Source organism: Achromobacter kerstersii, from assembly GCF_902859595.1.
Taxonomy (GTDB): domain Bacteria; phylum Pseudomonadota; class Gammaproteobacteria; order Burkholderiales; family Burkholderiaceae_B; genus Achromobacter; species Achromobacter kerstersii.
This window is the reverse complement of the sequence record NZ_CADIJQ010000006.1, coordinates 1-114,677: the sequence shown is the minus strand read 5'-3', so window position 1 is coordinate 114,677 and position 114,677 is coordinate 1. Positions and strand designations below refer to the sequence as shown.

At 64.7% G+C, this 114,677-nt stretch carries 103 protein-coding genes, 1 tRNA gene and 1 riboswitch (1 of these 105 running past the window's edge); of the genes, 58 read left to right on the top strand and 46 right to left on the bottom strand.

Annotated features, from left to right (window positions below; genetic code table 11):
- From HV765_RS18490 to HV765_RS18415, 16 genes are all read left to right on the top strand, one after another.
- Nucleotides 1–551 carry the 3' portion of an enoyl-CoA hydratase gene (locus HV765_RS18490; protein WP_054421218.1) on the top strand. The gene continues 226 nt to the left of window position 1, outside the view, so only the last 551 of its 777 coding nucleotides appear in the window; the start codon falls outside the window, past its left edge; the stop codon is at nt 549–551.
- 254 nt (nt 552–805) lie between these two features.
- On the top strand, nt 806–2,350 hold the full coding sequence (locus HV765_RS18485) for a DUF1254 domain-containing protein (protein WP_175170566.1): 1,545 nt from the start codon (nt 806–808) through the stop codon (nt 2,348–2,350).
- A gap of 417 nt (nt 2,351–2,767) precedes the next feature.
- Nucleotides 2,768–3,220, top strand: a complete 453-nt coding sequence (locus tag HV765_RS18480) for an ATP synthase subunit I (RefSeq protein WP_156336384.1) — start codon at nt 2,768–2,770, stop codon at nt 3,218–3,220.
- Nucleotides 3,221–3,306: 86 nt separating this feature from the next.
- Entirely contained in the window at nt 3,307–4,188 is an 882-nt protein-coding gene (gene atpB / locus HV765_RS18475; protein WP_006217057.1) for a F0F1 ATP synthase subunit A, read from the top strand.
- 115 nt (nt 4,189–4,303) lie between these two features.
- A complete protein-coding gene (gene atpE, locus HV765_RS18470; RefSeq protein WP_003815363.1) occupies nt 4,304–4,546 on the top strand; it encodes a F0F1 ATP synthase subunit C in 243 nt (80 codons plus the stop codon).
- Nucleotides 4,547–4,690: 144 nt separating this feature from the next.
- Complete coding sequence (locus tag HV765_RS18465) at nt 4,691–5,161, top strand: F0F1 ATP synthase subunit B (protein ID WP_006227275.1); 471 nt, start codon at nt 4,691–4,693, stop codon at nt 5,159–5,161.
- A gap of 12 nt (nt 5,162–5,173) precedes the next feature.
- Complete coding sequence (locus HV765_RS18460; RefSeq protein ID WP_054421221.1) at nt 5,174–5,713, top strand: F0F1 ATP synthase subunit delta; 540 nt, start codon at nt 5,174–5,176, stop codon at nt 5,711–5,713.
- Nucleotides 5,714–5,741: 28 nt separating this feature from the next.
- Nucleotides 5,742–7,283 (top strand): F0F1 ATP synthase subunit alpha, encoded by a 1,542-nt coding sequence (atpA, locus tag HV765_RS18455; protein ID WP_175170565.1) that lies wholly within the window; start codon nt 5,742–5,744, stop codon nt 7,281–7,283.
- 98 nt (nt 7,284–7,381) lie between these two features.
- Nucleotides 7,382–8,287 (top strand): F0F1 ATP synthase subunit gamma, encoded by a 906-nt coding sequence (atpG, locus tag HV765_RS18450; RefSeq protein WP_054421223.1) that lies wholly within the window; start codon nt 7,382–7,384, stop codon nt 8,285–8,287.
- Between the two features lie 42 nt (nt 8,288–8,329).
- Nucleotides 8,330–9,733, top strand: a complete 1,404-nt coding sequence (gene atpD, locus HV765_RS18445) for a F0F1 ATP synthase subunit beta (RefSeq protein ID WP_054421224.1) — start codon at nt 8,330–8,332, stop codon at nt 9,731–9,733.
- Nucleotides 9,734–9,742: 9 nt separating this feature from the next.
- The gene (locus HV765_RS18440; RefSeq protein WP_006217064.1) at nt 9,743–10,168 is read left to right on the top strand and encodes a F0F1 ATP synthase subunit epsilon; all 426 of its coding nucleotides are present in this window, start codon (nt 9,743–9,745) and stop codon (nt 10,166–10,168) included.
- Nucleotides 10,169–10,374: 206 nt separating this feature from the next.
- A complete protein-coding gene (locus tag HV765_RS31890) occupies nt 10,375–11,364 on the top strand; it encodes a hypothetical protein (RefSeq protein WP_254600630.1) in 990 nt (329 codons plus the stop codon).
- 206 nt (nt 11,365–11,570) lie between these two features.
- Nucleotides 11,571–12,644, top strand: coding sequence for a uroporphyrinogen decarboxylase (gene hemE / locus HV765_RS18430; protein WP_054421225.1), 1,074 nt, complete (start codon nt 11,571–11,573; stop codon nt 12,642–12,644).
- A gap of 351 nt (nt 12,645–12,995) precedes the next feature.
- The gene (locus tag HV765_RS18425; protein ID WP_175170564.1) at nt 12,996–15,086 is read left to right on the top strand and encodes a primosomal protein N'; all 2,091 of its coding nucleotides are present in this window, start codon (nt 12,996–12,998) and stop codon (nt 15,084–15,086) included.
- A gap of 155 nt (nt 15,087–15,241) precedes the next feature.
- A complete protein-coding gene (locus HV765_RS18420; protein ID WP_054421227.1) occupies nt 15,242–17,305 on the top strand; it encodes a UvrD-helicase domain-containing protein in 2,064 nt (687 codons plus the stop codon).
- Nucleotides 17,306–17,329: 24 nt separating this feature from the next.
- Nucleotides 17,330–18,157 (top strand): AraC family transcriptional regulator, encoded by an 828-nt coding sequence (locus HV765_RS18415; RefSeq protein ID WP_175170563.1) that lies wholly within the window; start codon nt 17,330–17,332, stop codon nt 18,155–18,157.
- 16 nt (nt 18,158–18,173) lie between these two features.
- Here HV765_RS18415 and HV765_RS18410 read toward each other — a convergent pair whose 3' ends face one another.
- On the bottom strand, nt 18,174–19,235 hold the full coding sequence (locus HV765_RS18410; RefSeq protein ID WP_175170562.1) for a threonine aldolase family protein: 1,062 nt from the start codon (nt 19,233–19,235) through the stop codon (nt 18,174–18,176).
- 116 nt (nt 19,236–19,351) lie between these two features.
- Here HV765_RS18410 and HV765_RS18405 point away from each other — a divergent pair, with 116 nt between their 5' ends.
- Both HV765_RS18405 and HV765_RS18400 read left to right on the top strand, forming a co-directional pair.
- Nucleotides 19,352–20,206, top strand: coding sequence for a class II glutamine amidotransferase (locus HV765_RS18405; RefSeq protein WP_175170561.1), 855 nt, complete (start codon nt 19,352–19,354; stop codon nt 20,204–20,206).
- A 162-nt stretch (nt 20,207–20,368) separates the two neighbouring features.
- Nucleotides 20,369–20,989, top strand: a complete 621-nt coding sequence (locus HV765_RS18400) for a hypothetical protein (protein WP_054421231.1) — start codon at nt 20,369–20,371, stop codon at nt 20,987–20,989.
- A 99-nt stretch (nt 20,990–21,088) separates the two neighbouring features.
- Here the strand turns inward: HV765_RS18400 and dapD are convergent, their stop codons facing one another.
- From dapD to HV765_RS18355, 9 genes are all read right to left on the bottom strand, one after another.
- Nucleotides 21,089–22,066, bottom strand: a complete 978-nt coding sequence (dapD, locus tag HV765_RS18395; protein WP_054421232.1) for a 2,3,4,5-tetrahydropyridine-2,6-dicarboxylate N-succinyltransferase — start codon at nt 22,064–22,066, stop codon at nt 21,089–21,091.
- 1,116 nt (nt 22,067–23,182) lie between these two features.
- Nucleotides 23,183–24,313, bottom strand: a complete 1,131-nt coding sequence (locus tag HV765_RS18390; RefSeq protein WP_054421233.1) for a M20 family metallopeptidase — start codon at nt 24,311–24,313, stop codon at nt 23,183–23,185.
- 39 nt (nt 24,314–24,352) lie between these two features.
- Nucleotides 24,353–25,258, bottom strand: coding sequence for a prolyl oligopeptidase family serine peptidase (locus HV765_RS18385; RefSeq protein WP_054421234.1), 906 nt, complete (start codon nt 25,256–25,258; stop codon nt 24,353–24,355).
- Nucleotides 25,258–26,268, bottom strand: coding sequence for an ABC transporter ATP-binding protein (locus HV765_RS18380; protein WP_054421235.1), 1,011 nt, complete (start codon nt 26,266–26,268; stop codon nt 25,258–25,260). Before HV765_RS18380 ends, HV765_RS18385 begins: the two co-directional genes overlap by 1 nt.
- A complete protein-coding gene (locus HV765_RS18375) occupies nt 26,265–27,248 on the bottom strand; it encodes an ABC transporter ATP-binding protein (protein WP_054421236.1) in 984 nt (327 codons plus the stop codon). Before HV765_RS18375 ends, HV765_RS18380 begins: the two co-directional genes overlap by 4 nt.
- The gene (locus HV765_RS18370; protein ID WP_054421237.1) at nt 27,245–28,165 is read right to left on the bottom strand and encodes an ABC transporter permease; all 921 of its coding nucleotides are present in this window, start codon (nt 28,163–28,165) and stop codon (nt 27,245–27,247) included. The genes HV765_RS18375 and HV765_RS18370 overlap by 4 nt, the downstream gene beginning before the upstream one ends.
- Before the next feature lie 6 nt (nt 28,166–28,171).
- Nucleotides 28,172–29,149, bottom strand: coding sequence for an ABC transporter permease (locus HV765_RS18365; RefSeq protein WP_054421238.1), 978 nt, complete (start codon nt 29,147–29,149; stop codon nt 28,172–28,174).
- A gap of 45 nt (nt 29,150–29,194) precedes the next feature.
- Nucleotides 29,195–30,826 carry an ABC transporter substrate-binding protein gene (locus HV765_RS18360; RefSeq protein ID WP_175170560.1) on the bottom strand — a complete coding sequence of 544 codons (1,632 nt, stop codon included), beginning with the start codon at nt 30,824–30,826 and terminating at the stop codon, nt 29,195–29,197.
- A 66-nt stretch (nt 30,827–30,892) separates the two neighbouring features.
- Complete coding sequence (locus HV765_RS18355) at nt 30,893–31,864, bottom strand: M14 family metallopeptidase (RefSeq protein WP_175170559.1); 972 nt, start codon at nt 31,862–31,864, stop codon at nt 30,893–30,895.
- Nucleotides 31,865–32,058: 194 nt separating this feature from the next.
- Between HV765_RS18355 and HV765_RS18350 the strand changes: the two genes are divergently transcribed.
- Nucleotides 32,059–32,982: a LysR family transcriptional regulator gene (locus HV765_RS18350; RefSeq protein ID WP_175170558.1), complete on the top strand. Its 924-nt coding sequence runs from the start codon at nt 32,059–32,061 to the stop codon at nt 32,980–32,982.
- 47 nt (nt 32,983–33,029) lie between these two features.
- Here HV765_RS18350 and HV765_RS18345 read toward each other — a convergent pair whose 3' ends face one another.
- The 3 genes from HV765_RS18345 to HV765_RS18335 all read right to left on the bottom strand — a co-directional run bounded on the left by HV765_RS18345 (nt 33,030) and on the right by HV765_RS18335 (nt 36,249).
- Entirely contained in the window at nt 33,030–34,643 is a 1,614-nt protein-coding gene (locus tag HV765_RS18345) for an ABC transporter substrate-binding protein (protein WP_054421241.1), read from the bottom strand.
- A 406-nt stretch (nt 34,644–35,049) separates the two neighbouring features.
- Entirely contained in the window at nt 35,050–35,283 is a 234-nt protein-coding gene (locus HV765_RS18340; RefSeq protein WP_054421242.1) for a hypothetical protein, read from the bottom strand.
- Between the two features lie 120 nt (nt 35,284–35,403).
- Nucleotides 35,404–36,249, bottom strand: a complete 846-nt coding sequence (locus tag HV765_RS18335) for an NAD(P)H-hydrate dehydratase (RefSeq protein ID WP_175170557.1) — start codon at nt 36,247–36,249, stop codon at nt 35,404–35,406.
- A gap of 116 nt (nt 36,250–36,365) precedes the next feature.
- Between HV765_RS18335 and HV765_RS18330 the strand changes: the two genes are divergently transcribed.
- Complete coding sequence (locus tag HV765_RS18330) at nt 36,366–37,199, top strand: enoyl-CoA hydratase/isomerase family protein (protein ID WP_054421244.1); 834 nt, start codon at nt 36,366–36,368, stop codon at nt 37,197–37,199.
- 54 nt (nt 37,200–37,253) lie between these two features.
- Here HV765_RS18330 and HV765_RS18325 read toward each other — a convergent pair whose 3' ends face one another.
- Nucleotides 37,254–37,991 (bottom strand): enoyl-CoA hydratase-related protein, encoded by a 738-nt coding sequence (locus HV765_RS18325; RefSeq protein ID WP_175170556.1) that lies wholly within the window; start codon nt 37,989–37,991, stop codon nt 37,254–37,256.
- On the bottom strand, nt 37,988–38,959 hold the full coding sequence (locus HV765_RS18320) for an NAD(P)H-dependent flavin oxidoreductase (RefSeq protein WP_054421246.1): 972 nt from the start codon (nt 38,957–38,959) through the stop codon (nt 37,988–37,990). Before HV765_RS18320 ends, HV765_RS18325 begins: the two co-directional genes overlap by 4 nt.
- A 203-nt stretch (nt 38,960–39,162) precedes the next feature.
- Between HV765_RS18320 and HV765_RS18315 the strand changes: the two genes are divergently transcribed.
- The 4 genes from HV765_RS18315 to HV765_RS18300 all read left to right on the top strand — a co-directional run bounded on the left by HV765_RS18315 (nt 39,163) and on the right by HV765_RS18300 (nt 43,982).
- A complete protein-coding gene (locus HV765_RS18315) occupies nt 39,163–39,786 on the top strand; it encodes a TetR/AcrR family transcriptional regulator (RefSeq protein WP_054421247.1) in 624 nt (207 codons plus the stop codon).
- Nucleotides 39,787–39,863: 77 nt separating this feature from the next.
- The gene (locus tag HV765_RS18310) at nt 39,864–41,012 is read left to right on the top strand and encodes an acyl-CoA dehydrogenase family protein (protein WP_054421248.1); all 1,149 of its coding nucleotides are present in this window, start codon (nt 39,864–39,866) and stop codon (nt 41,010–41,012) included.
- Nucleotides 41,013–41,138: 126 nt separating this feature from the next.
- Nucleotides 41,139–42,368 carry a CaiB/BaiF CoA transferase family protein gene (locus HV765_RS18305; protein WP_054421249.1) on the top strand — a complete coding sequence of 410 codons (1,230 nt, stop codon included), beginning with the start codon at nt 41,139–41,141 and terminating at the stop codon, nt 42,366–42,368.
- 90 nt (nt 42,369–42,458) lie between these two features.
- A complete protein-coding gene (locus tag HV765_RS18300; protein ID WP_175170555.1) occupies nt 42,459–43,982 on the top strand; it encodes a 3-hydroxyacyl-CoA dehydrogenase in 1,524 nt (507 codons plus the stop codon).
- 71 nt (nt 43,983–44,053) lie between these two features.
- Here the strand turns inward: HV765_RS18300 and HV765_RS18295 are convergent, their stop codons facing one another.
- The gene (locus tag HV765_RS18295; protein WP_175170554.1) at nt 44,054–45,007 is read right to left on the bottom strand and encodes a c-type cytochrome; all 954 of its coding nucleotides are present in this window, start codon (nt 45,005–45,007) and stop codon (nt 44,054–44,056) included.
- A gap of 231 nt (nt 45,008–45,238) precedes the next feature.
- On the opposite strand from HV765_RS18295, the gene HV765_RS18290 reads away from it, so the two are divergent.
- Nucleotides 45,239–45,313: transfer RNA gene (locus HV765_RS18290), tRNA-Arg, on the top strand.
- Nucleotides 45,314–45,381: 68 nt separating this feature from the next.
- On the opposite strand, the gene HV765_RS18285 is transcribed toward HV765_RS18290, so the two are convergent.
- Together HV765_RS18285 and HV765_RS18280 are read right to left on the bottom strand one after the other, a co-directional pair.
- Entirely contained in the window at nt 45,382–45,600 is a 219-nt protein-coding gene (locus tag HV765_RS18285; protein WP_175170553.1) for a hypothetical protein, read from the bottom strand.
- 41 nt (nt 45,601–45,641) lie between these two features.
- Nucleotides 45,642–45,887 (bottom strand): hypothetical protein, encoded by a 246-nt coding sequence (locus HV765_RS18280; RefSeq protein ID WP_006217094.1) that lies wholly within the window; start codon nt 45,885–45,887, stop codon nt 45,642–45,644.
- A gap of 199 nt (nt 45,888–46,086) precedes the next feature.
- On the opposite strand from HV765_RS18280, the gene HV765_RS18275 reads away from it, so the two are divergent.
- From HV765_RS18275 to HV765_RS18220, 12 genes are all read left to right on the top strand, one after another.
- Nucleotides 46,087–47,211, top strand: a complete 1,125-nt coding sequence (locus tag HV765_RS18275) for a cupin domain-containing protein (protein ID WP_175170552.1) — start codon at nt 46,087–46,089, stop codon at nt 47,209–47,211.
- A gap of 87 nt (nt 47,212–47,298) precedes the next feature.
- Complete coding sequence (locus HV765_RS18270) at nt 47,299–48,210, top strand: fumarylacetoacetate hydrolase family protein (RefSeq protein ID WP_054421254.1); 912 nt, start codon at nt 47,299–47,301, stop codon at nt 48,208–48,210.
- Nucleotides 48,211–48,257: 47 nt separating this feature from the next.
- Nucleotides 48,258–49,439, top strand: coding sequence for an ABC transporter substrate-binding protein (locus HV765_RS18265; RefSeq protein WP_175170551.1), 1,182 nt, complete (start codon nt 48,258–48,260; stop codon nt 49,437–49,439).
- Nucleotides 49,436–50,350 carry a branched-chain amino acid ABC transporter permease gene (locus tag HV765_RS18260; RefSeq protein ID WP_054421256.1) on the top strand — a complete coding sequence of 305 codons (915 nt, stop codon included), beginning with the start codon at nt 49,436–49,438 and terminating at the stop codon, nt 50,348–50,350. The genes HV765_RS18265 and HV765_RS18260 overlap by 4 nt, the downstream gene beginning before the upstream one ends.
- Entirely contained in the window at nt 50,347–51,333 is a 987-nt protein-coding gene (locus tag HV765_RS18255) for a branched-chain amino acid ABC transporter permease (RefSeq protein WP_054421257.1), read from the top strand. The genes HV765_RS18260 and HV765_RS18255 overlap by 4 nt, the downstream gene beginning before the upstream one ends.
- On the top strand, nt 51,323–52,093 hold the full coding sequence (locus tag HV765_RS18250) for an ABC transporter ATP-binding protein (RefSeq protein ID WP_175170550.1): 771 nt from the start codon (nt 51,323–51,325) through the stop codon (nt 52,091–52,093). The genes HV765_RS18255 and HV765_RS18250 overlap by 11 nt, the downstream gene beginning before the upstream one ends.
- Nucleotides 52,080–52,772, top strand: a complete 693-nt coding sequence (locus HV765_RS18245; protein ID WP_054421259.1) for an ABC transporter ATP-binding protein — start codon at nt 52,080–52,082, stop codon at nt 52,770–52,772. Before HV765_RS18250 ends, HV765_RS18245 begins: the two co-directional genes overlap by 14 nt.
- A gap of 75 nt (nt 52,773–52,847) precedes the next feature.
- Entirely contained in the window at nt 52,848–53,609 is a 762-nt protein-coding gene (locus HV765_RS18240) for an FCD domain-containing protein (RefSeq protein ID WP_054421409.1), read from the top strand.
- Entirely contained in the window at nt 53,602–54,486 is an 885-nt protein-coding gene (locus HV765_RS18235; protein ID WP_175170549.1) for an alpha/beta hydrolase, read from the top strand. The genes HV765_RS18240 and HV765_RS18235 overlap by 8 nt, the downstream gene beginning before the upstream one ends.
- 117 nt (nt 54,487–54,603) lie before the next feature.
- Nucleotides 54,604–55,518, top strand: coding sequence for a LysR family transcriptional regulator (locus tag HV765_RS18230; RefSeq protein WP_054421261.1), 915 nt, complete (start codon nt 54,604–54,606; stop codon nt 55,516–55,518).
- A gap of 160 nt (nt 55,519–55,678) precedes the next feature.
- A complete protein-coding gene (locus HV765_RS18225) occupies nt 55,679–56,671 on the top strand; it encodes a Bug family tripartite tricarboxylate transporter substrate binding protein (protein ID WP_175170548.1) in 993 nt (330 codons plus the stop codon).
- 87 nt (nt 56,672–56,758) lie between these two features.
- On the top strand, nt 56,759–57,703 hold the full coding sequence (locus HV765_RS18220; RefSeq protein ID WP_175170547.1) for a M14 family metallopeptidase: 945 nt from the start codon (nt 56,759–56,761) through the stop codon (nt 57,701–57,703).
- A 113-nt stretch (nt 57,704–57,816) separates the two neighbouring features.
- Here HV765_RS18220 and HV765_RS18215 read toward each other — a convergent pair whose 3' ends face one another.
- From HV765_RS18215 to HV765_RS18205, 3 genes are all read right to left on the bottom strand, one after another.
- Nucleotides 57,817–58,338, bottom strand: a complete 522-nt coding sequence (locus HV765_RS18215; protein ID WP_054421264.1) for a lipocalin family protein — start codon at nt 58,336–58,338, stop codon at nt 57,817–57,819.
- A gap of 80 nt (nt 58,339–58,418) precedes the next feature.
- Nucleotides 58,419–59,990: a glutamate--cysteine ligase gene (gene gshA / locus HV765_RS18210; RefSeq protein WP_054421265.1), complete on the bottom strand. Its 1,572-nt coding sequence runs from the start codon at nt 59,988–59,990 to the stop codon at nt 58,419–58,421.
- A 32-nt stretch (nt 59,991–60,022) separates the two neighbouring features.
- Nucleotides 60,023–60,916, bottom strand: coding sequence for an alpha/beta hydrolase (locus HV765_RS18205; RefSeq protein WP_175170546.1), 894 nt, complete (start codon nt 60,914–60,916; stop codon nt 60,023–60,025).
- 59 nt (nt 60,917–60,975) lie between these two features.
- On the opposite strand from HV765_RS18205, the gene HV765_RS18200 reads away from it, so the two are divergent.
- A complete protein-coding gene (locus HV765_RS18200) occupies nt 60,976–61,533 on the top strand; it encodes a hypothetical protein (protein ID WP_054421266.1) in 558 nt (185 codons plus the stop codon).
- Here HV765_RS18200 and HV765_RS32125 read toward each other — a convergent pair.
- Entirely contained in the window at nt 61,523–61,741 is a 219-nt protein-coding gene (locus tag HV765_RS32125) for a LuxR C-terminal-related transcriptional regulator (RefSeq protein ID WP_054421410.1), read from the bottom strand. The genes HV765_RS18200 and HV765_RS32125 overlap by 11 nt on opposite strands.
- A 245-nt stretch (nt 61,742–61,986) precedes the next feature.
- Here HV765_RS32125 and HV765_RS18190 point away from each other — a divergent pair, with 245 nt between their 5' ends.
- On the top strand, nt 61,987–62,883 hold the full coding sequence (locus tag HV765_RS18190; RefSeq protein ID WP_175170545.1) for an AEC family transporter: 897 nt from the start codon (nt 61,987–61,989) through the stop codon (nt 62,881–62,883).
- Nucleotides 62,884–62,887: 4 nt separating this feature from the next.
- Here HV765_RS18190 and HV765_RS18185 read toward each other — a convergent pair whose 3' ends face one another.
- On the bottom strand, nt 62,888–63,895 hold the full coding sequence (locus tag HV765_RS18185) for an Ldh family oxidoreductase (protein ID WP_175170544.1): 1,008 nt from the start codon (nt 63,893–63,895) through the stop codon (nt 62,888–62,890).
- Between the two features lie 149 nt (nt 63,896–64,044).
- A riboswitch (SAM riboswitch) is annotated at nt 64,045–64,126 on the top strand.
- Here HV765_RS18185 and metX point away from each other — a divergent pair.
- The 3 genes from metX (at nt 64,116) to HV765_RS18170 (ending at nt 67,349) form a co-directional block, all read left to right on the top strand.
- Complete coding sequence (gene metX / locus HV765_RS18180) at nt 64,116–65,378, top strand: homoserine O-succinyltransferase MetX (protein WP_054421269.1); 1,263 nt, start codon at nt 64,116–64,118, stop codon at nt 65,376–65,378. It overlaps the preceding riboswitch by 11 nt.
- Nucleotides 65,375–65,989 (top strand): methionine biosynthesis protein MetW, encoded by a 615-nt coding sequence (gene metW / locus HV765_RS18175; RefSeq protein WP_054421270.1) that lies wholly within the window; start codon nt 65,375–65,377, stop codon nt 65,987–65,989. Before metX ends, metW begins: the two co-directional genes overlap by 4 nt.
- 76 nt (nt 65,990–66,065) lie before the next feature.
- Nucleotides 66,066–67,349 (top strand): muropeptide transporter, encoded by a 1,284-nt coding sequence (locus HV765_RS18170; protein ID WP_420840126.1) that lies wholly within the window; start codon nt 66,066–66,068, stop codon nt 67,347–67,349.
- Nucleotides 67,350–67,436: 87 nt separating this feature from the next.
- Here HV765_RS18170 and HV765_RS18165 read toward each other — a convergent pair whose 3' ends face one another.
- Nucleotides 67,437–68,306, bottom strand: coding sequence for a universal stress protein (locus HV765_RS18165; RefSeq protein WP_054421271.1), 870 nt, complete (start codon nt 68,304–68,306; stop codon nt 67,437–67,439).
- A gap of 251 nt (nt 68,307–68,557) precedes the next feature.
- Here HV765_RS18165 and HV765_RS18160 point away from each other — a divergent pair, with 251 nt between their 5' ends.
- Complete coding sequence (locus tag HV765_RS18160) at nt 68,558–69,196, top strand: trimeric intracellular cation channel family protein (RefSeq protein WP_054421272.1); 639 nt, start codon at nt 68,558–68,560, stop codon at nt 69,194–69,196.
- Nucleotides 69,197–69,319: 123 nt separating this feature from the next.
- Nucleotides 69,320–70,021 (top strand): GntR family transcriptional regulator, encoded by a 702-nt coding sequence (locus tag HV765_RS18155; RefSeq protein WP_054421273.1) that lies wholly within the window; start codon nt 69,320–69,322, stop codon nt 70,019–70,021.
- Between the two features lie 25 nt (nt 70,022–70,046).
- Here the strand turns inward: HV765_RS18155 and HV765_RS18150 are convergent, their stop codons facing one another.
- From HV765_RS18150 to HV765_RS18135, 4 genes are read right to left on the bottom strand one after another with little or no spacing between them, the layout of a single operon-like run.
- Nucleotides 70,047–70,814, bottom strand: coding sequence for a LamB/YcsF family protein (locus tag HV765_RS18150; protein WP_175170543.1), 768 nt, complete (start codon nt 70,812–70,814; stop codon nt 70,047–70,049).
- An 11-nt stretch (nt 70,815–70,825) separates the two neighbouring features.
- Complete coding sequence (locus tag HV765_RS18145; protein ID WP_175170542.1) at nt 70,826–71,824, bottom strand: 5-oxoprolinase subunit C family protein; 999 nt, start codon at nt 71,822–71,824, stop codon at nt 70,826–70,828.
- Entirely contained in the window at nt 71,821–72,555 is a 735-nt protein-coding gene (gene pxpB / locus HV765_RS18140) for a 5-oxoprolinase subunit PxpB (protein ID WP_175170541.1), read from the bottom strand. The genes HV765_RS18145 and pxpB overlap by 4 nt, the downstream gene beginning before the upstream one ends.
- A 24-nt stretch (nt 72,556–72,579) precedes the next feature.
- Complete coding sequence (locus HV765_RS18135) at nt 72,580–73,011, bottom strand: VOC family protein (protein ID WP_054421277.1); 432 nt, start codon at nt 73,009–73,011, stop codon at nt 72,580–72,582.
- Between the two features lie 147 nt (nt 73,012–73,158).
- Between HV765_RS18135 and HV765_RS18130 the strand changes: the two genes are divergently transcribed.
- Complete coding sequence (locus HV765_RS18130) at nt 73,159–74,031, top strand: LysR family transcriptional regulator (RefSeq protein WP_054421412.1); 873 nt, start codon at nt 73,159–73,161, stop codon at nt 74,029–74,031.
- Between the two features lie 68 nt (nt 74,032–74,099).
- Here HV765_RS18130 and serA read toward each other — a convergent pair whose 3' ends face one another.
- The 9 genes from serA to phoB all read right to left on the bottom strand — a co-directional run bounded on the left by serA (nt 74,100) and on the right by phoB (nt 83,432).
- On the bottom strand, nt 74,100–75,296 hold the full coding sequence (serA, locus tag HV765_RS18125; RefSeq protein WP_054421278.1) for a phosphoglycerate dehydrogenase: 1,197 nt from the start codon (nt 75,294–75,296) through the stop codon (nt 74,100–74,102).
- A 123-nt stretch (nt 75,297–75,419) separates the two neighbouring features.
- The gene (locus HV765_RS18120; protein WP_175170540.1) at nt 75,420–75,890 is read right to left on the bottom strand and encodes a DUF411 domain-containing protein; all 471 of its coding nucleotides are present in this window, start codon (nt 75,888–75,890) and stop codon (nt 75,420–75,422) included.
- Nucleotides 75,891–75,928: 38 nt separating this feature from the next.
- A complete protein-coding gene (locus HV765_RS18115; RefSeq protein ID WP_175170539.1) occupies nt 75,929–76,855 on the bottom strand; it encodes a copper resistance protein B in 927 nt (308 codons plus the stop codon).
- Between the two features lie 3 nt (nt 76,856–76,858).
- Nucleotides 76,859–78,682: a copper resistance system multicopper oxidase gene (locus tag HV765_RS18110; RefSeq protein WP_175170538.1), complete on the bottom strand. Its 1,824-nt coding sequence runs from the start codon at nt 78,680–78,682 to the stop codon at nt 76,859–76,861.
- A gap of 19 nt (nt 78,683–78,701) precedes the next feature.
- Nucleotides 78,702–79,199 (bottom strand): cupredoxin domain-containing protein, encoded by a 498-nt coding sequence (locus HV765_RS18105; protein WP_054421281.1) that lies wholly within the window; start codon nt 79,197–79,199, stop codon nt 78,702–78,704.
- Between the two features lie 70 nt (nt 79,200–79,269).
- A complete protein-coding gene (locus tag HV765_RS18100) occupies nt 79,270–80,673 on the bottom strand; it encodes a heavy metal sensor histidine kinase (RefSeq protein WP_175170536.1) in 1,404 nt (467 codons plus the stop codon).
- Nucleotides 80,670–81,356, bottom strand: coding sequence for a heavy metal response regulator transcription factor (locus HV765_RS18095; protein WP_054421283.1), 687 nt, complete (start codon nt 81,354–81,356; stop codon nt 80,670–80,672). The genes HV765_RS18100 and HV765_RS18095 overlap by 4 nt, the downstream gene beginning before the upstream one ends.
- Nucleotides 81,357–81,413: 57 nt before the next feature.
- The gene (gene phoR, locus HV765_RS18090) at nt 81,414–82,721 is read right to left on the bottom strand and encodes a phosphate regulon sensor histidine kinase PhoR (protein ID WP_054421284.1); all 1,308 of its coding nucleotides are present in this window, start codon (nt 82,719–82,721) and stop codon (nt 81,414–81,416) included.
- A 12-nt stretch (nt 82,722–82,733) separates the two neighbouring features.
- Complete coding sequence (gene phoB, locus HV765_RS18085) at nt 82,734–83,432, bottom strand: phosphate regulon transcriptional regulator PhoB (RefSeq protein WP_006227196.1); 699 nt, start codon at nt 83,430–83,432, stop codon at nt 82,734–82,736.
- Nucleotides 83,433–83,617: 185 nt separating this feature from the next.
- On the opposite strand from phoB, the gene ubiE reads away from it, so the two are divergent.
- The 6 genes from ubiE (at nt 83,618) to rfaE2 (ending at nt 89,609) form a co-directional block, all read left to right on the top strand.
- Nucleotides 83,618–84,394, top strand: a complete 777-nt coding sequence (gene ubiE, locus HV765_RS18080) for a bifunctional demethylmenaquinone methyltransferase/2-methoxy-6-polyprenyl-1,4-benzoquinol methylase UbiE (protein ID WP_054421285.1) — start codon at nt 83,618–83,620, stop codon at nt 84,392–84,394.
- A gap of 178 nt (nt 84,395–84,572) precedes the next feature.
- On the top strand, nt 84,573–85,586 hold the full coding sequence (locus tag HV765_RS18075) for a Tim44 domain-containing protein (RefSeq protein ID WP_054421286.1): 1,014 nt from the start codon (nt 84,573–84,575) through the stop codon (nt 85,584–85,586).
- Between the two features lie 189 nt (nt 85,587–85,775).
- Nucleotides 85,776–86,414 (top strand): ubiquinone biosynthesis accessory factor UbiJ, encoded by a 639-nt coding sequence (locus HV765_RS18070; RefSeq protein WP_054421287.1) that lies wholly within the window; start codon nt 85,776–85,778, stop codon nt 86,412–86,414.
- Between the two features lie 3 nt (nt 86,415–86,417).
- Entirely contained in the window at nt 86,418–87,971 is a 1,554-nt protein-coding gene (gene ubiB / locus HV765_RS18065; RefSeq protein ID WP_054421288.1) for a ubiquinone biosynthesis regulatory protein kinase UbiB, read from the top strand.
- Between the two features lie 181 nt (nt 87,972–88,152).
- Complete coding sequence (locus HV765_RS18060; protein WP_054421289.1) at nt 88,153–89,031, top strand: ferritin-like domain-containing protein; 879 nt, start codon at nt 88,153–88,155, stop codon at nt 89,029–89,031.
- An 89-nt stretch (nt 89,032–89,120) separates the two neighbouring features.
- A complete protein-coding gene (gene rfaE2 / locus HV765_RS18055) occupies nt 89,121–89,609 on the top strand; it encodes a D-glycero-beta-D-manno-heptose 1-phosphate adenylyltransferase (protein ID WP_054421290.1) in 489 nt (162 codons plus the stop codon).
- Between the two features lie 7 nt (nt 89,610–89,616).
- On the opposite strand, the gene HV765_RS18050 is transcribed toward rfaE2, so the two are convergent.
- From HV765_RS18050 to HV765_RS18025, 6 genes are all read right to left on the bottom strand, one after another.
- Nucleotides 89,617–90,948, bottom strand: coding sequence for a TolC family outer membrane protein (locus HV765_RS18050; RefSeq protein WP_054421291.1), 1,332 nt, complete (start codon nt 90,946–90,948; stop codon nt 89,617–89,619).
- Between the two features lie 81 nt (nt 90,949–91,029).
- Complete coding sequence (locus HV765_RS18045; RefSeq protein ID WP_054421292.1) at nt 91,030–91,710, bottom strand: protein-L-isoaspartate O-methyltransferase family protein; 681 nt, start codon at nt 91,708–91,710, stop codon at nt 91,030–91,032.
- A 182-nt stretch (nt 91,711–91,892) separates the two neighbouring features.
- Nucleotides 91,893–92,735: a bifunctional hydroxymethylpyrimidine kinase/phosphomethylpyrimidine kinase gene (gene thiD / locus HV765_RS18040; RefSeq protein ID WP_054421293.1), complete on the bottom strand. Its 843-nt coding sequence runs from the start codon at nt 92,733–92,735 to the stop codon at nt 91,893–91,895.
- A complete protein-coding gene (locus HV765_RS18035; RefSeq protein ID WP_054421294.1) occupies nt 92,732–93,541 on the bottom strand; it encodes a thiazole synthase in 810 nt (269 codons plus the stop codon). The genes thiD and HV765_RS18035 overlap by 4 nt, the downstream gene beginning before the upstream one ends.
- A gap of 154 nt (nt 93,542–93,695) precedes the next feature.
- Nucleotides 93,696–94,676: a cobalamin-binding protein gene (locus tag HV765_RS18030; RefSeq protein ID WP_175170535.1), complete on the bottom strand. Its 981-nt coding sequence runs from the start codon at nt 94,674–94,676 to the stop codon at nt 93,696–93,698.
- A 52-nt stretch (nt 94,677–94,728) separates the two neighbouring features.
- Complete coding sequence (locus tag HV765_RS18025) at nt 94,729–96,774, bottom strand: TonB-dependent receptor (protein WP_175170534.1); 2,046 nt, start codon at nt 96,772–96,774, stop codon at nt 94,729–94,731.
- 455 nt (nt 96,775–97,229) lie between these two features.
- On the opposite strand from HV765_RS18025, the gene metH reads away from it, so the two are divergent.
- The gene (gene metH, locus HV765_RS18020; RefSeq protein ID WP_175170533.1) at nt 97,230–101,003 is read left to right on the top strand and encodes a methionine synthase; all 3,774 of its coding nucleotides are present in this window, start codon (nt 97,230–97,232) and stop codon (nt 101,001–101,003) included.
- A 149-nt stretch (nt 101,004–101,152) separates the two neighbouring features.
- Here metH and iaaH read toward each other — a convergent pair whose 3' ends face one another.
- On the bottom strand, nt 101,153–102,607 hold the full coding sequence (gene iaaH, locus HV765_RS18015; protein ID WP_175170532.1) for an indoleacetamide hydrolase: 1,455 nt from the start codon (nt 102,605–102,607) through the stop codon (nt 101,153–101,155).
- A gap of 186 nt (nt 102,608–102,793) precedes the next feature.
- On the opposite strand from iaaH, the gene HV765_RS18010 reads away from it, so the two are divergent.
- The 4 genes from HV765_RS18010 to HV765_RS17995 are packed head-to-tail and all read left to right on the top strand — an operon-like array spanning nt 102,794 to nt 107,476.
- Complete coding sequence (locus tag HV765_RS18010) at nt 102,794–103,531, top strand: FadR/GntR family transcriptional regulator (RefSeq protein WP_175170531.1); 738 nt, start codon at nt 102,794–102,796, stop codon at nt 103,529–103,531.
- A gap of 30 nt (nt 103,532–103,561) precedes the next feature.
- The gene (locus HV765_RS18005; RefSeq protein WP_175170530.1) at nt 103,562–104,599 is read left to right on the top strand and encodes an L-idonate 5-dehydrogenase; all 1,038 of its coding nucleotides are present in this window, start codon (nt 103,562–103,564) and stop codon (nt 104,597–104,599) included.
- Nucleotides 104,600–104,615: 16 nt separating this feature from the next.
- Nucleotides 104,616–105,827, top strand: a complete 1,212-nt coding sequence (gene manD, locus HV765_RS18000) for a D-mannonate dehydratase ManD (protein WP_175170529.1) — start codon at nt 104,616–104,618, stop codon at nt 105,825–105,827.
- Nucleotides 105,815–107,476, top strand: coding sequence for a mannitol dehydrogenase family protein (locus HV765_RS17995; RefSeq protein WP_175170528.1), 1,662 nt, complete (start codon nt 105,815–105,817; stop codon nt 107,474–107,476). The genes manD and HV765_RS17995 overlap by 13 nt, the downstream gene beginning before the upstream one ends.
- Nucleotide 107,477: 1 nt before the next feature.
- Here the strand turns inward: HV765_RS17995 and HV765_RS17990 are convergent, their stop codons facing one another.
- Entirely contained in the window at nt 107,478–108,248 is a 771-nt protein-coding gene (locus tag HV765_RS17990) for a class I SAM-dependent methyltransferase (RefSeq protein WP_054421301.1), read from the bottom strand.
- A gap of 103 nt (nt 108,249–108,351) precedes the next feature.
- On the opposite strand from HV765_RS17990, the gene HV765_RS17985 reads away from it, so the two are divergent.
- Nucleotides 108,352–109,182 carry a helix-turn-helix transcriptional regulator gene (locus HV765_RS17985; protein WP_054421302.1) on the top strand — a complete coding sequence of 277 codons (831 nt, stop codon included), beginning with the start codon at nt 108,352–108,354 and terminating at the stop codon, nt 109,180–109,182.
- 23 nt (nt 109,183–109,205) lie between these two features.
- Here HV765_RS17985 and mutY read toward each other — a convergent pair whose 3' ends face one another.
- Entirely contained in the window at nt 109,206–110,294 is a 1,089-nt protein-coding gene (gene mutY / locus HV765_RS17980) for an A/G-specific adenine glycosylase (protein ID WP_156336350.1), read from the bottom strand.
- A gap of 158 nt (nt 110,295–110,452) precedes the next feature.
- Here mutY and HV765_RS17975 point away from each other — a divergent pair, with 158 nt between their 5' ends.
- Nucleotides 110,453–114,067 (top strand): indolepyruvate ferredoxin oxidoreductase family protein, encoded by a 3,615-nt coding sequence (locus tag HV765_RS17975; RefSeq protein ID WP_175170527.1) that lies wholly within the window; start codon nt 110,453–110,455, stop codon nt 114,065–114,067.
- The last annotated feature ends 610 nt before the right edge of the window (nt 114,068–114,677 follow it).

Sequence of the window (114,677 nt, the reverse complement as noted above, 5' to 3'; positions counted from 1 at the left end):
TGGACGTGTACGGCAGCGAATACATCACCCGCAACTGGGAAACCCTCAAGCGCATCAAGAAGCCCGTGATTGCGGCCGTCGCCGGCTACGCGCTGGGCGGCGGCTGCGAACTCGCGATGATGTGCGACATCATCATCGCCGCCGACACCGCCAAGTTCGGCCAGCCCGAAATCAAGCTGGGCGTGATCCCGGGCGCAGGCGGCACGCAGCGTCTGCCGCGCGCGGTGGGCAAGGCCAAGGCCATGGACCTGGCGCTTACCGCTCGCATGATGGGCGCCGAGGAAGCCGAGCGCGCGGGTCTGGTGTCGCGTGTGGTCGCCGCCGACAAGCTGATGGAAGAAGCGCTGGACGCCGCCACCGTCATCGCATCGATGTCGCTGCCGTCCGTCATGATGGCCAAGGAATGCGTGAACCGCGCCTTTGAAGGTTCGCTGAACGAAGGCCTGCTGTTCGAACGCCGCGTGTTCCATTCGCTGTTCGCTACCGAAGACCAGAAGGAAGGCATGGCCGCCTTCACGGAAAAACGTAAACCGGACTTCAAACACCGTTAAGCCTTGTTACGTCCGTGCTTTTGATGCGGACAGGCCGGAAGAGTGATGGCGCGCCCCATGTGGGCGCGCTTTTTCTTGGACGGCAAGCAGGGATTTGGCGTTGCGCTTTGAAACGTCTAGGCAGCACCTTGTTGCAGGCTTCTTCCCTATCCTGAAAAAGCGTCATCTAGAGGTGCCGCGCCAGAGCGGCTTGCCCCACCTGGCAAGTTCCGCGCGGCGGCTCGCTCGCAAACAAAATCAAGAAGGAGCCTTGCATGCGTACTTTTATCGCTAACCGCCGGTGGTCGACCGCGGTACTCGCCGGCGCGTTGAGCGCCTGCTTCATGACCGCCACTCAGGCTCAATCGCCGCAGCCTACGCTGCGCCTGGTGTCCGAAACGCCTTACTCGGCGCCCGCGCCGCAGATGAGCGAGCAGGAACTGCGCGACACCGCCATCGACGCCTACGTCTACGCGTACCCCATGGTGTTGATGGAACTGGCGCGCCGCAAGGCCACCGCCGTGCAAAGCCCGCTGGAGGGCCGCGCGCCGGTGAACCAGTTTGGCCACAAGGCCGCTTTCCCTGATCCGCGCGCGGCGGATACGCCGTGGCCCACCGCCGACGCCCTGTATTCCAGCCTGTGGTTTGACGTGACCAAAGCGCCGCTGGTCGTGAACCTGCCCGACACGGGCAACCGCTACTTCGTGCTGTCGGCGCTGGATATGTGGAGCGATGTGTTCGCCTCGCGCGGCACGCGCACCAATGGTCCGGGCGCGCAATCCTTCGTCATCGTCGGCCCCAACTGGCAGGGCAGCGTGCCCGCCGGCGTCGACGTGATCCGCAGCCCGACCTCCACCGGCTGGCTGATCGGCTGGACGCAAACGGGTGGCCCGCAAGACTATGCCGCAGTCAATCAGATTCAGGCGGGCATGACGGCATCTCCATTGATCACGGCAACCGCCGCCACGCCGCCGATGCGCGGCCGCGCCCCGGCCTCTGCGTATCCGCAGACGGGTTCGGGCGTGGGTTCGGCGCCCATCGGCAGCGACTTGCCGATGCCGACGCCGGTGAATCTGCCCGAAGGCACGCCGGCGGAGCAAGCCGCCAGCATGGACGCCGCGTCTTTCTTCACGGTGTTCTTCGATGTCCTGCGCAATAACCCGGCGCACGCCAATGACACGCCCATCATTGACCGCATGCGCCGCATTGGCCTGGATAGCCGCCAACCGTTCTCGTACGGGCGCTTGAGCCCGGCCGTGCAGCAGGCGCTGGCTGACGCGCAGCCGCTGGCCGGCCGCCGCATTGCCGATGGCGTGTCGCGCCTGGGTACGCCGATCAACGGTTGGAACACGGTGCTGTCGGGTATCGGCACCTATGGCACCGACTACGTGCGCCGCGCGTCCATCGCGTATGCGGGGCTGGGCGCGCCGACGCCGGAAGATGTGCTGTACCCGGTCACCGTGTCGGATTCCAAGGGCCGCGCCCTGAATTCCAATGAAGACTACGTGCTGCATTTCGACAAGGGCCAGCTGCCGCCGGCCAACGCGTTCTGGTCGTTGCAGGTCTACAACGACAAGCACGGCTTTGCGGATAACCCCGCTAACCGCTATGCGCTGCGCAGCACCGACCAGCTGAAGTACAACTCGGACGGCTCGCTGGACATCTATATCCAGCGCCGCGACCCGGGCGAGAAGAAGCGTTCGAACTGGTTGAGCACGCCCGCCACCGATGGCCCGTTCCTGCTGAGCATGCGCTTGTACTGGCCGCAAGACACGGCGCTGGACGGCCTGTGGGCGCCGCCGCCGGTCAAGGAAGATTGATGCTGAAAGCCTGATAGCACCGCCAGGCAGAACAAAGCGGCCCCCATTGCGGGGGCCGCTTTTTCGTCCCTAATTTTGGTACGATGCGCCCGTTGTTGGCACCTTACAAACGCCCGAAAGTTCATTTGCTTGGCGAAAAAGATTCAAGCTATACTCTGCGGGTTTGACGCTTGCGGGATAAGAACACGTGGCGGCTGGTAAGCAGTGGATGGGAACGGATTGCGTGAATGTGGCAGAAGTAGCGAAGCGAAAGCAACGCAATGCAATGCAACGCAGGCAAGCCGAACCGAGACACTAGCGCGCACTGAAGTACGGTGTCTTTGCTCTATGTAGGGCCAAAGCATCCGGTTTCAAGTGCGGGCACGCCGGTTCTGATAGGAGCAAGAAGTAAAGCGGGGATGTTTGATGCAGAACTCGATGCAAAATGTGCAGCAGGGTTTGTTGGACCAGGATGATGAGATCAAAGTTCTGGTTCTCAGCGATGCGGATCGCGCAGCGCTGAATGCTCAAGCAAGCCGCGGGCTCCTGTTGGCATTGGCGGCGCAAGGCGCCATGGGGCTCGCAGCAGCAGTAATTGCGGGGGTTGTCGGAGGGGCGGCGGCTGGTTGGTCGGCGCTGGCGGGGGCGGGAGCGTATTTCATACCCAATGCATTGTTTGCATTGCGCCTGGTTGTCAGCGTTCGGGCCGGCAAGGCCAGTCCCTTTACCTTTCTCTCTGGTGAGTTGATCAAGTTGTTCGCAACGGCGTTGCTGTTGTGGCTGCTTTCGCGTGTGGCGCAGGACAGTCTGGTTTGGCCTGCCGCATTGATCGGTTTGATACTCACATTGAAGGGCTACCTCCTGCTCTTGATGTTCCGCAAGTTGTCTTAGCGCCGAGTAGTAAGTAGCGGCAAACGTGATCGTGGAATCGTCCGGCTCGCAAGGGCCGGGCATACAGCAAATAGGGTAGGATTCAAATGGCTGCTGCCAGCGACGTGTCGCCTCAGTCCGCGTATATTCAGCATCACTTGGTGCACCTGAACAATACCGGTGAGAAACAGAGCGCAATTGCTCAGTTCGACATCATCAATTACGACTCGTTGTTCTGGTCCGGCCTGATGGGCCTGATCGTCATTTTCTTCCTGTGGCGCGCAGCTCGCCGCGCCACCAGTGGCGTGCCGACCCGCTTCCAGGCATTTGTGGAAATGATCGTCGACATGGTCGACGACCAGGCCAAGGGCATCGTCCACAACGCCAAAAGCCGTCTTTTCATCGCCCCGCTGGCGCTGACCGTGTTCCTCTGGATCATCCTGATGAACGCGCTCGACTTGCTGCCGGTTGACCTGTTGCCCTCCATCTGGCGCCTGACCGGCCTGGGTGCCGAGCACGGCGATCCCCTGTACTACCACCGCATTCTGCCGACGGCCGACCTGAACGTGCCGATGGGCATGTCGCTGGGCGTGCTGCTGTTGATGTTCTATTACGGCATCAAGATCAAGCACCCGGGCGGCTTCGTCAAAGAACTGTTCACCGCGCCGTTCCATGCGCATGGCATCGGCGCCGTTGTGCTGGCCCCGTTCAACCTGTTGCTGAACCTGATCGAATACGCCGCCAAGTCCGTGTCGCTGGGCATGCGGTTGTTCGGCAACATGTTCGCCGGCGAACTGATTTTCATGCTGATCGCCCTCTTGGGTGGCGCCTGGACCGGCTTTAACGGCGCCAGCATCGGCTTGGGAATCGGCCACATCCTGGCCGGCTCCATCTGGGCGATCTTCCACATCCTGATCGTCCTTCTGCAGGCCTTCATCTTCATGATGCTGACGCTGGTGTACCTCGGCCAGGCACACGAAGGCCACTGATCCCCCGAATTTCTCGCGCTGGCCACCCGGCCAGCGTGGGATAGCAAGATTATCTTGCATTGAGCTGTACCCCTTTTTCAATTTTTGACTTCAGATTTCTAACCAAGGAGTTGTCATGACCAACGTCGCTTTCGTTGCCCTCGCTTGCGGTCTCATCATCGGTTTGGGTGCTATCGGCGCTTGCATCGGCATCGCACTGATGGGCGGCAAGTATCTGGAAGCTTCGGCTCGTCAGCCTGAGCTGATGAACGCTCTGCAAACGAAGATGTTCCTGCTGGCTGGCCTGATCGACGCGGCATTCCTGATCGGCGTGGGTATTGCCATGCTGTTCGCCTTCGCCAACCCGTTCGTCGGCTAAGGCAGCGCCCGCCGGCGAATAGGCGGGTCATGACGTTGGCGGCGATGTGGGCACAAGCCCCGTCGCCGGCCAGCAAAGTATCGAGTGCTCCGTGACGCCCCTTTCCGGGTGCGGTCGGAGCCGCAAGGTGTTAAAGGAACGACCGTGAATCTGAACGCGACGATCATTTTCCAGATGCTCGTGTTCTTCGTTCTGGGCTGGTTCACGATGAAATTCGTGTGGCCTCCTCTGACGAAGGCGATGGACGAGCGCCGCCAAAAAATCGCCGACGGCCTTGCCGCCGCCGAGAAGGGCAAAGCCGACTTGGCTCAAGCCCAGGCGCGTGTCAGTCTGATCGAGGCTTCTGCCAAGTCCGAAAACCACGCCCGCATCATCGAGGCCGAGAAGCAAGCCGCCTCCCTGATCGAGCAAGCCCGCCGTGAAGCGGAAGCTGAACGCGCCCGTATCGTGGCTCAAGCCGCTCAGGATGCCGCGCAGGAAGTCCAGCGCGCTCGTGACTCGCTGCGCGACGATGTTGCCGCGTTGGCTGTCAAGGGTGCTGAACAGATCCTCAAGCGCGAGGTTGACGCCCGCGCCCACGCCGAGCTGCTCAACCAGCTTCGCGCGCAGCTTTAATCCGGGACCGTCATGGCTGAACTTTCCACTGTTGCCCGGCCCTACGCTGAAGCGCTCTTCAGCGCAGCGCGCGACGACAAGGCCGGCTTGCCGGCTTGGGCCGACCTGGTCAGCGAAATGTCGCAGGTCGCCTCCAACCCCGACGTGCGCGAGGCCATGGCCGACCCGCGTCTGGGTGACAAGCAGCGCGTCGAGCTGTTTTCCGGCCTGATCAAGGCCGAACTGCCCCAGGCCGCCCGTAATTTCATCGAGCTGCTGGTCGAAAATGACCGGCTGCTGCTGCTGCCCGATATCGCCACGCAATTCGTGGTGCTGCGGAATCGTCACGAGGGCACGGCGCAGGCGGAAATCACCAGCGCGTTCGAACTGAGCGACGCCCAGGTCAAAGAACTGGTCGCCGCGCTCGAACAAAAATTCGGCCTCAAGCTCAAGCCCAACGTCACCGTCGACCAGTCGTTGATCGGCGGCGTGCGCGTGGCTGTCGGTGACCAGGTGCTCGATACTTCCGTACAAGCCCAATTGGTCCGCATGCGCGATCAGCTCGCCGCTTAAGGCAACTAACAGGATTCCAGGAGTCAATATGCAACTCAATCCCTCCGAGATCAGCGAACTGCTCAAGAGCCGCATCGAGGGCCTGGGCGCTTCGGCTGATGTCCGTACTCAGGGCACCGTCGTGTCCGTGACCGACGGTATTACCCGCATCCACGGCTTGTCCGATGTGATGCAGGGCGAAATGCTCGAATTTCCCAACAACGTTTTCGGTCTGGCGCTCAACCTCGAGCGCGATTCCGTCGGCGCCGTTATTCTCGGTGACTACACCGGCATCTCCGAAGGCGACCAGGTCAAGACGACCGGCCGCATTCTGGAAGTTCCGGTTGGTCCCGAACTGAAAGGCCGCGTGGTCAACACGCTGGGCGAGCCGATCGACGGCAAGGGCCCGATCAATGCCAAGGCTACCGACATCATCGAAAAAGTGGCGCCTGGCGTTATCGCCCGCCGCTCGGTGTCGCAGCCGCTGCAAACCGGCGTCAAGGCTATTGACTCGATGGTGCCGATCGGCCGCGGTCAACGCGAACTGATCATTGGCGACCGCCAGACCGGCAAGACCGCCGTCGCTGTCGACACGATCATCAGCCAGAAGGGCAAGGGCGTCACCTGCGTGTACGTCGCTATCGGCCAGAAGGCTTCCACGATCAACAACGTGGTTCGCAAGCTGGAAGAGCACGGCGCGATGGAATACACCATCGTCGTGGCCGCTACCGCTTCTGACTCCGCCGCCATGCAATACCTGGCCGCTTACGCCGGTTGCACGATGGGCGAATACTTCCGCGATCGTGGCGAAGACGCCCTGATCGTTTATGACGATCTGACCAAGCAAGCCTGGGCCTATCGCCAAGTGTCGCTGCTGCTGCGCCGTCCGCCGGGCCGTGAAGCCTACCCGGGCGACGTGTTCTACCTGCACTCGCGTTTGCTGGAACGTGCTGCCCGCGTGAACGAAGACTATGTCGAAAAGTTCACCGATGGCGCCGTCAAGGGCAAGACCGGTTCGCTGACCGCACTGCCGATCATCGAAACGCAAGCGGGTGACGTGTCCGCCTTCGTTCCGACCAACGTGATCTCGATCACCGACGGCCAGATCTTCCTGGAAACCGACCTGTTCAACGCCGGTGTCCGCCCCGCAATCAACGCCGGTATTTCGGTGTCGCGTGTGGGTGGCGCTGCTCAGACCAAGGTCGTGAAGAAGCTGTCCGGCGGTATCCGTACCGACTTGGCGCAGTACCGTGAATTGGCCGCCTTCGCGCAATTCGCTTCCGACCTGGACGACGCAACCCGTCGCCAGCTGGAACGCGGCAAGCGCGTGGTCGAACTGCTCAAGCAGCCGCAATACCAGCCGCTGCAAGTGTGGGAACTGGCCGTCACGCTGTACACGGTCAACAACGGCTACCTGGATGACGTGGACGTGGCCCAAGTGCTGTCGTTCGAGAAGTCGCTGAAGGATCAACTGAAGGCCAAGCATGCGGCCATGATCCAGCGCATCGAAGACACCAAGGAACTGTCCAAGGACGACGAAGCCGAATTGGCTACCGCCGTTCAGGAATTCAAGAAGCACGGTGCTTTTTAAGAAAGTGATGGGTTAGGCGTCTGCAACGCCTCACCCATCCTTACCGGATGGTTGAGGCGTGAGCGGAACCCATCGGCCAGTCTTCACAGGAAAGCGCAATGCCCGGAATTAAGGAAATCCGAACCAAGATCAAGAGCGTGCAAAACACGCGCAAGATCACCAAGGCGATGGAAATGGTCGCCGCATCCAAAATGCGCAAGGCGCAGGAACGGATGCGTGCTGGTCGTCCGTACGCCACCAAGGTGCGCGAGATTGCTGCGCACCTGATGCAGGCCAACCCCGAGTACAGCCACCCGTACCTGGTCGAACGCGAAATCAAAGCGGTCGGCGTGGTCATGGTGACGACGGACAAGGGTTTGTGCGGCGGCTTGAACACCAACATCACTCGCGTGACGTTGAGCAAGCTGAAAGAGTTCGAGAAAAACGGCGTTGCCGTGCAAGCGACCGCTTTCGGCAACAAGGGCGTGGGTGTGCTGACCCGTATCGGCGCCAAACTGGTTTCCCAGGAAGTGCAACTGGGCGACAAGCCGCAACTGGACCGCCTCTTGGGCGCGATCAAGGTGCAGCTGGACGCCTACCTGGATGGCCGCATCGACGCGCTGTACGTGGCTTCGACCCGCTTCGTCAACACGATGAAGCAGGAGCCGCTGTTCTTGCGCCTGCTGCCGTTGGCCAATGGTTTGGAAGATCCGTACCAAACGGGTGCTGAGAGCCTGGCCAAGACGTCGGAAGTGAAGTCGGACTACAGCTGGGATTACATCTACGAACCCGACGCCCGTAGCGTGATCGACGACCTGCTGCAGCGTTACGTTGAAGGCCTGCTGTATCAAGCCGTGGCCGAGAACATGGCTTCGGAGCAGTCGGCCCGGATGGTCGCCATGAAGGCGGCGTCGGACAACGCCAAGAAGGTCATCGGAGAGCTGCAACTGGTCTACAACAAGACCCGTCAGGCCGCGATCACCAAAGAAATTTCGGAAATCGTAGGGGGCGCTGCCGCCGTTTAAGGCAGGCAGCTCCCGTCTAAAGCTATCAAGCAAGGAATCGACATGAGCAACGGAACCATCGTTCAGTGCATCGGCGCCGTGGTGGATATTCAGTTCCCCCGCGATCACATGCCCAAGATCTATGAAGCGCTTACTCTGGCTGAGGACGAGTCTTCGTCGTTCGCCGAAAAGGGTCTGACGCTGGAAGTGCAGCAACAGTTGGGCGACGGCGTGGTGCGTACCATTGCGCTGGGCTCCAGCGACGGCCTGCGCCGCGGCATGAAGGTCAACGGCACGGGCGCCCCGATCTCGGTGCCGGTCGGCACCGGCACGCTGGGCCGCATCATGGACGTGCTGGGTCGTCCCATCGACGAAGCTGGCCCGATCCAACACGAAGAAAAGCGTGGCATTCACCAATCGGCTCCCCGTTTCGACGAACTGTCGCCGTCGGTGGAACTGCTGGAAACCGGCATCAAGGTTATTGACTTGGTCTGCCCGTTCGCAAAGGGCGGCAAGGTCGGCCTGTTCGGCGGCGCCGGCGTGGGCAAGACCGTGAACATGATGGAACTCATCAACAACATCGCTAAGCAGCACAGCGGTTTGTCGGTGTTTGCCGGCGTGGGTGAGCGTACCCGTGAAGGCAACGACTTCTACCACGAAATGGAAGAGTCGAACGTTCTGGACAAGGTCGCCATGGTGTTCGGTCAGATGAACGAACCCCCGGGCAACCGTCTGCGCGTGGCGCTGACCGGCCTGACGATGGCCGAGAAGTTCCGTGACGAAGGCCGTGACATCCTGTTCTTCGTGGACAACATCTACCGCTACACCCTGGCCGGTACCGAAGTGTCCGCACTGCTGGGCCGTATGCCGTCGGCCGTGGGCTACCAGCCCACGCTGGCTGAAGAAATGGGCAAGCTGCAAGAGCGCATCACGTCGACCAAGACGGGCTCGATCACGTCCATCCAGGCCGTGTACGTCCCTGCGGATGACTTGACCGATCCGTCGCCTGCCACGACCTTCCAGCATTTGGACTCCACCGTCGTGCTGTCGCGTGACATCGCTTCGCTGGGTATCTACCCGGCCGTGGACCCGCTGGATTCGTCCAGCCGCCAGCTCGACCCGCAAGTCGTTGGCGAAGAGCACTACTCGGTTGCTCGTGGCGTGCAGCAAACGCTGCAGCGCTACAAGGAACTGCGCGACATTATCGCGATTCTGGGTATGGACGAACTGTCGCCGGACGACAAGCAGGCCGTGGCCCGCGCGCGTAAGATCCAGCGCTTCCTGTCGCAGCCGTTCCACGTTGCTGAAGTGTTCACCGGCTCGCCGGGCAAGTACGTTCCGCTGGCTGAAACCATCCGTGGTTTCAAGATGATCGTGAACGGCGAGTGCGATTCCCTGCCGGAACAGGCCTTCTACATGGTCGGTTCGATCGACGAGGCCTTCGAGAAGGCCAAGAAACTGCAATAAGGAACCGATATGGCTACCCTGCATGTGGATGTCGTCAGCGCAGAGGAAGCGATCTTCTCCGGTGAGGCGAAGTTCGTGGTGCTGCCTGGCGAAGCGGGTGAACTGGGCATTCTGCCCGGCCACACCCCGCTGATTTCGCGCATACGCCCCGGGACGGTCAAGATCGTTCGTGCCGACCAAGGCGAGGAAAACATCTTCGTCGCCGGGGGCATTCTGGAAGTGCAGCCGGGCAGCGTGACGGTTTTGGCCGACACCGCTATCCGTGCTTCCGACCTGGACGAAGCCCGCGCCGTGGAAGCGCGCAAGAAGGCCGAAGAGGCCCTTGCGAACGCCAAGGACAAGGCTGACATCGCGGTTGTCGAAGCCGAACTCGCCATGCTGGCTGCGCAAGCCATCGCGGCGCGTAAGCTGCGCCAAGGCGGTCGCTCGCACTAAGCGGCAAAGCAGTACGCCGGGGTTCGCCCCGGTTTGGAAAAAGCGGCCATTGGCCGCTTTTTTCATGCGCGCACGGTTTGCGGCGAGGGGATGACGTTTTTATCTGCATCGCCCGGCGGGGCGACCGCAATGCGTTCGATACGAATAGCTGGCCCGGTTTTGCACCAGTAGCCTTCAACTTTGCCAATTGAGCCAAAGGGGGAAGCGTGCGAAAAGTCCTGGATTGCGGCGTGCTGCTGGCGCCCGGCCACGAAGATGACATGCGCGAGTGGGTGGCCCTGCATCGGGGTGGGTTGCCACGCATCCGGTTGCACCTGGTGCCGTTGGCCCCCCTGGCGGCCGCTGCGCAAGACGCCCCGGCGCCGGCACCGCCCGATCCCTTGCGGGCCACGCCAGACACCTCGCAAGACGTGCAGGCCTTGGCGCGGCTTGCGGTCTCGCTGCGGCGTTATGACAGCTGCATCCTTCCCGTTGCTCCGTCTTCGGTGGCGTGGGCGCGCATGGCGCTGTCGCAAGCCGGGGCGTTGCTGACGACGCCCATCCTGCTGTTGATGAACGGCATGAAAGCGCCCGCCATCGAAGACCTGCTCGGTTTGGGCGCGGCCGACTTCATGGCGCAGCCGGCGTGTTTGGAAAGCATGCGGGTGCGCCTGGGGCGTCTGGGCCGGCCACTGCTCTGGCGGCAGGCGTTGCAGGCGGGCGTGCAAGAGCCGCCGGCCGATTATCACGCTGCGGGCAATGGGTCTGCGGCCCTGAGGGATGCCGCAAGGCCGCGCGTATCTGCGGACGTGTTGGAAGATGCCTTGGCGGGGGTGCTGGAGTGGGATGGCTATTCCAGACGCAGCCCGCGGCAAGACATCCGGCACGACCTACGGCAAGACATCCGGCACGACGACCGGCGAAATTTGCGACTGAACCCGCAGCCAGACCCGCAGCCAGACCCGCAGCCAGACCCGCGCCGAGACCCCCGCCATCCTTCCGCGCAGGAATCGTTTCGTCTGGCCAAAGCGCGTGTGGTGGATGGGTTTGAGCGCGATTACATTTGCCGCGCGCTGTCGCGGCATGGCGGCAACGTGGCGCAGGCGGCCCGTGCTTGCGCCAAGCATCGGCGCGCCTTCTGGGCACTGATGCAAAAGCACGGCATCGAAGCCGCGCCGTACCGGCATGCCGCGCATGTGCGACGGCTGTTGGGATGAGTTGTGCGGCAAACGTTGCGTGGTGAACGTTACGTGGTGAACATCGCGTGGTGAACCTTGCGCGGCAAACATTGTGCGGTGAACATCGCGCGGCAAACCGCGTCTTGCGCACCGGTCTTGAGGCCCGACAAACCATGCTTTCCGGCTGGCCGCGCCTTGTCAGCTAGGGGAAGTAAAATCACGGCTTCCGATCATCGAGGATAGTCGTGTCTGCTTCCAGCTTGAAGAACGATGTGTTCTTGCGCTCGCTCTTGCGCGAGCCCGTGCCCTACACCCCGATCTGGCTGATGCGCCAGGCGGGTCGCTACCTGCCCGAGTACCGCGCCACGCGCGCGCGCGCAGGTTCCTTCATGGGCCTGGCTCAAAATCCGGACTACGCCATGGAGGTCACATTGCAGCCGCTGGCGCGCTTTGACCTGGACGCAGCCATCCTGTTCTCGGACATCCTGACCGTGCCGCACGCGATGGGTCTGGGCCTGGACTTCGCGGAAGGCGAAGGCCCGCGCTTCGCGCACCCGGTGCGCACCGAAGAAGACGTGGCCCGTCTGGCCGTGCCTGACATGGACAAGCTGCGCTATGTGTTCGACGCCGTCAGCGTCATCCGGCGCGAGCTGGACGGCAAGGTGCCGCTGATCGGCTTTGCCGGCAGCCCGTTCACCATTGCGTGCTACATGGTTGAGGGCAAGGGCAGCGACGATTACCGCCTGATCAAGACGATGCTGTATTCGCGTCCTGACCTGCTGCATCGCATCCTGGAAATCAACGCCGAAGCCACCCTGCAATATCTGAACGCGCAGATTGCTGCGGGCGCGCAGGCCGTCATGCTGTTCGACAGCTGGGGCGGCGTGCTGGCTGATGGCCTGTTCCAGCAATTCTCGCTGGCCTACACGAAGAAGGTCGTGGCCGGCCTGACCCGCGAACACGAAGGCCGCCGTGTGCCGGTCATCGTGTTCACCAAGGGCGGCGGCCAATGGCTTGAGCAGATCGCCGCTTGCGGTTGCGACGCCGTGGGCCTGGACTGGACCGTTGATCTGGCGGCGGCGCGCCGCCGCACGGGCGACTCCGTGGCCTTCCAGGGCAACCTGGACCCGATGGCGCTGTTCGGTGGCGGCCCGGCTATTCGCACGGAAGCCCGCCGCGTGCTGGATGCCTTCGGCCCGGTGGGCAAGGGCGGCCACGTGTTCAACCTGGGACACGGCATTTCGCGTTTCACTCCGCCAGAAGCGGTAGCCGAATTGGTCGACGAAGTCCACCAACACAGCCGCTCGCTGCGGGGGTAAGTGAGTGGACGCTTCGGTCCGAAGGGCCGAAGTTTGAGGGCCCCGGCGAGCACTTGTGCACAGCAAGATTTCGCTCGGGGAAAACCCTTTATAACCTGGTTTACAATCTTGGAAGCTGCCTTAAGCTATTGTTTTTAAAGCTTAAAGTTGAGTTTTCCACCGGATTGCACCGTGCTGCGCAATCTAGGCTTATTCCAAAATTTGATGTTGCTCCAGCCTTTTCCCCAAAGTTATCCACAGGCGGGTATGGAGCAAGCGACGGCCGCCGGGCGACAATTGCCCGGCCGCGCCATTCCCCTGTCCTTTTCCGCCTTGCAGGCGACTCCCGCCCCATGATCCTTCCGAGCATCCATGTCTGAACTGCCGTCTATGCCGACTCCCGCAGCCGTTTGCTGGGTGCGCGTGGCGCTGGACGTGCCGTTGCCCGGCCCCTTCGACTACCGCAGCGATGCGCCGGTCCCCGTGGGCTTGCGGGTCATCGTTCCTTTCGGGCGGCGCAAGATGATCGGGGTGGTGGTGGAAAATCCGGCCGAACCTTCGTTCGACCCGAAACAGATCCGGCCCATCGAGCAGGTGCTGGACGACCTGCCCCCCTTTGACGAGGACTGGCTGCGCCTGGCCCGTTTCGCGGCCGAGTACTACCAGCGGCCCCTGGGCGAAGTGATGTTGCCAACGCTGCCGCCGCCGCTGCGCAAGCCGACGGCGTATCAGGGCAAGCGCTCGGCAGGCGGCCCGGTGGCGCGCTTGGACAACCGCAAGCGCAAGGCAGCGCGCGCGCCTGCCAAAGCCGATCAGCCGCCGGAATTGAACGACGCGCAACGCACTGCGGTGGACACCATCGGCGCGCTGACGGGGTTCAAACCCGTGTTGCTGCATGGTGTGACGGGCAGCGGCAAGACCGAGGTCTATCTGCGGGCGGCCGAAAAAGTGTTGGCCCAAGGGCGGCAGGTGCTGCTGATGGTGCCCGAAATCAACCTGACCCCGCAGCTGGAAGGCGCGTTGCGTGCGCGTCTGGAAGCGTTGGTGGGGCCGGATGGGCTGGCCGTCATGCATAGCGGGCTGTCGGATGGCGAACGCCTGCAAGCCTGGGCCCGCGCCCAGCGCGGCGACGCCCGCATGCTGTTGGGCACGCGCATGTCGATCTTCGCGCCGCTCAGCAAGCTGGGCTTGATCGTGGTGGACGAAGAGCATGACGCGTCTTACAAGCAGCAAGATGGCCTGCGCTATTCGGCGCGCGACCTGGCCGTGTGGCGCGCGCATGACCTGAACATTCCCGTGGTGCTGGGGTCGGCTACGCCGTCTTTGGAAACCTGGCAACACGCGGAGCGTGGCCGGTACCTGCGCCTGACGCTGCCGGGCCGTGCCCGGTCCAGCACGCTGCCGTCCATGCGGCTGGTGGACACGCGCCGGCTACAGATGAAGCACGGGATGTCGCCGCAATTGCTGGAGGCCATCGGCCTGCGCCTGGAGCGCAAAGAGCAGTCGCTGATCTTCCTGAACCGGCGCGGCTATTCGCCCGTGCTGCATTGCCAGTCGTGCGCGTGGGTCAGCAATTGCCCGCGGTGCACCGCGTTTACCGTGTTGCACCGTACGGACGGCCGCGGCCATCGCCTGCAATGTCACCACTGCGGTTACCAAGCGCCGGTGCCGCGCGCCTGCCCCGAATGCGGCGACCAGGACCTGGCCCCGATGGGCCGTGGCACGCAGCGTGTCGAAGAGCATCTGGCCGAGCTGTTCCCCGAGGCGCGCATTCTGCGTATCGATGCCGACAGCACGCGCAAGAAGGGCAGCGCCGAAGCCCTCTTCGCGTCGGTGCATGCGGGCGATGTGGATATCCTGGTCGGCACGCAAATGGTGGCCAAGGGCCATGACTTCGCGCGGCTGGGTCTGGTGGGCGTGCTGAATTCCGATTCGATGCTGTTCGCCCACGATTTTCGTGCGCCCGAACGCCTGTTCGCGCAGCTGATGCAAGTGGCGGGCCGTGCCGGCCGCCACCAAGGCAACGGCGAGGTGCTGATACAGACGGGCTACCCCGAGCAGCCCGTCTATCAGGCGCTGCTGCGTCACGACTACGCGGGCTTTGCGCGCCACGCGCTGCATGAACGCGAAAGCACGGGCCTGCCCCCGTTTGTGTATCAGGCGCTGCTGACCGCTGAAGCGCGCGAGCTGAAGGTGGCGCAGGCCTTCCTGGAGCGCGCCCGCGTATTGCCAGAAGGCGAATGGGCGGCGGACTTTCCGGGCCTGGACGCCATCATGCTGTATGACCCCGTGCCGCTGCGCGTGGTGCGCGTGGCGAACATCGAGCGCGCGCAGTTGCTGGTGGAAAGCAGCAGCCGGCCGGCCCTGCAGGCCTTCCTGGCGTCGTGGTCGCACCACCTGCCTTACATCGCCAACGAAGCGCGCGTGCGTTGGCAACTGGAGGTCGATCCGCTGGAGATCTGACCCCTCGGTCTGTACCGATGCGTGCTCCAACTGATTGATCTATGATCTTCATCCTCTATCGCGCTGGCGCGGCCGCCACCGCATGACGACGCCAGCAACACGGGCGTCAGCGCAAACTGGCGGCCCCCCGCACTGCAAGACCATCCCACTCAAAAATGTCCGCTAGCGAAACCATTGCTCTAGGTATGAACCCCGCCCAGAAAGAGGCGGTGTTGTACCTTGACGGCCCCTGTCTGGTGCTGGCCGGCGCGGGCAGCGGCAAGACGCGCGTGATCACGCAGAAGATCGCCTATCTGCTGCGTGAATGCGGCTACATGGGCCGCAACGTGGTGGCGCTGACCTTCACCAACAAGGCCGCGCGCGAGATGGACGAACGCGTGAAGACGCTGGTCGACCGCAAGCTGTCCAAGGGCCTGATCATCAGCACGTTCCACTCGCTGGGCGTGAAGATGCTGCGCGAAGAAGCGCGCAACGCAGGGCTTAAGCCCACGTTTTCCATCCTGGACGCCGATGACGCCATGTCCATCATCCAGGAACTGCTGGCCACCACCGACAAGGCGCGCCTGCGCCACGTGCAGGGCATTATCTCGTTGTGGAAAAACGCGTTGCTGGAACCGGACGACGCCGCGCGCGAAGCCGTGACGCCCGGCGACGTCGAAGCCGCCAATGTCTACCGCAGCTACGCCGCTACGCTGGCGGCCTATCAGGCGGTGGATTTCGATGACCTGATCCGCATCCCCGCCTTGCTGCTGGCCAGCAACGAAGAAGTGCGCACGCGCTGGCAGAACCGCGTGCGCTATCTGCTGGTGGATGAATATCAAGACACCAACGTGTGCCAATACCGGCTGGTGCAATTGCTGACGGGCTCGCGCGCCATGTTCACGGCGGTGGGCGACGACGACCAGGCCATCTACGCCTGGCGCGGCGCCACCATTGAAAACCTGGCCAAGCTCACCACCGATTACCCCAACATCAAGCTCATCAAGCTCGAACAGAATTACCGTTCGGTGCAGCGCATTCTGGCGGCCGCCAACCAGGTCATTGAAAAGAATCCCAAGCTGTTCGAAAAGAAGCTGTGGTCCGAGCTGGGCGTGGGTGAACCGATCCTGGTGTCGGCCATGGACGGCGAAGAGCAGGAAGCGGAATCCATCGCCATGAAGGTCTCGGCCTCGCGCTTCGAGCGTCAGGCGCAGTGGAAAGATTTCGCCATTCTGTATCGCAGTAATCATCAGTCGCGCATTCTGGAGCAGGCGCTGCGCAACCTGAAGATTCCGTACACGATCTCGGGCGGGCAGAGCTTTTTCGATAAGGCCGAAGTGCGCGATGTGCTGGCGTATCTGCGGCTCTTGGCCAACGACGATGACGACCCCGCGTTCATCCGCGCGGCCACCACGCCCAAGCGCGGCATCGGTCAGGCGACCTTGCAGGTGCTGGGCCAATACGCGGCCACGCGCGAGCAGTCCTTGTTGTCGGCCGTGGCCGAAACCGGTATTGAAAGCCTGCTGGCCCCGCGCCAGCTGGAACCCCTGCGCACGTTCGCGGAATTCATCCGGCGCATGCAGTGGCGCGCCGGCCGTGGCGCGGCATCGGGCAAGGACGCCGCGCCGGCCGAACCGGCGGGCGTCATCCTGGACGATCTGGTTGAAGCCATCCAGTACGAGCGCCATCTGTTCGAGCTGTTCGAAGAACGCCCCGCGCAGACGCGCTGGCAGAACGTGCTGGAGCTCACCGGCTGGCTCAAGCGCAAGGCCGAAGAAGACAACATGTCGCTCTTCGATCTGGTCCAGCACGTGGCGCTGGTCACAATGCTGGAACGCGGCGAAGAAGACGAGCCCGACGCCGTCAAGATGTCGACGTTGCATGCGTCCAAAGGGCTGGAGTATCCACACGTGTATCTGGCCGGCGTGGAAGAGGGCTTGCTGCCCCACCTGGGCAAAGACGACGAAGTGGGCGACCCGGCGCGTGCGGCCGAGAACCTGGCGTCACGCATCCAGGAAGAACGCCGGCTTATGTACGTGGGCATCACGCGCGCGCAACGCAGCTTGAACCTGAGCTGGTGCAAGCGCCGCCGACGTGCGCGCGAAGACTTGGTGCGCGAGCCGTCGCGCTTTATCGAAGAAATGGGCCTGGGCGATGTGCGCATCCAGGAAGACGAGGCCACAGCCGCCATGAATCCCAAAGAGCGCATGGCGATGCTGAAGGCCTTGCTGAAGAAATAACGCACGCATAGGGATGGCGGGGCCATGAAAGACGACGTCCGATACCACCCTGTTCCCGGCACCCCTGGCCTGGTGCTCGGGCAAGCGCGCTTCAGTGAATTCGAGTTCGACCGCCACTACCATGTGGACTATCACATCGGTCTTGTCACCCAGGGCGTGCAGCGCCAGCGGTTCCGCGGCAAGAGCATTCTGCTGGGCCCTGGCGGCATCGCGTTGATGCCGCCAGGCGAAATCCACGACGGCGCGGGGGTCAGTGACTACGGCGCGGCCTACACGTTGAAAACGTTCCGCTTATCTGCCGAGCTGATGCGCAGCTTCATCGAAGATGTGTCGGGGGCGGCTGCCAACGAGCGCTTCTTCGGCACGCTGGTGGAAGACGCGGCGCTGGCCGGCCGCTTCATGGCGCTGCACAGCGCATGGATGTCCGGCGCCCCGGATGAGCCTTTGGCGCAGGAGTCGCAGTCGCTGGCGTTGATGGGCGCGTTGTTCGCGCGCACCGGCGCGGTGTCACCCCAGGAAATCCGGGGCGGGTTGTCGGCGGCGCATCTGCGCGCGGTGCATGACTACTGTCAGGCGCATTTGTGCGAAAAGATCGCACTGGACGATCTGGCGCGGCTATGCGGGCTGAGCCGCTTCCAGTTTCTGCGCCGCTTCACGCATTCCGCTGGCCTGACGCCGCATGCGTGGCTGGTCCGCCTGCGGCTGGAACGCGCATGCGCCGCGCTGGCAACGTCCCGCGTGTCGGTGGCACAAGTGGCGGCGGACGTGGGCTTCTACGATCAAAGCCATTTCAACCGAGCGTTCCGCATGGCTTACGGCGCGCCGCCCTCCGCGTATCAGCCCGCCGCATAAGGGCGGGCACCCAACGCTAAGCCACCTGCGCGCGCAACGCCGACAGGAAGTAATCCACCTCTTGTTCCTGCGTGGCGAACGACGTGACCAGGCGCACCACGCCCGGGCCCCAACGGTCGTAATAGAAGCGGAAGCCTTGCTCCAGCAGGCCATCGATGGCGTGGGCCGGCAATTGGCAGAACAGGATGTTGGCGTCGGCCGGGCCTTGCAGCGTGACACCCGGCAGGCCTTGCATGCCCGCGGCAAGCCGCGTGGCCATGGCGTTGGCCTGGCGCGCATTCTTCAGCCACAAATCGTCGGTCAAATACGCTTCCATCTGCGCGGACAGCAGACGCATCTTCGAGAACAGATGGCCGCCACGCTTGCGGCGAAACGCCAATTCGCGTGCGCGCGCCGGGTTGAACAGCACGATGGCCTCGGCGCCCAGCACGCCGTTTTTCGTTGCGCCAAACGACAGCGCTTCGACGCCCGCCTTCCACGTCATCTCGGCCGGCGTGCAGCCCAGGCTGACCAGCGCATTCGCAAAGCGCGCGCCGTCCATATGCAGCGGCAAGCCCGCGTCGCGGCAGATGCCGCCAATGGCTTGGATCTCGTCCAGCGTATAGACGCTGCCGGTTTCGGTCGCCTGGGTAATGCTGACGCACGACGGTTGCACGGAATGGACGTCGCCCACTTTGCGGCGCGCTTCGGCCGCCAACTGCACCGGGTCGATCTTGGCGGCCTCGCCACCCAGCAGCATCAGCCGCGCGCCGTTGGTAAAGAACTCCGGCGCGCCGCATTCATCGTTGGCGATATGGCTTTGCGTGTGGCACAGCACGGCGCCCCAGGGCGGCGTCATGGCGGCCAGGCTGAGCGAGTTGGCGGCGGTGCCGGTGGGCACCAGCAACACCTCGACGTCATGTTCGAAGATCTCGGCCAGCTTGCGTTGCACGCGCAGCGAGCCGTCATCGGCGCCGTAGGCGGGGGCCTGACCGGCATTGGCGCGCAGCAATGCCTCCATGACTTCAGGGCTGGCGCCCGCGATGTTGTCGCTGGAAAAGCCCTGTTGCAGGGCGGGGACGGATGAGGGCGTATTCAAGATGCGGTTCCGGGGTGATCGGGAAAGGGGACACTATGCCGGGGCGTGGTCACGCAAGCTTGTAGAAAATTGCAGGTGGCTCCTACACTGGGCAGTCTGTCTTGAAGGAGCGCATCATGTGTCGTTGGCTGGCTTACACCGGTAGTCCCCTGCAGATGGAGAGTGTGCTGTTCAAGGCCAAGCACTCGCTGATCGACCAGAGCCTGCATTCGCGGCTGGGCGCGACCACAACGAATGGCGACGGCTTCGGGCTGGGCTGGTATGGGCGGCCGCAGGCTGATGTTCCGCCGGATGCGCCCTTCCGCTACCGCAGCGTGCACCCCGCGTGGAACGATCGCAATCTGCGCGAAGCCGCGCGTGCGATTCACGCATCCTTGTTTGTGGCGCACATCCGCGCGGCCACCGACACGCCCGCGCAAGAAACCAACTGCCATCCGTTCCGGCATGGACAGTGGCTGTTCGTGCACAACGGCCTTATCCGCGACTATCCGCTGCTGCGCCGTGACTTGATGCTGATGATTGCGCCGGCATACTTCGGGTCGCTGGAAGGGTCCACCGATTCAGAAGTCATGTTCCTGCTGGCGCTGACGTTCGGCCTGGAGGAAGACCCCATCCCCGCGTTGGCCCGCATGGTGGGCGCGGTGGAAGAGACGGGCCGCCGACACGGCGTGGCGCATCCCATCAACATGACCGTGTGCGCGCTGGATGGCGAACGGCTGATTGCGGTGCGCTATTCCAGCGAAGGCGATTCACGCACGCTGTTCCACAACACCTGCGTGCGGCATCTGCGCGAGCTCTATCCCGACAATCCGCAACTCGCGACGCTGGACGACAGCGCCTTCCTGCTGCTGTCTGAGCCGCTGAGCGAGATGCCCGGTGTGTGGGAAGAAGTGCCGGAGGCCACCGCGATCATCGCGGGCAGGGGAGATGTGACGCACTATCCGTTCATGCCGATCCCACCGGGTGAATGACGCATTTGCCCGTCTGGCAAGGTAATTGGGTCAAAAAAGGCCGAAAACGAGCGATATATTGGGGTCATCAAGCACGCCTCGCCCATATAGGGGAGAATGCGTGTCGCATGACTTTGCGACGTCCTGGGCCGCGAAAGCACCCCAACTTGATAAGGAAGTTGCATGACTGATAGCAAAACCCCGCAGGTCTCAGACGCATTGGCGGTGTTTACGCACACGGGGAGCGCCCCGGTTTGCTTTGAATTGCATGACAAAGGTGTGGTTCGCCAACAAGGCGACGCACGTCAATACACCGCGTTCGCGGATGTTCTGGACCTTTGCCTGTTCGCCTCCGGGCCGGACGCCACGGCAGGTTCCATCAACCAATTTGCCTACCGCACGCACGCGACGCAGGACTGGACCATTGTGTCCGGCGACGTCAGCGAGTTTGCCCAGTTCATGGATGCGTTCCGCTCGCGCTACGTCGCGCAACGCCTGCCGGTGCTGGAAGCTGCGATCGCGGAAGGCGAGCGTGTGACGTTCCGTTATATCGAGGCCGGTGAGTTCCCCAGCCTGCAAACGCAGGAATTGGCCCTGTCGGCCGAAGGCCTGCACATTGATGGCATGACCTGGTCCTTCGAGTCGCTGCAACGCATCGACCTGAACGATTGGACCGAGACGATCACGCTGCAAGACGACAGCGGCAAGACCGTGTTTTCGTGCCTGGGCACGCGGATTCTCAGCTCCGATCTGCTGGTGAACCTGGTGTACGACCAGTTGGGACAGACGGCGGAATACGCCTGAGCGGTACATCCCCGCAAGCGGCGTAACGGGCGCGCTTGATGTTCGGGAAATAAGAAAGGGCCGCTGACTTCGCGGCCCTTTTCCATTTGGACTTTCCGTTCAATGTCCGGAGTGCAGCGCCGGATTCAAGGTGCCCCACGCCGCCGTGCGCACCAGCGCTTCCACCGCGCCCGTCTGCGAGTTGCGGCGAAACAGCAGGCCATGTTGGCCGGCGAGTGCGGCGGCCTTCACGACGGCGCCTTCGGGCGTCAGCACGCGCGTGCCGGCGGTGATGTAGCAGCCAGCTTCCACGACGCAATCGTCACCCAACGAAATGCCGATGCCGGAATTCGCGCCCAACAGGCAGCGCTTGCCGATGGACACGACTTGTTTGCCGCCGCCCGACATGGTGCCCATGATGGACGCGCCGCCGCCGATGTCGCTGCCGTCATCGACGATGACGCCTGCACTGATGCGGCCTTCAACCATCGAGGCGCCCAACGTGCCGGCATTGAAGTTGCAGAAGCCTTCATGCAGCACGGTGGTGCCGGGCGACAAGTGCGCACCCAGCCGCACGCGCGCGGTGTCGGCAATACGCACGCCGGCAGGCACGACGTAGTCGGTCATACGGGGAATCTTGTCCACGCCGCGGATCTCCAGCGTTTGCCCGGTGGCGCGTAATTGCCAGCGCAGCGCATCCACTTGATCGACGGCGCAAGGGCCAACAGACGTCCATGCGACGTTGGACAACACGCTGAACAAGCCATCGAGGTTGGCGTCGTGCGGGCGGATCAGACGATGGCTGAGCAGATGCAGCCGGAGGTAGGCGTCATGCGCGTCGGCGGGCGGTTCATCCAGCGAGGCGATGGCGGTGCGGACCGCAACGATATCGACTTTGCGGCGGGTATCACGAATGAGCGCCGTCGGCACATGCTCGCCCAGCGCAGCACGCGCTTCTTCAGGCGTGAGATGACGCGTGCCAGCAGCGGGCGTGTGATCGGCCAGCGACGGGCGCGGATACCAGGTATCAAGGACGGAGCCATCGGAGGCTAACGTGGCAAGGCCGTAGGCGATGGCGCTGATGGGGGCGGCGGACATGATGTTTCGGGATGAGAGACGGATGGGGAATTCTAGGCGATGTGAATTCCTGGTGTCAGACTGCATATTAAATGGGCAGTCAGACTGCATTTATTTTCGGGGAGTCAGACTGCATTTTGTTCGTTGAGAGCGATCGGGGAAATGCAGTCTGACACCAAGATGATCAGGGAAATGCAGTCTGACTTCGGGATGGATATGCAGTCTGACTCTGGGATGGTTGTGTCTTTGGGGGGAGGGTCGTAGATCTTCGTAGGTCGCCCGTCGTCGGGGTGGGCGTGACGGCGCGCGCCCACGATTGCGGTCCGGAGCCTTCGCTCCGGACGTCCCCCTCGTCATCTTCGTCCAGGCCTTCGGCCTTCCCTTCAGATTCCCTCGGGCGCATCGAGGTTGCGCGCCGTCACGCCCACCCCGACGACGGGCTGCTGTCGTTTTGGTTCGTAGCGCTGCTAGGGTGTGCCTTAGTGACGAGTGCTGCGGGGCCCGCCGAGTGGCGGCCGCGCGGGCGGCCTTACTCGGCATACGCGGTGGTGGGCGTTTGCGCGGTGTTCGCTTTCGCGAATGTGGGGGAGTCGTTTGCTAGTGGTCCTCCCCGCACGTTTTTGGGGGGTAGAAGGGTGGCGCGCGTCCGGCACTGCCTTGCGCGTGCCGACCCATCGCGCGCCACCGCACCGGAGTTCAACGGGTGACCGTGCCTCGCGGGATGGATGACGCGCGGCAAGCCATCAAGAAGAACCTGTGCAATGCCGCCACACGCGAAGCGAACACCGCGACGACGTCTCACCACGCGTAAGCCCCCAAAGGCCGCCCGCGCGGCCGGCCGGGGGCGGGCCCCGCAAGATCTTCCACCACCCAAAACCCGTGGTGAGAACCTCAAGAACCCTGATCGCCCCAGCTGACGTCAGATTGCAACTACCAGAGCCCGTGAGGCCGGCGCCCTGGGGTGCGCGGGGCGTCGATAAGCCCGAGGGAATCCGAAGGCAGTTGCCGCAGGCAACAACGAGGATGACTACGGGGCAGTCCGGAGCGAAGGCTCCAGACCGCAATCGTTGCCCCGCGCACCCCAGGGCACCGGCCTCACGGGCGTCTAAAGAACCAACACCCGCCAACAGAAAACCCTTAAGCCAATTCCTTCAACAACAATTCCCAAAACTTCAACCGCTGCTCCAACGTCGACACCAGCACATACTCATTCAACGTATGCGCCCCATCCCCATCAGCACCCAATCCATCCAGCGTCGGAATCCCCATCGCTGACGTAAAGTTGGCATCGCTGCCACCCCCCGTCATCGGCGCGTCTTCCAGCAGGAAGCCGGCCCGATCCGCATAACCCTGCACCAGCGCCAGCAGTGCCGACGCTGCTTCCGTCTTCACCATCGGGGGACGATTCAGTTCCACGTTGATGTCCAGTTCAACGTCCGGACCCACCGCACACAACTCACGCATCCGGCGCAGCACGTCTTCGGCGGCCCCCATGTCCGGCACGCGGAAGTCCACCACGCAACGGCACAGGGCCGGCACGGTGTTGGTCACGGTGCCGCCTGCGATCGTGCCCACGCTGACCGTGATGCCGCGGTCGTAGTCGGTCATCGCTTCCAGCGCCAGCACCTGGTGCGCCATTTCGCGGATTGCGCTGCGGCCTTTCTCGTGCTGCATGCCGGCGTGCGCCGGGCGGCCCTTCACGTTCAGGTTCAGCATCCCCGTGCCCTTGCGCGCCGTTACGCACTTGCCGCCGTTCGGGCGGGCCGGTTCGCAGACCAGCGCGTACTTGGCGTTGGCGGCAAAGCGTTCGATGTGCACGCGCGAAGCGTGGCTGCCGGTTTCTTCGTCGGGCACCACCAGGAAGTCCACCGGCAGTTGCGTTGCGCCGGGGCGCGCCACGCCGGCCAGCGCCGTCAGCGCCAGGTAGATGCCGGCCTTCATGTCATAGCTGCCCGGGCCGTAGAGGCGGTCGCCGTCGATGCGCACCGGGTTCTCAAGCAGCGTGCCCACCGGATGCACCGTGTCCATGTGCGCCAGGATCAGGATGCCCGGGCGCGTGTCGCCCGGCGCGCGGTTGGTCGCGTACAGCAGCGGGCCCGTGGTGGGGCCCAGCGACGACAACTCCACGGTCAGGCCGGCAGCGGCTGCGTAGTCGGCGATGATGCGCGCCATCGCGGCGATGCCGTCGGGGAAGTTCGACGGCGACTCGCATTGCAGCCAGCTTTGAATGCCAGCGACGATCTGTTCAGTGCTCTGAGTGTTGGACATGGCGGTATCGGGTTTCAGCAATGAAAAAAGAAAGGGCGATCAGGCGACCTGCTGGCCAGCCAGGCGGGCCAGTTCGGCGTCGTCGGGCATCTTGCCGTCGAACCACAGGCTGGCGCACACGGCCGACATGGCGCGGCCGTCGTGGCCGATGCCGGGCACCACTTGCAGCGTCCAGCCGAACGGCACGCCGCGGCGCTCGGCTTCCTGCTTGCCGAACTCGTAGTAGTTCTTGGCGCGCGCAAAGCGGTGCGGGCCTTGGCGCATGGCGGCGGGCTCGGCGGGCAGGTTGGGGTCGTCGGTGGCGATGTCCTGGTCGCCCGCCAGAATCGTCATCGGATAGGCCAGCAGCTTCACCAGATGCTCTTCGGTCAGGCCGACGCCATCCATGCCTTCGGGGAACGGGTGATCGAACGTGGGCAAGGTGTACCAGCCGGGGTTGCCGGCCGTGACCGCCTTGAACGGCGCGTGCGACTGGCTGCTCATCAAGCGGTGCACGAACTGGCCGCCGGCCGAATGGCCGAACAGGTAGACGTTCTGGCCGTCGGTGATTTCACCGTCGATCATGTCTTTGATGACGTTGCCCACCAGCGCATACGTCCAGCCGTCGATGTGGCGCGGATTGCCGCCCGCCGAGAACACGCGGCCGTTGTTGTAGCTTTCAACGCCAGGCCAGATTTCGTTCGAGAACGTCAGCGCCACGATCAGCAGCTTGTGCTTGTCGGCGGCTTCAACCCAGAAGTCGCGGTATTCATCGCCGTTGCGCAGCACGCCGTGCTGCACGATGACGACCGGGCGGTCCGGTGTGTAGCCGTAAGGGCGGTACGTTTGCAGCTTGAAGGGACGATCCGAATTGCGGTCTTCGTCGATGTACTGAATGGTGTTGCGGCCCGCATGGCCCATTTCGATGGCGATGCGGTCCACATTGGACATGTCGGAGGGTTTCATCAGGCGCTCGCTTCGTTCAGGTGACAGGCCGACCAGTGGCCCGCCGAGATTTCTTTCAGGACCGGCGCCTGCTCGCGGCAGCGCGGCATGGCGTGGGGGCAACGGGGGTTGAACGTGCAGCCCGGGGGCGGGTTCAGCGGCGAGGGGATTTCTCCCTTGATCGGCGTGAACTTGCGGCCGCGGCGGGCCACGTCCGGTACCTCGGCCATCAAGGCCTGAGTGTAGGGGTGATTGGCGCGCGCGAAGATCTCGGCCGACGTGGAAATCTCCACGATCTTGCCCAGATACATGATCGCGACGCGGTCCGAGATGTGCTTGACCACACCCAGGTCATGGCTGATGAACAGATACGTAAAGCCGTGCTGTTCGCGCAAGTCCATGAACAGGTTGATCACCTGCGCCTGGATGGACACGTCCAGCGCGGCCACGGGCTCGTCGCACACCAGGAACTTCGGCGCCACCATCAGCGCGCGGGCGATGCCAATGCGCTGGCGTTGGCCGCCGGAAATCTGGTGCGGGAAACGGTCGCGGTATTCGGCGTCCAGGCCCACTTCCTTTAGCGCCTGGTCAATGCGCGCCGGGATCTCGGCAGGCGGCGCCAGCTTGTGGACCTTCAGCGATTCGCCCAGGATCTGGCGCAGGCGCTGACGCGGATTCAAGGACGCTTGCGGGTCCTGGAAAATCATCTGCACGCCCAGCGTATACGCCAGCTTTTCGGCGCCGCGCAGGCGCACGGCGTCATGGCCTTGATACAGCAGTTCGCCTTCGGTCTGGCGGTGCAGGCCCGCAACCACGCGGCCCAGCGTGGACTTGCCACAGCCGGATTCACCCACCAGGCCAACCACTTCGCCGCGCTTGATGGACAAGTCCACGCCATTGACGGCATATACCGTGCGGCGGTCAATGGGGCGGCCGGTCAGGGCCAGGATGCGTTGGGCCAGGTCGGGTCGCTGCTCGAAGCGCTTGTGGACGTTCTTGAGCTCGATGACGGGAGTATCGGCTTGGCTCATGCTTGCTGTGCCTCGCGGGCTATCGGCACGTAACAGCGGTAGCTGCGCGGACCTTCGGTGGTAACGGAGGGGGCTTGTTCGGTGCACCGGGGGATAACCTTGGTGCAACGCGGACGGAAGGCACAGCCCGACGGGCGGCCCGCCAGGCTGGGCGCCATGCCGTTGATCTGATGCAGGCGCGCGCCGGGTTGCGTGGCGCCGGGCATCGAATCCAGCAGGCCCTTGGTATAGGGGTGGCGCGGCGATGCCAGCACCTGTTCAACCGGGCCGCTTTCAACAATGCGGCCGGCATACATCACGGCCACGCGGTCGGCCAGTTCGGCCACCACGCCCAGATCGTGCGTAATCCAGATAAGCGCCGTGTTGTGTTCGCGGCAGATCTCTTGCATGCGGTAGAGAATCTGGCCCTGGATGGTGACGTCCAGCGCAGTCGTGGGTTCGTCGCAGATGATGAGATCAGGCTTGTTCAGCATGGCGATGGCGATTGCCACGCGCTGACGCATGCCGCCCGAGAACTCGTGCGGGTAGCTCTTCAAACGCTTTTCAGGCGCAGGAATACCCACCATCGCCAGCGCTTCGCGGCAGCGTTCCTCGGCCTCGGCGCGCGATACGTTCTCGTGCGTGAGGATGGCTTCCATCATCTGCTCGCCGATGCGCAGCACCGGGTTCAGCGTCATCAGCGGGTCTTGGAAGATCATGGCGATGCGGTTGCCGCGCAACTGGCGCATTTGCTCTTCCGTGAGCTTGCGCAGGTCGGTGCCCTTGAACTTCACTTCGCCCTCCACGACTTCCCCGGGCGGGTCGATCAGACCCAGCAGCGAGAAGCCCGTGACGGATTTGCCGGAACCGGATTCACCGACCAGGCCCACGATTTCGCCGCGGCGGACAGTCAGGTCGACACCGTCGACCGCCAGCCACGCGCCGGCTTCGGTATGGAATGCAGTGCGCAGGCCGCGCACATCAAGAAGAATGTCGCTCATGCTCGTCGCGGGTCCAGGCTTTCACGCAGGCGGTCGCCCACGATGTTGATGGAAAGGATCAGCAGCAGCAGGGCAATGCCCGGGAACAAGCTGATCCAGTAGTCGCCCGACAGCAGGTATTGGAAACCGTTCGAGATCAAGAGGCCCAGCGACGGCTCGGTGATCGGTACGCCTACGCCCAGAAAGGACAGCGTGGCTTCCAGCGCAATGGCGGTGGCGATCTGAATGGTGGCGAATACCATGACGGGGCCCAGGCAGTTGGGCAGCAGGTGAAACGCCATGATGCGCCAGGCCGGAAAGCCCAGGTTGGCGGCGGCTTCCACGTATTCCTTGCGGCGCTCTTGCAGCGCGCGGCTGCGCATGATGCGGGCGTAGTGGCCCCATTGCACCAGCACCAGCGCCAGAATCACCTTGTCCACGCCCCGCCCCAGCACCACTAGCAGCACCAGCGCCACGAGAATGGTCGGGAAACCCAGGATGAAATCGACGATGCGCATCAGCACGGTGTCGACCAGGCCGCCGACATAGGCGGCGATCAGGCCGACCGCGCCGCCGATGGCGGTGGCCAGCACGACGGCGGACAGGCCCACCATCAGGCTGATACGCAGGCCATACAGAATGGCGCTGAGCATGTCGCGGCCCTGGTCGTCAGTGCCGAGCCAGGCGATGCTGCCGTCCATGAAAGCTTGGCGCGGCGCCAGGCGGCCGTCCAGCAGCGACAGGTTGGCCAGGTCATACGGGTTTTGCGGCGCGAAAAAGGGTGCGAACACCACCAGCACCACAAGGATGGCCAGCGCGATTGCAGAGCCGCGCACCGTGGGGCGCGCACGCAGTTTCTTCAGAATGGAGGCGCGCTGCGGCGTCTCAGCCAGGGGCTGGACGGTGCGGGTGCGGCCGGGATTGGGAGAGTTAGCCATGGCGGATTATTGAGCGGGGGTCACGAGCTGCACGCGCGGGTCGAGCGCGGCGTACAGGATGTCCACAACCAGGTTGATGACCACGAAGATCAGGGTGACCAGCATCACGTATGCGACCACTACGGGGCGGTCCAGCTGGTAGATGCTATCGATCAGCAGCTTGCCCATGCCGGGCCACGCGAACACGGTTTCGGTGATGGTGGAGTAGGCGATCAGGCTGCCGAACTCCATGCCGATCACGGTCACAACCGGGATCAGGATATTGCGCAGGATGTGGCGGCGCACGATGCGTCCGGGCTTCACGCCCTTGGCGCGCGCGAATTTCACGTAGTCCTGGCTGCGCGCTTCGACCACACCCGAGGCCGTCAGCCGCAGCACCAGCGCAATGTTCGCCAGCGCCAGGTTGATGGCCGGCATGATCAGGTGCGACCAGCCGTTGGCGGTCAGGATGGACAGGCGCACGCCCAGCACGGTGACGGTGTCGCCGCGGCCCGTGGCGGGCAGCCATCCCAGCCAGACGGCGAACAACAGGATCAGCATCATGCCCTGCCAGAAGTTCGGCAGCGAAAAGCCCAGCACCGACGTCGACATGATGCCGCGGCCCAGGTAGTCATCGCGGTACAGGCCAGCGACCAGACCCAGCGGAATCCCGATCACACAGGTCAGCATGATGGCCACGAACACCAGTTCGAACGTGGCGGGAATGCGTTGCACGATCAGTTCAACGGCGGGGATGCCGTGCACGAAAGACGTGCCCAGGTCACCGTGCAGCGCGCGCCACAGGAACCCGGTGTATTGCTGCCACACGGGCAGATCCAGGCCCAGGCGGGCGATCATCGCCTCGCGCGCGGCCTGACTGGCTTCGGGGCTGACCAGCAGTTCAATCGGGTCGCCCACGGCATACACCGCGAAGAAGACCACGACCGAAACGGCCAGCAGTACGAACAGACTCTGGATCAGTCTGCGTAGGATGAACAAGGCCACGTGATGATTTCCTTGGTGGGCTCAGGGTTGCTTGGCGCCGAGTGCTTACTTGGCGGGTTTGGCCGACATGGCCAGGGTGTACTGATCGGCCCGGCCTTCGTAGACCAGCCCCTTCTTGAACGCCCAGATGCTGCTTTCGAAATGCAGGGGAATGCTGGGCAGGTCAGCCAGTGCAAGCGTCAGCGACTGTTGCAGCAGCTTTTCCCGTTCGGCGGGGTCCACGGTGACCAGGGCGCGCTTGAACACGGCATCGAACTCGGGGTTGTCGTAACCGCCGTAGTTGCTCGTGCCCAGGCCATGCTCTTTGTCGAACCGGGTAACCCAGTATTGTAGGAAAGACGAGGCCTCGCCGGTCTCGGACGACCAGCCGCCCATCGCGAAGCTGAATTCGCGCTTGGCGCGCTTGGGGAAATACACCGATCGCGTCATCGCGTCCACGGTCGTCTTGATGCCCACGCGCGACAGGTATTGCGCCACGGCTTGCGAGATCTGGGCGTCGTTGATGTAGCGGTCGTTGGTGGACGAGATGGCCAGTTCAAAGCCGTTGGGGTAGCCGGCGTCCGCCAGCAGCTTCTTCGCGCCTTCGGGGTCGTACTTCAGTTCCGGCGGGTGCGGCAGCGTGCCGAACATGCCGTCGGGCAGGAACTGGTTGGCGGGTGTGGCGGCGCCGTCCATGATGCGGGCGGCGATGGTCTTGCGGTCGATCGCCATGGAAATGGCGCGGCGCACGCGCACATCCTGCAAGGGGTTTTTGCCGTCGGCGGCCTTGACCGTGGGGCTGGGGCTGCGGGCCACATCAAACTGGAAATACACCACGCGCACCGACGGCGTGATCACATGACCGAAGCCCGGCGTTTCCGAAATACGCTTCACGTCGCGCGCGGCGGGGTTTTCGATCAGGTCGAAATCACCGGCCAACAGACCCGTCAGGCGCGGGCCGGCGGCCGGCACCGGGATCAGCTTGACCGTCTGCCAGGCGGGCTTGTCGCCCCAGTAGGCGTCGTTGCGGGTGAGCTCGATGCCCGTGCCCTTCACGTAGGACTTCAGCGTGTAGGGGCCGGTGCCGATGACGTCGCGGCCATTGTTGAAGTCGGCCACCGTGGGCCAGGGGCCGGTCACGCCGCACTTGTTCTTCAGGTCGAAGGTGATGGGGCCGTGCTCGACGATGCCGCTCCACAGCATGCCCGTGCGGGTCAGGTCGTTGGGCAACAGCGGGTAGGGCTTGTGCGTCTTGATGACCAGCTTGTTGCCGTCGCGTGCTTCAACATTGGCGAATTTCTGCACGATGGCCGGGTACGAACCGCCAATGGACTGCTCGTTGTTCATCACGCGGCAGAACGTGAAGATCACGTCCTGGGCGGTGAAGGGCTGGCCATTGGAGAACTTGGCGCCGTCGCGCAGCGTGAATTCCCAGGTGGTGTCGTCCACCGACTTCCAGGCGGTCGCCAGGCGCGGAATCAGGTCCATCTTGGCGTTCTGGCCAATCAGCGTTTCGAACATGTGCGAGGTCATCGCATCGTTCGGCGTCGCCTGGTGATAGTGCGGGTCCATCGAGGTCGGCTCGGACGACAAGCCGATCTTCAGTGTGGAGCCGGCTGCGGGCGCCTGCGCCTGGGCGGCGGAGGCGGCCAGCGTACAGGCCAGTAATGCGCTGCGTAGGTAAACCTTGGCGGACATGCTTTTCCCGTTGTTATGGATGTTTCCGGCGGCGCCTCGTTGGTGGGCGCCGCTCGTTTGCTTGAATCAGACGATGGGTTGCGCCAGCCGGACGACGGTCACGCCGGGCCGCAGATTCGCAGTGGACGGCATGATCAGGACGCAGTTGTCATAGGGTGTGACGACGGGCTCGCCTTCGGACCAGCCGATGACGGTGCCGGCGGCGGCCAGCGTTTCCAGGCCCTTCCAGGGCTGGGCGAAACGGAAGTCGGCGCTTTTGGCGGCGACGGCATGCGTGACGCGCAAGGCGCGCTGGGTGGAGGCGGCGGGCACGAACCAGTCCGCGGGCAAGTCTTCGCTGTCCAATGTGCCAGCTTCCACCAGGAAGCGCGCCATCTGGTCGACCGCCACGCCGCGCGCTTCGGGCGCGCCGTGGAACCCGCATTCGATCAGCAGCGAACGCGTGCCGTTGTCGCCGGCTTCGCCAAAACGGCCGTAGTCGCGCATGCGCACGCCCGCAGCGTGGCCCGCGTCAGCAATGATGGTGGCGGGGTTGCCCAGCGCCAGGGCCAGGTCGATGTTGCGTTGTTCCATGCCGGTCAGTTGCAGCGGCACATCGGAATTGCTCATCGAGTGAAAGTCCAGCAGCCAGTCGGCCTGTTCCACCCAGGGGCGAATTTCGGCGGCGCGGCGGCGTTCCTGGCTGATCGGCAGGCTGAGCTTGTCGTCGCTCCAGACGCGGTTCATGTCTTCGTCGACGAAGCGCGCGGGGGCGTAATTGGTGGAGTCAAAGCGGTCGAACGCCGCCAGGTTGCAGAACGCCAGGGTGAGCGCGCCGCGGCGCGGACGCAGCCCGGCGGTCAACGCTTCTTTCAGCGCCCAGGCGCCGCACAGTTCATTGCCATGAATCAGCGCGCTCAACATGACGCGCTTACCCGGCACGCCGGAGTCAAAATGCCAGACACCGAGGGTATCCGTATTGCCCAAGCGTTCTGCCGACAGATCCGGACAGGCAAGAAGAAAAGGGCGCGGATGGGCCGCGGGGGTCGACGTGGGCATGGGAACTCCGATGAAGCGAGGGGATTGTATAGGGGATAGACGTCTAGGGCTTCAATCGCGCGCCAGTAAGACGCGGTCCCGGCGAATTCTAGGAGCTTGGGAGCTTTCTCTACAATTAGAATATTTATCGGCGGCTTTGCATAAAAGGCAAAGCTTGAGCGTTGGATGACCTGCGTCGCAACCGAGGACGGAACGTGCACGGCATTGCCTTGAAGTATTTTCTGGAGGTGGCCCAGGCGGGCAGCCTGAGCGGGGCGTCCGAACGCCTGCATGTGGCGGTGTCGGCCATCAGCCGGCAGATCGCCAAGCTTGAGGAAGAGGCTGGCGCACCGTTGTTCGAGCGCGCCGCCCGGGGGATGGTGTTGAGCGAAGCGGGCCAACTGCTGCTGGTGCACGCCCGGCGCACCATGCTCGAGGCCGAGACGGTGCTGCAAGAGATAGCGGCGACCAAGGGCGTGGCCCGCAACGAAATCCGGGTGGCGGCGGTAGAAGGCGTGGCGCGTATTTTTGTGCCGTCGGTGATGGCGCGTTTCCGCCAGGAACGGCCCAACATCCGCTTCGACCTGTTCGTGGGGTCGCCCGCCGAAGTCAGCCGCAAGGTGGCCGAAGGCAGCGTCGAGCTGGGCATGACCTTCATCGCCGAGCGCACAGAAGGGGTCAGCGTCCGCTATTCGCGCCGCGCGCCGGTGCACGCGGTGATGGCGGCCAACCACCCGCTGGCGGGCCGGCGCAGCGTCAGCCTGCAAGATCTCAGCCAGTTTCCGCTGGCGCTCACCGGGCCAGGCACCACCACGCGGCAACTGTTCGACATGGGCTGCGCGCTGGAATCCGTGCAGATGGAGCCCGTGCTGACGTGCAACGATTCCTCGCCTTTGCACGGCTTCGTGTTCGGATCGGACGCCATCATGTTGAGCGGCTATATCTCGGTGGCGTGGAGCTTGCGGCGCGATGAGCTGGTGGCCGTGCCCATTTCCAACGCCGAATTGCAGTCGCGCACCTTGCAGATCCAGGTCATGCCGGGCCGCGTGCTGCCGCCGAAGGCGGAGGCGTTCATTGATCTGCTGTCACGCGAGCTGGACCAGGCCCTGGCGGCTGGCCCGGTAGCGGCGAAGGCATAAAAAAACGGCTGCCCGAAGGCAGCCGTTGTTCGTTCAGGCGGACCTGATTACTTCTTGTCGGGCGTCACCGAGGTGGCCAGCGTGTACTGGTCGCGGCGGCCTTCGTACGTGATGCCCTTGCGGAAAGCCCAGATGCTGCTTTCGAAGTGCAGCGGGATCAGCGGCACGTTGTCCAGGGCGATCTGCGTGGATTGCTGCAACAGCTTCTCGCGCTTGGGCGCGTCCACGGTCACGATGGCTTCCTTGTAGACCTTGTCGAAATCGGCATTGGAGAAGCCGCCGTAGTTGCTGGTGCCCAGGCTGGCGGGCGAGTCGAGCGACGCCACCCACAGCTGGAACAGCGCCGAGGCTTCACCCGTTTCCGCCGGCCAGCCGCCCATCGAGAAGCTGAACTCGCGCTTGGCGCGCTTGGGGAAATAGATGGAAGCCGTCATGGCGTCCACGTTGGTCTTGATGCCGACGCGGGCCAGGTACTGGGCCACGGCTTGGGCGACTTGGCCGTCGTTGACATAGCGGTCGTTGGTGGACGACAGCGTCAGTTCAAAGCCATTCGGGTAGCCGGCTTCGGCCAGCAGCTTCTTGGCGCCTTCCGGGTCGTACTTGATTTCCGGAGCCTTGGGCAGCGCGCCGAACATGCCGTCGGGCATGAACTGGTAGGCCGGGGTGGCCATGCCGTCCATGATGCGGGCGGTGATGGTCTTGCGGTCGATGGCCATCGAAATAGCCTTGCGCACACGCAGGTCCTGCAGCGGGTTCTTGCCGTCGGCGCTCTTGACGAATGGGCTCGGGTTGCGGCCCACGTCCGGCTGGAAGAACACCAGGCGGGTGGACGGCGTGGCCACGAAACCGAACTTCGGGTTGTCCTTCAGGCGCGGCAGGTCGCGGGCGGCGGGGTTTTCGATCATGTCGAAGTCACCGGACAAGAGGCCCGTCAGGCGCGGGCCGGCGGACGGCACCGGCACAAACTTCACTTCCTTCCAGTACGGCTTCTCGCCCCAGTATTGTTCGTTGCGGACCAGCTCGATGCCGGTGCCCTTCACGTAGGACTTCAGGGTGTACGGGCCGGTGCCGATAGCGTCTTTGCCGTTGTTGAAGTCAGCCACGGTGGGCCAGGCGCCCGTCACGCCGCAACCCTTCTTCGGGTCAAACGTCAGCTTGCCGTGTTCGACGATGCCGTTCCACACGATGGGCAGCGAGCGGGCCAGCTCGGCGGGCATCAGCGGGAAGGGCTCGCCAGTCTTGATGATGACGGTGTGCGCGTCCGGCGTTTGCACGTCGGTGATGCGCTTGGTCATGTCCATATAGGACTGCGACACGTTGGTTTCGTTGTTCAGCGTGCGGCAGATCGTGAACAGCACGTCTTCGGACGTGAACGGCTTGCCGTTCGAGAACTTGACGTCATCACGCAGCTTGAACTCCCAGGTCAGGTCGTCCAGGTTTTTCCAGGACTTGGCCAGTTGGGGCGTCAGTTTCATGTCGGCGCTACGGCCCACCAGAGAACTGTAGACGTGCGCGGAGAACGCGTCGTTCTGCGTCATCTTGTGATAGTGGGGGTCTGCCGAAGTGGGTTCGGCCGACAGGCCGATCTTCAGCGTCTGGGCTTGGGCGGCAGCCAAGGGGATGGCGGCGGCCACAAGGGCCAGGGTGGTGCGCAACTTCATGGTGACAACTCCGGATGGATAACGAACCGGATCGTGCTTGCGTGAAAACCACCGGGGCCGGGCGGACAGCAGGTGTCGGCCACAGAGCTCAGGGTGTGTTGGCGCCAGGCACGACGGCAAGGGGCCGATTATCGGTAGGGGCTTCGCGCGCTGTCAATGAAGAATGGCAATCCGGGCGCTAGGGAAAACGCCGAGAGGATGCGGAGATTGCGGGGGAAGTGAGGGCGCCGCGGGGGCCTCGCAATGCTTCAAAGCGAGGCCGGCGCGGCGCGATGGCGCCAGGTGAGGGTCGGGCGCCGAAGGTCCGTTGCAAGGGGCGCTTGGGCCAGCAAGCGGGCGTTGCAACGGCAGCGCGCCGGGCGAAATCGCGGGAGATCGTTCGCGATTCAGCCCAGCGCAGCTGTGCTTACCACTGAGAGCCGGAGAAGCGCGAGCTGGCGGCGCGGGCCTTGTTCATCGATTCGTTCACTTCGTCGATGAAAGCAAAGACGCCAGCAACAGCGGCGATCACGGCTTGGCCAGCCTTCTTCAGGTTGGTCAGCGGGTGGGAATTCGGTTGGTTTTCGAGGGCGCCGCGAAGCAGGTCACGTTCGAGGGCGTCGGTCAGGCGGGCAGTGTGGTTCAAGGTCAGTTCGCTCATGGTCTTCTCCAGTCCGTTTCGTCTTGGGGTAATCCATTATAGGGATAACCCTAAATAGAAAGCAACGACCATTTCAGGGAAAACCCTAGTATGTTGTAAAAATGTTTATTTGGCAGGGACTTAGCGCGGGTTCCGCAGGGCGCGGGCGGCATCTGCGAGCTCGCCTGCCGTCAAACCGATAGGGCCGATGCCTTGTGCGACCAGGGCGTCGGCGGCGGCGCCATGCAGCCAGACGGCGCCCGCGACCGCCTGATCCCAGGGCAGCTTTTGCGCAATCAACGAACCCAGCATGCCGGCCAATACGTCCCCGGTTCCGGCGGTGGCCAGGCCCGGGTTGCCACTGGTATTGATGCGCGTGGAGCCATCCGGCGCGCAGACGATCGTGCCTGCGCCCTTCAACACCACCCAGCACTGATAGCGCTGAGCCAGCTTCCACGCCGCGCCCGGCCGGTCGGCCTGGACGTCGGCGGTGCTGATACCTAATAGGCGGCCGGCTTCGGCAGGGTGGGGGGTGAGCACGACGGGGCCCTCGCCCCAGTTGGGCTGGACATCCCCCCAGGCCAGCAGGTTTAGCCCGTCGGCGTCCAGCACCAGCGGCGCCTCCCGGCGCAGCACGAACAGTTCGGACAGCGTGTTGGCCGCCAGCGCGCCCGTGCCGATGCCGCAGCCCGCGACCCAGGCGGTTACGCCCAGGTCTTCATCCAGCAATGAGCGCGCATCCCGCAGCATCAGCTCGGGCTGCTGCGGGTCGCAGGGCAGCGGGGATGTTTCCTGCGCAAAGCCGACCAGCACCTTGCCCGCACCGATCTTCAAGGCGGCGCGTGCCGCCAGCAACGCCGCGCCCGCCATGCCCGGCCCGCCGCCCACCACGCCAACCGTGCCAAAACTGCCCTTATGCGTGTCCGCCTCCCGGGGGGAGAACAGGGCAGAAAGCGCGGCGCGGTCGATGGGGGCGGGGGTGTTCATTGGCTGAGGCTCCGAAGGGACAACGGCAAGGTGGGGGCCGATCTATCCACTATAGTGCGCAAAAACACGCCGGCCTTCAGGCCCGCCCCACTGCGAAAGACAATGCGGAGAAGACAATGACAGATATCACGCTGCAACATTATTCGGCCTATGAATCCCTGAAGTTGCGCCGGCATCCCGGGGGCGTTCTGGAGCTGATCATGGGCGCCAAGGGCGGCCAGCCGGGCAAGTTGTCCACGGCCGATGACCGCATGCACCGCGAACTGGCCGACATCTGGCGCGACATCGACACGGACCCGGACACTCGCGTGGTGGTGATCCGCGGCGAGGGCAAGGGCTTCTCGGGCGGTGGCGACCTGGACTTGGTGCAGCAGATGGCGGATGACTTCGACGTGCGCACCCGCGTCTGGCGAGAGGCCCGCGACCTGGTCTACAACATCATCAACTGCAACAAGCCCATCGTGTCCGCCATGCATGGCGCGGCCGTGGGGGCGGGGCTGGTAGCGGGCTTGCTTGCCGACATCTCGATTGCCGCACGCGACGCGCGCATCATCGACGGCCACACCCGCCTGGGCGTCACGGCAGGCGACCACGCCGCCATCGTCTGGCCGCTGCTGTGTGGCATGGCCAAAGCCAAGTACTACCTGATGCTGTGCGAAACCGTCACGGGCGAAGAAGCCGAGCGCATCGGCTTGGTGTCGCTGTGCGTGGACGAGGCCGAACTCATCACCCGCGCGTTCGAGGTGGCCAACAAGCTGGCCGCGGGTTCGCAGACGGCGATCCGCTGGACGAAGTACTCGCTGAATAACTGGTTGCGCATGGCCGGGCCGACGTTTGATACGTCGTTGGCGCTGGAATTCATGGGCTTTGGCGGGCCGGACGTGAAGGAAGGGGTTAAGTCCTTGCGCGAACGTCGGGCGCCGAATTTCCGGCCGGATTCGCCGTTTTAAGGTGATGGGTTGCGCGCCTCAGGCCGCGCGCAACCCATCATCACTTCGCCATCATCACTTCTTAAAGAACTTCGCAAACGCCGCTTGCGCTTCGTCTGTTTGCAAGCGGGCGCGGAATTGCTGGGCTTCGTAGTCCAGCGTTTCCTGAATCGCCTGACGATCCGCCCGTTTCATCATGGCCTTGGTCAAGCGCAGCGCGGCGGGCGGTTGGCGGGCCAGATCCGCAGCGGTCGCCTGAGCGGCCGCCAGCGCCTGGCCTTTTTTCGTGACCGACGTGGCCAGCCCGGCCTCGTGCGCGTCTTGCGCGGTAAAGGCCTTGCCCTGCAACAGCCATTCGGCTGCGCGGCGGCCGACCAGTCGGGGCATCAGCAGGCTGGATGCGCCTTCCGGGCACAAGCCCAGCGCCACGAACGGCATGCGCAAGGTGGCGCCGTCGCCGATGTGAACAAAATCGCAGTGCTGCAATAAGGTCACGCCAATGCCGATCGCGTAGCCCTCGACCGCGGCGACGACCGGCACCTCGGCCGTGGTCAGTGTGCGCAGGAACGTCAGGCCGGCGCTGTCGCCCGCGCCGCGCTCCGCCTGGAAGTCGCGCAGGTCGTTGCCGGCCGTGAAGTGTTCGCCCGCGCCCGTCAGGATCACGGCGGATACGGACTGATCCGCCGATGCCTGCACGATCTGTTCTGTCAGCGCGGCATAGGTCGCCGTGTCCAGTGCGTTACGACGGTCCTGGCGGTCGATCGTGAGAGTCAGAACGGCGCCGTCGCGGGCAAGCTTCAGGCCCGCGCTCATGCGTACGTCCGGCTGGCCAGCCGGGCCTTTGCGTCGTCGTACTCGCGGCGCAGCGTGTCGACGATCTTGCGGGTGGGTTCCACGCTCGCGATGCCGCCCACGCCCTGGCCCGCGCCCCAGATGTCCTTCCAGGGCTTCACGCGCGAAGATCCGAAGTTGGACGCGCCGCTGTCCGGCTGTGGCAGGTTGGCCGGGTCCAGTCCCGATGCGGTGATGCTGGCCTTCAGGTAGTTGCCCGGGATGCCGGTGAAAAAGGGCGTGTACAGAACGTCGGACGCGCTGGCCTCGACGATGGCTGACTTATAGCCTTCGCTGGCGTTGGCTTCCTCGCTGGCGATGAAGCGCGTACCCATATAGGCGAAGTCCGCGCCCATGGCCAGCGCGGCGAGCACGTGCTCGCCGGTGGTGATGGCGCCCGACAGGATCAGCGGGCCGTCGTAGAAGCGGCGCACTTCGGACACCAGCGCGAACGGGCTCAGCGTGCCTGCGTGGCCACCGGCGCCCGCGCACACCAGGATCAATCCGTCGACCCCCGCTTCCAGCGCCTTTTCGGCATGGCGCAGGGTGGTGACGTCGTGGAATACCTTGCCGCCCCAATCGTGCACGCCTTTGACCAGATCGCCGGGCGCGCGCAGGCTGGTGATGATCAGCGGCACGCGGTGGCTGGCGCACACGGCCAGGTCTTGCTCCAGGCGGTCGTTGGACTGGTGAATGATCTGGTTGACGGCAAACGGCGCCACAACGGCGCCGGGGTTGGCTTCGCGGTGCGAGGCCAGACCCGCCTGGACTTCATCCAGCCAGTCGGTCAGCAGGCTTTGCGGACGTGCGTTCAGCGCGGGAAAGGACCCGACGATGCCGCTCGTGCACTGGGCGATGACCAGTTTCGGGTTGGAGACGATGAACATGGGGGCGCTGATGACCGGCAGGGACATCTGGCCATACAAATCTGTCACGAGAGAGTGGGGCATAGCGTCGTCGCGTTGTGTCCAGGTCAGTCCAGAAAAGGCGGGCCTGCATTCAGGCTTGAGCACCCAAGGCGGATGTGCCTATAATTACCTACCGACCGTCCGGTAATTAATTAATCTTTATTTAACGGCATGCGCCGAACCGCTGTCAATCCACGCCGCGTGCTGGTTGACCGCTTCCGTCGCAGCCCCCTGTAAAGGCTGTCATGGCGACCTCCGCCCCTCCCGCCCAAAAGCGCGCCCGCGCCGGCCGGCCCCCCACGCTGGTCGCGCCGCGCGAACGCATTCTGGAAGAAGCCGCCAAGCTGTTCGCCCAAAGCGGTTACGACGGCAGTTCCGTGTCGGATCTGGCCGCCGCCATTGGCGTGTCCAAGGCGGCCATCTATCACTACTACACCACCAAGCAGGACATTTACGACGCCATCATCCTGGGCGTGCTAAGTGGGCTGACGCAGAACGTGGGCCAGGATGTGGCTGATGCCGACGGCGCCGCCGCGCGCTTGCGCGCCTTCATGGTGGGCCACGCCCGCTACTTCGAACAGCACCATGCTGAATTCGTCACGATGCTGATTGGTTATTCCGGCATGGCCCTGCCCGAACGCGAAGACGCGGCCCGGCTGCGCGACGGCTACGAAAAGCGCCTGCGTGAACTGATTGCGCAGGGCGTGGCCGACGGCGTATTCCGGCCGCTGGATGTGGCCGCCACGGGCCGCGCCGTGTTGTCCATGCTGAATTGGATGGTGCGCTGGTACAAGCCCGGCCAGGGCGACAGCGCCGAAACCATTGCTGCCGGTTATTTCGATTTATTGGTTGGCGGCATGCGCGCCTGACGCGCCGCCGCCCATGTTCCGTACTGAACCTTCCGTACCTGTCCCCCCGATTCGCTCCTCTTCCTGAGACTTCCATCATGGCCCTCGACACCGAAACCCTGAACCTGTTGCTGGACGCCGTGCGCCGCTTTGTGCACGAACGCCTGATCCCCGCCGAAGACGAGCTTGCCGAGAGCGGCCAGGTTCCGCCGGCCATCGTCAACGAAATGCGCGAACTGGGTTTGTTCGGCCTGTCGATCTCGCCTGACTTCGGCGGCCTGGGCCTGACGATGGAAGAGGAAGTACGCGTGGTGTTCGAACTGGGCCAGACCTCGCCCGCGTTCCGTTCGCTGGCCGGCACCAACATCGGCATCGGCTCGCAAGCCATCGTGCTGGCAGGCACCGACGAGCAACGCGCGCGCTACCTGCCCAAGCTGGCCAGCGGTGAACTGATTGGCTCGTTCGCCCTGACCGAGCCGGACGCCGGTTCCGACGCCATGGCGCTGCGCCTGTCCGCCGAACGCGACGGCGACAGCTACGTGCTGAACGGCACCAAGCGCTACATCACCAACGCGCCCATCGCCGGCTTGTTCTCGGTCATGGCGCGCACCGCACCCGAGCGCCGCGCCAATTCGATTTCGTGCTTCCTGGTTGAAGCGGGCACGCCCGGTCTCATCATCGGCAAGCCCGACAAGAAAATGGGCCAGGCCGGCGCCTTGACCAGCGACGTCGTGTTCGACAACTGCCGCGTACCCGCCAGCGCGTTGTTGGGCGGCGAAGAAGGCAATGGCTTCAAGACGTCGATGCGCGTGCTGGACAAGGGCCGTCTGCATATCTCGGCGCTGTGCGTGGGCATTGCCGACCGCCTGCTGTCGGACGCCGTCAAATACGCCATGGACCGCAAGCAATTCGGCCAGCCCATTGCAGAATTCCAGCTGATCCAGGCGATGATCGCCGACAGCCAGGCCGAACTCTATGCCGCACGTTGCATGGTGCTGGACGCCGCCCGCATGCGTGACCGCGGCGAGAACACCACCATGCAAGCTGCATGCTGCAAGCTGTTCTCGACCGAAATGGTGGGCCGCGTGGCCGACCGCGCCGTGCAGATCCACGGCGGCGCGGGCTACATGTCCGAGTACGCCGTTGAACGCTTCTACCGCGATGTGCGCCTGTTCCGCATCTTTGAAGGCACCTCGCAAATTCAGCAGCTGGTGATCGCCCGCGAGACCATCAAGGCGCATTCCTGAGGCGGCAGCACGCGGAAATCCGGGTTTAGTGTCCAAACGGCTAATATCCGGATTGACGAATTGGTGCTCCGGGCGCGACCCTAGCGGTCCGCCGTTTTCATTTCTCATCTAGCGAAAAGAACACAGATGTCGCAACGTCCCGCTCCCCTTACCGGCATACGCGTGCTGGACCTGACCCGCGTGCTGGCGGGCCCCTGGTGCACTCAAAACCTGGCCGATCTTGGCGCCGAGGTGATCAAGATCGAACGCCCCGGCTCGGGTGACGACACGCGCGCCTGGGGGCCTCCGTACCTGAAGGACGAAGCGGGCAACGACACCACCGAAGCGGCGTACTACCTGTCGGCCAACCGCAACAAGATGTCGGTGGCGCTGGACATCGCATCGCCGCGTGGCGCCGAGCTGGTGCGCGAACTGGCGCTGCAAAGCGACATCCTCGTTGAGAACTTCAAAGTTGGCGGCCTGAAAAAATACGGGCTGGACTACGAAAGCCTGAAGGCCATCAACCCGCGCCTGATCTACTGCTCGATCACCGGCTTCGGCCAAACCGGCCCCTACGCCAGCCGCCCCGGCTATGACTTCATGATCCAGGGCATGGGCGGGCTGATGAGCATCACCGGCGAACGCGATGACCTGGCTGGCGGCGGCCCGCAAAAGGCGGGCGTGGCCGTGGCCGATCTGATGACCGGCATGTATTCCACCGTGGGCATTTTGGCTGCGCTGCTTGAGCGCGCCAACAGCGGCCAGGGTCAGCACATCGACATGGCTTTGCTGGACTGCCAGGTCACGATGCTGGCCAACCAGAATCTGAACTTCATGACGTCCGGCGTCGCGCCCAAGCGCGCGGGCAACGCGCATCAGAACCTGGTGCCGTATCAGGTGTTTGCGGCGGCCGATGGCCACCTGATTGTGGCGGTCGGCAACGACAGCCAATTCCGCAATTACTGCGGTGCGATCGGTCTGCCCGAGTTGTCGGCGGACCCGCGCTTTTCAACCAACCCGCAGCGCGTGAAGAACCGCGCCGAGCTCGTGCCGCTGTTGGCCGAGCGCATGGCCACAGGCGCGCGCGACCACTGGCTGGCTGCGCTGGAAGGCGTTGGCGTGCCGGCCGGCCCGATCAATACGCTGGACCAGGTCTATGAAGACCCGCACGTGCTGGCGCGCGGCATGAAGCGCGAGCTGCCGCATCCGGCCGCCGGCCGCGTGCCGATGGCGTCAAGCCCGCTGAAGTTCTCGGACAGCCCGGTGGAATACCGCCGTCCGCCGCCCATGCTGGGCGAGCACACCGCACAGGTCCTGGCTGAAAAGCTGGGCCTGTCGGCCGAAGAAATCCAGGCGCTGGCGCAGACCCAGCCCTGACCGGAAACGGGGCGGCCAGGCGCCGCCCCGTTTTCCTTGCGCCCCGCCACGGCGCGCACGATCCATTCCAATACAGGCAGGAGAGAGTTGATGACGGAGATTCAAACCATCGGCGTCGTAGGCGCCGGGGCCATGGGGCGCGGCATTGCGCAGATCGCGGCGCAAGCCGGCCTGCGCGTGCGCTTGTACGACACCAGCGCGGATGCGGTTGCTGCCGCGCGCGAGTCGTTGCGCCAGACCTGGGACAAGCTGGCTCAAAAGGGCAAGCTGACCGCCGCCGACGCGCAAGCCGCGCTGGAACGCGTGGAATCCGCCACGGCGCTGACCGACATGTCGGCGTGCCAGTTGGTGGTGGAAGCCATCGTCGAACGCCTGGACGTCAAGCGCGACTTGTTCGCCGCGCTGGAAGGCGTGGTGTCGGAAGACTGCATCCTGGCGTCGAATACGTCGTCGCTGTCCATCACCGCCATTGCCGCTGCCTGCAAGCATCCGCGCCGGGTGGCGGGCTACCACTTCTTCAACCCCGTGGCGTTGATGAAGGTGGTTGAGGTGATCGACGGCCTGCGCAGCGCGCCGGAAGTCGGCGACGCGTTGGCCGCGCTGGCCCGCCGTATGGGCCATACCCCCGTGCGCGCCAAAGACATGCCGGGCTTCATCGTCAACCACGCCGGCCGTGGCATGAATACCGAAGGCTTGCGCGTGGCGCAGGAATCGGTCGCGACCTTTGCGCAAGTGGATGCCGTCATGCGCGAGCAGGCCGGCTTTCGCATGGGCCCGTTCGAGCTGCTGGACCTGACGGCGCTTGACGTGTCGCACCCGGTGATGGAATCCATCTACCGCCAGTTCTTCGACGAGCCGCGTTTCCGTCCGTCGCCGATCACGACCGTGCGTCTGGCCGGTGGCCTGATCGGCCGCAAGGTGGGCGAAGGTTTCTACGTTTACGCCGATGGCCAGAAGCAGGTGCCGGCCGAGCCGCCCGTGCCGGCGCTGCCGGAAGGCCTGAAGGTCTGGGTCAGCCCCAAGCACGCGGAAGGGTATGCGCGTGCGTCGGCGCTGGTCGAAAAGCTGGGCGCAACGCTCGTCACCGGCGCCACGCCGGATGCCGACGCGCTGATCATCGTCACGCCGTTTGGCGACGACGTGTCGACGTCGGTGTCCGCACAAGGCTTGAACGCGGGCCGCACGGTGGGTCTGGACACGCTGTACGCATTCGATAGCGCCAAGCGCCGCACCATCATGGTGTCGCCCGCTACCGACACCAAGTGGCGCGACGCCGCCCACGCGCTGCTGGCCGCCGATGGCGTGCCGGTGACGGTGATCGATGATTCGCCGGGCTTTGTCGCACAGCGCATCGTGGCCATGATCGTCAACATCGCCAGCGACATCGCGCAGCAGCAGATCGCGACGCCGGAAGACATCGACCAGGCCGTGACGTTGGGCTTGGGCTATCCGGTTGGCCCGCTGGCCTTGGGCGACAAGCTGGGCGCTGAGCGCATTCTGGAAATCCTGAAGAGCATGCAGCGCGTGACGGGCGACCCCCGCTATCGCCCCAGCCTGTGGCTGCAACGCCGCGTGCAGTTGGGCATGTCGCTGCTGAAGTCGTCGGCGGAATAAGCGCTGAACATTTTGCGGCGATAAAAAAAGCCCCTTGAGCGATCAAGGGGCTTTTTGTTTGAGCGCCGGATTTATTTCGCGGCGTCCACCATGTATTGCACGGCGGCGCGGATGTCGTCTTCCGAGGCGTTGGCCGCGCCACCCTTCGGGGGCATCGGCGGCTTGCCTTGCATGGCGACCTTCACCATGGCGTCCATGCCGGTCTTGATGTACGGGTCCCACGCGGCCTTGTCGCCGAACTTGGGCGCGTTGGCCACGCCGGTTGCGTGACAGGCGAAGCAGACGCTCTTGTAGAGCTTTTCACCAGCCGGGTTGACGGCGGCGGCCTGTTGAGGCGCGGCGGCGGGCGCGGCAGGCGCGGCAGCAGCAGGAGCCGCCGCCGTGGGTGCTGCGGCGGCCGTTGCTGCGGCGGCCGGTGCCGCGGCAGCCGGTGCTGCGGCCGGCGCTGCTGCGGCAGCCGGAGCAGTTGCAGCGGCAGGCGCGGCATCCGCTTCCTTCTTCGCGCCTTCTTCCGCGGGAGCGGCGGGTTCGGGCAGCGAGGCGCCGGACTTGTTGGCCATATAGACCACGGCGCGCGCGACTTCGTAGTCGGACAGCGTGGGGTTGCCGCCCTTGGCAGGCATGCCGCCCTTGCCGTGCAACGCCACGTTCAACATCGTGTCGTAACCGGACTTGATGAAGGGCGCCCAGGCCGCGTTGTCGCCCATCTTGGGTGCGCCGGCCACACCGGCGGTGTGACAGGCCGTACAGACCGCGGCAAAGACCTGCTCGCCCGTCTTGAAGACCTTGGGCGCGTTGGCGTCAACCAGTTCAAAACCCGCGACGGGTGCAATACGTTTGGTGATGGCTTCTTGCGTCAGCGTGTCAGAGCCGGCGCCGACCTTATTGCCGGAGACCACCATGTTCACCAGGAGGATGATGATGGCGATTGGGATCACGAAAGATAGAACGATCGTGACGACCAGTTGCTTGGGGGTCTTGATGGGGGAGGAGTGCTCTTCTATGTGTTCCTGCTCGTTGCTCATGACCAAATCCTGCTAACGGGTGGGGCGCCTGGCGGCGGCAACAGAAAATCAGTAACTGCACAAATCGGCGGACCATTGACGCATCCGCCTGCAAGCAAACGCTGGATTATATAACGGTGTCAGGGACGCACGTCCAATGCCTCTGCCGGGGTTTTCGATGAGATTGCAGGAGGTTTTGATCCACTTCATGCACGCTAGCGAAAACTAGGTACAATGTCGCCTCCTTGCGCTGCGCCCGTAGTTCAATGGATAGAATGAGAGTTTCCGAAGCTCTTGATACAGGTTCGATTCCTGTCGGGCGCGCCACTTGAAACCAACCTCTGATGGTTTTACGCGCAACGGCCAGCCAGCCTCTTGGCAATATTTCCCGATATTCAAAAAGAAAAAATCACGCGCTGAGTTTTCTCATTGCGCAATAGCCGTGCGCGGTCGTGCGTGGTCGTGCGCGAAAATGACAACGCCCGCTTCCGGATTTGAACGGCAGCGGGCGTAATCCAAGCAAACAACGCAAACAACGCAAACAGCACAACCAACGCAAACAGCACAACCAACGCAAACAGCACAACCAACGCCATCAGCGCAAAGATTGCCAATCAGCGATCAACGCAAACCCGGCAATCAACGCAACAGCAGATCAATCATCCAGCGACGGCACCGTGCCGATTTGCGTGAGGATGCGCGGCGACTCCATGTCGCCGGTTTCTTTGTCGATCCAGACTTCGTAAGCGGCGACGCCTGCGAATTTGGAGGCCATGGAATTGGCGATTCGGATGGCTCCGAATTCGCTGCTGGCCGGACGGATTTCCCCGGGCGCCACGCCATTGGCGGCGGCGCGATAGGGAACGACGATGTACTGAACGAGATGAGCGGCTTCGGACACAGGATTCTCCCTGGACGACAGTTTTTCGGGCGAGCGAAATGTATCACGTCGCACTGTGTTTTTGTACAGTATTTTTTGACGTTGCGCCAACAAAATCCTTCGCACGGGAAAACCCCTAGCGGGCAATCGTTGCTCAAATTCTGGCCCGCCTCTAATATTTTCGAAAATCCACAAAGTTTTATAAAAAACGAGGCAAGGGATGGAAGCGAACCGGTACGACGCCTATCGCGAGGACACCGCAGGCCGCGCCAATGTGGCCGACTCGCCTGAGCGCATCGCCTATTACCAGGAGCTTGCGCGCCTGGAAACGGGCGCCTTGTGGACGGTGGCGAACAAGATTGAGCCCTGGGCGCCGCGCTCGGCGTCGGTGCCAGTGGTGTGGCGCTACCAGGAGTTGCGCGGCCATGTGCTGCGCTCGGCCGAACTGGTGTCGCCCGAAGAGGCCGGCCGGCGCGTCATCTATCTGAACAACCCCGGCAGGCGTGATGTGGCTGCCGCCGTGGGTTGGCTGTATTCGGGTTTGCAGGTGATGCAGCCCGGCGAGCTGGCCTCGGCGCACAAGCATTCGCATTCGGCGTTGCGCTTCATCATGGAAGGCCAGGGCGCGTACACCGTCGTCGACGGCCACAAGATGACGCTGGGCGCGAACGATTTCGTGCTGACGCCCAACGGCACCTGGCACGAGCACGGCGTGGCCGAAGACGGCACGACCTGCATCTGGCAAGACGGGCTGGACATTCCGCTGGTCAACGCGCTGGAAGCGGGCTTTTACGCCGTGCATCCCGACCTGAACCAGACGGTGACTTATCCCGTGGATGACACCAGCGCCGCGTGGGGCAACGCGGCATTGCGCCCGCAGGTGTCGGGCTGGACGAAGCCGTATTCGCCGCTCTTCAAGTACGAATGGGAACCCACCTACGACGCGCTGCGCCGTTATGCGCGCACCACCGCGGGCAGCCCCTTTGACGGCATCCTGCTGGAATACGTGAACCCGGCGACGGGCGGTTCGGTCATGCCGACCATCGGCGCCAGCATGCAGCTGTTGCGCCCCGGCGAACATACCAAGGCGCATCGGCACACCGGCAGCTTCATCTATCAAGTGGCCAAGGGCAGCGGCTTTTCCATCATTGATGGCAAGCGCTACGACTGGACTGAACGCGACATTTTCTGTGTGCCGTCGTGGGCCATCCACGAACACGTCAACCTGTCGTCCAACGACGACGCCTGCTTGTTCTGCTTCAACGATCTGCCCGTGATGCGTTCGCTGGCGCTATACCGCGAAGAAGCGGTCAAGGAAAACGACGGCCATCAAGTGCTGATCTAGCGTCGCCTGATTCCCCTTTCATTTTTATTCGCCGCGCGGGCCTGGCTCGCGCGTTGGCTCAACTCGTCCTGATTCAATGGAGTTCCTATGCGCTTGGTGACTTTTCGCGCTCATCCCACGGCCGCCGCAAGGCTTGGCGCGCTGGCCGAAGGCTATGTGATTGACCTGGCTTTGCTGGGGCAAGCGGGCGGCGTGGACCTGCCCGACGACATGCTGGCGTTCATCGACTTAGGCCCCGTGGCCGTTGCGCAAGCCACGCGCCTGATGGACGCGTATCGCGGCGAATGGCCCGTTGGCACGGCGCTGCCGCAGGAAAACGTGAAGCTGCTGGCGCCCATTCCGCGCCCGCGCAAGAACATCTTCGGCATCGGCCTGAACTATGTGGAGCACGTCGCGGAATCCAGCCGCACGCTGGACACGTCCGCCGACTTGCCCAAGCAGCCGGTGATTTTTTCCAAGCCGCCCACCACCGTCATCGGCCCGGGCGACGCCATCGAACACAACGCCAAGATCACGCAACAGCTGGACTGGGAAGTGGAACTGGCCGTGATCATGGGCCGGCGCGCGTCCCGCGTGGCCGAGGCCGACGCCTTGTCTTATGTGTTCGGCTACAGCGTCATGCTGGACATGAGCGCGCGCGATTGCCGCCGCGCGGGCCAGTGGATCTATTCCAAGGGCCAGGACACGTACGCGCCGTTCGGCCCGTGCATCGTCACCGCCGACGAAATCCCGGACCCGCAGGTGCTGGACTTGTGGCTCACCGTCAACGGTGAGAAGAAGCAGGGCTCCAACACTCGCCACATGCTGTTCAAGGTGCCGTTCCTGATTTCGGACATCAGCGCCGGCATCACGCTGGAGCCGGGCGACATCATCGCCACCGGCACGCCCGAAGGCGTGGGCGCGGGCCGCAAGCCGCAGGAATGGTTGTGGCCGGGCGATGTGGTGGTGGCGTGCGTGGAAGGCATCGGCACGCTGCGTCATCCGGTCGTGGCGGTGTAGGCAACGCCCGGCCGCAAGGCGGGCAACGCAGTCTTCAAGGGGAAAACATGATCAAGAAACAAACACTGGGCGGCGTGGCCGCTGTGTTGTCCGTCGCCGTCGCCATGGGCACGGCGGTTGCCGCCGAACCCGTCAAGATCGGCTTCATCGCCACCTTGTCCACGCCGGCGGGCTACATCGGCGAAGACGAGCGCGATGCGTTCAACCTGGCGATCAAGCAGGGCGATGGCAAGCTGGGCGGCGTGCCTGTGCAGCTGGTCATCGAAGACGATGGCCTGAAGCCCGCCAACGCCAAGCAGGCCGCCGACCGGCTGCTGCAATCGGGCGTGAAGCTCTTTACCGGCGTGAACTTTTCCAACGTGCTGGCGGCGGTGGTGCCCAGCGTGGTGAAGTCGGGCGCGTTCTACGTAAGCTTGAACCCCGGCCCGTCGAACTTTGCGGGCGAAAAGTGCGACCCGAACTATTTCGTGGCGTCGTATCAGAACGATGCCTTCCACACGGCGGGCGGCGTTGCCGCCAATGAGCTGGGCTACAAACGTGTGGTGCTGCTGGCGCCGAACTATCAGGCCGGGCGCGACGCCATCGAAGGCTTCAAGCGCACGTACAAGGGCGAGGTCGTGGCCGAGATCTACACCAAGCTCGACCAGTCTGATTTTTCTGTGGAGCTTGCGCGCCTGCGCTCGCTGGCGCCGGAAGCCATCTACCAGTTTCATCCCGGCGGCACCGGCATCAACTTCGTCAAGCAATACGCGGCGGCGGGTCTGAACAAAACCATCCCGATGCTGATGCCCAGCTTCTCGATGGATGCGCGGATGATCCAGGCAACGGGCGACGCTTCCGCCGGGTCTTACACCACCGGCATCTGGTCGCAAGACTTCAATAACCCGCAATCGCAGGCCTTTGTGAAGGCGTTCAAGGATGCTTACGGACGCGTGCCCACCGACTACGCGATGCAAGCCTACGACACCGCGCAACTGATTGGCGTGGGGCTGAAGGCAACGGGTGGCGACTTGTCCAAGGCAGCGGAATTTCGTGCGGCATTGCGCAAGCCCGAGTTCACGTCGTTGCGCGGCAAGTTCAGCATGAACACCAATCAGCATCCCATTCAGGACCTGTACCTGATGCGTATCGAAAAGGACAGCGCGGGCGGCTTGTCGCCGCATCTGGTGCGCAAGCTGGTGTCTGACGACAAGGATGCCTACGCCCAATTTTGCAAGATGCCATCATGACGCTTCTGTTTGAACAGCTGCTCAACGGCTTGCAGTTCGGCGCCATGCTTTTCATGCTGGCGGCCGGACTGACGCTGATCTTCGGGATCATGGGCGTCGTGAACCTGACGCACGGTTCCTTCTACATGGTGGGCGCGTACTGCGCGGCCTACGCCATCGGCACCACGGGTTCGTTTCTGGCGGGCGTGCTGGCTGCGCTGCTGGGCGCGGGCCTGTATGGCATTTCGGTAGAAGTGCTGGTGATACGCAAGCTGTACAAGCGTGATCACCTGTACCAGGTGCTGGCCACCTTCGGGCTGCTGCTGTTTTCGAACGAAGCGGTCAGCCTGATTTTTGGCCGGCGTCCGCCGCTGGTGGGCATTCCGTCTTTCCTGGAAGGCGCGGTGACGCTGGCGCCGGGCTTTCAGTATCCGCTGATCCGCCTGTCGTTCATCGCCATTGGCGCGTTGGTGGCGGTGGGCTTGTGGTGGCTCGTCAACCGCACGCGTATCGGCATGTTGATCCGCGCAGGCGCTGACGACCGCGAGATGGTGGACGCCCTGGGCGTTGACATCCGCAAGCTCTACACGCTGGTGTTCGGCCTGGGCGCTTTGCTGTGCGGGTTGGCCGGCGTGATGGCCGCGCCGCTGTTGGCCGTTGAAATCGGCATGGGCGAACGCATCCTGATCACTACCTTTGTCGTCATCGTGATTGGCGGGGTGGGCTCGGTGCGCGGCGCGCTGGCGGGCGCCTTGCTGGTGGGCATGGTCGACAGCCTGGGGCGCGCGTTCCTGCCGCAACTGCTGTCCACGATGTTCTCGCCCGCCACGGCAGACCCGCTGGCGGCCGGCATGGCCTCGGCCAGTATCTATGTGTTGATGGCGATCGTGCTGATCGCCAAGCCCGGCGGCTTGTTTCCGGCGCGAGGATGATGATGACAAACACGCTTTCAAATCGCGCCCGCTGGGGCTTGGGCGGCCTGGCGGTATTGATCCTGCTGCCCGCGGCCGCTGTGGCGTCGGGCTCGCCGTTCCTGATCGGCGTGGTGACGCGCTTTCTGATCTACGGGCTGGCCGCGGTCAGCCTGGATCTTGTCATTGGCTACGGCGCCATGGTCAGCTTCGGCCACGCCATGTTTTTCGGCCTGGGCGGTTACGCCGTGGGCATCATCGCGTTTCATACGGCCGAGGCCGGCCCGATCTTCGGCTGGGCGGGCAGCAACGCGGCGCTGGTGGTGTGGCCGATTGCGCTGGCGGTGTGCGCGCTGGCTGGCTGGATCTTCGGCTATCTGGCGCTGCGTACGCGCGGCGTGCAGTTCATCATGATCACGTTGGCGTTCGGGCAGATGGTGTATTTCATTCTGGTGTCGTTGCAGTTTTACGGCGGCGACGACGGCTTGATGATTCCGCAACGCAACGTGCTGCCGGGCGTCAATCTGGAAAGCCCCATGGCCTTTTACTACGTGTGTCTGGCGTTGCTGACGGCGTGGACGCTGCTGTGCATCCGCGTCACCAACTCGCGCTTTGGCATGGTGCTGCAAGCGTTGCGCCAGAGCGAGCGGCGCGCGCTGAACTTGGGCGTTGCGCCGACGCCGTACCGGCTGAGCGCGTTTGTGCTGTCAGCGGTGGGCACAGGCCTGGCGGGCGTGCTGTGGGCCAACTACGCCGGGCTTGTCACGCCGGATATGGCGGCATGGACCAAGTCGGGAGAGCTCATGGCCATCGTGATTCTGGGCGGCGTGGGCACCTTGCTGGGCCCGATTGCGGGCGCTGCCGTGTTCCTGGGGCTGGAGCAGATGTTGTCGTCGCTGACCGAGCATTGGCTGCTGTACATGGGGCCGATTCTGGTGCTGGTGGTGTTGTGGGGGCAGAAGGGCCTGTTCGGAAAACTGCTGGAGACGCGCCATGCCGACTGACCCCCGCACGAGCTTGCTGCAACTGACGCAGCTGCGCAAAGCGTTTGACGCGGTGGTGGCCACCAACGGCGTCGACCTGGACGTACAGGCAGGCGAGATCCACGCCATCATCGGCCCTAACGGCGCGGGCAAGTCGACGTTGATTGCGCAGATTTGTGGCGAGATCCGGCCGGACTCGGGCACGATTCATCTGGACGGGCGCGACGTGACCGCGCTGCGCGCTTTTGAACGCGCGCGGCTGGGCCTGGGCCGTTCGTTTCAGATCACCGAGCTTTGCTACGAATACACCGCGCTGGAAAACGTGATTCTGTCGCGCATGTTGAAAGACGGCCGCGCGTTTGGCGCGTGGTCTGATCCGCGCCGCGATGCCGGGCTGAAGGCCGAAGCCATGCAATGGCTGACGCATGTGGGGCTGGAAGACCGCCGCCATGTGCGGTCGGCAGACCTGGCGCATGGCGAAAAGCGGCAGCTGGAACTGGCGGTGGCGCTGGCGCGTTCGCCGCGGCTGTTGCTGTTGGACGAACCCATGGCCGGCATGGGGCCTGAGGAATCGGCGCGCATGACGCGGCTGCTGCAAGGCATGAAGGGCGACTACGGCATCTTGCTGGTCGAGCACGATATGGACGCCGTGTTTGCGCTGGCCGACCGCATCAGCGTGCTGGTGTATGGGCGCGTGGTGTTCAGCGGGCCGCCCGACGAGGTGCGCCGCCATCCGGATGTGCGCGCGGCCTACCTGGGAGAAGAACATGTTGAAGGTTGATGGGCTGACGGGCGGCTACGGGTCGAGCAAGGTGCTGTTCGGCATGTCGTTCGAAGCCAGCGAAGGCGAGGTGATTTCGCTGATTGGCCGCAACGGTATGGGCAAGACCACCACGGTGAAAACCGTGATGGGCATGTTGCCGGCAACGGGTGGCGCGGTGCAGTTTCGCGGGCAGACATTGGGCCGGTCTGCGCCCAGCACCGTGGCCCGCCTGGGCGTGGGGCTGGTGCCGGAAGGGCGGCGCGTGTTCGGTTCGCTGACGGTGCAGGAAAACCTGGTGGCGACGTCACGCGCGGCGCCGGGCGGGTGGGACCTGGAACGGGTCTACACCTTGTTCCCGCGCTTGAAGGAACGGCGTGGGCAGTCGTCGCGCACCTTGTCGGGTGGCGAGCAGCAGATGCTGGTGGTGGGCCGCGCGCTGATGACCAACCCCAAGCTGCTGATTCTGGACGAGGCCACCGAAGGGCTGGCGCCGCTGATTCGCCAGGAAATCTGGCGCTGCCTGCGCGCGCTGAAGTCCGAGGGACAGACCATTCTGGTCATCGACAAGAACCTGCCCGAGATGGCGACGCTGGTCGACCGCCATTACATCGTCGACAAGGGGCGCGTGGCCTGGTCGGGCAAGCCGGCCGAGCTGTCTGCGCAGCCTGAATTGGCGCATCGGTATCTGGGCATCTGACGGCGACGCCGCACGGGTAGAATGGGCCGCCTGTGCGCGGATCGGCGGACAAGCCGCTGACATCTGGAGAGCATGTTGAAGCCAAGAATCAAAGCTTCCCGCCAGGACGATCCCGGATCGGACGGGAATGCTGACGTGGAAGAAATTACGCTGTCGGAGCAGGTGTATCGCCTGCTTCGGCGCGACATCATGAGCGGTGCGTTCGCGCCGGGCCAGTCGCTGCGGCTGGAGTTGCTGAAGCAGCGCTACGGCAGCAGTTTTTCGCCCATTCGCGAAGCGCTCAACCGCTTGCGCAGCGAACGCATGGTGGTGAACACCACATCGCGCGGTTTCAGCATCGCGCCCTTGTCGGTCGAGGAAATGTGGGACGCCTGTGAAACGCGCATCCTGATTGATTGCGATGCCCTGCGCCGCTCGCTGGCCAATGCGGACGATGCCTGGGAAACGCGGCTGGTGGGGGCGTATCACGCGCTGACGCTGGCGGCGCAGCGCGCGGGCGAGGCCTCGCCGCCGTCGGAAGAACGGGAAGAACTGCTCGAAGCGCGCCACCTGGATTTCCACCATGCCTTGATTGGCGCGTGCCGGTCGCACTGGTTGCTGGACTTGTCTACGCAGCTGTATGCGCAAACCGAGCGTTACCGCCGCCCTGCGCGCGCGGGCGCCACGGCCTACGGGCCGGAACGCAACGTGGATGACGAACACCGCCAATTGCTCGACGCGGCGATCTCGCGCGACGCGGATCGTTCCGTCGCCATGCTGGCGGCCCACTACCGCAAGACCGCGCAATTCATCGAACGGATCATTTCACAGCCCGACTCGCAGGCACGACATGCATAACGCCGACATCGACCTTTTCTTTCCCACCATCGCCGAGCGCGAGGTGCAATACAACGCGCGCGAATCGGTGGCGGATTTTGACGCCTGCGTGCAGCGCTACGCGGAATCGTCCGCACGGGTGCGCACGCGCCGCCCCGGCGTGCTGGACTTGCGCTACGGCATGGGCCAGGACGAGCGGCTGGACTTGTTCCTGCCTGCCGCGTCGCGCGCCCCGGCGCCGCTGTTTGTGTTCATCCACGGCGGTTACTGGCGTGCGCAGCGCAAGGAAGATGCGCCGGTCATGGCCGAAGCCTTCAACGCCGCGGGCGCCGCCGTGGCCACGCTGGAATACACGCTGGTGCCGGAAGCCACGTTGGGCGAAGTGGTGCGCGAAGTGCGTTCCGCCGTGGCCTGGCTGTACCAGAACGTGGCGGCCTACGGCGTGGACCCTGACCGCATCTATGTGGGCGGCAGCTCGGCAGGCGGCCACTTGGCCGGCATGCTGGTCGCGCCCGGCTGGCCCGCGCGCTATGGCGTCCCGGACGACGTCATCAAGGGCACGCTGGCGCTAAGCGGGCTGTTCGACTTGCGACCGCTGTGCGACATCCTGCCGAACACGTGGCTGCGCCTGACGCCCGAGCAAGCCGCGCATCAAAGCCCGATCTTCAATCTGCCCGAACACGCGGGGCCGATGCTGCTGGCAGTGGGCGGCCTGGAGACGCAAGGGTTCAAGAATCAGACTTCCGCGTTCGAAGCGGCCTGGAACGCCGCGGGTCTGGCGTCCACCCGCATCCCCACGCCGCATTGCAATCACTTCGATCTGGTCAACGAGCTTGAAGACCCGGACAGCGACCTGACGCGTGCGACCTTGGCGATGATGGGGCTGGCGGCGCGCTGAGCGACGGTCTGATTGGCCGGTCAACCCAAGGGCCAGCCAATCTACGGGACGGTCAATCGCTTAAACGGGACGGTCAATCGCTTAAGCTACTGCCTTGTGCTTTCGTACGCTCGCCTTATGGCCGACCTGAAACTCCTTGAAGACCTGATTGCGCTGGCGCGTACCGGCAGCTTTGTGCGCGCGGCCGAGCTGCGCCACGTCACGCATCCCGCTTTCGGGCGGCGCATACGCGCGCTGGAAGTTTGGGCCGGCGCGCCGCTGGTCGAACGCCAGCATTTGCCCGTCACGCTGACGCCCGAAGGCGAAGCCCTGCTGAAGACGGCCACCCAGGTAGTCGAGCAGATGGGGCTGGTGCGCCATCGCATCCGCAGTTCAGGGGCGGGCGGCGAAGCGGTGTTGCGCATCGCCACCGGCCGCAGCCTGGCGCGCACTTTGGTCGCGGACTGGATTGCCCGGCTGCGGCATCGCACGCCCAAGGTGCTGACCGAGGGCACGCAAGTGGAGCTGTCCACCGGCAAGGCGCAGGATCTGGTGGTGCGGCTGGAGCAGGGCAAGGTGGATTTGCTGTGCTGCTACGAGCATCCGGCGCTGTCCGTGCCGCTGAGTCCGGCGCGCTATCGCTACATGACGCTGGCCACCGACAAGCTGGTGCCGGTCAGCCAGGTGGATACGCGCGGCCGCGCCCGCTACACGCTGCAAGATGGCGGGCCGCCGGTGCCGCTGATTACCTACACGGGCGGGCTGGCGATGGAACGCATCGTTGGCGACCGCCTGGAAACCACGCCTTATGCGCTGACGCCGTTCGTGCGCAGCGATTCGCTGGACGCCGCCCATGGTGCGGTTGCCAAGGGGGTGGGGGTGGCGTGGTTGCCGTGGTCGATGGTGGCGGCGGATTGCCGGCGAGGCGTGTTGGCCGCGCTGGGTGGCCGCAGCGAGGAAATCGCTTTTGAAGTGCGCTTGTACCGGCCGCGCGCGCGCTTGACGGATTTGGCGGAAGCCGCCTGGGAAGCCACCGCCAATCGCAAGGCCTGATCGCCGTTCTGCGGCTGCCCATCATTATCGAAAAACAAGATAAGCACGAAGATGTGCCGTTTTGGCACGGATGACGTGCGTGCGCGCCACGAAAATGTGAGCCTAAACCTCAAATGAGACGGCCACGCCGTCCACCCCCAGCACCCCAAGGAAGAAAACCATGAAGTCCATTCTGCATCCGCTGCGTGCAGCGCTTGTTGCGTTGTGTGCCGCCTCGGCCCTGGCTGCCGCCCCGGCCGCGTCTGCCGCGGATTACCCCGCCCGTACCATTTCGCTGATCGTCGGCTACCCCGCCGGCGGCAGCCTGGACCTGACCGCGCGCCTGTTGGGCGAAGAGCTGGGCAAGCGCCTGGGCCAGACCGTGGTGGTCGAAAACGTGGGCGGCGCCGGCGGCACCATCGGCGCGCAACGCGTGGCGCGTGCGGCCCCCGACGGCTACACCATCTTTCTGGGCTCGACCAATGAAATGGTGATTGCCCGCATGATCAACACGGCGGTGAAGTACGACAGCGCCAAGGATTTCACGGCGCTGGGCCTCGTGGCCTCGCAGCCGATGCTGCTGGCCGCCAGCAAGAATTCCGGCGTGAAAACTGCCGCCGACTATCTGAAGAAGCTGCGCGGCGCTGACGCCGGCACGTTCAACTACGGCTCGTCGGGCGTGGGCACCACGCTGCATCTGGCGGGCGAAATGATCAACCAGGCCACCGGCACGCGCGCCGAACACGTGCCGTACCGCGGTGTGTCGCCGCTGGTGACGGACCTGATGAGCGGCCAGCTGGACTACGGCATGCTGGTGCTGTCTTCGGGCCTGCCGCAAGTGCGCAGCGGCAACATCGTGGCGCTGGGGCTGACCGAGAACAAGCGTTCGCCGGCCGCGCCCGAGATCGCGCCGCTGGCCGCTACCCCGGGCTTTGAATCTGTCGATATCAACCTGTGGTTCGCGCTGTATGGCCCGGCGGGTTTGCCGGAGCCGGTGGTCACCAAGCTGCGCACCGTGCTGGATGAAACGCTGAAGTCCGAACCGTTCCGCAACAAGATGCAGGACGCAGGCGGCGAAGTGGCCAAGCCGGGCGTGGACATGGTGGCCTATCAGGCCGAAGAGACGAAGAAGTACGGCGCGCTGGTCAAGGCCGCCAAGATCGAAGCACAGTAAACGTGCAGAGTAAACGTGCAGTAGACGTGCACTAAAACCACAGCCATCAACCCCATCGCATCACCAGGCAACACAGCGGATCACACCATGGAATTCAAGCTTCCCGTTCCCGACCTGAGCGCCGAGCGCGCCGGCAACACTGGCACGCCGGGCGTGTGGCATTTTGATTCGGGCGTGCCGGGACGCACGCTCATGGTGTCCGCGCTGGTGCACGGCAACGAGCTGTGCGGCGCGTGGGCGTTGAAGGACTTGCTGGCCGCTGGCGTGAAGCCGCGCCGCGGCAGCCTGACGCTGGCGTTCTGCAACCTGGACGCGTTCGACCGCTTTGATCATGCCAACCACGATGCCTCGCGCTTCGTAGCCGAAGACATGAACCGCGTCTGGAGCGCCGAGCGCCTGGACAACCCGACCACGCCCGACCGCCAGCGCGGCGCGGCCCTGCGCCCCTTTGTGGAGCGCGCGGACTGGCTGCTGGATTTGCATTCCATGCATGAGCCGGGCGCGCCCTTGTTGTTGACGGGCGTTTTGCCGCGCAACATCGCGTTGGCGCGCCGCCTGAAGGCGCCGCAACACGTGATCGTGGATGCGGGTCACAAGGACGGCGTGCGCATGCGTGACTTTGCGCAGTTCGGCGACCCGGCGCGCGAAGACGCCTGCGCCTTGCTGATCGAATGCGGTTTCCACGGCGAGCTGGCCGCGCGCGATGTGGCGCGCGACATGGTGGCGCGCATGCTGGTGGAGTCGGGCGTGCTGGATGCGGCTGACCTGCCGGCGGGCTGGCTGATGCCTGATCCTGCCGTGCAACGTGTGCTGGAAGTGACGAATGCCGTCGTTGCACCGTCGATGGACGTGCAGTTTGCGCAGGGCTGGACAGGGCTGGAAACGCTGGAAGCAGCGGGTTCGGTGATCGGCTGGGCAGATGGCCAGCCCATCGTGACGCCGTACGATCACTGCACGCTGATCATGCCGTCGTTGCGGCAGTTGAAGCCCGGCGTGACGGTCGTGCGTCTGGCGCGAGACTACGCGGGCTGACCTGTCGTGGGCTGATTCGTGGCCAAATGACAACCGGCGCAATCATGCGCCGGTTGTGTCATTGCTGAGAGACTGCTGAGCGGCTGCTGAGCTACAGCTGCGTCAGTGCTGCGTCACTTCTGCGGTGTGTAGCGCAGTTCATCTAATTGATAGCCCTGAGCCGTGGCCGCGGCCAGGGCTTTGTCCAATTCTTCCTTGGGCAGTTGCGGCGAACGCGACAGAATCCACAGGTACTTGCGGTCGGGCGTGCCCACCACCGCCCAGCGGTATTCCGGGTCCAGGCCGATGACCCAGTAGTCGCCCTTGAAGGGTTTGACGAACGTGACTTCAAGCTTGGCGTTGTTGCTGCCTTCCACGACAGTGGCGGTACCGGAGGCGGAATCGATATCGCCATCCTTCGTGCGGCAGCGATTGTTCACGCCTATCGTGCCATCGGGATGCGCGGTGTATTCCGCCGTGGTGTCGCCGACGCAGTTGCGCTGGAAGAACATCGGAAAATTCGCGATCTCGTACCACATGCCTGCGTAGCGTTTCAGGTCTACCGATTCCACGGTCTGCATGGCGGGCGGCGCGGCATGGGCGATACCCGCCATGCTGGCTGCCAAGGCCAGCAAGAGTGTTGCAGTGCGGCGCATGGAAAAAACCTCCTGAGTGACTGACGTGATTCGCGGCGCCCAGGAACGGGCGCCGCAAAACCAAACCCTAACGATACGCCTTATTTGCGCGGCGCTTTCAGCGCCTCGTGGTAGCGGGCGACATAGGTGTCGAAATCCACCGTGTCGGATTGCTCCAGGCGTTGTTGTTCCACCGTGGACTGCGCGGCGGCTTGCTCATAGGCGGCCGCCAGATCTGACGGCAGCGCTTGCGCGCGCAGCGTGTCTGCGTGTTGGCGGCTTTGTTGCAGCGAATAATCATGGAACGACAAGCCGCTTTGCGTCAGCGCTTCCAGCAAGCGCGCCGACGGCGTGGTGTCGGGGTGATCAAGCTTGGCGCGCTGCGCGGACAAGGCTTCGGCATAGGCGTTGCCGCCGAGCGCGGAATCGAACAACGCGGCGTACGGCGCGATCTGGTCCAGCAGTTCGTGGCCCCATTGCGTGAGCGATACGGCCTGGCCTTCGCGGTCGAGCATCAGGCCGGGCTTGCGGCCTTCCTTGACGACGGTCGAGAAGTTGTCGGCGCTGCGCTGGCAGTAGCCGCTGGCGGGGAAGAACGGGCTGTCGGACGTGGTGCAGAACAGCAGGAAGGCGTCAACGAAGCGGCTGGTGCTGGCGTCGATGCCCACGGGCGAGCTGGGGTCGATATCCAGGCAGCGCACTTCCACGTACTGCACGCCGCGTTCCGCAAGCGCCGTGATGGGGCGTTCGCAGCGGCCGGTGGCGCGCTTGGGGCGGATGCTGGAGTAGTACTCGTTTTCGATCTGGAGCACGTTGGTGTTCAGCTGAATCCATTCGCCGTTGCGATGCGTGCCCAGCTTTTGGTAGTCGGGCCAGGGCTGCGTCACGGCGTCGTACAAACGGCCCAGGAACGTGTCCAGGTCGTTGTAGCAAAGCTTCAACTGCGACTGCGCCTTGTTCTGGTAACCCAGGTCGCTCATGCGCAGGCTGGTGGCATGCGGCAAGTAGAGCGTGTGGTCGCCCAGGCGGTTCAAGGGGTGTTCGCGGCCGCGCAGGAAGTCGCTGGCCAGCGCGGGGGCCGCGCCGAACAGATACATCAGCAACCAGGAATAGCGCGTGAAGTTCCGGATCAGCCCGATGTAGCCGCGCGAACGGCGGTCTTGCACCGAGCCAGGCTGCGTATCCAGCACCGACCACAAGTCTTCGGCTAGCGAGAAGTTGTAATGCACGCCGGCGATGCATTGCATCGTCTTGCCATAGCGTTCGGCCAGACCCCGGCGGTAAACATGCTTGAGCATGCCGGTGTTCGACTTGCCGTACCAGGCGATGGGAATGTCGGCTTCTGCGGGCAGCGTGGCCGGCATCGACTGATTCCAGATGAGCTCGTGGTCCAGCACGCTGTAAACGTGGCGGTGGGTATTGGTGAGCTCGGCCAGCAGCGCGTCCACATCCGTGTGGGTGCCCGTGATCAGTTCGAGCAGCGACTCGGAATAATCGGTGGTGACGTGTTCGTTGGTCAGTGCCGAACCCAGGCCAGCGGGGTGCGGGGTGCGCGACAGGATGCCCTGTTCGTCCACGCGCAGGCCTTCTTTCTCAATGCCTCGCAGCGTCTGGGTCAGCAGCGAGCGGTTGGCCTCTAGGCGGGAGAGGCGGTTGGCGGCGGTATCAGTCACGGATTCTTCTCGTATGGGTCTGTCGCCGGATTTTACGGGGTGCCGGCTTCCTGTGCCGAGGGAGCCAATACTGGGCGCAGGGACAATGCCTGAGCCGTACGCGCCAGCCACTCGTCCAGGTCAGCATAAACCGGATCGGAAATAGGGGCCGTTTCATTGAAAATCTCGTGCCAGGCGGTGTCGTACCAGCGCAGAGTCAGCAATTCGGCGGGCGCCCGCTGTGCGAATTGGCGGCTGCCTTCGGCCGCGACGATGGAATCGTCGCCCGCCACCATCAGCAGGGTGCGGCAGGGCAGCAGCCCGGCCTCGCGCAGGGCTTCCTGGCCGCCTTCGTCCACGAAGCGCGCCAGCCGGCCTGTCATGCGGCGCCGCACCAGCGGGTCGGACCGGTAGGCTTTGACGACCGCCCGGTCATGCGAGATACGGGCGGGCGCCAGCCCGTGGGGCACGCGCAGGTCCGGGGCATGCAGGGACATCCACGTCAGCGTGCGGCGCACCCATAGCGGGACGTTGACCACGAAAGGCGGCGAACTGAGCACCAGCGCATCCAGTTCGGCCATGCGGCGCAGCGCAATGCGCACCGCCACCAGCGCGCCCAGACTGTGGGCCAGCACGATGGGCGGGCGGCCTTGGGCTTGCGTCCAGGCGGTCAGCCGTTCGACGGCGTCAGTGACCAGGTCTTCCTGGTGGGCGAGCGTGGCGGGGGCGCCGCCCGAGCGGCCGTGGCCGCGGTGGTCGTGCGCGCCCACCGTCCAGCCGCGTGCGGCCAGCCAGCGGGCCAGGCGGTCATAGCGCCCGGCGTGTTCGCTCAGCCCGTGCAGCAGGTAGATGCCGGGGGTGCCCGCGCCGGTAATCGGCGGGGGCACATTGGGGGCGGCGGGCCAAAGATAATTGGCCAGTGGCGTGCCGTCAGGCGCAGGGGTCATCGAAATCGGCGACAATTTCCAGATTCCTCGAAATGATTAGGCGTCACGGGCCTCGGGTAATGACGATTTCATCGCTGTTTCGTTTCATGTTCAAGAAAGCCGGCGTGATTGTGGGGTTGGCGCTGCTGGTAGCTGCCTGCTCGCCCCGTTACAACTGGCGCGAAGTGGACGTGGCCGACGGGCATGTGCGCGCCGCGTTCCCGGATCGCGTGTCGACGGAAACCCGCGACTTGCGCCTGGATACCCATACCTTGCGTTTTACCCTGGCCACGGCCACGGTGGGTGAAGCGGTGTTTGCCATCGGCAGCGCGCCGCTGCCGCCCGACATTGCGGCGGACCCGGTGGCCAAGCAGGCGTTGGGCGTGGCGCTGATGCATTCGCTGTACGCCAACATGCAGGCCCCCCCGCCTATGGCGTGGCCGCCCTACGGCCAGGAAATCGAGGTGCACGGCAAAGCCATGGGCAAGCCGGGATGGTTGCAGGCGAAGGTCTGGGTCACTGACACCATGCTGATCGAAGCGGTGGCGGCGGGCACGACGGAAAGCCTGCCCGCCGAACGCGCGCGGGAATTCCTGCGGTCGGTGGTGGTGAACCCGGCCAAACCCGTCAAACCATGACGGTGTCCAGCAGCCCCTGGCGTATTGCCGCCACCACGGCGGCTCGCCGGCCCCGGACGCCGAGCTTTGTGCAGGCGTTGCGCAGGTGGAAATTCACGGTGCTTTCACTGACATCCAGGATGCGGGCCGTTTCCCAGCTGGTTTTGCCTGCGGCCGACCAGAACAGGCAGATGGCCTGGCGGTCTGACAGGGGCTTGGCGGCCGACATCTCGCTGGGCAAGGGCGCCGACAGTGAGGTCAGCGGCGAAATCGGCGGGTGCAAGCGGGACAGGGGCGGGTTGCTGGGCAACAGGTCGGGGCAATATGCGGACAGCGGACGATTGACGGACATGGCGGCAATGGGCGGTGCGCCCTGTAGTTGACAAGGTGCCCCCATGCTGCGGCCCACATCGCCCCTGGGCAAGCATTGATGCCTTGGCGCATCAATCTCTTTATCTCTGACGGAATAGTTGTATGTTTGCCATTGCCCAGTTTTACCTGTCAGCCATTGTGCTGATGCTGCCTTTGTTGTCGTGCGTCGGCATCGGGGTGTTGTGGGGCAAGCGCGATATCCCTTTTGGCGGGGCGTTCATCACCACGCTCGTCACCTCCGTGACCACGCCGGCCCTGGTGTTCCACACCTTTGTCACGACCCACCTGGACGATCGCGCGTTGGCCGACGTGGCGGCGGCCACGTTGCTGGCGCTGCTGCTGTGCGCCGCGGTTGGCGCGCTGCTGCTGAAATTGTGGAAGTTGCCGGTGCGCACGCTGCTGCCCACGGCCTTCCTGCCCAACGCCGGCAACCTGGGCCTGCCCATTTCGCAACTGGCGTTTGGCGATGCGGGCCTGTCGGTGGCCGTGGCATTCTTTGCCGTGAATTCCTTTGTCATGCACACAATCGCCGTGCGGCTGCTGCCGGGCGTGAACACCAAGGGCAGCTGGAAAAGCCCCATTCTGCTGGCGTCGGTGGTGGCGGTGGCATTGCGCATGCTGCATATCCCCGTCCCGGAATGGATGATTGAAACGGCCCGCATGCTGGGCGCGGTGACGGTGCCGCTGATGCTGCTGAGCCTGGGCCATGCGCTGGCGCTGATTCCGTCCAACGGCCTGCGCGATGGCGCGAAAGTCGCGGCGATCCGGCTGGTGGTGGGCCTGGCGGCAGGCTTGGCCGTGGTGTGGGCGCTGGACCTGGAGCCCGTGCTGGCCGGCCCGCTGAGCCTGCAAATGGCCATGCCGTGCGCCGTGGTCAGCTACATGTACGCCAAGCGTTATACGACGCTGGGCGACACCGCCGCTGGCGCGGTGCTGGTGTCGACGGTCGTGTTCCTGTTGCTGGCGCCCTTGATGTTGTGGTTCACCCAGGGCGCCTAGCGCGCTAGGCCACGCCCGCCATCTCGCGCAGTTGCGCCATGAGCGGGTCGGGGATGTCGACCCCGTGCTTCACGGCTTCGTCGCGCAGCTTGCGGCGGCGGTCGCCGGGCAGGCGCACGCCGTCGTCTTCCAGCATGGCGTCAACCAGGGTTTCGACGCGTTCCAGGTAGGTGTTGTTGCCCGCCAGCGCGCCCGGGTCGATCGCCATGAAGGCCTGGCCCAGCTGCGCGGGGCCGCCTGCGTCGACAAAGAACGATTCCGTTTCGAAACCGAAGTGCGCGCCGGTCAGCGCGCACGCCAGCAGTTCGACAATCAGCGCCAGCATCGCGCCCTTGACGCCGCCTGCGGGCAGCATGCTGCCTGCGAGCCCGGCCTTGGGGTCAGTGGTGGGCTGGCCGTCGGCGTCCAATGCCCAGCCCAGCGGAATGGGCTGGTGGTCGCGCGCGGCGATCATCAGTTTGCCGCGCGCCACTTGCGACAGAGACAAATCAATCACCAGCCGCGCGCCATTGCGGCGGGGAAAGATGGCGGCGATGGGGTTGGTGCCAAACAGCGGACGCTTGCCGCCCCAGGCCGGCATGGCGGCGGGCGAATTGCTCAGCGCCAGCGCCACCAGCCCGGCATCGGCCAGCGCTTCCAGGTGGTAGGCGGCTTCGCCGAAATGATGGCTGTTGGCCACGCCGATGAAGGCGATGCCGTGTTCGCGGGCGCGCAGGGCGGCTTGCTCGACCGCCATGGCGCAGGCGGGATAGGCCAGGCCCGAACCCGCGTCGATCAGCGCTGCGCCGCCGCGCTCGTGCACCATGCGCGGCACGGCCGAGCCGATGGCGCGGCCGGCGCGCAGATGGCCGGCGTAGAACGGCACGCGCGACAGGCCGTGGGAACTGATGCCCTGGCTTTCGGCAAAGACCAGCGCGCGGGCGGTGCTGTCCGCCATCGCCGGATTGGCGCCGGCGGCGGCCAGGGCGGCGGCCGCCAGGTGTTGAAGTTCGTCCAGATAGATGTGAGCCATATCCTTCCTGTCAGGGGGGCGCGCCGCGCGAAATGGGTGGGGGCTGGCGAAGCGCGCCGCCGGTAAGCGCTATTGTCACACCGGCGGCCCGCTTCAGCAGCCCCACCAAGCAGTGCTAGAATTCTTTCCGCTGTACCTGAGTGCAGTACCCATATTTCGGCGCCGATTTGCCTGATCCGCTTGCGGGCGCCTTCCAATAAATCCAGCTAAAGAGGTCCGTATGACCACTCCTGCCCAACATTTGGCCGGTGATTCGGCCAGCGGGTTCGTCCCCGCCACCGTCACGACGTCCGACTCCGCTGATCCCGGTTCCGTCGGTCTTGTCGCACCCACCTTCATCCGCTTCGATGAGCCGCTGCCCTTGCTTAGCGGCCAGTCGCTGGCTGCGTACGAACTTGCCGTGGAAACCTACGGCACGCTCAACGCGCAGCGCACCAACGCGGTCCTGATCTGCCATGCGCTCAATGCCTCGCACCACGTGGCGGGCCTGGCGGCAGACAACCCCAGCGATGTCGGCTGGTGGGACAACATGGTCGGCCCCGGCAAGCCGGTGGACACCAACATCTTCTTCGTCATCGGCGTGAACAACCTGGGCTCCTGCTTCGGTTCGACGGGTCCGGCCAGCGTCAACCCCGAAACCGGCAAGCCCTGGGGCGCCGCGTTCCCGGTGCTGACCGTGGAAGACTGGGTGCGCGCGCAGGCTCGCGTGGCCGATCACTTCGGTATCGATCGCTTTGCGGCGGTGATGGGCGGATCGCTGGGCGGCATGCAAGCGCTCAGCTGGGCCATCACCTTGCCCGACCGCGTGGCCAACTGCGTGGTCATTGCCAGCACGCCGCGCCTGTCGGCGCAGAACATCGGCTTTAACGAAGTGGCGCGCCGCGCCATCATCACCGACCCGGATTTCCACGGCGGCGACTACTACGCGCAAGACACCGTGCCGCGCCGCGGCCTATCGGTGGCGCGCATGATCGGCCACATCACGTACTTGTCCGATGACGACATGGCCGAAAAGTTTGGCCGTGCGCAACGCGCGCCCGCCGAAAACGGCGCCTACCACTACGGCTACGACGTCGAGTTCGAAGTGGAGTCGTACCTGCGTTACCAGGGCGAGAAATTCACCCGCTATTTCGACGCCAACACCTATCTGCTGATCACGCGCGCGCTGGATTATTTTGATCCGGCCCGCACGACGGGCGGCGACTTGGCGCGCGCGCTGGCGCCCGCCAAGGCCGACTTCCTGCTGGTGTCGTTCTCGACTGATTGGCGCTTCCCGCCCGAGCGCTCGCGCGAAATCGTGCGGGCGCTGCTGAAGAACGCCAGCCCCGTCACCTATGCCGAAATCGACGCGCCGCACGGGCACGACGCCTTCCTGCTGGAAGACGCGCGCTACCATGCCGTGGTTCGTGGCTACTACGAACGTATCGCGCGCGAGCTTGGGCTGGCGGGCGATACCGCCCTGACCGAAGGACGTTCCGCATGACTCCTGTCACCCCCCGCTATGCCCATAACGCGCTGCGGCCCGACCTGGCGCGCATCGCGGGCTGGATCGAACCCGGCAGCCGCGTCCTGGACTTGGGCTGCGGCGACGGCGCGCTGCTGGCGCACCTGCGCGACAACCGCCAGGTGCGCGGCGCGGGCGTTGAGCTGGACGACACCTGCGTGATCGCCTGCGTGCGGCGCGGGGTTGAAGTCATTCAGCAAAACCTGGAAGACGGCCTGGCGCTGTTTGACGACAAACAGTTCGACACGGTGGTGCTGTCGCAGACGCTTCAGTCCATGCACCGCACCGAACACATCCTGCGCGAAATGGCGCGGGTGGCGCGCCACGGTATCGTGTCGTTTCCCAACTTCGGTTACTGGCCGCACGGCTGGGCCATCCTGCGTGGCCGCATGCCGGTCACGGGCCAGATGCCGTACCAGTGGTACAACACGCCGAACATTCACCTGTGCACGCTGCGCGACTTCGAACAGCTGGCCGGTGAGCTGAAGCTGCGCATTCTTGAACGCGCCACGTTCAACGAAGGGCACGAGGTCAAGCTGTTCCCCAGCTGGCGCAGCACGCTGGCGGTGTATCGCTTCGCGACGCCCTGACATTCCGACACCGATCGCCCTGACGGCGCGGCCGAACAGGCCCTAAAATGCCGCAAGCCTCGCGGCGCAACGCCTGTTGCGCCGTGCTGGCGCGTTTCAGGAGACCGTCATTACCGCTGTATCCAACGTCTACACCAGCCCCCGCGTGGCCCCCTTGCTGGTCCTGGGCTTTGCCAGCGGATTGCCTCTGGCCTTGACCGGCGGCACCTTGCAAGCCTGGGCCACCGTGGAAGGCGTCCCGCTCCAGGAAATCGGTTTCCTGACGCTCGTAGGCACGGCCTACACCATCAAATTCCTGTGGGCCCCCCTCATCGACCGCTATGTGCCGCCGCTGCTTGGCCGCCGCCGCGGCTGGATGCTGGTCACGCAAGTGCTGCTGGGCCTGGCCATCATGCTGATGGGGCTGATGTCGCCCTCCACCGCGCTGATGCCGCTGGCGATGCTGGCCGTGGGGGTGGCGTTTCTGTCCGCCACCCAGGACATCGCGTTTGACGCGTATTGCACGGACGTGTTGCGCAAGGAGGAACGCGGCGCCGGCGTTGCCATGAAGGTGATGGGGTACCGGCTGGCCATGATTGCCTCAGGCGGGTTGGCGCTGATCCTGGCGGACCAGTGGATCGGCTGGGGCAACACCTATGTGCTGATGGGCGGGTTGATGCTGCTGTGCGTGCTGGCCACGCTGTGGGCGCCCGAGCCGGAACACGTCGCTCGCGCCCCGCGCAATCTGGGGCAGGCGGTGGGCGAGCCTTTGGTCGAATTCTTTACGCGGCCGGGCGCTATCTCCATCCTGCTGCTGATCGTGATGTACAAGCTGGGCGACGCGTTCGCGGGCGCCTTGTCCACCACCTTCCTGATCCGCGGCGCGGGCTTCACGCCCACCGAAGTCGGCACCGTGAACAAAGTGCTGGGGCTGGCCGCCACCATCGTGGGCGCGCTGGCCGGCGGCACGCTGATGTCGCGCTGGGGCCTGTACCGGTCGCTGATGGCGTTCGGGCTGCTGCAAGCGGTGTCGAATCTGGCGTACTGGCTGATTGCGGTCAGCCCGAAAAATATCTGGCTGATGGCCACCGGCGTGGGGATCGAAAACCTGTGCGGCGGCTTGGGCACCGCGTCGTTCGTGGGCCTGTTGATGGCGTTGTGCCGGCAGCGGTTTTCGGCCACGCAGTTTGCGCTGCTGTCGGCGCTATCTGCCGTGGGGCGCACGTATCTGGCGGGGCCGCTGACGCCGCCGCTGGTGGCGTACCTGGACTGGCCGGGGTTTTTCCTGCTGACGGTGGTGATTGCCGTGCCGGGGCTGGTGCTGTTGAAAATGCTGCGTGGCACGATCGAAACCATGGAAAAGCAGGGCGACCAGGCGTAATCGTTTCCCAGACACATCGCAGCACAGCAAAAAGCGGCGCCAGAAGCGCCGCTTTTTCATGGGGCCGTGCTGATCCTGCCGGCCCGCTTATTCGCCGTCGATCAGCCGGACGATCAGCACGTCGCTCGGCAGGGATTCCAACAGGCGCTCAGCCACGCTGCCGATGGCGGTGCGCAGGATGCCGGTGCGGCCGTGCGTGCCGGTCACGACCAGGTCGGAGCGATGGTTGAACGAATATTCCGACAGCACGGTTTCGGGTTGGCCGGGTTCCAGCACCACCTTGGGCGGCGTCAGCCCAGCCAGTTCCGGCGTTTGCGCCGTGAATTCCTGCGCGCTTTGTTCCGCGCCCTTGTAGAAGCTGCGCGTGACGGCGTCGTCAGGCACGGACTTGCCCTGGAACGGCACGTCGTACGCATGGAACAGTGTCAGGTTGGCGTTGGGCACCAGTTGCAGCGCGGCGCGCAGGGCCTGGCGCGAGCCGGGCGAGAAGTCGGTGGCGACCAACACGTCGCGATACGGCTTGCGCGGGCGGGTCTTCACGACCAGCACCGGCTGGCGCGCTTGCCGGGCCAGCTTCTCAACGGTGGTGCCCAGCAGCAGCCGGCCCAGCGTTTCGTCGCGGGCGATGCCGGTGACGATCAGCGAGCAACCATAGCTATCGGCGGTTTCCATGATGCGCGTCAGCGGATCGCCCGACACCACCACCACTTCCGACGGCACGTCAGCCGCAGACAGGTCTTCAGCCAGCTCGCGTTCGGCCAGCGACTTGTGGTCAGACGACAGGCGCCGCCAGACCGGCGTGGTCAGGCGCGCAGGCGTGGCATGGCTTTCCATGACATGCAGGACGATCAGCTTGGTATTGAGTTCCTTCGTGAGCTGTAGCGCGCGGTCCAAGGCGCGATCGCCGCGCGCGCTCAGGTCAGTCGCCAGAAGGATGGGGCCTGTTTGCTGTGTCATACGTTATCTCCCGGTTGTGGCCAGAGTGGCGACTCCCGCGTCCGCGCAGCCTGGCTTGTACTGCCCTGTCAGGGCGTTATCCCATTGTCTCGCCGCCACGCAGACAGGGGATTGATCGATGTCAACGCACGGTCCAGCGTAAGGGACGCGCCGCAACCAGGCAATGGCGGATTGCGCAATATCAGCGTCAATACAATGTGGGGTTGGCCGCGCCGGTTTCCCTGGCCCTTTTTTCTATAACTGTTATCTCCATGTTCTCCGACATTTCCCCCGCCTTGCTGCACACGCTGTATTTAGTCGCCATCGTGGCCGAAGCCATGACGGCGGCGCTGTCGGCCGGCCGGCGCGACATGGACTGGATGGGCGTCTGCATCATCGCCTGCGTCACTGCACTGGGCGGCGGGTCGCTGCGCGACGTGCTGTTGGGGCATTACCCGCTGACCTGGGTCATCCATCCCGAGTACCTGTGGATGACCGGCGGGGCCGCCATCCTAACGGCCTTGATCGCGCCCGTGATGCGGCGCTTGCGCAGCGTGTTCCTGCTGGCCGACGCGCTGGGTTTGGTGGCGTTCACCGTCATCGGCTGCCAGGTGGCGCAGATGATGCAGCTGCCGGTCACCGTCGTTTTGATCAGCGGCATGATCACCGGTTGCGCAGGCGGGGTGCTGCGCGATGTGCTCTGCAACGAAGTGCCGCTGCTGTTCCGCAAAGAGCTGTACGCCAGCGTATCGGTATTGACCGGCGCCTTGTACCTGGGCGGCCAGTCGCTGGGCTTGTCGGCCAATGCCGCCGTACCGCTGGCGTTGGCGGTGGGGCTGGCCATGCGTCTGTTGGCTCTGCGCTTTAACTGGCAGATGCCAAAGTTCGTCTATCGGGATGATTGGGATTGAACGGCGGGGACTGAGACAAACCCGTTTTGACCTCTGCAACAATTTTCCTATTTGTGTTTCAAGAGATTTCTAGTATCTTCTCGGTGTCTCATACCATGCCTCGCGCAGTACAAGGGGAGCCGATTGGACGTCAAAGCGCCCGCCACGATTCCGTATTTCCTTCAGGAACAGATTCGTGAGTTGATAGTGGATGGCACTATCCGGCCCGGGCAGCCCTTGCGGGAGCAAGAACTAGAGCAGCGTTTCGGCACCAGCCGCAGCCCGATCCGGGAAGCACTGCGTTTGCTGGAGTTGAGCGGCCTGGTCACGCATATCCAACGCAAGGGCTTTCGGGTCACCCTCTATACCGAAACGCAAATCCGCCACCTGTACATGTTGCGCGCGGAGCTGGAGGCGTATTGCCTGCGCCAGCTGGCCGACGTGACGGATCTGTCGCCGCTGGTGGCCGAGCTGCGCAGCTACGACGAAGCGATTGCGTCGTCGATGGCCAAGCGCGACGTGCGCGCCAGCATCGCGGCATGCCGCGAGTTCTATCTGGCCAGCGCCCGCTACACCGGCAACACGCCGCTGACCAGCATGCTGAGCAAGCTCTACGAACAGGTGGAGCCGCTGCGCTTCCTGCTGGCCCGGCGCTCGATTGAAACCAACACCATCCAGACCTACACCCACGGCATCACGCAGGCCGTGGCAGTGCGCGATTTTGAGCGCGCTGCGGGGTTGACGCGCACGTACGTGCTGGAAGTGCTGCCGAGCATTGTGCAGGTGTATCGCGACGCCATTGAACCCGTAAGGCAAGAGGCGGCGCCGCGTTACGGCCGGGCCTGACCCCTTGCTTTAAGGGGCTGCGCGTTCAGCCGCGCGCAGGCGTGCGGACTTCAATGCCCGCCTGCTCCAGCGCCTGGCGGATGCCGTTGGCGAACAACAGGGCGTTGGGCTGGTCGCCATGAATGCAGAGCGTGTCGGCTTGCACCGGTACGTCGCGGCCATCCACCGAACGCACCTTGCCTTCGCGCACCATGCCTATGACTTGCGCCACCGCTTGCTCCAAGTCTTCGATCATGGCGCCCGCGCGCGTGCGCGGCGTCAGCGAGCCGTCGTCCTGGTAAGAGCGGTCGGCGAACACTTCGCTGGCGGCCGCAAGCCCAATGGCGCGCGCGGCGTCGATCAGCTTGCTGCCGGCCAGCCCATACAGAATCAGTGACGCGTCCACATCCTTGACCGCCTGGCAGATGGCGCGCGACAGGCCTTCGTCTTTTGCGGCCATGTTGTACAACGCGCCGTGCGCCTTCACGTGATGCAGCCGCGCCCCTTGCGAGGCGGCCACACCGGCCAGCGCGCCAATCTGATAGACCACGATGTCATAGGCTTCATCGGGCGTGGTCGGGATGCTGCGGCGTCCAAAGCCCGCCAGGTCCTGCAAGCTGGGGTGGGCGCCCAGTGCCACGCCCTGCTTGAGGGCGGCCGCCACCGTCTTGCGCATGGTGGCCGGGTCGCCGCCATGAAATCCACAGGCGATGTTGGCGGAGCTGACGTATTGCAGCACCGCCGCGTCGTTGCCCATGGTCCACGCGCCATAGCTTTCGCCCATGTCGCAATTCAAATCGATGCGGGTCGTCATTGCAGGTTCCTTTATGCGGGGGTCAACAAGGCGCGCAGCGGGGCCAGCGCCTCGTGCAATTGCGTGAACGCGCGTTCGCGTTCGGCATCCAGCCGCTGCGCATCGTCCAGGCTGATCAGGGCAAAGCGCAGCGTGTCGCCGGGGGCGGTCTGCGCCAGCGCGGGCAGGTCCACCGTGGCAATCTGCGCGATCTTGGGATAGCCGCCCGTGGTTTGGCGGTCGGCCATGAGGATGATGGCCTCGCCGCCCGACGGCACTTGCACGGTGCCGAAACAGGCGGCTTCCGACAGCATTTGGCGCGGCTGTTCCAGCGCCAGCGCCGGGCCCGTCAAACGATAGCCCATGCGGTCAGACTGCGGGCTGACGCGAAATTCCGCGCCGCTGAACGCGTCGCGCGTGGCGTCCGAAAATTCGTGCCAATGCAGGCCGGGCAGAAAGCGGATGGCGGCGCGGCGCGTGTTGCCCAGCGTGCCGGGCAGATAGATGCGCAGGTTCCACAACGCGTCGCGCAGCGCCTTCAGGTCCCGGTGCGCGGCAAGCGGAGTCCGCAGGGCAATGTGATCGCCCTTGGCCAGCGCGCGCCCTTGGAAGCCGCCAAAGCCGCTGCGCAAATACGTGGATTCGCTGCCCATCACCGCGGGTAAGGCAAAGCCGCCATGCACCGCCAGATACGCGCGCACACCGGTGGGGGGGCGCGCGCCAAAGGCCAGCGTATCGCCCGCGCAGGCCACTAGCGGGCGGTGCGGGGCAATGTCTTGTCCGTTCAGCGTGGCGCCAAGGTCTGCGCCGGCCAACGCAAAGCAAGCCGGCGCATCGAAGCGCAAGGTCGGCCCGGTCAGCGTTATTTCCAGCGTGGCGGGGGCGCCGGCGTTGCCCGCCAGCGCATTGGCCAGCCGGTGCGCGCGTTCGTCCATGGCGCCAGCGGCGGGTATGCCTTGATGCTGATACCCGTTGCGGCCGGCGTCCTGGAAGCTGGACAGCATGCCGGGCTTGATGACGGTCAGGCTCATGGCTGTGCCTGCCGGATGCGGTTGAACTCGTCGGCGCTGATGGGCACGAAGCGCACCGAATCGCCCGGTTGCAGCAGCGAGGCCGGTTCGCGGGTCGGGTCGAACAGCGTCAGCGGCGTGGCGCCGATGATGTTCCACCCGCCGGGCAGCCGGTTCGGGTAGATCACCGTTTGCCGGTTGGCGACCGCAACGGAACCGATGGGCACCACGGTGCGCGGCGACGGCCGGCGCGGGATGTTCAGTTTTTCGTCGTGCAGGCCCAGGTAGGGGTGGCCTGGCGCAAACCCCAGCATGAACACCATGCTGCGCGGTCCGCTGTGCAGGGCGATGACATCGTCGGGCGTCACGCCAGCGGCGCGCGCCACGTCTTCCAGGTCGGGGCCATGTTCGCCGCCGTAGCAAACCGGGATATCAATGTCACGTTCGGCCGAGGCGTCGGCAGGGATGCCATCGGCAAGCAGCGCGTTGACGCGGGCGGTCAGCGCGGAACAGGTGGGGCCGCCGCCGACGCCGTCGGGCCGGTAATGCACGGCCACGGCGACGAATGACGGCACCACGTCGGTCACGCCGGCCAATTGCGCGTCGCGCAGTTTGCGCGCCGCGGCCAGACAGGTCTGGCCGACCGACGCGTCAATCCGGTCGCCAAAGGTGATGATCAGGCAGCGATCACCCTGGGGCTGGATGCGCCAGGAGGGTTCGGCCGGAGAAGGGGGTTCGGAAGAAGCGTTCAACGGCGCGACACCTCTGGCGGCGGATTACTTGGCGAACAAGGAATCCATGTTCTTGAAGGCTTTGAATTCCAGCGCGTTGCCCGACGGGTCCAGGAAGAACATCGTGGCCTGTTCGCCCACTTCGCCCTTGAAGCGGATGTAGGGTTCGATGACGAATTCGGTGCCGGCGTCGATCAGGCGCTTGGACATGGCTTCCCATTGTTCCATGGAAAGAACCGCGCCGAAATGGCGCACGGGCACGTTGTGCGAGTCCACGGCGCTGGTGGCCTTGTGGCCGCATTCGCTGGGCGCCAGGTGGGCGACGATCTGGTGGCCGTAGAAGTTGAAGTCGATCCATTCGGACGAGCTACGGCCTTCCGGACAGCCCAGCTTTTCGCCGTAGAAGGCGCGGGCTTCGGCCAGGTCGCGAACCGGGAAGGCCAGGTGGAACGGCGGCAGGTTGGTTTGAGCGGTCATGAGAATTTCCGGGTCATTCAAAAGAGGGTGATCGGCATGCGGGCTGCCGCGGGTGCAAAACAGCGCTAGCACCAGCCCCTAGTTTAGGTATTGTTTTTTTGATTGAAAAACGATATTTTTTGTGTCTTAGCATCAAAAATATTGATCGTGATCAAAGAGTTCAAAACCTTCATCGCCGTGGCCCGTGACGGCACCTTTACCGGGGCGGGCACGCATCTTGGGCTGACGCAGTCGGCGGTCAGCGCGCAAATCAAGCGCCTGGAGGAATACCTGGGCGTGGAATTGTTCGACCGCAGCGCGCGCGCCGCGGTGTTGAACGCGCACGGCCGAGAGATGCTGCCGCAGGCCGAAGAATTGGTCGCCATGGCTGAACGCATGGTCACCACGGCCGGGGCGGGGCATGTCAGCGGTTCGTTGCGCATTGGCGCAATCGCCTCGGTGCAGCAAGGCCTGCTGGTGGATGCGCTGGGCCGCTTTCGCGCGGTGTATCCCGATGTGCGGGTGCGGATTGTGCCGGGGGTGTCGCTGTCGCTGCTGGGTCAGGTGGACGCGGGCGAAGTGGACATGGCCGTGCTGATCCGCCCGCCTTTCACGCTGCCGCCGGAGCTGGGCTGGCAGCCGCTGTTAAGCGAACCCGTGGTGCTGGCCATGCCGGAATCCATGCCGGCCGCGCCTTGGCGCGACGTGCTGGCGACGCAGCCCTTCATCCGCTATGACCGGGCGTCATTCGGCGGGCGGGTGGTGGATATTTTCTTGAAGAAGCACCGCTTGAATGTGCACGAAGCGGTGGAGCTCGATGAAATTGAAGCCATCGCCAACCTGGTGCGCCACGGGCTGGGGGTGGCGCTGTTGCCGCGCCTGCGCGGGCTGGACATGACGGGCTTGCGCCTGGTGCCGTTGGGCGACCAGGCGTTTCACCGCGACATCGGCATCATCGGCCGGCTGCCATTCGACGCGGGCAGCGTGCGGGAAAAGATGGCGGAATGCCTGGTGGCGGCAGCCGGTGAAGGCGTGCCATAAACAAGAATGGCGTCATGGCAAATTCAGCCACAACGCCATCCGCAATCAAGCGATCAACCTCGCCCGGTTTACAGCCGGTCGCAACGCACCGTGATCGGGTGGCTGCGCAGCGTGGACATCACCACGTCATCCACCTGGCCTTCCACGTCCGTAATCACATAACCGATCTGGCCCTTGGTTTGCAGCGTCTGGCTGACGATGTTCAAACCGTGTTGCGCCATCAGGTTGTCCAGCGTGCCCAGCGCGCCCGGGGCGTTGCGGTGCACGTGCAGGATACGGGTGGCGCCCGCCGGTTCCAGATACGGCAGTTCGGGGAAGTTGACCGCGCCCTTGGTCGTGCCGGCCTGCATGAAGCGCACCAGCTTCTCGGCCACTTCGCGGCCGATGTTCTCTTGCGATTCCTGCGTGCTGCCGCCAATGTGCGGGGTCAGGATGACGTTGGGCAGGCCGATCAGCGGGCTTGCCAGCGGCTCGTCCGCGCCCTTGGGTTCAGTCGGGAATACATCCAGCGCAGCGCCCGCCAGGTGGCCGGACTTCAGCGCGGCGTGCAGCGCGTCGATGTCGACCACGGTGCCGCGCGACGCGTTGATCAGGATGGCCCCGCGCCGCATGCGCGCGATGGTCTCTGCGTTCATGATGTTTTCGGTGGACTTGCCGCCCGGCACGTGCAGCGTCACCACGTCGGCCTGCTCCAGCAGGTCGTTCAGCGTTCCGGCCGGACGCGCGTTGCCCAGCGGCAGCTTGGCTTCCACGTCGTGATAGATGACGCGCATGCCCAAGCCTTCGGCCAGCGTGCTGATCTGCGAGCCGATGTTGCCGTAGCCCACGATGCCCAGCGTCTTGCCGCGCGTTTCAAACGCGCCTGACGCGCTCTTGTCCCAGTGGCCCAGATGCACGCGGGCGTTCTTTTCCGGAATCCGGCGCAGCAGCAGGATGGCTTCGCCCAGCACCAGTTCGGCGACGGAACGGGTGTTGGAGAAGGGCGCGTTGAACACGGGAATGCCGCGCTGCATGGCCGAATCCAGGTCGACCTGGTTGGTGCCGATGCAGAAGCAGCCCACGACGCGCAGGTCGGGGCTGGCCAGCAAGGCGGCATCCAGGTGCGTGCGAGAACGAATCCCCGCCACGTGCACGCCACGCAGGGCGTCGTGCATCTGCGCCGGCGGCAGGGCCGCGGCGTGCGTGACGATATCGGTGTAGCCGGCGGCTTCGAAGACCGCGCGGGCACTCGGGTGGATGTTCTCGAACAGGACGATTTTTGCCATGACTGCCAGGGGGTGGGTGAGGAATGCGTGTTATTTATTGTGGCGCATTTTTGCTGCAGTGCAAGGAGTAGCCATTGAGACGGTGTGGATGAATTGTTTCAACGGCTTTCCCACCCCCGCGCCCTAGCGATACGCCTGGAACACCTTGGCGCCGCCCTGCTTGTCGACCAGCACCACGTCGTGCGGCGTCTTGCGGCCGCCGTACTCCGGGCCGTCCATGCCGGGCGAACCCAGCGGCATGCCGGGGGCGGCCAGGCCCGCTGCGTCGGGCTTTTCAAGCAGCAGACGCCGCACATCGCTGGCCGGCACATGGCCTTCGACCGCGTAGCTGTCAACCATGGCGGTGTGGCAGGAACCGTAGTCCGCCATGCCCGCGTTGCGGCGGATCGGGCCGGTGTCTTGCACATCGTGCGTGGTCACGGTGAAGCCGTTGTCACGCATGTGCTTGACCCAGTCTTCGCAACAGCCGCAGGTGGGCGTCTTCCAGACTTCAACCTTGACGGGCGTTTGCGCCGCCGTGATCGCGGGGGCGAATAGCGGGGTGAACAGCGCCGCGGCAATAACCAGGCGGCGCGTAACTCGGGATGCGTTCATGATGCTCCGTAGGGTAAATGTCGAAAAGGCGGGGGGTGTCAAAACCAGAACCGCACACCGGCCATTACGGCCGTCTGCGAGCGGCTTGCCCCAGCGTCCGAGGCGTAGCTTGCCGTCTGGCCAAACTTTCGCTCAAAGGATACGCCGATGTAGGGCGCGAATTCCCGCGTGATTTCATAACGCAGCCGCAACGACAGTGAGCCCGTCGACAGCCCCGACCCGATCCCGCGTTCGGGGTCGGATTTTCCGTACAGGCTGGCTTCGAGTTCCGGCGTGAAGATCAGCCGTTGCGTCAGCAGCAGGTCGTACTCGGCCTTCAGCGCCAGCGCCGTGCGGCCCGACGAACCCACATAGCCGGTCGTCTCCAGTTCGATGTTGTACGGCAGGACGCCTTCAATGCCAATGGCGGCCCAGTTGCGCTTGGGGCCCGTGCCGATGTCGCGGCGTGCACCCAGTTGCAGGTCCCAGAAGGGCGAGACCGCGTGGCTCCAGAACGCTTCAACCTTTCCGTCCGAGCCGCCACCGTTTTCGCGTTCGCCTTCGCTCTTGACGACCAGCCGGTCGGTGGCCGTGCCGAACCAGAAGCGGCCGTCCCAATCCAGCGTATTCTGCCCATCGCGGTTGCGCGACATGCCGAACTTGTCGAACAGCACTTGCCACGTGGGGTCGTTGTCCATCATGTGCGGATGGATACCGTAGCTGTCGTAGCTGCGATCGCCCGCGCCATCGCTGGACGGCAGGCTGCCGATGGGGGGCGGCGCATTCGATGCTGCGGCGTCGCCGTGACCCATGCTGGCATGGTCTATGGCGGCTGGCGCCGGACGCGTCGCGCCGTGATCCATGCCCGGCATGCTGGCATGGTCCATCGCGCCGTGATCGGTCGCTGCGGTTTGCGCGTGCGCGCCCGCAGCAACCAGCATCATCGCCAGGGCGCAGGCGCCCAATCGTTTTGTCTTAGGCGTCATCGGTTACTCCACCACGACCGCTCTGAACATGCCGGCCTCCATGTGATACAGCAGGTGGCAGTGGTAGGCCCAATGCCCGCGCGCATCGGCGCTGACGCGGTAGCTCAGCCGCTGCGCCGGGTTGAGCGTGATCGTGTGCTTGCGCACCTGGAACGCGCCGTCGGGCGATTCCAGGTCGCTCCACAGGCCGTGCAGATGGATGGGGTGCGTCATCATCGTGTCGTTGACCAGCACGAAGCGCACGCGCTCGCCGTAGCGCAGCACGATGGGTTTCGCGTCCGAGAACTTCACGCCATTGAACGACCACATGTAGCGTTCCATGTTGCCCGTCAGATGCAGTTCGATCTCGCGCGAGGGCGCGCGGTTGTCGGCGGGTTCGCGGATGGAATGCAGGTCGGCGTATGTGAGCACGCGGCGGCCGTTGTCGCGCAAGCCCACGCCCGGATCGTCCAGACGCGTTGACACCACGTCGGGCAGCATCGAATTGCCCACGCCGCGCTCGGCGGGGTAGGGATGCTTCACTTCGACCATGCCGCCCTGGCCAGCGCCGGAACCGTGCTGCATGCCATGGTCCATGCCGGGCATGGCGCTGTGGTCCATCGCGGCTGCTTCTGCGTCTGCCCCTGCATTGGCAGCCGCGCCCGCACCGGCATGGTCTCCACCGCCCATGTCGTGCGCCATGCCCATATCCATCATGCCCAGCAGCTGCACGCGGTCCAGCGCCGGCACGTCTGCCTGCATGCCGGCGCGTGGGGCCAGCGTGGCGCGGGCGTAGCCGGAACGGTCCATGGCCTGCGAGAAGATCGTGTAGGCGCGGTCGTCTTGCGGCTCGACGATCACGTCATACGTTTCCGCCACGCCGATGCGGAACTCTTCCACGTCCACCGGGCGCACATCCTGCCCGTCCGCCGCCACCACCGTCATCTTCAAACCTGGAATACGCACGTCGAAGTACGTCATCGCCGAGCCGTTGATGAAGCGCAGGCGGATGCGTTCGCCCGGCGTGAACAGCCCGGTCCAGTTGCCCGCGGGCGTCGCGCCATTGGTCAGGAAGGTGTAGGTCGCGCCCGACACATCCGCCAGGTCCGACGGGTTCATGCGCATCTGTTCCCACATCAGGCGTTCAGACAGCGCAGCGCGCCAGCCACGGCCGTCCGCGTCGGCGCGCAGGCTTTGCACGCTGGGCTGAATGCCGTTGTAGTAGTCGGGCATCACCTTCAGCTTGTTGAAAAGCCGCATCGGATCTTCGTCTGTCCAGTCGGACAGCAGCACGGTGTAGTCGCGGTCGGACGCGATGGGGTCGCGGCGGCGCGGGTCGATGACGATGGCGCCGTACAGGCCCGTCTGTTCCTGAAAGCCCGAATGGCTGTGATACCAATACGTGCCGCTTTGGCGCACGTCGAAACGGTAGGTGAAGGTCTGGCCCGGGTCGATGCCGTCAAAGCTCAGGCCCGGCACGCCATCCATGTTCGACGGCAGCAAAATGCCGTGCCAATGAATGGACGTTTGCTCGCGCAACCGGTTGGTGACGTGCAGCGTCACCGTGTCGCCTTCGCGCCAGCGCAGGATGGGTGCGGGCAACTGGCCGTTGACGGTGGTGCCGATGCGGGCCGCGCCCGTGAAGTTGACCGGCGTTTCGCCGATTTCAAGATGAAACTCGGTGCCACGTAATTCGGTGGCGGAGGCAGGGTGCGATGGCGACTGCAGCGGGGACAGCGACGGCGATTGCGCCAGCGCCGCGCGCCAGCCGCCAAGCGCCGCCAGCGCGCCGCCGGCCGCCAAGCCCTGCACGAATCGCCGGCGGGCAAGAGGGGGAAGTGTGCGCATGGGAAGTCTGTGCCGGGCGTCAAAGCACCGACACGGCTCCCTTCATGCCGGCCGAGTAATGGCCGGGTTCCAGGCAGCCGAAAGACACCGTACCCGCCTTGTCGAAGCGCCAGACGATCTGCCCGGACTTGCCCGCCTCCAGCGACACCGCGTTGGCTTCCTCGTGGCGCATGCCGGGGTCCTTCATCATCATGTCGTAGTGCGCTTTCAGATCGGCGTCGGTGCCCAGCACCAGCTCGTGCCGAATCTTGCCGACATTGCGCACCGTGATGCGCACGGTCTCACCGGCCTTGACCTCGATGCGGTCGGGCGTGAAACGCATGGCGTCGTTCATGTCGATATTGATGGTGCGCGTGGCGCGGGCGGCGTCGCCCGGCTTGCCGATCGGGGCCGTTGCGGCCGGCATGGCCATGGACGGCATGTTGTGGCCATCGTGGCCGCCTGCGGCTTGCGCGGCGCCGGTGAACAGCAGGGCCAGGGCAGCAGCCTGGCTAAGGCGAATCAGAGCGTCTTTCACGAAAATCCTTACAGGAGTGACCGTGATGACACTGTAGGAAAGCCGGGGTGACCCGATTCTGTCGCCTGGATTACGGTTTTGTAATGTTCGGGGGGCGCGGGGACGTTTCCGGCCCGCGCAACGTGATGCCCACCACCGTGCCAGACGCATCCGACACCGCGTCCACATCGCCGCCATGCATGCGGGCGATGGCGCGCACGATGGCCAGCCCCAGCCCGTGCCCTTCGCTGCGCGGCGCGCGGGTATGCCCAGACCGGAAGAAGCGGTCGAAGATGCGGGGCAGGTCGGCGGCCGGAATGGGCGTGCCGGGGTTACGCACTTGCACCCGCGCGCCTGCCGCCGACGCTGAACACGTCAGCACGATTTCGCGCCCCGCGGGCGTAGCCTTGATGGCGTTGGAGATCAAATTGGCCAAGGCGCGGCGCACCAGCCCCGGGTTGGCGGCCACCGTTGCATCGCCCTCGCAGCGCAGATGCACACCTTGGGCTTCCAACGTGGCTTCGTAGTATTCCGCCACGCGCCGGGCTTCGGCCGCGAGCGACACCGGCGCCAGGTCCGCCGCCCGTTCCCCGCGGTCCGCACGCGCCAGGAACAGCATGTCGTTGACCAGCGTCTTCAGGTCTTCGAGCTCTTCCAGATTGGATTCCAGCGCGTCGCGCAACTCGGCGGCGTCGCGCGGGGATGACAGCATCACCTGCGTGCCGTTGATCAGCGTGGCAAGCGGCGTGCGCAGTTCATGCGCAACGTCGGCGTTGAACCCTTCCATCTGCTGATACGCCGATTGCAGCCGTTCCAGCGTACGGTTGAAGGACCGCACCAGGTCGTGCAGTTCACGGTCGGTGTCTTCCAGCGGCAGGCGGCGCGCCAGATTGTCGGGCTGGATGCGGGCGGCCTGCTCCGACAGCCGGCGCGTGGGGGCCATGCTGCGGCGCACGGCCCAGGCGGCCAGCACCACGGTCGCGCCCACCCAGAGCGCGCAGATCAACACCAGCGCGGTGCCATAGGCGTACAGAAACTGCGAGCTGGTGCGCGTGCTGACGGCCACGGTCAGTTCGGCGCCCGGCAGGATGCGGTCGTTCATGGCCACGCGCAAGCCGCGCATGCGCCCGCCATCGGCGGTTTGCAGTACCACTTGTCTGCCGTCGTCAGCCGTGCCCAGCGTTTCAGGGGCGGGGCCGCCGTACACGGCGTGGCCCTGCGCGTCCACGATCCAGATGCCCAACTGGCCTTGGCCGGCGCGCATCTCGTCAAACGTGGCGGCCAGATCGTGCAGGCCGCTGGCGCTGTTCTGCATGTCGATCAGGTGGTCGATCAATTCCAGCTTGCCGCTGACCTCGGTGATTTCCTGGCGCTCGACTTCGCGCTTGAGCGCCCAGAACAACGTCGCCCCGGCCAGGCTGGATACCAGCAATGCAATGGCGCCCAACAGCAGCGTCAGCCGCGCCTGCATCGAACGCATGCGCGGCGGCTTCATGCCGGTTTGGGCTCGGGGCGCGACTCCAGCACATAGCCCATGCCGCGCACGGTGTGCAGCAGCTTGGCGTCGAACGGGTCGTCCAGCTTGCCGCGCAGGCGGCGCACGGCGACGTCGATGACATTGGTGTCGCTGTCGAAATTCATGTCCCACACCTGTTCGGCCAGCGTGGTGCGCGACAGCACCTGCCCCTGGCGGCGCAGCAGCAGGGCGAGCAGGTTGAATTCCTTGGCGGTCAGGTCCAGGCGGCGGCCGCCCCGCTGGGCGCGGCGGCGCGCCAGGTCCAGCTCCAGGTCGGCCAGGCGCAGCAGAGTGGGTTCTTGCGTGCGGCCCCGGCGCAGCAGCGCCTGCACGCGGGCCAGCAGCTCCGAAAACGCAAAGGGCTTGACCAGATAATCGTCGGCGCCGCCTTCCAGGCCGCGCACGCGGTCTTCCACGGCGTCGCGCGCCGTCAGCATCAGGATGGGGGTGTCTTTTTGTGCGCGAACCGATGCCAGGATGCCGAAGCCGTCCACGCCGGGCAGCATCACGTCCAGCACGATCAGGTCGTACGCGCCTTCCAGCGCCAGATGCAGACCGTCGACGCCGTCACGCGCCAGATCCACGATATGGCTCTGTTCCGACAGCCCCTTCTTAAGGTAGTCGGCCAGTTTGGGTTCGTCTTCGATGACCAGGATGCGCATGGCCGGAAATTTACCACCCGCGCCGGCTGTGCGGCGCGGGTGGTACGAGCAAACCGGTCAGGCCGGTTCGTCGATAGCGATACGTTCGAAGGGGAAGCGCAGCGCAAAGACGCTGCCTTTGCCGGGCTCGCTCGTGATGAGCAATTCGGCATCGTGGCGCATGGCGATGTGCTTGGTGATCGCCAGGCCCAGGCCCGTGCCGCCCACGGCGCGCGAGCGCCCGCGGTCCACGCGGTAGAAACGTTCGGTCAGGCGCGGCAGGTGGCGGGCGGGGATGCCGATGCCGGTGTCCTGCACGCTGTAGCGCGCGCCGCCATCGGGCTCGCGTTCCCAGCGCACGGTGATCGTCCCGCCGTCGGGCGTGTAGCGCACGGCGTTGGTCAGCAGGTTCGACAGCGCAGAGGTCAACTCGGTTTCGGCGCCCAGCACGTCCAGCGTTTCGTCGATGTGCCATTCCAGCACATGACGTCCGCCCGACAAGGCTTCGATCTGCTGACGCGCCTTTTGCAGCAGCGCGCTCATGTTGATTGCACGCGGGTCGCTGCCCGGCGACGATTCCAGCGTGGACAAGGTCAGCAGGTCTTCGACAATGGCCTGCATGCGCTGGGCCTGCTCATGCATCATGTCGATGTACTGCGCGCGCTGTTCTTCGGGCAAGGCATCGGCCGGCATGTCGCGCAGCGTTTCCAGAAAGCCCGCCAGCACGGTCAGCGGCGTGCGCAGCTCGTGCGAGACGTTGGCCACGAAATCGCGGCGCGTGGTTTCCAGGCGTTCAATCTGCGTGACGTCGCGGGTAATGAGCAGGCGCTGATTACTGGCGTAAGACGTCAGCTGCATCATCATCAGCCGTTCCTGGCCTTGCTGGCCCAGCCGCACCAGGATCGGGTCGGGCCAGGACGAGCGGTGCGCGTATTCCACGAATTCCGGCGCGCGCAGCAGGTTCAGCAGATTGTGGCCACGGTCGGCCGGCAGGCGCAGGCCCAGATGCTGGCGCGCCATGCGGTTGCACCAGTCGATCTGGAATTCTTCATTCATCGTGACCGCGCCGTCCGGCAGCGCCTGGGCGGCGGCCAGCATGCCTTGCATGGTGTCGCGGGTTTCGGCCAGTTCCCGGGCGCGGGCACGGGTGTAGCGGTAGAGCGGGGCGAGGATGTCGTCCCAAGGCCCGACGGAGGCGGGAGGAGAGGTGTCCGGGTGATTGGCCCAGTGGGAAACCAGCGTCAGGCGCCAGCTGCGCCAGAGCAGCATGGCGGCCAACGCGGCGGAAAACACGATCCAGCCGAATGGATCACCTATGAGCCATTGCGCCAGTAGTGAAATCACCGCCCACAGGGCGACCAGGAAAAGGGTGCGCAGCCAGATCATCGTGCGGGAGTTTTACCGCGTCGGAAGCTGTGCCGTAAACCGGTATCCGCTGCCGCGCACGGTTTCAACGTGCGCATCGTGGCCGCTGGGTTCCAACGCCTTGCGCAGGCGGCGGATGTGGACGTCAACGGTGCGTTCTTCCACGAACACGTGGTCGCCCCAGACCTGATCCAGCAGTTGCGAACGCGAGAACACGCGCTCGGGGTGGGTCATGAAGAAGTGCAGCAGACGGAACTCGGTGGGGCCGATCTGCAAAGACTGGCTATTGCCGGACAAGCGGTGCGTGACCGGGTCCAGCTTCAGGCCGCCCACGTCGATGACGTCATCGGTCAGCTGGGGCGCGCGGCGGCGCAACACGGCCTTGATGCGGGCCATGAGCTCTTTCGGCGAGAAGGGCTTGGTGATGTAGTCGTCGGCGCCGGCTTCCAGGCCGTCTACCTTGTCTTGCTCGGAGCCCTTGGCGGTCAGCATGATGACCGGGACGGCGCGGGTGCGCTCGTCGTTGCGCAGCTTGCGCGCCATGGCCAGGCCGGACGTGCCGGGCAACATCCAATCCAGCAGGATCAGATCGGGGAGTTCGGCGCGAATCAGGGTCTGGGCCTGGTCGGCGTCGAACGCGCGCAGCACTTTATGCCCCGCGAAGGACAGGTTGACGGCGATCAGTTCCTGGATTGCGGGTTCGTCTTCGACGACGAGGATGGTGCTGGACATGGCGAATTTGGCACACTTCTGAGCGCCGGCGCGGCGCGAACATTGCGATAGTATGGCCGCAATATTTCAGGTATGTGACCGCAGGGTGCTTCCGGGGAAGGTTCTCTGCCCGCCGGGGCGTGCCCCTCTGCCCGCCGGGGCGTGCCCGATAGGCTACCATTGCCAGGATATATCGGGAATTCACCATGCAAAACCCCTCCGAATCGCAACATTCCGCCGACTCCAACGCCCAATCCACGCATTTCGGCTTCCAAACGGTGCCGGAAGGCGAAAAAGCCCGCAAGGTCGCTGAAGTCTTCCATTCGGTCGCCCAGCGCTACGACGTCATGAACGATTTCATGTCGGCCGGCCTGCACCGCGTCTGGAAGGCCTTCACCATTGGCCGCGCCGCCATCCGCCCCGGCATGAAGGTATTGGACATCGCCGGCGGTACGGGCGACCTGGCCAAGGCTTTCGCCAAGCGCGCGGGGCCTACCGGCGAGGTCTGGCTGACCGACATCAATGATTCCATGCTGCGCGTGGGCCGCGACCGCCTCACTGACGCCGGCCTCTTGGTGCCCACCGCCGTGTGCGACGCCGAGCGCCTGCCGTTCCCCACGGGTTATTTCGACCGCGTCAGCGTGGCCTTTGGCCTGCGCAACATGACGCACAAAGACCGCGCGCTGGCTGAAATGACCCGCGTACTGAAGCCGGGCGGCAAGCTGCTGGTGCTGGAATTCTCGCGCGTGGCCAAGCCGCTGGCGCCCGCCTACGACTGGTATTCCTTCAACGTGCTGCCCTGGTTGGGCAAGAAGGTCGCCAAGGACGAAGCCAGCTACCGTTACCTGGCGGAATCCATCCGCATGCATCCCGACCAGGAAACCCTGGCCGACATGCTGCGCACCGCCGGTCTGGAACGGGTTCAGTATTTCAACCTGACTGCCGGCATCGCCGCCTTGCACGAGGGCGTGCGCCTGGGCTGAACCCCGGCCTGTCCACAGGATATTTCTTCACCCCACGGGGAACTTGTGGGGCGGCGTCTTGTCCGTTATTCTTACGACGTTCAGATTACTGTAAGAAAAGTCGCGATTAGGTCCCGCTGTCCGTGGGACTCCCAGCTGCTCGGGGCAGCGGGGGCGCGAGTACGAGGGAGCAAACTCTATGACCAAATTCTGTCTTTCGCGGTTTGTCGCCGCGGCGCTCATCGCCGTTTCCGGCGCGGCGTTGGTGACGGCGTCGTTTGACGCTGAAGCCCGTCGTGCAGGTGGTGGCAGCAGCGTCGGCCGTCAATCCTCCAATGTGACCCAGCAGCGCCAGGCGACCACGCCGCCGGCCGCCGCCAACAACACGGCTGGCGCCACCGCCGCTCCGGCAGCCGCCGGCGCAGCCACGGCCGGCGCCGCGGGCGCTGCCGCCAAGAGCGGCGCGTCGCGTTGGCTCGGCCCCATCGCCGGCATCGCTGCTGGCCTGGGTATCGCCGCCTTGCTGTCCAGCATGGGCCTGTCGGGCGCCTTCGCTGAATTCCTGGGCTCCGCGCTGCTGATCGCCGCCGTTGTCTTCGCCGTCATGTTCATCATCCGCCGTCTGCGTGGCGCCGGTCCGCGTACCGCGACGCAAGGTGCCTTCAATGGCGCCAACAACGCACCGGGCCAGCAACCGCAGCCGATGTGGCGTGAAGCCCTGAAGCCGGCTGCCGCCGCACCCGCCGCTGCTGCCGCCCCTGTGGCTGCCGCCGCACCGGTCGCGCCTCCGGCAGTTCTGCCCAAAGCGGGCGAGGACAACAACTGGTTCGTGCCGGGTGATTTCGATACGCCCAACTTCCTGAAGCAAGCCAAGGAGCAGTTCGTTCGCATCCAGGCTGTGTGGGACAGCGGCAGCACCGATGGCCTGCGCGACTTCCTGACCGATGACCTGATCACCGAACTCAAGCCGCAGCTGGCTGAGCGCGGCGCGGCCCCCAACAAGACCGAAGTGGTGCTGTTGAACGCCGAAATGCTGGGCATCGAGTCCGTGTCCGACGGCCACCTGGCCAGCGTGCGCTTCTCCGGCATGCTGCGTGAGGCCCCCGGCGCCGAAGCCTTCCGCTTCGAAGAAGTCTGGAACCTGTTCAAGCCTGCCAATGGCGGCTGGCTGTTGGCTGGCATTCAGCAGATTCCGGTGGATCTGGCCAGCTAAACGCTGGCTGGCCGGGACTGCCTCTGTCCTCCGTTGCCGGATGCCCGAAAGGGCATCCGCTTGAACCGGCCCCACAAGGGCCGGTTTTTCCATGTGCCTTTCGCACTAAACACGCGCCCATCTAACCCGTTACACTCCCGATTTACCTACTAATTCCGGCAACCCCGCCACGCGGTGTTGCAGACCGTCATGCTGCCTTTTTCGTTCCTGCCCACTCCCTCGCGGTTGGCTGTAAGCGCGCTCAACGCCCTGTTGCGGCGTGAGGACTGGGCGCGCGAGCGTCTGGCGCGGCATGCCGGCAAGACCGTGCGCTTTGCGTTGGGCGGTTTCACGCTGGGCCTGACGATCGACAGCGAAGGCCTTGCGGCGCAGGCTGACCCCGCCGTCGTGCCCGACGTGACGCTGACCGTGGCCCCTGAAAAGCTGCCGTTGCCGCGCCTGGGCGCTGACCGTGAAACCCCTGACTTCGCCGAAGCCACCCATATCTCGGGCGACGCGGCATTGGCCCAAGTGGTGGCGGACCTGTCCAAGCAGCTTCGCCCGGACCCCGAAGACGCGCTGGCCCGCGTGGTGGGCGATATCGCCGCACTGCGCATCGTGGGCGGCGCGCGCGCCGCGGCCAATGGGGCGCGCACGGTGGGCACGCGCCTGGCCGAAAACGTCTCGGAATACCTGGCCGAAGAAAGCGGCGTGCTGGTGGGCCGCCCCGCGCTGGAACAATGGCGCCTGGACTTAGCCGAGCTGAACGCTCGCACTGATGCCTTGACGCGTTCGGCCACCGCCCTGCAAACCCGTCTGGCTTCGGCCAGCGCAAAGCGGGGCGCCTGATCCATGTTTCCCCTGCTGCGCCTGCTTCGCATCATCGTTGTTTCCCTGCGCTATGGCCTGGACGAGCTCGTGCTCTCCAGCCTGAACCATCCTCTGGCGACCTGCCTGTTGCGCGTCATCCGCCTGGGCACGCGGCCGCGTCAGCCGCGCGGGCAGCGTCTGCGGATGGCCCTGGAATCGCTGGGCCCCATCTTCGTGAAGTTCGGGCAGGTGCTCTCCACCCGCCGCGACCTGATCCCCGCCGACATCGCCAACGAGCTCGCGCTGCTTCAAGACCGCGTGCCGCCGTTCCCGTCCGCGCAGGCCGCCGCCTGCATCGAGGCCGCGCTGGGTGCGCCGCCCGAAAAACTGTTCGCGCAGTTCGATGTGGACCCGGTGGCCTCGGCGTCCATCGCCCAGGTTCACTTCGCCGTGCTGCATGACGGCCGCGAAGTGGCCGTCAAGGTGCTGCGTCCGGGGATGCTGAGCATCATCGAAAAAGACTTGTCGCTCTTGAAGATCGTGGCGCGCATCATCGAGCGCCTGGGCGACGATGGCCGCCGCCTGAAGCCGCGCGAAGTCGTGGCCGAATTCGACAAATACCTGCACGACGAGCTGGATCTGGTGCGCGAAGCGTCCAATTGCAGCCAGCTGCGCCGCAACTTCGGCCCTGAATCGGGCCGGGGCGACATGCTGATCGTGCCCGAGGTCATCTGGGAATACACGGCGTCCACGGTGTTCACCATGCAGCGCATGTACGGCATGCCGGTGGGCCAGGTTGAACGCATGCGCGAAGCCGGCATCGACATCCCGACGCTGGCGCGCACGGGCGTCGAAATCTTCTTCACGCAGGTGTTCACCGACGGCTTCTTCCACGCCGACATGCACCCGGGCAACATCTACGTGTCGGACCGCCCTGGGACGCTTGGCAGCTATATCGCGCTGGACTTCGGCATCGTGGGTTCGCTGTCCGAGTTCGATAAAAATTACCTGGCGCAGAATTTCCTGGCCTTCTTCCACCGCGATTACCGGCGTGTGGCGCAACTGCACATCGAGTCAGGCTGGGTGCCCGCCGACACGCGCGAAGAAGAGCTTGAAGGCGCCGTGCGCGCCGTTTGCGAACCGTACTTTGACCGGCCATTGTCCGAGATCTCGCTGGGGCAGGTGTTGCTCCGCCTGTTCCAGACCTCGCGCCGGTTCAATGTAGAGATCCAGCCGCAGCTGGTGCTGCTGCAAAAGACGTTGCTGAACGTCGAGGGGTTGGGCCGACAGCTAGATCCCAACCTGGATCTCTGGAAGACCGCCAAGCCCTATCTGGAACGTTGGATGCGCCAGCGTGTCGGACTCAAGGGCTTGCGGCAAAGCCTGGAAAAAGAAGCGGTGCAGTGGTCGCAAATGCTGCCCGCTTTGCCCAGGCTGGTCCATGACCACCTGAGCCGCCCGAACGTTTCGCCCGCCCTGTTGGCCGAAATGATTCACCTGCGGCGCGCCCAGGAACAGAACAACCGGCTGGTTGCAGCGCTGGTTGGGGTGTTGGCTCTTGCGATTGGGGTCGCAATATGGGCCTTGACCCGATAGGCGGCGCGATGATCTAGACGAACCTTGTCATGTTTCATTCATGAAACGGTCATCATAGCTTCGCGGGAGACGGCGAAAAATAGCGCTGCGGTGGATGAATGCAGCGTCACGCCGAAGAGACGCGCGCGCCATTCATTAATTTCTATCGCCCCACAAGCGGGACGAATACAAGGGCAGACCCATGCTTTATCCTGAACTCTTCAAGACCATGGAAGCCGTGCGCTGGAACATGGCGCATGACATCCCCTGGGGGGATTTCGATCGCAGCAAGCTCTCTGACGAGCAGGCTCAAACGATCAAGATGAACGCCATCACCGAATGGGCGGCTTTGCCGGCCACAGAAATGTTCCTGCGCGACAACCGCGGCGACAGCGATTTCTGCGCATTCATGTCGGTCTGGTTCTTCGAGGAACAAAAGCATTCGCTGGTGCTGATCGAGTATCTGCGCCGTTTCCGCCCTGATCTCGTGCCCACCGAAGAAGAGCTGCACAACGTGCGCTTTGAATTCGACGCGGCCCCCGAACTGGAAACGCTGATGCTGCACTTCTGCGGCGAAATCCGCCTGAACCACTGGTACCGCCGCGCCGCCGAATGGCACACGGAACCCGTCATCAAGGCCATCTACAAGACCGTGGCGCAGGACGAAGCCCGCCACGCCGGCGCCTACCTGCAATACATGCGCCGCGCGCTGCATGACCGTGGCCAGGACACCAGCGAGCAAGCTCGCCTGGCGTTCTCGAAGATTGGCGTGCTGATGGCCTCGGCCGGCCGCACGCAGCAGGCGCTGCACCCGACCAACCTGCACGTGAACAAGGACTTGTTCCCGAACGACACGGTGCAGTCGCGTCTGCCCGAGCCGGGCTGGCTGGAGCATTGGCTGGACACCCAGATCCGCTTTGACGGCATCTGGGAACAGAAGGTCGCCTCGCGCATTCTGCACATCTTGTCCAAGCTGATGGACCGCAGCTTCGAAACGGTGAAGGACCTGAACCGCTACCGCAAGGAAATGACGGCGCTGATCGTTCCCAAGGAAAAGAAGATCATCCTCGGCGGCGCCTGAGTTTCAGGCGCTATTGCCGGCTATCGGGCTGCCGATGGGCCGGCAATCAGGCTGCCATCGGGCGGCGGACGGGCGGATATAATCGCCGCATGTCCGCCGCCCGTTTTGAATCCAAAGTCCTTTCCCGCGATGAATGCGTCGCCGCCGTCGCTGCTGGCCGCTTGCCGCGGCCGCTGGTGTTTACCAATGGCGTGTTCGATATCCTGCATCGCGGGCACGCGACGTATCTGGATCAAGCGGCGCAACTGGGCGCGACGCTGGTGGTGGCGGTGAACACCGACGAATCGGTGCGCCGTCTGGGCAAAGGCGCCGAGCGCCCGCTGAACCGCATGGAAGACCGCGCCGCGCTGCTGGCCGCGCTGGGCTTTGTGACCGTCGTCACGTCATTCCACGAAGACACGCCCGAAGCGCTGATCGGCGAGCTCAAGCCCGATTTGATCGTCAAGGGTGGCGACTACGACATGGAAAAGCTGCCCGAGACCGCGCTGGTCAAAACCTGGGGCGGCCGCGCAGTGGCGATTCCATTTGAATTCGAACGGTCAACGACGGCGCTGGTGAAGAAGATTCAAAGCGCCTGACGGGCGTTCAACGCGGTTCCCGAAGCAAGCGGTTAATCGCTTCCAGATCCGTTTCCGCCAGAATCCCGCTGGTGGCTTTCAAACGCAGCCCTGACAGCACCGTGCTGTAGCGCGCCAGCGCCAGATCCCGCTGCGTGGCGTATAGCTGCTGCTGGGCGTTCAGCACGTCCAGGTTGATGCGCACGCCCACTTCGTAGCCGGTGCGGTTGGCTTCCACAGAGGCGCGGCTGGATTTTTCGCCGGCTTCCAATGCCTGGATGCGCGCCAGCCCGCTGGTGACGCCGGTGTAGTACTGGCGCGCGGCCTGAACGGCTTGGCGCCGCGCGGTTTCAAAATCGTAGCGGGCCTTCTGTTCCAGCTGCACCTTCTCGGTCACTTGCGACGACACGCCGCCACCCGAATACAGCGGAATCGACAGCACCACGCCTATCGTGTTGTCGATCGGCTTGCCCGGCGCGGCGTTACGCATGACGGCGTCGCTGGCGCTGCCGCTGGTGGCGCGCAGGTTCAGGCTGGGGTAGTGGCCGCTCTTGGCGATCTGGATTTCACGGCCCGCGATGCGCGTCAGCAGCTGCGCGCGCAGCACTTCCAGGCTGGAGGACTCGGCCTGGGTGCTCCAATCATTCACGCGGGCGGGTTGGGGCGACGGCAGTTGCACGCCATACGGCAGTTCGGCCAGTGCGCCCGGCTGCGTGCCGATGATTTTGGCGAGCTCATCGCGGCGCACGTCCAGGTCATTCTGCAACCGCAATTCCTGCGCCACCACCAGGTCGTAGCGCGCCTGCGCCTCGAAGGTGTCGGTGACGGTGGAATTACCCAGCTCGAAATTGCGCTTGGCGGACTCCAGCTGCCCGGCAACGGCGGCCTTTTCGGCCTCGGTGGCGGTCAGCGTGTCTTGCGCGTAGAGCACGTTGAAGTAGGCGTCGGCCACGCGCAGCAGCAGGTCCTGGTAGGACTGCTGCAATTGCACTTCGACGTCGGCCACGATCAGCTTGGATTGCTCGTAGTTTTGCCAGCGGCCCCAATCGAACAGAGGCTGGGTCAGCGCCAGATCCCATACGCCGCGCCCGCCGCTGTAGGACACGCCCAGCCCACGGGTGCTGCGGGTTTCCTGGTAGGCGCCGCCGGCTTCGGCGGAAATCAGCGGCAGCAGCAGCGCGCGCGCTTGCGGCTCTTTTTCCAGGCCCGCGCGGTAGTTGGCGCGGGCGGCGGCGTAAGTCGGGTCATTGCCCAGGGCGGCTTGCCAGACCTGGATCAGGTTCTGCGCAAACGCGGGCGACGGGCCGACGCTTGCGGCGCAGGTAAAAACCAGTAAAGCCGTAAGCAATCGGACGCGCATGATTTTCAACGATACGCCGGACCACCCCGTTGATGCGCCACGCCCCGGCTGGGGGCAGGCGCGGGGCGGCAAGCTAGGGGTTTAGAACTTGAACTGGGATACCGTGGCGCCGCGCAGCGGCTTCACCACGGTTTCGAACAGGTTCACCGTTTCGAAACTGGCAGCGGTGGTGCGGGTGATGCGACAGGCCGTCATGACCGGGGCCTGGCCCACGATGACAACCAGGCGGCCGCCCACGCGCAGCTGGTACTTGAGCGCGTCGGGCACAACCGGCACCGAACCCGTCACCAGGATGGCGTCGTATTCGGTGGAGCCCCAGCCATTGCGGGCGTCGCCGGTTTCGACCTTGACGTTGGTGACGTTGTTCATTTGCAGGTTTTGCTGCGCGAACGTCACCAGGCGGCTGTCGATTTCGACCGAGGTCACTTGTTGGGCCAGATAGCCCAGCAGCGCAGCCTGATAGCCGGAGCCGGTGCCGATTTCCAGCACGCAGTCGGACTTGGTCAGTTGCAGTTCTTGCGCCAGGCGGGCTTCAACCTTGGGGGCCAGCATGGTCTGACGCGTATTGACCGCGTTGATTTCCAGCGGCAGTTCCAGGTCGGAAAACGCCAGGGCGCGCAGGGCCGGCGGAACAAATTGTTCGCGGCGCACATCGAACAGCGCTTGCAGCACGTTGGCGTCCAGGACGTCCCACGGGCGGATCTGCTGTTCCACCATATTGAAGCGGGCTTGTTCTACGTCGGGCAGGGTCGAAGCGTTCATGACGGTCAGGAAAAAACAGAGGAATCAGCCGGCCATTGTACCGATTCGTAGCGTCCTGTGACGGCGGTCCCATTCGGCAGATGTTTCAACGGCGGGAATCGGTCTGATTCGCGGGCCGGAAACGACAGCGGCGCTCCGTAGAGCGCCGCGTTTCACCCGCGTCTAGCCAGCGCAGCCGGCGCTCACCACCACGCGTGGAAGTGGTGGACGGGGCCGTGGCCGGACCCGACCGACAGCCGCTCGGCGTGGCGGATGGCTTCGGTCAGATAGGCCTTGGCGCGGCGCGCGGCCTCGGGTACGTCCCCGATTTGCGGCAGCAACGCGGCCAGCGCGGCCGACAGCGTGCAGCCCGTGCCGTGCGTGTTGACGGTCTCGATGCGGTGGCCGGGCAGTTCGATCATGCGGTCGCCGTCGTGCAGCAGGTCGATGGTCTCGTTGCCGGGCAGGTGGCCGCCCTTGACCAGCACCCAGCGTTCGCCCGAATGGGCCAGCTTGTTGCGCAGGCGCTCGGCCACGCGGCGCATTTCCTTGACGGTCTCAACCGGCCGCTCTTCCAGCAGCACGCCGGCTTCGGGCAGGTTCGGGGTCAACATCGTGCACTGCGGCAGCAGCGCTTCGCGCATCGCGCCCACGGCGTCGTTCTCCAGCAGCAGGTCGCCGCTTTTGGCGACCATGACCGGGTCCAGCACCACATGAGCCGGGGTCCACTTGGCCAGCTTTTCGGCCACGACTTCAATGACCGGATATTGGCCCAGCATGCCGATCTTGACGGCGTCGATGCGCACGTCGGCGAACAGGGTGTCGATTTGCAGGCCCACGAACGCGGGCGGCACGGCCGAGATGCCGGTGACGCCCTTTGTGTTCTGGGCGGTCAGCGCCGCGATGATGGCGCAGCCGTAGGCGCCCAGCGCGCTCATGGCCTTCACGTCGGCCAGGATGCCCGCGCCGCCGGACGGGTCGACGCCGGCGATGGTCAGCGCGTTGGGAATGGGACGGGCGCTGCCGTCCTGTTGGCGCGAACTCATTTCGCCGCGCCCGGGCCGCCGGTGATCAGCCCTTCGGTGGGCGAGCTGGGCGCGCCGCTGTACAGCTTCTTGGGCATGCGGCCGGCCAGGAAGGCTTCGCGGCCGGACTCCACGCCCTTCTTCATGGCGCTGGCCATCAGGATCGGGTCGCGCGCGGCGGCGATGGCGGTATTCATCAGCACGGCGTCGCAGCCCAGTTCCATGGCGATGGCCGCATCCGAGGCGGTGCCCACGCCGGCATCCACCACGACCGGCACGCGGGCCTGGTCGATGATCAAACGCAGGTTCCACGGGTTCAGGATGCCCATGCCCGAGCCAATCAGCGATGCCAGCGGCATCACGGCCACGGCGCCCATGTCTTCCAGCATGCGGCACTGGATGGGGTCGTCGGTGCAATAGACCATGACCTTGAAACCTTCGTCGACCAGCGTCTTGGTGGCCTTCAGGGTTTCGGGCATGTTCGGGAACAGCGTGTGCGGGTCGCCCAGCACTTCCAGCTTGACGAGCTCATGGCCGTCGAGCAGCTCGCGCGCCAGGCGCAAGGTGCGGATCGCGTCGTCGGCGGTGTAGCAGCCGGCGGTGTTGGGCAGCAGCGTGAATTTGGACGGCGGGACGTAGTCCAGCAGGTTCGGTTCGCCCGCGTTCTGGCCGATGTTGGTGCGGCGGATGGCAACCGTGACGATCTCGGTGCCGCTGGCGTCCAGCGCCGCGCGGGTCTCTTCGAAGTCCTTGTACTTGCCGGTGCCGACGAGCAGGCGCGACGAATAGGCGCGCCCGGCGATGGTGAGGGTGTCTTGTGTGGTCATGGCGGTGTTCAAAGGGCGGGGGCGCAAGAGCGGAGCCCGCGGAGGCTGACTGATTTTGCTATGCGAATGATAAAGCACGATGCCCTGCGGCAGGCGCGGCCGGTGAAATGGGGCGTTCCACTATTTGCAGATCGCGTGCAAAGCGGGCGATGCGTCAGCGCAAACGGTCCAGGTCGGCGCAGATTGCTTCTGCGGCGTCGATCAGGCGCGGGCCGGGGCGGTATAGCGCGTCGGCGTCCACGCCGTACACATGGCCGGCGCGGGCGGCGGGCAGCCCCAGCGCCTGCCAGGCGGCCAGGTTCTTCGCGGTGTCTTCGGGCCGGCTGACGCCCGCCAGCACCGCTTCCGGCCTGGCGGCCAGCACATTTTCCAGCGTGACCTGCGGGGCGACGACAGGCGCCAGGCCAAAGACGTTGATGCCGCCGCACAGGCGCAACGCGTCGCTGACGATGCTGCTGTTGTTCAGGGTGTAGATGGGGTCCAGCCCCGCTTGCACGAAGACGCGCACGGGACGGCGGCCGGCGTAGCGCGCGCTCAAGGCAGCCAGCCGGTCGCGCAAGGATTGCGCCGCCGGCCGCGCGTGTTCCTCAGTGCCGAACAGCACACCCATGCGTTCGACGGCGTCAGGAATGGCGGCGAGCGTCAGCGGGTCGCTGTAGAAGACGGGTACGCCCAGCTTGTCCATGACGCGCACCAACGGCTCGGCGGCGGTGGGCTGCCAGGCGATCAGCAAGTCGGGGCGCACGCCGGCCACGCGCTCGGCGTCGGGCTGCATGCCGTCGCCGATAACGGGCAATTGGCGGGCGGCGGCGGGGTAGTCACTGCCGCGTATGGTGGCGATGAGAAAGCGGCCTGCGCCGGCGGCGTAGACGAGTTCGGTCGCGTGGGGGGCCAGGGTGACGGCGCGGCGCGCGGGTGCGGCCAACAAGACCGTGTGGCCCTGGTCATCCCGGACTTGAATGTTCGGGTTCGGGTTCGGGTTCTGGTTCTGGTTCTGGCTCTGACTTGGCTGAACTTCCAGCGCCGCACGGTTGCCGGCTACAGCAGAAGCCACAAGCACCGGGCCTGCCAGCAGCGCACCCAGGGCAATCAACAGCCCCGGGGCGATGCGTGGAAAGGCGCGTGAGTCAGTCATGCAGGGGCCGATATCGTCAGCGAAGAACGCCGACTATATCGGATGTCCGCGATCAATAGCGCAGCGTGAGCGACGCGTAGAAATTGCGGCCCGGCGCGGGGTACAGGTTGTAGTTGGCGACGGGGCCCAGCATTTCGAACGACGCGTTGCCGCCACGGATGCCGTAGGTGGCGTACTGGCGATCAAAGATGTTGTTCACGCCGATGGCGCCTTCGATGTTGCGCGTGAACTTGTACGCAACCTTCGTGTTGAAAAGCACGTAGGCGTCCAGCTCCTTGTCGAACTGGTTGGCCTGGTCGTTGTCCATGCGCGACTTGCCCACATATTGCGCCGACACGTTCCACAGGAAGGCATCGGTGGGGCGCCAGGTCACGCCGGCGTTGGCCAGCCACTTGGGCGCCAGCGGCACGGTCTTGCCGGCCAGGTCCACGCCCGCGTAGTTGCCCGAGCGGAATTGCGCTTCCATCCAGGTCAGGTTCGCATCCAGCGTGATGCTGCTGGAAAGGGCGGTGCGGCCTTCCAGTTCGATGCCTTGGCGGCGGGTCGGGTCCAGGTTGGTGTTGGCGCCGGTGCCCGGGCCCCACATGCCGTCGGCCAGCGGGTTGTACTGGATTTCGTTGGTCAGGTCATAGCGGAAGTACGACAGGCGGGCGCTGCTGGCGGCGCCTTGCCACGTCACGCCGATTTCTTTGTCGGTGGACGTTTGCGGGGCCAGCGGCTGTTGCACCGACAGCAGTTCGTCGGCATTGGGCAGACGGAAGCTGCGGCCAACCTTGCCGTACAGGCCAAAGCCGGCGGACAGGTCCTGGCGCACGCCCAACTGCCAGGCGGTCAGATGGTTGCTGCGGTCGGAGGCGGTGCCCGAACCGCTCAGCACGTCCAGGTCGTCCGACGCGTACTGGCGGCGCACGCCGGCGGTCACGTAGGTGCTGTCGGTGGCGCGGATCTGGCCTTCGGCAAACAGGCCGTACTGGTGCTGGCGCGACTGCCACTTCGACGGTTCGAAGTCGTAGTAGGCGTTCTGGTCAGCGGTGGTCTTGGATTCTTGCGCGTCGGCGCCGAAGACGATGCTGTGGCCGCCGTTGATCGGCAGGCGATAGCGCACGCTGGCGATGTTCTCTTCCAGCTTCTGGTCGCGCAGGGTGTCGCCAAAACCGTCATACGACAGGCCGTTCAGCTTCTTTTCGCGGGTCGACAGGTCGGCGTACAAGGTGCCAACGCCAATCGCCTGCTCGACTTGCAGGCCGAAGGTGGTGGTCGTGGTCTTGACGAAGTCGACGTCGTTCTTCGAACCGCGTGGGTCGTCCTGGAATTCGTTCACGCCGGTCGACGGGCTGATCAGGCGCGGGCCGGGCAGCTCCAGCTTTTGCGTCGTGGTACGGCCGTACAGGCGGATCGAGCCATCGCTGTGGCGCAGGGTGATGCCGCCGCCGCCACCTTCGCGGCGCTCGCCGCTGTGGTCGCGGTAGCCGTCGGAGTGCAGCGACTGCATGTAAGCGTCAACGCCAACCTTCTCGTTGTTCATCGCCACGGCGGCGTCGTACTGGCGCAGGCCGTAGCTGCCGAACGTGGCGGTGGCGCGGGCCGTGACCGGCTCCTTCGAGAAATCGGACTTGGTGATGATGTTGATCACGCCGCCGGTCGTGCCGCCGCCGTATTGAACGGAGCCGCTGCCGCGCACGATTTCAATGCGTTCCACCTGGTCCAGCGGCACCACGCCCAGGCTGGGGGCCGACAGGTCATTCGTGTTCTGCTTCACGCCATCGATCAAGATCAGCGTGTTGCTGGCGCCGGTGATGCCGAAGCCGCGCAGGTCGACGATCGCGTTGTCGCTCGAACTGCTGGTGTTGATCAGGTTGATGCCGGACTGGGTCGACAGCAGGTCCTGCATGGTGCGGGCGCTGCTGGCGGCGATGTCTTCGGCCGTGATCACCGAAATGGACACCGGCAGCGTGCGGCCGTCGGTCGGCACGCGCTGGGCGGTGACGGTGACCGTGTCGAGTTCGGGGGCGGGGGAGGCAGCTTGCTGGGCGGCGGCGATGGCCGGGGCGGAACAGAGCAGGGCGCCGGCGTAACGCCGGATGGAGCGGGCTTTCATCTACGTAACCTCGATGCGACCCGCGACCCCGCAGGTCATTCACGATGGGGAGGGCGCCCACGCGCCGCGGCGGGCCGGTTCAGGCCTGGCGGCATTGCATGGACTTCCTGGCGATCGAACTGGCCGGTATCGGGCTGCCATGGGCGCAAAGCGCGCATGGGGACCGTTGCGGGGGCAGCACAGGCTGGACGCCGGGACGTGTGCGGCCGCCTTGTGGGCGGCGCGGCAGCCCTGGCGGGCGTCTTCCTGTTTCCCGTTTACCTTTCGCACGCGGACAGGCAAGTGTTGTGTTCTTGCCAGCAAGATGCGCCGAAAGCACCGGTTCGGGGCCGAAACTGTATCACCCGAGGGCGCGAGACAGCCCGTTTTGTTACGATCAGGGCTTGTTTTTTCGGCGTTTTTCGCTTTTTAGCCACATCTACGCCGCCGTTGGCCACCTTTATCTGGACCTGCCCGTGTCGTATCCCCGTTTGCCGTACCCGCCCGAAGCCTATACCCAAGGCGGTGAATTCGCCCGCCTGCTGGGCAAGCGCATCCTGATTCTGGACGGCGCCATGGGCACCATGATCCAGCGCTACAAGCTGGGCGAGGCGGACTTCCGCGGCGAGCGTTTCGCCGGCCACGGCAAAGACGTCAAGGGCAACAACGAACTGTTGTCGCTGGTGCGCCCCGACGTCATCTCGGAAATCCACCGCCAGTATCTGGAAGCCGGTGCCGACGTCATCGAGACCAACACCTTTGGCGCCACCACCATCGCGCAGGGCGACTACGACCTGCCGGAACTGGCCTACGAACTGAACCTGGTGTCGGCGCAATTGGCGCGCGAAGCCTGTGACGCCTACAGCACGCCGGACAAGCCGCGCTTCGTGGCCGGCGCCCTGGGCCCGCAGCCCAAAACGGCATCGATCTCGCCCGACGTGAACGACCCGGGTGCGCGCAACGTCACGTTCGACGAATTGCGCGTGGCTTATATCGAGCAGTTGAACGGCCTTCTGGACGGCGGCATCGACATCGTCCTGATCGAAACCATCTTCGACACGCTGAACGCCAAGGCCGCCATCTTCGCCACCGAGGAAGTGTTCGAGACGCGCGGCATCCGCCTGCCCGTCATGATCTCGGGCACCGTCACCGACGCGTCGGGCCGCATCCTGTCGGGCCAGACCGTGGAAGCCTTCTGGAACTCGGTGCGCCACGCGCGTCCGGTCACCATCGGCCTGAACTGCGCGCTGGGCGCGGCGCTGATGCGCCCCTACGTGGCCGAACTGTCCAAAATCTGTGACACCTACGTCTGCGTCTACCCCAACGCCGGCCTGCCCAACCCGATGGCCGAAACCGGCTTTGACGAAACGCCGGCCGACACGTCGGCGCTGCTTGAGGAATTCGCCCGCGCCGGGCTGGTGAACATGTCGGGCGGCTGTTGCGGCACCACGCCCGACCACATCCGCGCCATTGCGGACAAGGTCACGTCGCTGACGCCGCGCGTCGTGCCTGACATCCCGGTCAAGACCCGTCTGTCGGGCCTGGAACCGCTGAACATCGACGAAGACACGCTGTACGTTAACGTGGGCGAACGCACCAACGTGACGGGCAGCAAGATGTTCGCCCGCCTGATCCGCGAAGAAAAGTACGACGAAGCGCTGGCCGTGGCCCGCCAGCAGGTCGAGAACGGCGCGCAGATCATCGACATCAACATGGATGAAGCCATGCTGGATTCGGTGGCCTGCATGCACCGCTTCCTGAACCTGATTGCGTCCGAGCCCGACATTGCCCGCGTGCCGGTCATGATCGACAGCTCGAAGTGGGAAGTCATCGAAACCGGCCTGAAGTGCGTGCAGGGGAAGCCGGTGGTGAACTCCATTTCCATGAAGGAAGGGATCGAGCCGTTCCGCCATCACGCCCGCCTGTGCCGCCGCTACGGCGCGGCGGTGGTCGTCATGGCGTTTGATGAACTGGGTCAGGCCGACACGCTGGAACGCCGCAAGGAAATCTGCGGCCGCGCCTACAAGATTCTGGTCGAAGAAGAGGGCTTCCCGCCGGAAGACATCATCTTTGACCCGAACGTCTTCGCGGTCGCCACCGGCATCGACGAACACAACCACTACGCGGTGGACTTCATCGAAGGCACCCGCTGGATTCGCGACAACCTGCCCCACGCCCGCATTTCGGGCGGCGTGTCGAACGTCAGCTTCTCGTTCCGCGGCAACGAGCCCATGCGCGAAGCCATCCACACCGTGTTCCTGTATTACGCGGTCAAGGAAGGCATGACGATGGGCATCGTCAACGCCGGCCAGCTGGGCGTGTACGCCGACCTGGACCCCAAGCTGCGTGATCTGGTCGAAGACGTGGTGCTGGACCGCCCCAACCCCGTGGGCAAGACGGAAGCCGACGATGAACGCACGCCTACCGAACGCCTGGTGCAGTTTGCCGACAGCGTGAAGGGCTCCGGCGCCAAGCGCGAAGAAGACCTGACGTGGCGCAAGGCAGAGGTCGAGCAGCGCCTGTCGCACGCGCTGGTCCACGGCATCACGACGTTCATCGTCGAAGACACCGAAGAAGTCCGCCAGAAAATCTTCAACCGCGGCGGACGCCCCATTGAGGTCATCGAAGGCCCGCTGATGGACGGCATGAACGTCGTGGGCGACCTGTTCGGCGAAGGCAAGATGTTCCTGCCGCAGGTGGTGAAGTCGGCGCGCGTCATGAAGCAGGCCGTGGCCCACCTGATTCCCTTCATCGAAGAAGAAAAACGCCAGATCGCGGCGGCCGGCGGCGACGTGCGCGCCAAGGGCAAGATCGTCATCGCCACCGTCAAGGGCGACGTGCACGACATCGGCAAGAACATCGTGTCGGTGGTCTTGCAGTGCAATAACTTCGAAGTCGTGAACATGGGCGTGATGGTGCCCTGCGCGCAGATCCTGGAAAAGGCCAAGGAAGAAAACGCCGACATCGTCGGCTTGTCCGGCCTGATCACGCCCAGCCTGGAAGAGATGGCGTATGTGGCCAGCGAAATGCAGCGCGACGACTACTTCCGCAGCCGCAAGCTGCCGCTGATGATTGGCGGGGCCACCACCAGCCGCGTGCACACCGCCGTGAAGATCGCGCCGAATTACGACGGCCCGGTCATTTACGTGCCGGACGCGAGCCGCTCGGTGGGCGTCGCCACGAATCTGATGTCGGACCAATCCGAGACGTACCTGGCCGAACTGGCGCAGGAATACGAAGACGTGCGCCGCCGCCACGCCAACCGCAAGGCCACGCCCATCTTGCCGCTGGCGGACGCGCGCGCCTCGCGCCCCGTCATCGACTGGGACAACTACACGCCGCCGCGCCCGAAGTTCATCGGCCGCCGTACGTTCAAAAGCTATGACTTGGCCGAGATCGTCAAGTACGTGGACTGGGGCCCGTTCTTCCAGACGTGGAGCCTGTTCGGCCCGTTCCCCGCCATTCTTGATGACAAGGTCGTGGGCGAACAGGCGCGCAAGGTCTACGCCGACGGTCTGGCCATGATGAAGCGCATCGTCGAAGGCCGCTGGCTTACCGCCAACGGGGTCGTGGGCTTCTACCCGGCCAACAGCGTCAACGACGAAGACATCGAAATCTACAAGGACGAAACGCGCAGCGAAGTGCTGTTCACGTATCGCAACCTGCGCCAGCAGGGCGCCAAGCGCGAAGGCGTCAGCAACAAGTCCTTGGCGGACTTCATTGCGCCCAAGTCGTCCGGCAAGCTCGACTACATCGGCATGTTCGCCGTCACGGCGGGCATCGGCATCGAGAAAAAGGAAGCGGAATTCGAGAAGGCGCTGGATGACTATTCCAGCATCATGTTGAAGTCGCTGGCTGACCGCCTGGCCGAAGGCTTTGCCGAATGCCTGCACGCCCGCGTGCGCCAGGACTTGTGGGGCTACGTGCCCAACGAGGCGCTGACGAACGAAGACATGATTGCCGAAAAGTACGTGGGCATCCGCCCTGCGCCTGGCTACCCGGCCTGCCCCGAACACGTGGTCAAGACCGACATGTTCCGCGTGCTGGACGGCAGCGACATCGGCATGATGCTGACCGACAGCTACGCCATGTACCCGGCGTCCAGCGTGTCCGGCTTCTATTTCAGCCACCCCGACTCGCAGTACTTCAACGTAGGCGTGATCGGCGAAGACCAGCTTGAAGACTACGCCAAGCGCAGCGGCCGCAGCATTGAAGACCTGAAACGGACGTTGGCGCCCAATTTGGGGTGACGCGGGCGGCGCGAGTGTTGAAACGGCTCTGACCGTAAAGCCGCCGCCGGGCATGGGCCGCGTCACCTTTTGGGGGCGCGGCCTTTTTTACGGCCAGCGTGGCGGATTCAAATGGACACCGTCACATAGATGCCGTCGAACAGACGTCTTCAAACGCGCGGCGGTGCAATGCGTCCCAGCACGCCTTCGATCATCACGCCAATTTCCAGCACCTTGCGGTCTGTACCCGGCAGACCATCGATTTCCAATCCCACCGGCAAGCCTTCCGCGGACAACCCCGCCGGCACGCTCAAGCCGGGCAGGCCGGCGTTGCTGCCGGGGTCCACGTTGCGGGCCAGACGGCTGAAGCTTTCGAAGCTGCTGGCCTCGGGGGTGGCGGCCATCGGCAGGATCGGCAGCGTGGGAAACAACAGGCCGTCCAGGTTGTGCGCCTGAAACGCTCGCTGATAGACGTTGATCAGTTCGTCACGCTGTTCCGCGATGACGCGTTCGTAGAGCGGTTGCAGCGCCAAGACTTGACCGTCAGGGGTCGGCAGCACGCCCGGCACGATCAGGCCGTCGAAGATGGCTTTGACGTCGGGACTGGAGATTTGCGCCACCACCTCGTCAAAGCTCACGCCCACGTTGTAGCGTTGCAGGTAGGCGGTCAGATCGGGCTTTTGCTCGTACAGGCACAGCGGCATGCCGACGGCGGCGTTGGCGGCGGGCAGGTCAGGCATGTCGATATCAATCAGCTGGACCCCCGCTTCGCGCAGCTTGGCCAGCGCGGCGTCCATGACGTCGCGCACCTGCGGTTCCAGATCCGTCCAGAAATAGCGGGCCAGCCCCAGGCGCACGTGCGCGGCGGGCAAGGCCCGCAACGGTTGCGCGTCGCCGGCAAGGATGCCGTCCAACAGCACGATGTCTTGCATGCTGTTGGCGATGGGGCCCGGGGTGTCGCGCGTGTGCGAGATAGGCGTGATGCCTGAGCCGTCGTAACGGCCCACCGACGGGCGGAAGCCGGCCGCGCCATTGACGGCGGCGGGCAGGCGCACCGACGCGCCCGTGTCCGTGCCCAGCGCGGCGGGCGTCAAGCGGGCGCCAACCGCCGCGCCGCTGCCCGATGACGAGCCGCCTGCAATACGGGTGCTGTCGTAAGCGTTGCGCGTGCCGTCGCCCTGCGGGCCGGGAAACGCGGTGTTGTAGCCCGACACGCCAAACGCCAATTCGTGCATGTTGGTCTTGCCGATGATGATGGCGCCGGCGGCACGCAGGCGCTGCACGACGGGCGCATCCTGGGCGGGGCGGAAATGCTTCAACGCGGGTGTGCCGGCCGTATTGGGCAGGCCAGCCACGTGGATGTTGTCTTTGATGGCGATGGGCACGCCGCCAAGCGGGGCGTACCCATCGCCGCCTTGGGCGCGCGCCGCATCGTAAGCGCGGGCCTGGGCCAGCGCGCCCGCGCGGTCCACGGTGATGAACGCGTTGAGGACTTGTTGGGCGTCGATGCGGTTCAGGCAGGCTTCGGTGAGCGCCACGCTGGTCAGCCGGCCATCGACAATCAGGGCCGCCGCTTCGGTGACGGTGAGATCCGTGGGCAATGTCTGTTCAGACGCTTCGGGCATGACACTTCCTTTTCGTGTGCTCTGGCAAAGGGGGACAGCCATCTATACAGGGTTTTTGCCGAGGCTGTCGAGCGTGGTGACCGCAAGTGACACGGGACAGGTCCGTCGCCCCTGATAGTGGTAAACCATGATGGTGAAAATTGGTGAACCAAATACGATTTGGTCTAACCAATTTAGGCCGTGACGATGCTGCAACTGCTTCCCCAACCTGTCGAACCTGCCGACGAACCCGCCGTGAAGACCGCGCCCGACCGCGCCTATGTCAGGCTGGCCGCGCAGATTCGGGCCCTGGTGACGCAAGGCGAATTCGCCGTTGGCGGGCGCTTGCCGGCTGAGCGGGCGTTGGCTGAACGCTTCGACGTCAGCCGCACCGCGCTGCGCGAAGCCATCATCGCGCTGGAGCTGCAAGGGGTGGTGGAAGTGCGCGGCGGGTCCGGCATCTATGTCTGCGAACTCAAGCCCGGCGTGGCCCGGCTGCCCGCGGCGCAGGAAGCGGGTGCTGGCCCGTTCGAACTGCTGCGGGCGCGTTCGCTGATTGAATCCGAGATCGCGGCGCTTGCCGCCACCACCCGCACGGATGCCGATCTTGACCGCATATTCGAAGCGCTGACGACGATGCGCGACCAGGTCACCGACAAATCCGCCAACGAAGCGGCCGACCGCCGGTTTCATCTGTATATCGCGCAGTCCACCGGCAACAGCGTGCTGCTGGCCACGGTGACGTCGATGTGGGATCAGGCGCGTGGACCCATCTGGGACAAGATCGAACAGCATTTCCATACACAGGCATTGCGGCAGGCGTCGCAGGAAGACCATCAGCGCATTTTCAGCGCGCTGGTGGCGGGCGACGCCCACGCCGCCAGGCAGGCGATGCGCGCTCACCTTGAGCGCGTGATCGGCGAATTCGCGCAGGGGTGGCGATAGCGCGGCAACACCTAACGGGGGCTGGCAAGCATGTTGAATTGCGCAATTCATGGCGCGGACGATCTGCGCCTGGACGAACAGACGCCCGAGCCCTTGGGGCCGGCACAGGTGCGGGTGGGCATCAAGGCGGTGGGCATCTGCGGGTCTGACCTGCACTACTACCGCCACGGCCGCGTGGGCGACTTCGTCATCCGTGAACCGCTGACGCCCGGCCACGAAGCGTCCGGGCGAGTGCTGGAAGTGGGCTCGGAAGTGACGGCCGTCAAGCCCGGCGACCGCGTGGCGCTGGACCCCGTGCGCACCTGTGGCGTGTGCCGCTATTGCCGCCAGGGCGATTCCAATCACTGCGAGGCCGTGCATTTCTTCGGCAGCGCCAGCCGCTATCCCCACATGCAGGGCGCGATGCGCGAACAGGTGGTGGTACAGGAAAAGCAGTGCCTTCCCGTGCCGGACAGTTTGTCTTTCGAGCTGGCCGCATTCGGCGAACCGCTGGCCGTGGCGCTGCACGCAGTGCGCAGCGCGGGAAGCTTGCTCGGCAAGTCGGTCATGGTGGTGGGCGCGGGGCCAATCGGCGCATTGATCCTGATGGCGGCGCGCCTGGCCGGTGCAAGCCAGGTGACGGTGGTGGACATCGTGGACGAAACGCTCGCCACCTGCACGCGCGTGGGCGCCACGCGCACGATCAACGTGGCGGCAGACCCGGCCGCCATCGAAGCGCTGGCGGCGGGCAAGGGCTCAATTGACGTGTGCTTCGAAGCGTCGGGCCATTACGCCGGGCTGGCCAACGCCATCCGCGTGACGCGTCCGCGCGGCGTCATCGTCACCGTGGGCACCTTGAGCGGCAGCAGCGACGGGTGTCCGTTCAACCAGATCATGGTGAAGAGTTTGTCCGTCATCGGCAGCTTCCGTTTTGTCGATGAATACGCGTGGGCCGTGGATTATCTAAGCCGCGGCCTGCTGGACGTATCGCCCTTGTTGACGGCCGCCGTGCCGGTGGCGAACGTGCATGACGCGTTTGCGCTTGCGGCCGACCGCCATCAGGCCATGAAAGTGATGGTGACGTTCTGAACCACGGAAACCCACGATGAAAATTACGAATGCACGCGTGATTGTCTGTTCGCCGGGCCGCAATTTCGTGACCCTGAAGATTGAAACCGATCAGGGCCTGACCGGCATTGGCGACGCCACGTTGAACGGGCGCGAGCTGGCCGTGTCGGCATACCTGACCGAACACGTCATTCCCTGCCTGATCGGGCGCGATGCGCATCAGATCGAAGACATCTGGCAGTACCTGTACAAGGGCGCGTACTGGCGGCGCGGGCCCGTCACCATGACGGCGATTGCCACAGTGGACACTGCGCTGTGGGACTTGAAAGCCAAGGCGGCCGGCCTGCCGCTGTATCAGCTGCTGGGCGGCAAGAGCCGCAGCGGCGTCATGGTCTACGGACACGCCAACGGGTCTGACATTGAGCATACCGTTGACGAAGTGCTGCGCTACGCCGACATGGGCTACCGCGCCATCCGCGCGCAAAGCGGCGTGCCGGGTCTGGACAAGGTGTATGGCGTGGGGCGCGGCAATCTGTTCTACGAACCGGCCGATGCCGACTTGCCCAGCGAACACGACTGGTCCACCGAAAAATACCTGCGGCACACGCCGCAACTGTTTGAACGCATTCGCGAAAAACTCGGCTTCGACCATCATCTGCTGCACGACGTGCATCACCGTCTGACACCCATCGAAGCCGGGCGGCTGGGCAAGTCGCTGGAGCCCTACAACCTGTTCTGGATGGAAGACGCCACGCCCGCTGAAAACCAGGACGCCTTCCGGCTGATCCGGCAGCACACCACCACGCCGCTCGCGGTGGGCGAGATTTTCAATTCCATCTGGGACTGCAAGGACCTGGTGCAGAACCAGTTGATCGACTACATCCGGACCACCGTCGTGCACGCAGGCGGCATCACGCACCTGCGCCGCATTGCGGACCTGGCGTCGCTGTATCAGGTGCGCACGGGTTGCCACGGCGCGACCGATCTGTCGCCCGTGTGCATGGGCGCGGCGCTGCATTTTGACTTGTGGGTGCCGAACTTCGGCATCCAGGAATACATGCGCCACACCGAAGAAACCGACGCCGTCTTCCCGCACGCGTACACGTTTGATCAGGGCATGCTGTATCCGGGCGACGTGCCGGGGCACGGCGTGGATATCGACGAAGCGTTGGCCGCCAAGTATCCGTATAAGCGCGCGTACCTGCCGGTGAACCGCTTGCAGCAGGACGGGACGCTATGGAATTGGTAGCGGACGGCGCGGCGCGTTTGACGCCCGCGCGTCTGGGTCTGCTGCCGCCCGGCGTGGCGCGCCTTGCGTACGACCGGAGCGCGCTGCGTGTCGGCATCGTGCATCTGGGGCTGGGCGCGTTTGTGCGCGCGCATCTGGCTGCGGTCAATGAGGCGGCCATTAATGAATCCGTCATTCACCCCGCCGCGGCGCTTGCCGGGGCGGAGCTTTGTTGGGGCATCTGCGGCGTATCGTTGCGCCATTCCGATACGCGAGATGCCCTGGCGCCGCAAGACGGTCTGTACACGTTGGCGCTGCGCAGCGCTAACGCACACGGGCGGCCGCAACAGCATTTGGCGGTGATTGGATGCCTGCGCGAAATGCTGGTCGCGCCTGAAGACCCGCAGGCCGTGCTGGCGCGCATTGCGCACGCGGACACGCGGATTGTCAGCGTCACCGTCACCGAGAAAGGCTATTGCCATGATCCGGCCAGTGGCCTGTTGAACCTGAACCATCCCGATATCCAGCATGATCTGTCGCACCCGCGTGCGCCGCGCAGCACTATCGGGTTCATCGTGCGGGGGCTGCAACAACGCTACGCGGCGGGGCGCAACGGCATCACGTTGATGTCGCTGGATAACCTGCCCAGCAATGGCCATTTGTTGCGCGGCATGGTGGTCGCCTTCGCGCAGAAAATCGATTCTGCATTGGCGCAATGGATCGCATCACATTGCACCTTTCCCAGTTCGATGGTGGACCGCATCGTGCCGCGCACAACGGACGACGATCGGCGCGATGTGGCGCAGGTGCTGGGCGTGCATGACGCGTGGCCGGTGGTGGCCGAGCCCTATCTGGAATGGGTGGTGGAAGACATCTTTGCCGCGGGCCGGCCAGACTGGACGGCCGGCGGCGCGCGCTTTGTGGCACACGCCGCGCCCTTTGAAACGCTGAAGCTGCGCACCGTTAATGGCGCGCATTCGGCGCTGGCGTATTTGTCAGTGATGGCCGGTTGGGACACGGTCGACCGGGCGATGGCGCAGCCCGCATTGAAGGCCTATCTGGCCGCATTGCTGCGCGAAGACATCGTGCCGACCTTGCCGGAATTGCCTGGTCTGGACCTGACGCAATACCAAGCGCGCCTGTTGCAACGCTTCGCCAATCCGGCGTTGAAACATCAGACCCGGCAGATCGCGATGGACGGCTCGCAGAAATTACCGCAGCGCTTGCTGGACACGGTGCGTGCGCGCTTGGCGCAAGATTTGCCGATCAATGGACTGGCGCTGGCCGTGGCGGCGTGGCTGCATTTTTTGAGTGGTGTCGATGAAGCGGGGCGACGCTACGATATTCAAGACCCGATGGCCGATGTGCTTGCGAAGCGCTACGCGCAGGCCGAGCAGGCGGTGGCCAATAGGAAAGTCGATAGGCAATGCGATAGGCAATGCGGCCAGGACCATGCCAATCAAGATGGAAATAGCCGCCCCGACGATAGCGCCGAAGCGGATGCAACGCGGGTCTGGGTGCAAGCGCTGACCGGCCTCGCGCCCGTCTTCGGAGATGATCTGGGCCAGGACCCGCGCTTTGTGCGCGCCGTGGCGCTAGCGGTGCAGTCCCTGCGCGCGCGGGGCGTGGCGGGGGCGCTGGCAGCGTTTACCGCCAGCCCCACAAGCTGAATCAGCCCGGCTTCTTCACCACGATGGTCGCCGTGTCGCTGGTGAAAGAGCTGTCTTCCTTCACGTCGAAGTGCGCACGCACCACGTCAGGCGCAATGCCGAACATATGGCGCAGCGCGGCCACCAGCGTGTCGGGCGTGCGCATGCGCGTGACCCAGGTCTGGAATTCCAGCGGCAGGCGGCGCGGCGACAAGCCTTGCAGCGTGAAGCCTGCCTCGGTCAGCATGCGGGTCCATTCGGCCACCGAGTAGTCGCGCACGTGCGAGGTGTCGCGCAACACTTCGATGGTCTGCAACCACGTGTCCAACAACGGTTCGCCCGGCGACACCACATCGGCAAACACAGCGATGCCGCCCGGCTTCAACACGCGAAACGCTTCGCGCAGGCCGCGGCCGGCGTCTTGCCAGTGGTGCGTGGAATAGCGCGACATCACCAGGTCGAACTCGCCGTCGGCAAACGGCAGGTACTCGGCCTTGCCCTGACGGGTGACCAGATTGTTCAGGCCGCGCTTGGCCGCTTCGCCCGCCACCACGTCCAGCATCTGCTGCGACAGGTCATACGCGGTGACGTGCTTCACTTCGGGCGCCACGTGAAAGCTCACGTGGCCGCCACCACAGCCCAAGTCCAGCACGCGCGCATCGGGGTGCTGGCGGGCGACGTCTGCCATTTGCAGCAGGTCTTCGCCTTGGGCGTGGACGGCGCTGGTCAGGTAGGCCGTGGCGCGCGGGCTGAACTGGCGGTCGACGGCGGCGTCGTGGGTGCTGGCGGTCATGAATGTCCTTTAGGGGCGTTGTGGGGCGTTGTGCGAAAAGTCAGGTGCAGGCGCTAAGATAGGCCGACCCTTATACACGTACAAGCCCATTGCTTATCCTGGTATGACTACTTCCCCCCATGGCGCCGCCAGCCAAGACGGTTCGCCCTTGCGCCGTCAGGCATTGGGCGAATTTGTGCGCAGCGCCCGTTCCCGCATCACGCCGCAGATGGCCGGACTGCCCGAAGGCATGCGCCGCCGCACGCCGGGCCTGCGCCGCGAAGAGGTCGCGCAACTGTGCGGCATCAGCGTCACCTGGTACACGTGGATCGAGCAGGGGCGGGAAGTCTCCGTGTCGCCGTCCGTGTGGTCGCGCATTGCGGGCGTGCTGCAACTGGCGCGCGCTGAACGCGCCTATCTTTTTGATCTGGCCGACTGCGCCGACCCTCAACACGCGCGCGACGACGCAGGCGGCGCGCCCGGCCCCTTGCAAGAATGCGTGAACGCGATCAACGCGCCGGCCTATGTGCTGGACCGCGCCTGGAACGTGTTGGCCTACAACGAGCCGCTGCGCGACCTGTTCGACGATTGGCCCACGCGCGACCCCGAACCGAACCTGCTGCGCTACATCTTCATGGACCCCGCCGCGCGCGATCTCGTCGTGGACTGGGACCAGCGTGCGCGCCGTGTGGTGGCGGAATTCCGCGCCGACGCGGGCGCGCATCTGGACGAGGCCGCCGTGCTGGGTTTGCTGGATACGCTTAGCCGCCAAAGCCCCGTTTTCGCCCACTGGTGGACGCGGCATGCCGTGGTGGAGCGCGAAGGCGGCTTGCGGGAATTCCAGCATCCGCGTGACGGCAAGCTGGCGTTTCAGCAGATCACGTTCCGGCTGGCGACGCATCCGGATCTGAAGCTGGTGATGTTGTTGAGCGGGGCGGTGCAAGCCGAGGCGTGATCACGCCCCGGCCAGCCTGCGCCTCAGGGCTTGGCTGAAGAAAACAGGCTGTCCTGCATGCCGGCATCCACCAGGCCTTGCAGCAATTTCTTCACCGGTGCGGGCAGCGCCATCGTCGCCAGCTTGTCTGCATGCACCCATCGTTCAGGCAGTGCGGATTCGCGCAAACCGGCTGCGCGCACGGGCACCAGCCAAGGCCGGATGTGCAAGCGGTAGTGCGTGAAGGTGTGGGCGAACGCCGCGAGTTCGAAGCGTTGTTCGGGTTCCAGACCCAGCGCGCGCGAGGCGGCGTCGGGGTCGCCCGTGATGTCGAATTCCGGCAGGCTCCACAGCCCGCCCCAGATGCCGGGCTCGGGCCGTTGCTGCAACAGGAAAGCGCCCTGGTGTTGGAGCACGAGCATACAGGTCTCGCGTTCCGGAATGGCCTTGCGCACTTTCGGCGTGGGCAGTTCAGCCTGGCGGCCTTCGCGGCGGGCGACGCAGCTGCCGGCCACCGGGCATTTGTCGCAAGCGGGTTTGCCGCGCGTGCAAAGCGTGGCGCCCAAGTCCATCAACCCTTGCGTGTAGGCCGCCATGTCCAGGCCCGGCGCGGCGTCGACTTGCGCGTCGGCCAGCGCCCATAGCCGCGTTTCGACGTCGCGCTTGGACGGGTCGCCGGCAATGCCGAAGTGGCGGGTGAAGACGCGTTTGACGTTGCCATCCAGGATGGGAGACCGCTCGCCATACGCGAACGCCGCAATGGCCGCCGCCGTGGACCGGCCAATGCCGGGCAGGGTGGCGATGTCTTCGGCGGTGGGCGGGAAGCGGCCGTTCCAGTCGCGCGCGATTTCCTGCGCGCAGCGATGCAGGTTGCGGGCGCGCGCGTAGTAACCCAGGCCGGCCCAGTACGGCATCACGTCTTCCTGGGCGGCGGCGGCCAGCGCGGCAACGTCCGGGAAGCGTTGCAGGAAGCGGTCGTAATACGGGATGACGGTGGCCACTTGCGTCTGCTGCAACATGATCTCGGACAGCCAGATCCGATACGGGTCACGTGTGTTTTGCCAGGGCAGATCGTGGCGGCCATGCTGGCGTTGCCAGGCGACGATTCGAGGGGCGAATTCCATGGCGCACATTATCGCATCGCCCTATTGCCGGGGTGGGGGCAAGCGGTTACAACTGGCAGAGCTAAGCGCGCGAGCGCATCACTTCACTTTCACGGCCCTTGTTGGCCCGCGTGCGCCCAAGCGCGCGACGCGAAGCTGGTGGGGGCATCCAGGATCTTGGAGTAGACATGAATGCCCCCCTTACGCCCGCATTGCGCGCGGCGCTTGAATCCGTCCAACTTGACGACAAGTACACACTGGAATCCGGCCGCGCCTGGATGAGCGGCATCCACGCCCTGGTCCGCCTGCCCATGATGCAGCGGGTGCGCGACGCACGCGCGGGCTTGAATACGGCGGGCTTTGTGTCGGGGTATCGGGGGTCGCCGTTGGGCGGCGTCGACCAGAACATGTGGAAGGCGGCCAAGTACTTGAAGGCCCATCACGTAGAGTTTCAGCCCGGCATCAACGAAGACCTGGCGGCCACCGCCGTCTGGGGCTCGCAGCAGGTCAACCTGTTTCCGGGCGCGAAGTACGACGGCGTCTTTGGCATGTGGTACGGCAAAGGCCCCGGCGTGGACCGTTGCGGCGACGTCTTCAAACACGCCAACGCGGCAGGCACGTCGCGCCACGGTGGCGTGCTGGTGGTGGCGGGCGACGACCATCCAGCCAAGTCGTCGACCTTGCCGCATCAAAGCGACCACATCCTGAAGGCCTGTATGATCCCGGCGCTGTTTCCGGCCAGCGTCCAAGAGGTGCTGGATTACGGATTGCACGGCTGGGCCATGAGCCGGTACGCGGGCGTGTGGGTAGGCATGAAATGCATCACCGACATTGTGGAAGTGTCGGCCTCGGTGGACGTGGACCCGCATCGCGTGCGCATCCAGCTGCCCGAAGATTTTCTGATGCCGCCGGACGGTTTGAACATCCGGATTCCCGACACGCCGCTGCAACAAGAAGCGCGGCTGCTCGACTACAAACTTTACGCCGCGCTGGCCTACGCCCGCGCCAACAAGCTCAACCGTGAACTGTGGCACGTGCCCGAGCGCGATGCGCGCTTTGGCATCATGACGTCCGGCAAGGCGTATCTGGACACGCGCCAGGCGCTGTCCGACCTGGGCTTGTCGGAAGACGTATGCCGGCGCATCGGGCTGCGTCTCTTTAAGGTGGGCATGGTCTGGCCGCTGGAGTCCACCGGCATGCAGCAATTTGCCGAGGGGCTGGACGAGATTCTGGTGGTCGAAGAAAAGCGCCAGGTGCTGGAGTACCAGCTGAAGGAAGAGCTGTTCAGCTGGATCGGCAGCGGCAAGAAGATTCCGCGCGTGGCGGGCAAGTTCGATGACAAGGATGGCGGCGAATGGTCGGTGCCGCAGGGCAACTGGCTGCTGCCCGCGCATTACGAGTTTTCGCCCGCGATGGTGGCGAAAGCCATCGCGTCGCGTTTGCTGCGCTTTGAACTGCCCGCCGATGTGCGTGCGGGCATCGAGGCGCGGCTGGAGTTCATCCGCGGGCGCGAACAGTTGCTGGCGCGGCCGCGCGTGGTGGAAGAGCGCAAGCCGTGGTTCTGTTCGGGCTGTCCGCACAATACGTCGACGCGTCTGCCAGAGGGTTCGCGCGGCATGGCGGGCATCGGCTGCCACTACATGGTGCGCTGGATGGATCGCAACACCGAGGTCTATACGCAGATGGGCGGCGAGGGCGTGCCGTGGGTAGGCCAAGCGCCGTTCACCGAAGAAAAGCACGTCTTCGCCAACCTGGGGGATGGCACGTATTTCCATTCCGGCCTGCTGGCCATCCGCGCGGCGGTCGCGGCCAAGGTGCCGATCACCTACAAGATCCTGTTCAACGATGCCGTGGCCATGACGGGTGGACAGCCCGTGGACGGCCCCATCAGCGTGCCGATGATCAGCCGGCAGATGGCGGCCGAGGGCATCGAGAAAATCGTCGTGGTGACAGACGAGCCCGACAAGTACAAGAGCATGTCCGGCCTGGCGCCAGGCGTGCCGGTGATGCACCGCGACGAGCTTGACGCCGTCATGCGCGACCTGCGCGAACACCCCGGCGTGTCGGTGCTGATCTATGACCAGACCTGCGCCACCGAGAAGCGCCGCCGCCGCAAGCGCGCCGCCTACCCAGACCCCGCGCGCCGCGTCGTCATCAACGAACGCGTGTGCGAAGGCTGTGGCGATTGTTCGCAGAAGTCGCATTGCTTGTCGGTCGAGCCCTTGGAAACCGAGTTCGGCCGCAAGCGCACGATCAACCAATCCAGCTGCAACAAGGACTTTTCCTGTCTGAAGGGCTTTTGCCCCAGTTTCGTTACGGTGGAAGGCGGCAAGCTGAAAAAGCCCAAGGCTTTGTCGCAGGAAGGCGTGATCGACGAAGGCGTGCCGCCGCCGCCGCGCGAGCGTGCGTTGGATGAACCGTACGGCGTCTTCATCGCGGGCGTGGGCGGCACGGGAGTCGTCACTATCGGCCAGTTGCTGGGCATGGCGGCGCACCTGGAAGGCAAGGGCTGTTCGGTGCTGGACATGGCAGGCCTGGCGCAGAAGGGTGGCGCTGTTTATTCGCATGTGGTGCTGGCGAAGTCGCCCGACGACCTGATGAATACGCGCGTGGCGATGGGCGAGGCCGACTTGCTGCTGGCGGGCGACCTGGTGGTGGCCACCAGCGCGGAAAGCATGGCGCGGCTGCGTCCGGGCCGCACCCACGCGCTCTTGAACCGCGACAACGCACCCACCGCCGCGTTCGTGTCCAACCCGAACTGGACCTTGCCGGGCGCCAACCTGACGGCGGATCTGCAAGCGGCCTGTGGCAAGGAAAACTTGCACACGGTGGACGCCGCGGCGATGGCGGTGGTGTTGCTGGGCGACGCCATCTACGCGAACCCGTTGATGATGGGATACGCCTATCAAAAGGGCTGGATTCCGCTGTCGCAAGCTGCGCTGTTGCGCGCGATTGAGTTGAACGGCCAGCAAGTGGCCAGCAACATCGCCGCCTTCGCCTGGGGCCGCCGCGCCGCGCACGACATGGCCGATGTGGCACGCGTGTTGGCCAACGGCGGCATGCCGATAGCGCCGCCCGAAGACATCATCGAAATCAAGCGCCCGCGCACCGCCAGCCCGGTGACCGAACTCAAGAAACCCGCCGGAGAACTGGCGCAGATCGTGGCGGTACGCAAGGCATTCCTGACGCAGTACCAGAACGAGGCGTATGCAAAGCAATACACGGATCTGGTCGACAAGGTGACGCACGCCGAGCACGAGGCCACCGGTACAAACCGGCTGGCGATTGCGGTTGCGCGTTACTACTTCAAGCTGATGGCCTACAAGGACGAGTACGAGGTGGCGCGCCTGTATTCAGACGGCGAGTTCGTGAAGAAGGTGAGCGCGCAATTCGAAGGCGACTGGAAGCTGCACTTCCACCTGGCCCCGCCGCTGTTCGCGCGGCGCGACAAGCAAGGGCATTTGATCAAACGCAGTTATGGGCCGGGGATGTTGCGGGTGTTTGGAATGCTTGCGAAGTGGCGGCGCTTGCGGGGGACGAAGCTTGACGTGTTCGGGTATACGGCGGAACGGCGCGCGGAGCGCGAGCTGATTCGCGAATACCGGGAGACGATGACGGCGATCTTGTCGAAACTGAATCGCGGAAATCTGGACCGCGCAGTGGCGTTAGCGAGCGTGCCGGAGGAGATTCGAGGGTACGGACACGTGAAGGAAGAGGCGATGGCTCGGGCGGGGAGGGTGCGGGAGGAGTTGTTGAAGGAATTTAGTGCGAGGGTTGTGGCGATTGGGGTTAGGGCGGCTTGATTTGTGGTTTTTGATTTTTGGTGTGTGGGGGAGTTTAGGGCGGCCGTGGGGGGTGGATGGGGCGCGGTTTGGGTTCTTTAGACGCCCGTGGGTTCGGGGGCCTGGGGTGCGCGGGGCAACGATTGCGGTCCGGAGCCTTCGCTCCGGACTGCCCCTGCGTCATCCTCGTACGCCTTCGGCTCCCTACGGATTCCCTCGGGCTTATCGACGCCCCGCGCACCCCAGGCCCCCGACCCCACGGGCTCTGGAAGTTGCAATCTCACGTCAGCGGGGGCGATCGGGGTTTTTAAGGTCCTCTCCACCGGTTTTGGGTGGTGGAAGATCTTGCGGGGCCCGCTCCATGCCGGCCGCGCGGGCGGCCTCGTGGAGCTTACGCGTGGTGGTGCGTCGTCGCGGTGTTCGCTTCGCGTGTGGCTGAATTGATTTTGCAGTCAGACTGCATTTATTGGCATCGCGGGCGGAGGACGGCATTCGGAAAATGCAGTCTGACTCCGAAAATGGGAGTGTCAGTTTTTTTGTGTTTAAGGCACTCAGTGCCTGATCCCGTGGAGGATCAGGCGTGTTGATGCTATCTCAGCGATACGGGTCAGTGAAGCGTTCAGCGTAAATA

Coding starts and splice junctions, on each gene's coding strand:
- HV765_RS18485 (WP_175170566.1), top strand. CDS start 806: ATGCGTACTTTTATCGCTAACCGCCGGTGGTCGACCGCGGTACTCGCC.
- HV765_RS18480 (WP_156336384.1), top strand. CDS start 2,768: ATGCAAAATGTGCAGCAGGGTTTGTTGGACCAGGATGATGAGATCAAA.
- atpB (WP_006217057.1), top strand. CDS start 3,307: ATGGCTGCTGCCAGCGACGTGTCGCCTCAGTCCGCGTATATTCAGCAT.
- atpE (WP_003815363.1), top strand. CDS start 4,304: ATGACCAACGTCGCTTTCGTTGCCCTCGCTTGCGGTCTCATCATCGGT.
- HV765_RS18460 (WP_054421221.1), top strand. CDS start 5,174: ATGGCTGAACTTTCCACTGTTGCCCGGCCCTACGCTGAAGCGCTCTTC.
- atpA (WP_175170565.1), top strand. CDS start 5,742: ATGCAACTCAATCCCTCCGAGATCAGCGAACTGCTCAAGAGCCGCATC.
- atpG (WP_054421223.1), top strand. CDS start 7,382: ATGCCCGGAATTAAGGAAATCCGAACCAAGATCAAGAGCGTGCAAAAC.
- atpD (WP_054421224.1), top strand. CDS start 8,330: ATGAGCAACGGAACCATCGTTCAGTGCATCGGCGCCGTGGTGGATATT.
- HV765_RS18440 (WP_006217064.1), top strand. CDS start 9,743: ATGGCTACCCTGCATGTGGATGTCGTCAGCGCAGAGGAAGCGATCTTC.
- HV765_RS18425 (WP_175170564.1), top strand. CDS start 12,996: ATGTCTGAACTGCCGTCTATGCCGACTCCCGCAGCCGTTTGCTGGGTG.
- HV765_RS18420 (WP_054421227.1), top strand. CDS start 15,242: ATGTCCGCTAGCGAAACCATTGCTCTAGGTATGAACCCCGCCCAGAAA.
- HV765_RS18415 (WP_175170563.1), top strand. CDS start 17,330: ATGAAAGACGACGTCCGATACCACCCTGTTCCCGGCACCCCTGGCCTG.
- HV765_RS18405 (WP_175170561.1), top strand. CDS start 19,352: ATGTGTCGTTGGCTGGCTTACACCGGTAGTCCCCTGCAGATGGAGAGT.
- HV765_RS18400 (WP_054421231.1), top strand. CDS start 20,369: ATGACTGATAGCAAAACCCCGCAGGTCTCAGACGCATTGGCGGTGTTT.
- dapD (WP_054421232.1), bottom strand. CDS start 22,066: ATGTCCGCCGCCCCCATCAGCGCCATCGCCTACGGCCTTGCCACGTTA.
- HV765_RS18390 (WP_054421233.1), bottom strand. CDS start 24,313: ATGTCCAACACTCAGAGCACTGAACAGATCGTCGCTGGCATTCAAAGC.
- HV765_RS18385 (WP_054421234.1), bottom strand. CDS start 25,258: ATGAAACCCTCCGACATGTCCAATGTGGACCGCATCGCCATCGAAATG.
- HV765_RS18380 (WP_054421235.1), bottom strand. CDS start 26,268: ATGAGCCAAGCCGATACTCCCGTCATCGAGCTCAAGAACGTCCACAAG.
- HV765_RS18375 (WP_054421236.1), bottom strand. CDS start 27,248: ATGAGCGACATTCTTCTTGATGTGCGCGGCCTGCGCACTGCATTCCAT.
- HV765_RS18370 (WP_054421237.1), bottom strand. CDS start 28,165: ATGGCTAACTCTCCCAATCCCGGCCGCACCCGCACCGTCCAGCCCCTG.
- HV765_RS18360 (WP_175170560.1), bottom strand. CDS start 30,826: ATGTCCGCCAAGGTTTACCTACGCAGCGCATTACTGGCCTGTACGCTG.
- HV765_RS18355 (WP_175170559.1), bottom strand. CDS start 31,864: ATGCCCACGTCGACCCCCGCGGCCCATCCGCGCCCTTTTCTTCTTGCC.
- HV765_RS18345 (WP_054421241.1), bottom strand. CDS start 34,643: ATGAAGTTGCGCACCACCCTGGCCCTTGTGGCCGCCGCCATCCCCTTG.
- HV765_RS18340 (WP_054421242.1), bottom strand. CDS start 35,283: ATGAGCGAACTGACCTTGAACCACACTGCCCGCCTGACCGACGCCCTC.
- HV765_RS18335 (WP_175170557.1), bottom strand. CDS start 36,249: ATGAACACCCCCGCCCCCATCGACCGCGCCGCGCTTTCTGCCCTGTTC.
- HV765_RS18330 (WP_054421244.1), top strand. CDS start 36,366: ATGACAGATATCACGCTGCAACATTATTCGGCCTATGAATCCCTGAAG.
- HV765_RS18325 (WP_175170556.1), bottom strand. CDS start 37,991: ATGAGCGCGGGCCTGAAGCTTGCCCGCGACGGCGCCGTTCTGACTCTC.
- HV765_RS18320 (WP_054421246.1), bottom strand. CDS start 38,959: ATGCCCCACTCTCTCGTGACAGATTTGTATGGCCAGATGTCCCTGCCG.
- HV765_RS18315 (WP_054421247.1), top strand. CDS start 39,163: ATGGCGACCTCCGCCCCTCCCGCCCAAAAGCGCGCCCGCGCCGGCCGG.
- HV765_RS18310 (WP_054421248.1), top strand. CDS start 39,864: ATGGCCCTCGACACCGAAACCCTGAACCTGTTGCTGGACGCCGTGCGC.
- HV765_RS18305 (WP_054421249.1), top strand. CDS start 41,139: ATGTCGCAACGTCCCGCTCCCCTTACCGGCATACGCGTGCTGGACCTG.
- HV765_RS18300 (WP_175170555.1), top strand. CDS start 42,459: ATGACGGAGATTCAAACCATCGGCGTCGTAGGCGCCGGGGCCATGGGG.
- HV765_RS18295 (WP_175170554.1), bottom strand. CDS start 45,007: ATGAGCAACGAGCAGGAACACATAGAAGAGCACTCCTCCCCCATCAAG.
- HV765_RS18275 (WP_175170552.1), top strand. CDS start 46,087: ATGGAAGCGAACCGGTACGACGCCTATCGCGAGGACACCGCAGGCCGC.
- HV765_RS18270 (WP_054421254.1), top strand. CDS start 47,299: ATGCGCTTGGTGACTTTTCGCGCTCATCCCACGGCCGCCGCAAGGCTT.
- HV765_RS18265 (WP_175170551.1), top strand. CDS start 48,258: ATGATCAAGAAACAAACACTGGGCGGCGTGGCCGCTGTGTTGTCCGTC.
- HV765_RS18260 (WP_054421256.1), top strand. CDS start 49,436: ATGACGCTTCTGTTTGAACAGCTGCTCAACGGCTTGCAGTTCGGCGCC.
- HV765_RS18255 (WP_054421257.1), top strand. CDS start 50,347: ATGATGATGACAAACACGCTTTCAAATCGCGCCCGCTGGGGCTTGGGC.
- HV765_RS18250 (WP_175170550.1), top strand. CDS start 51,323: ATGCCGACTGACCCCCGCACGAGCTTGCTGCAACTGACGCAGCTGCGC.
- HV765_RS18245 (WP_054421259.1), top strand. CDS start 52,080: ATGTTGAAGGTTGATGGGCTGACGGGCGGCTACGGGTCGAGCAAGGTG.
- HV765_RS18235 (WP_175170549.1), top strand. CDS start 53,602: ATGCATAACGCCGACATCGACCTTTTCTTTCCCACCATCGCCGAGCGC.
- HV765_RS18230 (WP_054421261.1), top strand. CDS start 54,604: ATGGCCGACCTGAAACTCCTTGAAGACCTGATTGCGCTGGCGCGTACC.
- HV765_RS18225 (WP_175170548.1), top strand. CDS start 55,679: ATGAAGTCCATTCTGCATCCGCTGCGTGCAGCGCTTGTTGCGTTGTGT.
- HV765_RS18220 (WP_175170547.1), top strand. CDS start 56,759: ATGGAATTCAAGCTTCCCGTTCCCGACCTGAGCGCCGAGCGCGCCGGC.
- HV765_RS18215 (WP_054421264.1), bottom strand. CDS start 58,338: ATGCGCCGCACTGCAACACTCTTGCTGGCCTTGGCAGCCAGCATGGCG.
- HV765_RS18205 (WP_175170546.1), bottom strand. CDS start 60,916: ATGACCCCTGCGCCTGACGGCACGCCACTGGCCAATTATCTTTGGCCC.
- HV765_RS18200 (WP_054421266.1), top strand. CDS start 60,976: ATGACGATTTCATCGCTGTTTCGTTTCATGTTCAAGAAAGCCGGCGTG.
- HV765_RS32125 (WP_054421410.1), bottom strand. CDS start 61,741: ATGTCGGCCGCCAAGCCCCTGTCAGACCGCCAGGCCATCTGCCTGTTC.
- HV765_RS18190 (WP_175170545.1), top strand. CDS start 61,987: ATGTTTGCCATTGCCCAGTTTTACCTGTCAGCCATTGTGCTGATGCTG.
- HV765_RS18185 (WP_175170544.1), bottom strand. CDS start 63,895: ATGGCTCACATCTATCTGGACGAACTTCAACACCTGGCGGCCGCCGCC.
- metX (WP_054421269.1), top strand. CDS start 64,116: ATGACCACTCCTGCCCAACATTTGGCCGGTGATTCGGCCAGCGGGTTC.
- metW (WP_054421270.1), top strand. CDS start 65,375: ATGACTCCTGTCACCCCCCGCTATGCCCATAACGCGCTGCGGCCCGAC.
- HV765_RS18165 (WP_054421271.1), bottom strand. CDS start 68,306: ATGACACAGCAAACAGGCCCCATCCTTCTGGCGACTGACCTGAGCGCG.
- HV765_RS18160 (WP_054421272.1), top strand. CDS start 68,558: ATGTTCTCCGACATTTCCCCCGCCTTGCTGCACACGCTGTATTTAGTC.
- HV765_RS18150 (WP_175170543.1), bottom strand. CDS start 70,814: ATGACGACCCGCATCGATTTGAATTGCGACATGGGCGAAAGCTATGGC.
- HV765_RS18145 (WP_175170542.1), bottom strand. CDS start 71,824: ATGAGCCTGACCGTCATCAAGCCCGGCATGCTGTCCAGCTTCCAGGAC.
- HV765_RS18135 (WP_054421277.1), bottom strand. CDS start 73,011: ATGACCGCTCAAACCAACCTGCCGCCGTTCCACCTGGCCTTCCCGGTT.
- serA (WP_054421278.1), bottom strand. CDS start 75,296: ATGGCAAAAATCGTCCTGTTCGAGAACATCCACCCGAGTGCCCGCGCG.
- HV765_RS18120 (WP_175170540.1), bottom strand. CDS start 75,890: ATGAACGCATCCCGAGTTACGCGCCGCCTGGTTATTGCCGCGGCGCTG.
- HV765_RS18115 (WP_175170539.1), bottom strand. CDS start 76,855: ATGACGCCTAAGACAAAACGATTGGGCGCCTGCGCCCTGGCGATGATG.
- HV765_RS18110 (WP_175170538.1), bottom strand. CDS start 78,682: ATGCGCACACTTCCCCCTCTTGCCCGCCGGCGATTCGTGCAGGGCTTG.
- HV765_RS18100 (WP_175170536.1), bottom strand. CDS start 80,673: ATGAAGCCGCCGCGCATGCGTTCGATGCAGGCGCGGCTGACGCTGCTG.
- HV765_RS18095 (WP_054421283.1), bottom strand. CDS start 81,356: ATGCGCATCCTGGTCATCGAAGACGAACCCAAACTGGCCGACTACCTT.
- phoR (WP_054421284.1), bottom strand. CDS start 82,721: ATGATCTGGCTGCGCACCCTTTTCCTGGTCGCCCTGTGGGCGGTGATT.
- phoB (WP_006227196.1), bottom strand. CDS start 83,432: ATGTCCAGCACCATCCTCGTCGTCGAAGACGAACCCGCAATCCAGGAA.
- ubiE (WP_054421285.1), top strand. CDS start 83,618: ATGCAAAACCCCTCCGAATCGCAACATTCCGCCGACTCCAACGCCCAA.
- HV765_RS18075 (WP_054421286.1), top strand. CDS start 84,573: ATGACCAAATTCTGTCTTTCGCGGTTTGTCGCCGCGGCGCTCATCGCC.
- HV765_RS18070 (WP_054421287.1), top strand. CDS start 85,776: ATGCTGCCTTTTTCGTTCCTGCCCACTCCCTCGCGGTTGGCTGTAAGC.
- ubiB (WP_054421288.1), top strand. CDS start 86,418: ATGTTTCCCCTGCTGCGCCTGCTTCGCATCATCGTTGTTTCCCTGCGC.
- HV765_RS18060 (WP_054421289.1), top strand. CDS start 88,153: ATGCTTTATCCTGAACTCTTCAAGACCATGGAAGCCGTGCGCTGGAAC.
- rfaE2 (WP_054421290.1), top strand. CDS start 89,121: ATGTCCGCCGCCCGTTTTGAATCCAAAGTCCTTTCCCGCGATGAATGC.
- HV765_RS18050 (WP_054421291.1), bottom strand. CDS start 90,948: ATGCGCGTCCGATTGCTTACGGCTTTACTGGTTTTTACCTGCGCCGCA.
- HV765_RS18045 (WP_054421292.1), bottom strand. CDS start 91,710: ATGAACGCTTCGACCCTGCCCGACGTAGAACAAGCCCGCTTCAATATG.
- thiD (WP_054421293.1), bottom strand. CDS start 92,735: ATGAGTTCGCGCCAACAGGACGGCAGCGCCCGTCCCATTCCCAACGCG.
- HV765_RS18035 (WP_054421294.1), bottom strand. CDS start 93,541: ATGACCACACAAGACACCCTCACCATCGCCGGGCGCGCCTATTCGTCG.
- HV765_RS18030 (WP_175170535.1), bottom strand. CDS start 94,676: ATGACTGACTCACGCGCCTTTCCACGCATCGCCCCGGGGCTGTTGATT.
- HV765_RS18025 (WP_175170534.1), bottom strand. CDS start 96,774: ATGAAAGCCCGCTCCATCCGGCGTTACGCCGGCGCCCTGCTCTGTTCC.
- iaaH (WP_175170532.1), bottom strand. CDS start 102,607: ATGCCCGAAGCGTCTGAACAGACATTGCCCACGGATCTCACCGTCACC.
- HV765_RS18010 (WP_175170531.1), top strand. CDS start 102,794: ATGCTGCAACTGCTTCCCCAACCTGTCGAACCTGCCGACGAACCCGCC.
- HV765_RS18005 (WP_175170530.1), top strand. CDS start 103,562: ATGTTGAATTGCGCAATTCATGGCGCGGACGATCTGCGCCTGGACGAA.
- manD (WP_175170529.1), top strand. CDS start 104,616: ATGAAAATTACGAATGCACGCGTGATTGTCTGTTCGCCGGGCCGCAAT.
- HV765_RS17995 (WP_175170528.1), top strand. CDS start 105,815: ATGGAATTGGTAGCGGACGGCGCGGCGCGTTTGACGCCCGCGCGTCTG.
- HV765_RS17990 (WP_054421301.1), bottom strand. CDS start 108,248: ATGACCGCCAGCACCCACGACGCCGCCGTCGACCGCCAGTTCAGCCCG.
- HV765_RS17985 (WP_054421302.1), top strand. CDS start 108,352: ATGACTACTTCCCCCCATGGCGCCGCCAGCCAAGACGGTTCGCCCTTG.
- mutY (WP_156336350.1), bottom strand. CDS start 110,294: ATGTGCGCCATGGAATTCGCCCCTCGAATCGTCGCCTGGCAACGCCAG.
- HV765_RS17975 (WP_175170527.1), top strand. CDS start 110,453: ATGAATGCCCCCCTTACGCCCGCATTGCGCGCGGCGCTTGAATCCGTC.